The following is a 113,147-nucleotide window of genomic DNA, read 5'->3' as shown; positions in this document are numbered from 1 at the left end:
GCTCGACCACGAGGAGCACACGCGGCTCACCCGGGCCCTGCAGATCAGCAACCGCGTCATCGCCGATATCGCCATCCCGCTCAGCCGGATCCGCGCGATACCGGTGGCCGCCCCGGGATCCGGACCTACCGTGGGAGCGGTGCAAAGTGCGCTCGCCGAGACAGGTTATTCGCGCTTCCCGGTCACCGACCCCAGCGGGACCGTGCTCGGCTATCTGCACATCAAGGACGTGCTGGCGCTGATCGACGATCCGGATGCGGTACTCGACGCGTCGATGGTGCGCCCGCTCATCAAGATGCCGGCCTCGCTGTCGGTGCCCGAAGCGCTGTCCCGGATGCGCCGCAACAAGAGCCATCTGGCCCTGGTCACGGTCGAGGACAGGATCACCGCGGTGGTGGCGCTGGAGGACCTGGTCGAGGACCTGGTCGGGACCGTGCGCGACGGAACCCACCGTGTCTGATGTGCTCGACGAGGCCGAGTGGACTGCGCGCGAACGCCGGCACACCGACCGGGTCGACCGGCTGCTCGGCCCGCACCGCACCAGGGCACAGACCGGCCAGAGCCATCCGGTGTGGGATTTCCTGTTCACCTACTACAGCTTCCGGCCGCGTCAGCTGGCCCGATGGCATCCGGGGTACGGGACCGCACTCGACGGTGCGGCCGCCGGGAAATTCCTCCGGCGCACCGGGTACCGGCAGGCCGGGTCCGCGGTCACGCTGAGCCCAGACGTCCTCGCGTCACGCCTGGGCACTGTCACCTTCATCGCCGATCTGTTGACCGCCACCGCGGACCGGCCGGCCCGGCTCAACTGTTTCGGGATGCACGAGTGGGCCATGGTGTATCGCAGCCGGGAGGTCCGCCACAACGGCGTCCCGCTTCGCTTGGACCCCCACCACACCGATCAGGTGCTGGAGTCGATGCCGTTGCGCTGCAGCCATTTCGACGCCTACCGGTTCTTCACCGACGCGGCCGTGGGACGCAACGCCGAACAGCTCAGCCGGGACGCGCAGCTGCGGCACGAGCAGCCGGGGTGTGTGCACGCCAACATGGATTTGTACAAGTGGTGCTACAAGCTCGGCCCGCTGGTCCCGTCGGAGATGCTGATGGACTGCTTCGAGCTCGCGTGTACGGCCCGGCTGCTGGACATGCGGGCCAGTCCGTATGACCTGACCGGGTACGGGATCACGCCGATCCGCATCGAGACCACCTCCGGCAGGACCGATTACGTCCGGCACCAGCAGGAGGTGGCCCGGCGGGCCGCCGAACTGCGGACGGCGTTGCGCGACCACTGCCGCGGCATGATCGCCGGCGACCGGGCGGAAAGAGTGCCGGGGTGAGGCGTGCCCGCGCGGCCGTGGCCGTACTGATATCGGCGACCTTGCTGCTCGCCGGTTGCGGGCATCCGGCGCCCGCAGCCAAGCCGACACCGACGTTCGGCCCCGCACTCCCGGGTGATTTCGGCGGTTCCGGCCCGGGCACCCTGGTCTCGGCCGATGCGCTGCCGAACCTCGATCCGGTGCTGCGCAAGAAGACCGCGCTCGCGGCCCGCATCGTGTACACCTCCACATCCGGTGTCGGCGACACCGGGGTGAACGTGTCCGGCACCGTCCTGGTGCCCAAAGGCACTGCGCCTCAGGGTGGCTGGCCGATCCTGGTGGTGGGCCACCCCAACACCGGCAGCGAGACCGAATGCGCGCCATCGTGGTCCCCGACGCTGCGCGGTCTGGCGCCGACGGCCGAGACCTTCGTCGATGCCGGATACGTCGTCGCGGTGCCGGACTACCAGGGTCTCGGGCTGGAGGGCTCTCCGCATCCATTCCTGGATTCGACCACCGCCGGCTACAACGTGATGGACGCGGTGCGCGCCACCGAGAAACTCGTGCCGGGCACCTCCGGACGCTGGGCCGGCTACGGGACGGGACAGGGCGGCCAGGCGGTATGGGCTGCCGACGAACTCGCGGCCGACTACGGCCTCGGCGGACAATTGGTGGGCGTGGTGGCCGTGGCGCCCACCGCCGCCATCGAGGGTCTGGCCGACAGCGCTGCGGCGGGCAGCCTCACCAAAGACCAGATGCTGACCCTGCACCAATACCTGTCCGCGCTGGCCAACCAGTACAACGATTTCCACATCGACGACTACCGCCGCGGCGTGGTCAAGGCCGACTGGGACGCGCTCAGCGGCTGCACCGGCGGGTCGTCGGCGGAACGTACCAAGGTCATCTCGGAGATGAACCCGGACGATCTGCGCCCGGCCACCACCGATGCCGCGGACGCCTTGCGCGCCTACCTGAAGAAGACCTCACTGCCGCAGGGACCCATCGCGGCACCGATGCTGGTGGTACCCGATGGGCCCGATGCGTTGATTCCGCAGGCGTGGACCGATCGCGCCCTGGCCCGCGCATGTGGGATAGGCGACACCGTGATGTTCGGCACACGCGCCCAGGCCGACCCTGCCCAGGCACTCGGTTGGCTTGCCGATCGTTTCAATTCGGTTGCCGCCCAAAATGAATGCCCACAGTAAACACCGGGCGACATCACAGCAGATCCGATGCCGGTGCACCGGCTGCTGCGCAAACCCTGTCGCTTTGCCGGGCTACCTTGGGCTAGGTGAATGACCTGCCTTTGACCCACGGATGGCTGCCGATCGTGATCCAGGCCGTCGCCGTGTTGGTCATCGTCGTCGTCATCTGGCGAACGCCGAGCAGGTTCTGGCTGCACTGGATCCTGCTCGGAATCACCTGCGGCGCCGCGCTGGCGGGCGTGACGTACTGGTTCATCCACTCCCAGGCCCTGGCCGACGGGCCCGCCGTTCCGGCGCTGTGGGTGTGGGTGGCCGCGACCGGCCTCGTGGTGGTGCTGGCGATCACCAACTGGCGCACCACCCGTTGGGGTCGTCGCAGCGCCGCGCTGGCCGCCATCCCCCTGTGCGTGCTGTGCGTCGCGATGACCGTCAACGCATGGACGGGCTACCTTCCGACGGTCGGCGCCATGGCCGATCGGGTGACCGGAGCGCACCTACCCAACGAGGTCGACGAGGCGACGGTGCAGGACATGCTCCGCCGCGGGGAACGGCCGACCGCGGGAATCGTGGTCTCGGTCAAGATTCCCGACGACGCCTCCGGTTTCCGGCACCGCGACGAACTGGTCTATCTGCCACCCGCCTGGTTCGCCAGCAACCCTCCCCCCGCGCTGCCCGCCATCATGATGGCCGGCGGCGAATTCGGGACGCCCCGCGACTGGCCGACCACCGGCGAGGCCAGGGCCACCGCCGACGCCTTTGCCGACAAGCACGGCGGCAACGCACCGATCCTCGTGTTCGTCGACACCAGCGGCGAATTCATCAACGACACGGAATGTGTCAACGGACCGCGCGGCAACGCGGCCGACCACCTGATCAAGGGTGTGGTGCCCTACGTCGTCGCCCATTTCGGCGCCAGACCACAAGCGGCGCACTGGGGTTTCGCCGGCTGGTCCGCCGGGGGCACCTGCGCGCTGACCACGACGCTGATGCACCCGGACATGTTCTCCACGTTCCTGGACATCGACGGCCAGATGGGACCCAATGCCGGCTCCAAGACGCAGACTGTGGCGCGGTTGTTCGGCAGCGACCTCGACGCCTACCTGGCTTTCGATCCGCAGACGGTGATGGCCCGGCACGGCCCGTACGACGGTGTCGCGGCCTGGTTCGCGGTATCGGGGCCGGGGCAGCCGACGTACCGCCCGGCTGCGGTGACGGACACGCCGACCGCTCCGGTCGACCCGGACAGCCTCGACACCGAGCACGACGCCGTGGCGCAGCACCTGTGCTCGATGGCCGGCGGCTACGGCATCGAGTGCGCCGTGGTGCCCGGAAACGGTGGCCACAGCTTCACCACCGCGGCCCGGGTGTTCGCCGACGCACTGCCCTGGCTGGCCGGCCGGCTGGGAACGCCGGACGTTCCCGCCGTCGCCCTCCCCGGTGCTCCGCGATGACACCGGCGGTGTGACCGCGGACTCAACGCAGGTCCTGCTTCTTTGGGTGCGGTTACTCACGGGTAAACTCGATCGACGTTTAAGGGAGGAAATATGACCGAGCGCGTGACCGTCGGGAATCTTCGGGTTGCCAAGGTGCTGCACGATTTCATCACCAACGAGGCGCTGCCCGGCACCGGAGTAGATCCCGACAGCTTCTGGGCCGGTGTCGACAAGGTCGTCACCGACCTGGCGCCGAAGAACCAGGATCTGCTGGCCCGTCGCGACGACCTGCAGGCGCAGATCGACAAGTGGCACCGCGCCCGGCTGATCGGCGAGTTCGACGCCGCCGGCTACAAGGCTTTCCTCGCCGAAATCGGTTATCTGCAGCCCGAACCCGCGGACTTCACCATCACCACCTCCGGGGTGGACACCGAGATCACCAGCACCGCCGGCCCGCAGCTGGTGGTGCCGATCCTCAACGCCCGGTTCGCGCTGAACGCCGCCAATGCCCGCTGGGGCTCGCTGTACGACGCGCTGTACGGCACCGATGTGATCAGTGAGGACGACGGCGCCGAGAAGGGCACCGGTTACAACCGCGTTCGCGGTGACAAGGTCATCGCCTACGCCCGCAACTTCCTCGACCAGGCCGTGCCGCTGGCGTCGGGCTCGTGGTCGGAGATCACGGGGCTCAAGATCGATGATGAGCACCGGCTCGAGGCGACCCTCGGCGACGGCCTCTCGGTCGGCCTGGCCAACGCCGACCAGTTCGTCGGCTACACCGGTGAACTGGGTTCGCCATCGTGGTCGGTGCTGCTGGTCAACCACGGCCTGCACATCGAGATCCTGGTGGACCCCGAATCGCCCGTCGGCTCCACCGACGCGGCCGGCATCAAGGATGTCGTGCTGGAGTCGGCGATCACCACGATCATGGACTTCGAGGACTCGGTGGCCGCCGTCGACGCCGACGACAAGGTGCTCGGGTACCGCAACTGGCTGGGGCTCAATCGCGGCGACCTGGCCGAAGAGGTGAGCAAGGGCGGCAAGTCCTTCACCCGCGTGCTGAACCCGGACCGAACCTTCACCCGCCCCGACGGTGCCGGCGAATTGTCGCTGCCCGGGCGCAGCCTGCTGTTCGTCCGCAACGTGGGCCACCTGATGACGAACGACGCCATCGTCGATGCGGACGAGAACGAGATCCCCGAGGGCATCCAGGACGCGTTGTTCACCGGTCTGATCGCCATCCACGGCCTGAAGTCCTCGGACGAGAACGGACCGCATCTCAACAGCCGCACCGGCTCGGTGTACATCGTCAAGCCCAAGATGCACGGGCCCGACGAGGTCGCGTTCACCTGCGAGCTGTTCAGCCGCGTCGAGGACGTGCTGGGCCTGCCGCAGGCCACCCTCAAAGTGGGCATCATGGACGAGGAACGCCGCACGACGCTCAACCTCAAGGCGTGTATCCAGGCGGCGGCCAACCGGGTGGTGTTCATCAACACCGGTTTCCTGGACCGCACCGGCGACGAGATCCACACCTCGATGGAGGCCGGCCCGATGATCCGCAAGGGCGCCATGAAGTCCCAGCCGTGGATCAAGGCCTACGAGGACGCCAACGTCGACACCGGCCTGGCCACCGGGCTGTCCGGCCGGGCCCAGATCGGCAAGGGTATGTGGGCGATGACCGACCTGATGGCCGATATGGTCGAGCAGAAGATCGGCCAGCCCAAGGCGGGCGCCACCACCGCGTGGGTGCCCTCCCCGACTGCGGCCACCCTGCACGCCATGCACTACCACGAGGTGGACGTCTACGCGGTGCAGGCCGAGCTCAAGGGCAAGACCCGGGCCACCATCGACGAGCTGCTGACCATCCCGCTGTCGGGCGAGCTGGCCTGGGCCCCGGAGGAGATCCGCGAGGAGGTCGACAACAACTGCCAGTCCATCCTCGGCTACGTGGTGCGCTGGATCGACGCCGGCGTCGGCTGCTCCAAGGTGCCCGACATCCACAACGTCGCTCTGATGGAGGACCGCGCCACGCTGCGCATCTCCAGCCAGCTGCTGGCCAACTGGCTGCGCCACGCTGTCATCACCGAAGAGGATGTGAAGGCCAGCCTGCGCCGGATGGCCGCCATCGTCGACGAGCAGAACTCCGGTGACGCCGACTACCTGCCGATGGCGCCGGACCCGGATGCCAGTATTGCCTTCCAGGCCGCTCAGGAGCTCGTGCTGTCCGGCTGCCAGCAGCCCAACGGCTACACCGAACCGATCCTGCACCGGCGCCGCCGGGAGTTCAAAGCCCGCGCTGCCAGTTCGTGATTCGATAGCGGCTTGCCCCGGAAGACTTTTCGGGGCAAGCGACGCGACGGGTAGCCGATCGACACGACGAGTACAAAGGTGAGGGATGGGCAGGCACAGCATTCCCGGACCGGACGATTCCGCCGACGACTACCAGGACCCCGGACGGCGGGACTCCGGACCCGTCGAGCCCGACGCGTCACCGCTGGGCAGGTTCGGGTACGAGGACGAGACCGGTGACGGCGGGGCTGCCCCGGGTGACGGCTTCTTCGCCGGCGGCCCGGGCGAGCCCGACGAGCCACCCACCCGTGCGCTGACGACGACGGGCTCGCAGCGCACCTGGGACTCCGGCGAATGGACCGGTAGCCACCGGGCCATCACACCCGGCCGGCGCAAGGTGAGCCCGGCCGTGATCGCCGCCCTGGTCGCCGTCGTCGTCGTGGTCGGAGCCTTCATCCTGTGGCGCTTCTTCGGCGAAGCGCTGTCCAGCCGCAGTCAGCAGGCCGCGGCCCGGTGTGTGGAGGGTGAGGTCACCGTCGCGGTAGTGGCTGATCCCACGATCGCCGATCAGGTGCGCACACTGGCCGACGCCTACAGCAAGACCGCCGCCCCGGTGGGCGACAAATGTGTGAAGGTCGCGGTGAAGCCGGCCGATTCCGACGCCGTCGTCAACGGCTTCGTCGGGCAGTGGCCCGGCGACCTCGGCGACCGCCCGGCCTTGTGGATCCCGGCCAGCTCGGTATCGGAGGCCCGGCTGGAGAGTGCGGCCGGGGCCAAGACGGTGAGCAACAGCCGCCCGCTGGTCACCTCCCCTGTCCTGCTGGCGATCCGCCCGGAACTCAAAGCGGCCCTGTCCCAGCAGAACTGGTCGACGCTTCCGGCACTGCAGAACAACCCGTCCGGGCTGGACGATCTGAACCTCCCGGGGTGGGGCGCACTCAAGTTGGCGCTTCCCCTGACGGGCAACGCCGACGCCACCTACCTGGCCGCGGAAGCCGTCGCGGCCGCCTCGGCACCGCAGGGTGCGCCGGCCACCGCAGGAGTGGGTGCGGTGCACACGCTGCTCGCCGGCCAGCCCAAGCTCGCCGATACGACTGCCACCACCGCGTTGGATGCGCTCGTGAACGCCGCCGACCCGGCCGGTGCCCCCGTGCACGCCGTGGTCACCACCGAACAGCAGTTGTTCAAGCGCGGCGCCGACCTGCCCGACGCGGCGCAGAAGCTCGGCTCCTGGACACCCCCGGGACCGGCGGCGGTCGCCGACTATCCGGCGGTGCTGCTCGGCGGTGACTGGTTGTCGCAGGAGCAGATCAGCGCCGCCAGCGAATTCGACCGCTTCATGCGCAAACCGGACCAACTGGCCGAGTTCGCCAAGGCCGGTTTCCGCGCCGAGGGCGCACCGACCCCGCAGAGCCCGGTGACCGATTTCGCACCCGTGGCCCAGCCGCTGTCGGTCGGCGACAGCCAGACCAGGGCCACCATGGCTGCCGGGATCAGCGCACCCGCCCAGGGCCAGACCGTGACGATCATGCTGGACCAGTCGATGAACACCGACGAGGGCGGCAAGAGCAGGCTGGCCAATGTGACCGCCGCACTCGATGCGCGACTGCAGGCGCTGCCCGCCGGCTCGGCCGTCGGCTTGTGGACCTTCGACGGCGTGGCGGGCCGGTCGGAAGTCAGTACCGGACCTCTCTCCGACCCCGTCGCCGGCCAGCCCCGCTCGGCCGTCCTCAAATCCAGCCTGGAGGGGCAGACCGCATCCGGTGGCGGCGCGGTGTCGTTCACCACGCTGCGCCTGGTCTACGGGGAGGCGCTGTCCGCATTCCGGGACGGCCAGCCCAATTCGGTCCTGGTGATCACCGCCGGACCGCACACCGACCAGAGTCTGGACGGCTCCGGTTTGGTCGACTACATCAAGGGCGCCGCCAACCCGGCGCGGCCGGTCGCGGTGAACGTCATCGATTTCGGCTCCGACTCCGATCGCGCCACCTGGGAGGCCGTCGCCCAGGCCAGCGGTGGCCAGTATCAGAACGTGCCCAACTCCGCCGGCCCCGAGTTGGCGGCCGCAGTCGCCTCGGCCCTGGGCTAGGGAGCAAGCAGGTCGAGCGCGCTGCGGGCGAACAACTCCGGCACCTCGACCTGTGGGTAGTGCCCGACACCGGGCAGTTCGGTGACCCGCGCGGCGGGCCGCAGCTCACGCAGGCCGTCGAGCACATTGACGGTGGCCACCGGGTCCTGCAACCCCCAGAGGAAACTCAACGGTTTCGGCCAGTCGGCGACTGCGCCGTGCCAGCGCCGGGCGTATCGCACCCGCTCGTCGAGGTAGGCGCAGAGCAGATGGGCGATGCGGTGACCGTCGTTGTAGGACAACAGCTCCCATTGCGCCCGGGCCTCGTCGGGGCTCAGCGGATGGGCCGCGCCGAACAGCCGGGCGAAACCACGGGTGAAACCGGACCGGTTGGTCAGCCGGGACACCAACGGCCCCAACGGGCCACGCAGCAGTTTCTGGGCCGGACGCAGGCTGGCGCGCTCGAGAATGACGCTGCCGTTGGTGAGCACCGCTCGCTGCAGATCGAACGGCAGCGCCCCCTCCAGATCGCGGGCCAGCAGTTCGGTGGCCACCGAGGTGCCCATATCGTGGGCGATCAGCACCACCGGACCGGTCGTGGTCGCCGCGACCACCCGCTCGACCAGGTCGGCCTGCTCGAACAACGAGTAGCGATGCGGGTGCGGCTTGTCCGACAGACCGAACCCGAGAAAGTCCAGCGTCACCCAGGCCCGGCCGCCGAGGTGCCCGACGACTTCCCGGTAGTCGAACGAGCTGGACGGAAAGCCGTGCAGCAGAAGCACCGTCGGCCCCTCACCGGGCGCGGACCGGACGAACACCGAACCGGCCGAGGTGGACAGCAGGCGTCCACCGTCAGCCCAGTCCTGCACATCTGCAGAGAGCATCGGGTCAGGTTAGGCGAATGCCTCCACCGGCGGGCAGGAACACACCAGGTTGCGGTCACCGTAGGCGGCGTCGATGCGCCGCACCGGCGGCCACACCTTGGGCCGGAAGCCCTTGCCGAGCGGGTAGGCCGCCTGTTCCCTGGTGTAAGGGTGCGACCACTGCTCGGTCAGCAGGCATTCCGCGGTGTGCGGGGCGCCGCGCAGCGGGTTGTCGTCCGCGGGCCACACCCCCGAACCGACCTTGTCGATCTCGGCGCGGATGGCGATCATGGCGTCGCAGAAGGCGTCCACCTCGGCCAGGTTCTCGCTCTCGGTGGGCTCCACCATCAGCGTCCCGGCGACCGGGAAGCTCATGGTCGGGGCGTGGAAACCGAAGTCGGCCAACCGCTTCGCCACGTCGTCGACGGTGACGCCGGTGGTCTTGGTGATCGTGGTGAGATCCAGGATGCACTCGTGGGCCACCATGCCGTTCTCCCCGGTGTAGAGCACCGGGTAGTACTCGTCGAGCCGGCGGGCGATGTAGTTGGCCGAGGCGATCGCGGTCAGCGACGCCTTGCGCAGGCCCACACCGCCCATCATCCGGATGTAGGCCCAGGTGATCGGCAGGATCGAGGCCGACCCGTACGGTGCCGCCGACACGGTCAGCTCGTCACCGAGCTCGGCAGCCAGGGGATGTCCGGGCAGGTACGGCGCCAGGTGCGAGCGCACCGCCACCGGCCCCACGCCGGGGCCCCCGCCGCCGTGCGGGATGCAGAACGTCTTGTGCAGGTTCAGGTGGCTGACATCGCCGCCGAACCTGCCCGGCCGGGCCAACCCGACCAGGGCGTTGAGGTTCGCGCCGTCGATGTACACCTGGCCGCCGGCGTCATGGGTGGCCGCGCAGATCTCGGCCACATCGTGTTCGTACACGCCGTGCGTCGAGGGATACGTGATCATCAGGGCCGCAAGGTTTTCCGCGTGCTGGGCGATCTTGGCGCGCAGGTCGTCGAGGTCCACGTCACCGTTGCCGCGGCAGGCCACCACCACCACCCGCATACCCGCGAGCGCCGCCGAGGCCGCGTTCGTGCCGTGCGCGCTGGACGGGATGAGGCACACGTCGCGCTGTGCCTGGCCCCGCTCGGCGTGATAGGCCTGGATGGCCAACAGGCCGGCGTACTCCCCCTGCGACCCGGCATTGGGCTGCAACGAGATCTCGTCATAGCCGGTGACCGCGGTGAGCCAGTCCTGCAGATCGGCGATCAACCTGCGCAGGCCGGGGGTGTCCGACGCCGGCGAAAAGGGATGCTGGCGCGCGAATTCCGGCCAGGTGATGGGTTCCATCTCCGCGGTCGCGTTGAGCTTCATGGTGCACGAGCCGAGCGGGATCATGGTGCGATCCAGGGCCAGGTCCTTGTCGGCGAGGCTGCGCAGGTAGCGCATCATCGCCGTCTCGGTGCGGTAGGTCGTGAAGGCCGGGTGGGTCAGGAATTCCGTCGTGCGGGTGGCGATATCGGCTGCGCCGGGCTCGGCGGCCGGCACGCCGAATGATTCCAGCACCGCGGCGACGTGCGCCTCGGTGGTGACCTCGTCGCAGGCGACCGACACGTGGTCGGCGTCCACCCGCCACAGATTGATCCCTCTGTCCTTGGCCGCGGCCACGATCTCGTCGGCGCGGCCCGGCACCCGGGCCAGCACGGTGTCGAAGAAGTCCGGGTGCACCAGCGCCTCGCCCAGACCGGCGGCGGTCGCGGCGGCCCGGCCGTGCACGCGGCGCGCGATGGCGGTGAGCCCGTCGGCGCCGTGGTAGCTGGCATACATGGCGGCCATCACCGCCAGCAACACCTGTGCGGTACAGATGTTGCTGGTGGCCTTGTCCCGGCGGATGTGCTGCTCGCGGGTCTGCAGGGAGAGCCGGTATGCCGCGTTCCCGTCCGTGTCCTGCGAGACACCGACGAGGCGCCCGGGCAGCTGGCGAGCGTGCTTGGTGTGCACCGCGAGATATCCGGCGTGCGGGCCGCCGAAGCCCATCGGCACCCCGAATCGCTGGGTGGTGCCGAAGGCGACGTCAGCGCCGATCTCGCCGGGCGGGGCGATCAGGGTGAGCGCCAGCAGATCCGCTCCGACCGCGACCAGGGCGCCACGGTCGTGGGCCTCGGTCACCAGCGCGGTCCAGTCCCGCACCGCGCCGCTGGCCCCCGGCTGCTGCACGATGACACCGAAGAAATCGCCGTCGGGCAGACCGTGCTGCAGGTCGGCGGTGACGATCTCGATGCCGAGCGGCCGGGCGCGGGTGGCCAGCACCGCCGCGGTCTGCGGGTAGACATCGGCATCGACGAGAAGTCGGGTGGCCGAGCCTTTCACCGCGCGGTGCATCAGCGTCATGGCCTCGGCGGCGGCGGTGCCCTCGTCGAGCATCGATGCGTTCGCCACGTCCAGCCCGGTCAGATCGCTGACCATGGTCTGGAAGTTGAGCAGTGCTTCGAGGCGGCCCTGACTGATCTCCGGCTGATACGGCGTGTACGCGGTGTACCAGGCCGGGTTTTCAAGAATGTTGCGGCGCAACACCGGTGGAGTGAAGGTGTCGAAGTAGCCCTGCCCGATCATCGACACGGCCACGGTATTGGAGTCGGCCAGCGCACGCAGTTCGGCGAGGGACTCCTCCTCGGTGGCGGGTGCGGGTAGCTGATCCAGCCCCGGCGCCAGCCCGTCCGCGCTCACCGTGTCGAGAATGCCGGCCGGCAGCGCCAAGCCGGCGAGTTCGTCCAGTGAGCCGACACCGATGACCTCCAGCATGGTGGCGATGGCGGCGGCGTCGGGTCCGATATGGCGATCGGCGAAGCCGAAGTGGTCGATAGACACGAGATCTCCCCTGGGTCGAGGGCGCAGGCGGGCGCGTAAAACCGCGTCCTCTCCCTCTGTCGGGGCGCCTGAGAGATTCGGCGGCGGCTCGCTGCCTTTCCCCATGGGCGGATGCGCAGGGCGCACCACTTTCCAGAGGCATCGGGGCCATGCGCGGTCCGGGGTGCCTGAGAGGTTGACGGAGAGGTATTGCTCCTTCGGCGTCCGTGACTGGCCGTCACGGAACTCTCCCGCACAAGGGCGATGCCCCGACAGCTTAGCCGATCTTGCGGTCGCGGCTCTTTCGCCGGGAAGCCAGTTCGTCCTCGGGGGCGGCGATCGACTCGCCGCCGTCGGCGCGTTCGCCCGGGAAGTCGGCGATGGCGCCGGTCAGTTCCCGCATGGCACCCGAGACCGCGATACCGAACACACCCTGACCACCCTGGAGGAGGTCGACGACCTCTTCGGCGGAGGTGCACTCGTAGACGGTGGTGCCGTCGGAGAACAGCGTGATGTTGGCCAGATCCTGCACACCGCGCTGACGCAGATGATCGACCGCGACGCGGATGTTGTGCAGGGAGATGCCGGTGTCGAGCAGGCGCTTGACGATCTTCAGGACCAAGATGTCCTTGAAGGAGTACAACCGCTGGCTGCCGGAACCGGCCGCACCGCGGATGGAGGGCACCACCAGCGAGGTGCGGGCCCAGTAGTCGAGCTGGCGGTAGGTGATACCCGCGATCTGGCAGGCGCTCGGACCGCGGTAGCCGACCAGCTCATCCGGTACCGAATCATCCGGGAACAGGCCACCCTGCACGGGTTCGCTGACGCTGCCGCTCACCGCCGGCACGGGGTCGCCACTGGTGGACAGATCCAACTCCCCCTGATGTGGCGTGCGTGGCGTGTCGCCCACAATCCATCCTCTCCGCCGATCGATTCCGGCCCCATGACCTGCACAGCGTCACGTTTGCCCAGTTTCGAATGTGTCGAGCATACGCTCAACACGCTCCTGTCACTGCTCGTCGTGTCAAAGTATGGCTGCCCGTTTCGCAGTCGGCCCACACACGGCCCGCGTGTCGACGTCACGAGACGTATCCGTGATCTGGGCGACTCGCATGTGCCTCACCGACTTAGCGGGCGGCGACCCGGTGCGACGTCACAATGACACCGTGATACCCCGTGGGGTATCACGGAGATATGCCCGTTTTCCCGCACCACTCACCGTCGGCCGCGTTCGGTGTCCAGCCATGAGCGGGGTCACCGCGCCTCTCGGAGTTGCTCTGCCGATCGGAGCCGCCTTCGGCATGGTCGCCGGGCTCTGGGGAATCGGTAACCCTGAGACCGTCATTCGCGCCGCCCGGTTGGTCGACCGGTTGTTACTGGGCTGCTTCTTGTTCGTCACGGCGGTGGGCGCGGTAGTGCTCTACGGCCTGTACGCACTGGGAGTGCCCATGCACTTCGCGCCGAAGCCGCTCTACGTCTTCGGTGTCATCGCAGGTGGCGTGCTGTTCGGCGCCGGGGCGGCGATCAGCGGGTACTTCCCGGGCACCGCGCTGATCGCGCTGGGCGAAGGTCGGCGAGACGCGCTGGCCGCGATCCCCGGCGGGTTGCTCGGAGCGGCGGCGTGGACGGCGCTGTTCGGAACACCGGTCGGCCAGTGGCTGACGACGACCGCGAACTACGGCGGCCTGGTCGCGGGCGGATACCTGAACGCGCAGGCCACCGGCCGAATGCTGGCGGTCGCGGTCGGCTACGCGGCGCTGGCCTTCATGCTGCTGAAGTATCTGCCGCGGTTTCGCGGGGGGCAGCGGTGTTGCCTTCGTGAGCTCGGCGGGGCGACGCCCTCCGCATTCGAGCGCCGCATGATGCGCGACACCATCGCCTATCTCTACGAGGGCACGAAAGAACGGCCGGGCCGTCGCAGGCCGTGGTTCGAGCGGGTCTACCGCGCTCAGGTGGCGCACCCGGCCTTCTTCACCCGCACGATCGCCGTGGTCGCCACGGGCGTGGCCGCGCTCGTGGTGTTGTCGATATTTCTGCGCCAGCCGTTCGGCCAGTCCACCACCTACTCGTGGGTGGTCGGCGAGTTGTTCATGCCCCACTTCGCGTACTCACACCAGGTGATCCGCAGTATCGGCTGGGAACCGCTCAGCGACCTCGGAGTTCTGATCGGGGCCTTCCTCACGGCCAGGTTCCTCAGCGGCCGGTTCACCGCGTTCCGGCCGGTCGTCCCGCCGTCCTGGCGACACCGTTTCGGGCCGGGGCGCACCACGCGAGCGGCCGCGGTGTTCGTCGGCTCGTTCCTGACGCTGTTCGGCGCCAGGATGGCCGGCGGATGCACGAGCGGACACACCCTCAGCGGCGGTATCCAACTGTCGGTGAGCGCCTGGCTGTTCACCGCCTCGATGCTCGCGGCGATGGTCATCACCGCCCGACTCGTCTACCGGAATGCGGACTGGTCGATCACCCCGGAGACAGAAGACCACGCCGTGGGCAGCACGACCGGGTCCTAGGGAGTGCCTGGGTGGCGCTTAGGTGGCCTTGAAGTCGTCGGGCGACACGCTGTCGAGGAACTCCTTGAACTTCTCGACCTCGTCCTCGCGCACCGCGCCGGTGGGCTCTTCGTCGCTCTCGTCCGGGATCAGCAGTCCGGCCTCGGCCAGCACGGCTTCCTCGACGTAGATCGGGACGCCCACCCGCAGCGCGATGGCCACCGAGTCCGAGGGACGCGCCGAGACCTTGATATCCCGATCGAAGATCAGGTCGGCGTAGAAGGTGCCCTCCTGCAGATCGACGATGCGCACCTCTTTGAGCGAATGCCCAAGCGCAGCAATCAGATCCCGGATCAGATCATGGGTGAGCGGTCGTGTCGGCTCCACGCCCTGCTGCTCGAGGGCGATGGCGGCCGCCTCGGACTGCCCGATCCAGATCGGCAGGTAACGGTCGCCATTGGACTCACGCAGCAGCAGCACAGGCTGATTCTGAGGTTGCTCAACGCGAATACCGACTACCCGAACCTCACCCATCTGCGTCTGCCCTCCATGACGATGTCGCCACCGAAAAGTCTAGTCCTCAGCGGTCGAGAACGTCGCGTACAGCCGACTTGATCAGCGACGTGTGCAACGTGATCGCGAGTGCGGCCACCTCGCGGGCCAGGTCATCGGCCCGGTCCCGGGCGCCCGCGTTACCCGCGGCTGCCACCGGACCCGCGATCTGCGCGATCAGATCGGACTGCCGGTCGGCGGCCGACCGGAAGGCCCGTAGATGCCGTGGCTCGACTCCGTAATCGGCCAAGGCCCGCGCGCACTGGGCGATCAGCACGGAGTGCTCGTCGAAGAAGCCCGCCGGTCCGGGCCGGATGATGCCGGCCGTCACCAGCGCCGCCAGCAGCGCGCCGTCCACTCCGGAGCGGGCCAGCAGATCCTCACGGCTGAGGCGGACCTGCGCCGGGGCGACCGCGGCGGCCACCTGTTCGGAATCGGCGGCGGTCGCCGCCTGCACGGCCACCGCCAAACGCGGTACCGCGTAAGCGGTTCCGCCCGAGGGCAGCTCACCGTCGGGCAGCGCGTCGAGCTGAGCCTTGATCACCTTCAGCGGCAGGTACTGATCCCGCTGCGCGGTCAGGATGAAGCGCAGGCGGGCGCAGTCGTATGCCGTGAACCGCCGGTACCCGGCCGCCGAGCGGTCCGGTGTGACCAGACCCTCGGCCTCAAGGAACCTGATCTTCGAGATGGTCACATCGGGGAAGTCGGGACGCAGCAGGTCGAGGACCGCTCCGATCGACATCCCGGTGAATCCCGGGTCCGGCTGGCTCATCTGCTCGTCGGGTGAGGGTCTCAGGCGTCGTCGGACTTGGGTCCGGTCAGGAACACCAGCCTGAACTTGCCGATCTGCACCTCGTCGCCGTTGGCCAGCACCGCCGAATCGACGGGCTCGCGGTTGACGTAGGTGCCGTTGAGGCTGCCGACGTCGACGACCTGGAACTCGCCGGTTTCCAGGCGGAACTCGGCATGGCGGCGGCTGACCGTCACGTCATCGAGGAAGATGTCGCTGTCGGGGTGGCGGCCCGCCGAGGTGGTGGGCTGGTCGAGCAGGAAGCGCGAGCCCGCATTGGGGCCGCGCTTGACGACCAGTAGCGCCGACCCGGCGGGAAGTCCCTCGACCCCCGACACCGAGCTGTCGCTGCTCGTCGCCGCCGGGGCATCCAGTTCGTTGAGGAAATCAGCGCGGAAAACCGAGGTCGTCTCCACGGTCACTTCGTCGGACGTCTGGTCGGCCCCGGTGTTGCTGTTCTCCGTCACCCGCTGCTCCTCTGCTGGCTGCTGTGGCGTGTTGCACGGTGGCCGGGCATTGCTTCCCAGCCGTCTCGCGTCGCGTCAAACTTCATTGTCGACCGTACCGCGCCGTGCGACCTGTTGGGTCCACCACGGCCGGATCCGGTCACGCGGACCCGGCCACGCCGATGTGTGCCTGTTGATGCCCGTCGGTCGTCTGGACCGACGGGCGAAACCCTAACAACTCGCTACTCGGACACGTTGCTTCGGTAGGCATCCGCGTCGAGCAACTCGGCCAAACCGCTGGCCAGAGCGGCGGCGTCGACCTCGAGTTCGACCAGCCAGCCGGCGCCGTAGGGATCGGAGTTGACCAGCTCGGGGCTGCCCTCCAGGTCGCCGTTCACCGCAACGACTTTCGCGGTCAGCGGGGCGTAGAGATCCGACAGTGATTTGGTCGACTCGACCTCACCGAAAGACTCGCCCGCGGTCACGTCGGCGCCGACCTCGGGCAGCTGCACGAAGACGACGTCACCGAGCGCCGACTGCGCGTAGTCGGTGATCCCGACCCGGACGGTGGTGTCACCGGTGCGCTGCACCCACTCGTGCTCGGTCGTGTACTGCAGGTCGGCTGGGATGTCGCTCACGGCGCTCCTTCGGTGCGGGCTGGTGGCGGGTACTGCTTATTTGACTGGCTGAGCGTATTGGCGTGGTTTCGGTTGTCGCAAGGCGGTCACGTCGACACGGTCGGATTGGGCGACCGTCATGGTGCCACCGACCCGCTCCACGCTGTCAATCGCGCCACCCGGAATGTTCAGCGCGGCGGCCAGGGTCGGTGGATCACCAATGGCCAGAACCGAATACGGCGGGTTCACGGTGGCGCTGTCGATGATCAACGCCCCGGGCGCTCCCACTACCCAGGTGTCCACACCCACCCGCACCGGTCCGTTTCCCGCCTGCCCCCCGCCGCCGACCTGCATGGCCTCGGCACCCGCGGCCCGTAGTTCGTTGATCACGTCGAGCATGGTTTCCGGTGACACACCGCGTGCTGCGTCGTCGATGGTGATGCTCACACCGGGCCCGGTCGCGGCCACCGTGCCGATGAGGATGGACAGCGCCGCCAGCCGCGCCTGCGCGTTCTCGATGGCGGCCTGATCGCTGCTACCGGAGGCCTGCAACGACGACAGCGTCCGCTGCAGATCGCCGACCTCGGTGTTCAGTGCGGCCTCGCGCTGTTGCAGAGAATCGAGCAGCACCAGCAGATCCGCGGGCCGCGCCGTTTCCAAGGAATCACCCGACTCCGTCTGGCGCACCTGGGTGACAATCGCCACACCGAGGAGCAGCACCAGCAGCGCGGCCAGCGCACCGAACATCCGTTGCGAGCGGGTGCGGCGTCTGGGCGGCTCGGCACCGGGCGCCCGCTCGTGGCGTCCGTGTTCGGGTTGCTCGGCCGCCACGGTCATGCCCCGAACAGCCGGCGCCGCAGCGCGGCCGCATTGCCGAAGATGCGGATACCGAGCACCACGATGATCGCGGTGGACAGCTGGGTACCGACGCCGAGTTGATCACCGACGAAGACGATGAGCGCGGCCACCAGCACGTTGAACACGAACGACACGACGAACACCTTCGCGTCGAAGATCCGCTCCAGATAGGCGCGCATACCACCGAACACCGCGTCCAGCGCCGCCACCACCGCGATGGGCAGATACGGCTGGATCGCTTCCGGCACGCTGGGGTGGAACACCAGGCCCAGCACGATGCCGACGGCGAGTGCGGCGATTCCGATCATGGCTGTCCCTGGTTCGATCGCATGGCTTGCTGCTGCTCATTCTTTCTCAGGCCCAACTTTCTAGGGCCCAATCTGCTTGGCGAAGCGGAGCTCTCGGACCGAGCTGGCTGCGACGGTGAGCGCTTCTCCGGTACTGACCGTAACGCCGACACCGTAGGACTTCTCCAGCAACGCGAGTCGCTGCCGGCCCGCGCTGTGACCGAACGCCTCCTGCATCGCATGCGGCGGTCCGATCGCGATGACGGTATACGGGCTGCCGATGGGCTGGTTGTCGACCAGGATGCCGCCGCCGGCCTGCCGAATGGTGACGTTCGGCCCGATCCGCACACCCCCCACCGCGATCGCTTCGGCACCGCTGACCCACAGCGAGTTCACCACCAGTTGCAGATCGCGGTCCAGGATGACCTGCCGGCTGCCCGCGACCCGCTGCTTGGACACATCGGTGAGGTCGCGGGACACGCCCGGATCGGTGACGACCACCGTCACACCCGGTCCGATGACCGGGGTCGCGGCCGCCGCGAACGAATCCCGGTCCAGGTCGGCGAGCAGCGCGCGGCCACGCTCGTCACCGGCCAGCCGGCTGCGACGCTCCCCCTCCACCCGCGAGGTGAGCGCGTCACGGCCGGCGGCCAGTGCGTCGGTACGGGATTCGGCGGCCCGGACGCTGCCGGAGAGGACCTGCTGGGCGGCCCGATTCGCCGGGGCCGCCGTCTGTGCCTGCGCCACCGCCACGGCGAACACCGTCGCCACGCCCAGACCGGCCAGCAACTGCCACGCCCAGTCCATCCGGCGGGTGCCGCCCTCGGCGCGCCGGCGGGCGGCCGCCGCGTAACCGGGGTCGAGATGATCCGACAGCAGCGACCGCAGCAGTGAGGGAACCGGGATGCGTTGCGGCGCACCCGCTTCGTGGGTGTTGAGCCCCACGTGCGGCTCATACCCGCCGAGCGAGCGCGACGCCTCAGCCACGCCGGACCACCAGGACGACCTGGAACAGGTAGAGCACGGCCGACCACAGGTACAGGGCCATTCCCCAGATCAGGAAGGCCCATCCGATGGCCAGGATCACCCGGCTCCACAAGGCGTCGAACTGGCCGAGCAGCACCAGCGGAAAGCCCGACATGAGGGCGAAGGTGGCCGCCTTGCCGATATAGGTGACCGGCAGGGCGGTGAGACCGTGCCGGCGCAGCACCGGCAAGGTCGCGGCCAGCATCAGGTCGCGGCCGATGAGCGTGACGACGAACCACCAGGGCACCACGCCGGCCGCGGCCAAGGCCAGTGGCGTCACCAGCATGTAGATGCGGTCCACCGCGGGGTCGAGCAACTCCCCCAGCCGCGACGACTGGTTGTCGAACAGGCGGGCGATCTTGCCGTCGGCCCAGTCGGAGAAGCCGCTGAACATCAGGACCGCCACCGCGAATCCATTGGCGTGAAGCACCAGAAGCAGGTACAGGAACACCGGCACGAGGGCCAACCGCAGCACGCTCAGGGCGTTCGGGATCGTCAGTACCCGGTCCGAGCCTGCCGGCTGGGCGCCTTCCCGGGTCGCTTCACCGTCCCCCGCACGCGGGAGGTGCCCCTTGCCCTCCGGTGCCCCCATGCGCCAAACCTAGCGGAACACGCCAGGCAGGCTGAGCGCCGACATGGCGTTATCCGCCAGTGGGTCATCGTGAACCATGTACGTCCACGTCGAGGTCGGCCGGGCCAGCTTGGACAGGTCGAGACCGACATCGCCGCCGACGATGTCTGCGGTGTCGAACGTCTGCTGGGCGGCCTCGATCGCGTCGGCAGCAAGCGACGCGAACGCGTCGACCGCCATGCGGTGGAACTCGTCGAGCGGACTCTGGTTGCCCAGCGCGCGCAGGCTGATGCTCTCCCGGATATCGGCCAGATACGCCAGGTGGTCGGCCCAGCCGCGGTCCAGGTGGTACAGCATGATCAGCCGGGCGATCTCCTCCAGCCGCTCCTCCGACACCTGCTCGGCGATCTCCTGATAACGCTTGGGTGAGCGCTCGGCGAGCTCCTCGCGGGCGGCCGCCGTCCGCAGCAGCGTGTCGCGCCGGTCCACCAGGATGGCCCGCTGCTGCGCGGTCAGCTGGTTGTAGCGCCACGTATTGGCATGCAGGTCAAGCAGTTTGCCCTCGGCGATACGCTGTGCGTGGTCGAGCAGCGCGGCGGCCTTGGGGCTGGTGATCCGGCCGCTCTCATCGATCTGCAGCGGCAGCTTGTTCGGTTCCAGATGGGCGACCACCACATCGTCCTCCCAGCTGGCGAAGAACACCGACGACCCCGGGTCGCCCTGGCGCCCGGCGCGCCCGCGCAGCTGGTTGTCCAGCCGCTCGGTGTAGTGCCTGCCGGTGCCGATCACGTGCAGCCCGCCGAGTTCGGCGACCGGATCGTGTTCGGATTCGTCGGAACCGCCGAGGCGGATATCGGTACCGCGGCCGGCCATCTGAGTCGACACGGTCACCGTGTTCAAGGTGCCGGCCTCGGCGATGACGGCCGCCTCCTCGGCGTCGTTCTTGGCGTTCAGGACGACGGCGGGCACCCCGGCCTTCACCAGCCGCTCGTGCAGCTCCTCGGATTCGGCGACGTCGCGGGTGCCCACCAGGATGGGCTGGCCCGTCGCGTGCACCTCGGTGATGTGTTCCACCACGGCGTCGTTCTTGGCCGCGGCGGTGATGTACACCCGATCCGACTCGTCCTCACGGATGTTGGGGGTGTTCGGCGGAATCGGTGACACACCCAGCTTGTAGAACTGGCGCAGCTGCTCGCCGGCCGCCAGGGCGGTACCGGTCATCCCGCACACCGTCGGGTAGCGGTTGATCAGCGCCTGCACCGTGATGGTGTCCAGCACCTCACCCGTCTCGGTGATCTCGATGCCCTCCTTGGCCTCGACCGCCGCCTGCAACCCGTCGGGCCAGCGCTGCAGCGAGGCGATCCGCCCGCGCGACGCGTTGATCAGGTGCACGGCCTTGTCCCGCACGATGTAGTGCACATCGCGCTCGAGCAGCACGTGCGCGTGCAGAGCGACGTTCACTTCGGTGAGCGTGCTGCCGACATGGTGCTCGGAATACAGGTCGATACCGCCGAGGGAGGCCTCCAGCTTGCGGGCGCCGGCATCGGTGAGCTGGACGTTGCGCCGTTCGGCGTCGGTCTCGTAGTCGACACCGGACTTCAGCTCGCCGACCAGCCGGATGATCTCCAGGCGCGGGGTCTCGCGGTGCGAGGTGCCGGCCAGCACCAGCGGCACCAGCGCCTCGTCGACCAGCACCGAGTCGGCCTCGTCGATCAGTGCCACGTCCGGACTGGGCGACACCAGGTCGTCGACGGAGGTCACCAGTTGGTCGCGCAGCACGTCGAACCCGATCTCGTTGACCGAGCCGTAGGTGACATCGCAGGCGTAGGCCTCACGGCGCTGCTCGGGCGTGGAGTCGGCGGTGAGCCAGCCGACCGTCAGGCCCATCGCCTCCAGCAGGGGGCCCATCCACTCGGCGTCGCGGCGGGCCAGGTAGTCGTTGACGGAGATGACGTGCACCTTGCGGCCTGCGATGGCGTACCCGGCCGCGGCGATGGCACCGGCCAGCGTCTTGCCCTCACCGGTGGCCATCTCCACCACATCGCCGGCCAGCATGCGCAACGCCCCGAGCAGCTGCACGTCGAACGGACGCAGCGCGATCGCCCGTTCACCCGCTTCCCTGGCGATGGCCAGGAACTGCGGGATGTCGGAGGATTCCGCGAGCTCGTCCAGATTCAGCAGGCCGGCAGCCTTGCGCAGCTGCTCGTCGTCGAGGCCCGCGGCCTTCTCCTCGAAGCTCTCCGACGCGCGGACCAGCGTCATCGACTTGGCCTGGTCCTTGTCGGTGCTGGCGCCCAACAGCTTCCAGAACCGGTTACTCAGTCGTCCCGACTTCGGAATGGCGGTCTTCGGGGTCTTAGCACTCACACGCACAGTCATACGGTACGCGGGCCTCCTGTCGGTGCGGACACGGCGCCACCTGCGGCGCTGGGGCCGCCGCGCGCGGTAATTTCACCCGATGGACGGGGTATTGCTCGGCCCGGCGATCGACTGGAGCACCGAATTCCTCCGTTCGTTGCTGTGGATCTGCAACGCCGCGGCGATCTCCGCGGTGAGCCTGCTGGTGGTCGCTGCGCTCCTCGGCCGGACCTGTGAATGGGGTCGGCAGTTCTGGCGCGTCACCGGCGCCTACTTCACCGGACCCGGGCGCCTGCGGGTGTGGCTGGTGCTGGCCGCCCTGCTGGTCTCAACGGTCACGGCGGTGCGGATCAACATCCTGCTGAGCTACTACACCAACGACCTGTTCACCTCGCTGCAGCAGGCGTTCCGGGCCGACGGATCGGCCGAGACCGGGGTGCACGGTTTCTGGGCGGCGATGCTGATCTTCGCGATCCTGGCGTCGTTGTACGTGGCGCGGTTCTTCCTCGACCTGTACCTCACCCAGCGTTTCCTCATCGGCTGGCGGGTGTGGCTCACCCGGCGCACCCTCGGCGACTGGCTCGACGGGCATGCCTACTATCGGTGCCGTTTCAACCGGGATCCCGACGGACGCGCCGACAATCCGGATCAGCGCATCCAGGCCGATGTCGACATCGTGACGACCGGTTCCCGGGAACCGAACAACCCGACCTTCGGATCCGGGCACATGCTCGTCTTCGGTGCGGTCGAGGCGCTGCTGACGGTGGTGTCGTTCGGGGTGATCCTGTGGGGCCTGTCCGGCCCACTGACCGTGCTGGGCGTGACGGTGCCGCGGGCGCTGTTCTGGGTGGTGATCGGCTACGTGGCGCTGGCGACGCTGGTGGCCTTCGTCATCGGCCGGCCACTGATCCGGCTGAGCTTCCTCAACGAGGTCCGCAACGCGGGTTTCCGCTACGCGATGATCCGGATGAGGGAGGCCGGCGCGGCCGTAAGCCTGTACCGCGGGGAGGACGCCGAACGCGAGGCCCTGGTCGGGCGGCTGGGCTCGGTGATCGACAACTACCGCCACTGGCTGCACCGCAGCATGCTGTTCCTCGGCTGGAACGTGTCGGTGAGCCAGGCCATCAACCCGCTGCCCTATATCGTGCAGGCGCAACGCCTGTTCGCCGGTGAGATCTCGTTCGGCGATGTCATGCAGTCGGCGACCGCGTTCCACGCCGTGCACGACGCGCTGTCGTTCTTCCGCAACGCCTACGACGAGTTCGCCGGGTTCCGGGCGGCGCTCATGCGGCTGGACGGGTTGCACGACGCCAACGCCCGGGCGCGGGCGCTGCCGGTGCTGCCCCGCACGGGCGCATCCGCCGGGGCGAGCGAAGCGACGGGAGATCGATCCGGGGCGAGCGAAGCGACGGGAAATAGACCCGCCGGGCTGCGGCTGCACCATGTCGACGTGCGCACCCCGGCGGGCGAACCGCTGATCGGCGGCATCGATCTGAGCCTCGACCCCGGCGACTGGCTGGTGATCACCGGCCCGTCGGGCTGCGGGAAGACCGCCCTGTTGCAGAGCCTGGCGGGGCTGTGGCCCTACACGTCGGGCCGGGTGGACTTCCCGGCCGGCGAGACGATGTTCGTCCCGCAGACGCCGTACCTTCCGCTGGGATCGCTGCGCACCGTGCTGTGTTATCCCCGGCTTGCCGGGACCAGCCCCGACGACCAGATCCAGCGGGTGCTGCTCAAGGTGGCGCTGCCGCAACTGGTCATCAGGCTCGGCGAGGTGGCCGACTGGGCCCGCACGCTGTCCCCCGGCGAGCAGCAGCGCATCGCCTTCGCCCGAGTGCTGCTGACCCGCCCGGATGTGGTGTTCCTCGACGAGGCCAGCTCGGCGCTCGACGAGGGTCTGGAGCTCACGCTCTATCAATTGCTGCGCACCGAGCTGCCGGGCGCCACGGTGGTGAGCGTGAGTCACCGCCGCAGCGTCGAACGGTTCCACGGCCACCGGCTGGAGCTGCTCGGCGGCGGGCGGTGGAAAACCGGCCGGCTCGTAACGAGCTGACCACCTATAAGCAGCCCGGCCAGGGTTGTGCGGGTACCTTGCCGGGATGGAGATGTTCACCCCATCGCTGGATTGGGGCGCCGAGCTACCGAAGTCACTGTGGTGGATCGCCACCGTCTGGGTGTACACCGCGATACCGACGCTGATCATCCTCACGCTGATCGGCCGGTTCACCACCTGGGGCCGACAGTTCTGGCGGATCACCGGCGGATACTTCACCGGCCGCGAAAGCGTCGTGGTGTGGGTGTGGTTGTCGGGAATTCTGCTCTCGGTGATCATCGGCGTGCGCCTGGACGTGCTGCTCAGCTATCAGGGCAACGACATGATGAGCGCCGCCCAGACCGCCTTCGAAGGCATCGGCGGGGGCGATCAGGCCGTCAAGGACTCGGGTGTGAGCGGTTTCTGGTGGGCCTGGGCGCATTTCGCCGTGCTGGCAACGGTGCACGTGACGCGCATGATGCTCGACCTGTTCGTGACACAGCGGTTCCTGATCCGGTGGCGCGCCTGGCTCACCGATCACCTCACCGGTGACTGGCTCGACGGCAAGGCGTACTACCGCAGCAGATTCATCGACGACACCATCGACAACCCGGATCAGCGTATCCAGTCCGATATCGACGTCTTCACCAACGGCGCGGGCCCCCTGCCGGCCAATCCGAACACCCTGAGCGCGAACATGTTGCTGTTCGGTGCCATCGAGGCCATCGTGAGCGTCGCGTCGTTCGCGGTCATCCTGTGGAATCTGTCCGGCGAGCTCACGATGTTCGACGTCACCCTGCCCAGGGCGATGTTCTGGATCGCCATCGTCTACGTCGTGGTCGCCACCATCGTCGCGTTCTGGATCGGTCGGCCCCTCATCCAGTTGACCTTCAACAACGAGAAGTTCAACGCCGCCTTCCGGTACGCCCTGGTGCGACTGCGCGACGCCGCCGAATCGGTGGCCTTCTACCGTGGCGAGAACGCCGAGCGGGTGCAACTGCGGCAGCGATTCGCCCCGATCGTGACGAACTACAAACGCTTCATCAACCGCTCGGTGAAGTTCTACGGCTGGAACGTCTCGATCAGCCAGATCATCGTGCCGCTGCCGTGGATCGTCCAGGCCCCGCGGATGTTCGCCGGCCAGATCAAACTGGGTGACATCTCGCAGACCTCCTCGGCCTTCAGCCAGATCCAGGGCGGGCTGTCGTACTTCCGCAACACCTATGACCAGTTCGCCGGGTGGCGGGCGTCGATCATCCGTCTGCACGGACTGGTGATCGCCAACGAGGAGGGTCGGGCGCTGCCCGAACTGACGGTCGAGCCGAGCCGGGACTGCCTGGTCGAACTCGACAACGTCGAGGTGCGCACCCCCCTGGGTGATCCCCTGGTCCAGGATCTGAACCTGCGCCTGGAAAGCGGTGACACGCTCATCGTCACCGGCCGCTCGGGGTCGGGTAAGACGACGCTGCTGCGCAGCCTGGCGCAGCTGTGGCCGTTCACCACGGGCACCTTCCGGTACCCGCAGGCCGGCCACGAGACCATGTTCCTGTCCCAGATGCCGTATGTGCCGCTGGGCGATCTGCGTGCGGTGGTGTCCTATCCGCAGGAGCCCGGCAGCATCCCCGACGAGCGGCTGCACTGGGCCTTGAACAAGGTGTCGCTGCCGCAGTGCTCCAAGCGACTGGGTGAGGTCGCCGACTGGGTGAAGGTGCTCTCCCCCGGTGAGCAGCAGCGGATCGCGTTCGCGCGGGTGCTGCTGACCCGGCCGCGCGCGGTGTTCCTCGACGAGGCCACCTCGGCTCTCGACGAGGGCTTGGAGTACACGATGTACGACCTGGTGCGCAAGGAGCTGCCGGAGACCATTCTGGTGAGCGTCACACACCGCAGCACCGTGGGCCAGCACCACGAGAAGTACCTGCATCTGCACGGCGGCGGGCGTTGGTCCCTCGGCGATATGGACGAAGCGGTCGAAGACGAAGTCAGCCCCGTCTGAGGACCGCGGTCGGGTAGCTTCCCGGCATGGAGATGTTCAGCCAGTCCCTGGACTGGGGAAACGAGATCCTCGCGTCGCTGTGGTGGATCACCAAAGCGTGGGTGATCAGCGCGGTGATCGCGGTCGCGGGACTTGCGTTTCTCGCCCGGTTCACCACCTGGGGGCGGCAGTTCTGGCACGTCACCCGCGGGTATTTCGTTGGGCGTCAGAGCATTCCGGTGTGGGGCCTGCTGGGTGTGCTGCTGTTGTCGGTCATGGTGTCCGTGCGGATGGACGTGCTGTTCAGCTATTACGCCAACGACCAGTACACCGCGCTGCAAGTCGCGTTCGAGGGGGCCGGGGCCGGGAACGAGGCCGTCCGCAACTCCGGTGTCGACGGATTCTGGAAGTCGATCCTGATCTTCGTCGGGCTGCTCGTCGCCGATATCTCGCGCACCGTGGCCGACCTGTATCTGATGCAGCACTTCATCATTCGCTGGCGGGTATGGCTGACCGATCACCTGACCGGTGATTGGCTCGGCGACCGCGCCTACTACCGCAACCGGTTCGTGGCGGCGTTCGGCGGCGTCCCGATCGACAATCCGGACCAGCGCATCCAGCAGGACATCGATGTGTTCACCACCGGAACCGGACCGGAGACCAACACCTTCACCGTCGGCACCGCGCAGACGCTGTTCTTCGGCACGGTGAACTCGGTTCTGTCGGTGGTCGCCTTCACCCCGATCCTGTGGAATCTGGCCGGCCCGTTGTCCTTGTTCGGGGTGACGATCCCCAAAGCCCTGTTCTGGCTGGCCTTGCTGTGGGTCGCGATGACCACCGTGGTGGCGTTCTGGATCGGTAAGCCGATCATCCGGCTGACGTTCCGCAACGAGCTCACCAACGCGGCGTTTCGCTATGCGCTGGTGCGCATCCGGGACGCCGCCGAGGCGGTCAGCCTCTACCGCGGCGAGGACACCGAGCGCCGCTCGCTGTCGGAGCGCTTCGGCCGGATCATCGCGAACTACCGCAGACTCGTGCTGCGGGGTGTCGCGTTCATGGGCTGGAACCGCTCGGTGAGCCAACTCGTCTCCCCGCTGCCGCTGATCGTGCAGGCGCCGCGGCTGTTCGCCGGCGAGCTCAACCTCGGGGATGTCACGCAGTCGGCGGGTGCCTTCGGCTCGGTGCAGAGCTCGCTCAGCTTCTTCCGTGCCGTCTACGACTCGTTCGCCGGGTATCGCGCCGCCATCATCCGGTTGGACGGGTTGGTGACGGCGAACGAACAGGCCAGGGAGCTACCGCGGTTGGCCGCGACGGTGAGTGCCGATGGCGCCGTCGAGATCACCGATGTCGAGGTGCGCTCGCCGCACGGGGTGCCGCTCGTCGACGACCTGCAGGTGCGACTGCGCCCCGGCGACTCACTGGTCATCACCGGACCGTCGGGCACCGGCAAGACGACGCTGCTCCGCAGTGTGGCGCAACTGTGGCCGTACGCCTCGGGTGCTGTCGCTCACCCGGCGGAGACGATGTTCCTGTCCCAGCTCCCCTACGCCCCGCTCGGTGATCTGCGCGCCGTGCTCAGTTACCCCGCCGCCGTGGGCGCCTTCCCCGACGACGCGATCCGCAACACCCTGGTGGCCGTCACGCTGGGGCATCTGGCGACGCGACTCGACGAGGACTCCGACTGGGGTAAGGAACTCTCCCCCGGTGAACAGCAACGCATCGCTTTTGCCCGGGTGCTGCTGGCGCGCCCCAGAGCGGTGTTCCTCGATGAGGCCACCTCGGCGCTGGACGCCGGGCAGGAGTTCGCGATGTACACCACGTTGCGAGACCGGTTGCCCGACACCATCGTCGTGAGCGTCAGCCATCGAGACAGCGTCGACCGCCATCACGAGCAGCGGCTGGAATTGCTCGGCGAGGGCCGCTGGAGTTTGACTCCGCTGGCCGCCGCCCCCTGACTCAGCGCGCCACGGCGTGCGCCGCGGCCCGGCGCGCGGCGTGCCCGCCCGCCCGCCGCCCGAAGAACGAACCCTCGCCCAACTGCGTACCGCTGGCGTAGCCCTCACCGTCCTGGGCAATGTTGGACGCGCACGCTCCGGCGGCGTACAGACCGGGCACGGCGCCGCCGTCCTCGCGCAGTACCTCGCCATCGAGCGACACGACCAGCCCGCCCATGGTGAAACCGGAGTACATGGCGACGCCCAGGGACAGGTCGAAGGCGGCGAACGGCCCGGTGTCCTGTGCCGCGATGTAGTCGGGCTGCTTGTGGAAGTCGGGATCCTCGTGGTTCGCGGCGTTGGCGTTGTAGCGCTCCAGCGTCGCGGCCAGGTTCCCGGCCGGGATGCCCAGGGCCGCTTCGACTTCGGCGATGGTCTCGTAGCCGTCGATGAACTTGATCAGCGGCATCTCGGGCATCTGCATATGCGCCTCGTCCACGATCAGGTAGGCCTGCTGGTCGGGTTGCTGCAGCACGAAGGCCGAGGTGCGCGAATGGTAGGAGTCCTCGGCGACGAACCGCTGGCCCTGGTTGTTCACGATGACGCCGGTCAGCAGGATCTCCGGCGGGTAGGCGGCCGCGGTGATGAACAGGCCGTCGAGGTTCTTGGCGACCCCACCGGCGGAGACACCCAGCCGGATGCCGAGACCGTCGTCGTGCGGGTTGCCCAGGATGTAGGGCTCGACCTCACCGTGGTGCTTGGTCTTGCGCTTCTTGCCCAGCGCCGGGGTGTACTCGGCGACCATCTCGGGGTTCATCGCGAAACCGCCGGCCGCGATGATGACGGCCTTCGCCTTGACCGCGCCGGTGTTGCCGAAGTTCTTCCAGCTCACCCCGACGACCGCGCCGTCGTCGACGATCAGATTGGTCGCCCCGGTCTCGTAGCGGATCTCGACGCCGAGTTCGGCGGCCCGCTTGAGCAGCAGCTGGATCACCATGTCGGCGCCGCCGAGTTCACCGGGCACGGGCACCGAATGCCCGCGCGGGGCCGGCTTGGCCTGTTCGTTGAACGGCCAGACCTTCTCGTTGCCGGTGTAGGACAGTCCCTCGGTGCCCGGGGGCACCACCACCTTGCCCGGGTAGTAGCTGCGCTCGAACTGGAAGCCGAGGGCCTCGAGCCAGGTGAAGTGCTCGACACTGCCGTCACAGTAGGCGCGGATCTTGTCCAGCTCGGGGTCCTTCGACACCGCGACGAGGTACTTGTACATCTCGTCGGCGGAATCCTCGTGCCCGGTGGCCTGCTGCACCGCGGTGCCCCCGCCGAGGTAGAAGTGGCCGCCGGCCATCGAGGTGGTGCCACCGGCCGCGGCGGCGCGTTCCAGTACCAGGACCCGGGCGCCGGCGGCGGCCGCGCTGACGGCCGCGCTACCGCCCGCGATACCGAATCCGACGACCACGACGTCGAATTCGTCGGACCAGTCGGTGACGTCGCCGGCGTCGACGGTGTTCGGGATGTCAGTCATGTGCTCTCCTGCTGCTGGCGTTTCACGTGGTCGAAGAATGCCTGGATCTCGGGTGGGATGAGGGCGATCTCGATGTACGAGACCCCCGAATCGGCCGGGGCGAGCGAAGCGACGGCGAAAGGTTCCGGGCTGACGTAGGCGAACTTCATGCCGCCGGGCATCACCCCCTGCTGCACGACGGACGCGCCCGCGGCTGTGGCGTCACGCAGGGCCGCCTGGTAGCCGTCGGCATCGGGCGCTGCCACGCAGATGTGGTGTAGCCCGGGGCCGACGGTGTCGAGGAATTCGGTGTAGATGCTGTCTCCCCGGACCGGGGCGATCAGCTCGAGTTGGGTGTCCCCGGCATAGCTCAACGAGATGTCGGCGACGAAGTCGGCCGGCGCGCCACGGTACTCACAGCTGTCCGGTCCGAAGTGCACACCGGGCATCCGGACCCAGCTGCGGGCACCGAGCAGCGCAGTGAGCGTGCGTTCGGTGGTGTCGAGATCACGCGTCACCCACGCAATCTGGACAGGTGTCTGATTGAGCATCGATGTGAGGATATCCCCACCGCGCCATCGTGGCTAGAACGTGTTCTAGTTCTGCCGCAGCGTGTCGATCACCAGCCGGATCTGGCCGTCGAACACCAGGGCGGCATCCGACAGCGTGCCGGCCCCGTACTGCCCGAAGACCTCCATGCTGATCGCACCCACCAGGGTGGCCCACAGCAGGAAGCACTTGAGCAGGGCGCGGTCACCACCGGGAAAGCCGTACTCCGTCCGCAGCGCCGCGAAGTCCTCGGACAGCGGTTGCGGCAGAGCCTCTTTCGGGTCCGGAACATCCCCGGCCAGAATCCCCTCGGCCACCACGGCGAGCACCGACACGATCATCCGGGTGCCGGGGCCGACCGTGATGTCAGCCGGGGCGCGGTACCCCGGTACCGGACTGCCGTAGAGCAGGGCCCACCGCGCGGGCTGATCGACGGCCCAGGCCCGGGCGGCATGCGCCATCGCGACCAACCGGTCCGGCCAGTCGGCGCCGGGATCTGCGGCGGCGGCCTCCACGGCATCGGCGAGTTCGTCGTACGCGTCCACCAACAGCAGGGTCAGCAGATCGTCCCGACTGGCGACGTAGCGATAGATCGCCGAGGACACCATTCCAAGGTCACGGGCAACGGCGCGCAGCGACAGTCCCGCCGCCCCCTCGGTGATCAGGTGCCCCCTGCCGATCTCGATGACCTCGGCCTCGATCCGGTCACGTGCGTCCCGTCGCTTGCCCATGACGCCAGTCTGACACGAAACGAGATCACTGCTCTTGATTTGTGCGGCGCGCCATGACATGGTGAAAACAAGAGCACCGCTCTCGAAACCTCGAAAGGACATCACATGATAACTCGTTACGACGAACCGAACCGCATCGCCAAGGCGGCCAACACCGTGATTCGCCGCTTGGCCGAAGCAGGTATCAGCATTGCGGGCACCCGTGCCCTGCGGGTCCGCGGCAGAAGCACCGGTCGCTGGCAGGGCGTGGTGGTCAACGTCCTGACCGTGGACGGCCGCGACTACCTCATCTCACCCCGCGGTAACACCCAGTGGGCGCGTAACGCCCGCGCTGCCGGTTCGGTGCAGATGGGACCGTGGTGGCGACGGCGGCAGATGCAGGCGGTGGAGGTCGCCGACGGCGCCAAACCCGAACTGGTGCGGCGCTACCTCGACCGCTGGTTCTGGGAGGTCAAGACTCACATCGGCGGTTTGACGCCGGACTCCACCGATGCCGAACTGCGGGTGAAGACCGTCGAGATCCCGGTGTTCGAATTGGTCGGCTGAACCGCCACCGCCTCGATGATCTGCTGACCGGTCGACTGGAACGACACGGCGGCGGGTAGCTGGCCCCAGGTGCTGTTGAACAGGCCGATGATCGCGGCCCGGCCGTCGGCGGTCGGCACGTACACCGGCCCGCCGGAATCGCCCTTCTGACTCATCACGCCGTTGGTCATGGTGAACCAGCCGTTGTTCACCGAATCGATGGTGCCGCAGGTCTCCCCCGTGATGATGCCGAAGTGGCAGACCGTCTGGCCGGCCTTCTGGACGGCCAGTGCCGGATCCGAGATCAACGGGCGGCCGCCCGGCAGCACGTTGAGCATCTGGACGTCGGGGGCCAGCGCGATGGCCTCCCAGTCGGTGATCTGGTAGTCGGTGGTGACGGTCGTGCCGTCGGGGGTGTTGTCCCTGGACATGGTCACCACGCCGATGACGTTGCCGTCCCGGTCGGTCACCGGGCCATCGGCGCGGCAGTGACCGGCGGTCAGGGCGGACCGGGACGCCATGTCGACAAAGCCCAATGTGCACATTGTCGAGCCCTGCCGGATCTCCATCCCCGGATAGACCGTGGGACCGGGCGCCGGAGCCACCGGGCTCGCGCCGGCCGGCCCGGCGGCCAGCAAGGCCGGCCCGGCCATCAGCACACCCACAAGGACGCTGAACAGACGTGCGCGCATGACTTCCTCCCGATCCCTCCACCCTCGGTAAGTCTGACGCTACCGGGATGCTGAGGTGTAGATCGGGTAACGGTCCGATCCCGTTACAACAACGCCGGCCCGGATTTCAAGAATCCGGGCCGGCGTGTCGCGAAGAGAATTACGGGATGGTCAGGACCTGGCCCGGGTGGATCAGATCGGGGTTCGCCACCCCGCTCGCGTCGGCGATCCGCTGATACTGGTTGCCGTCGCCGTAGAACCGCTCCGAGATCGCCCACAGGGTGTCACCGGAGACCACAGTGTAGGTGCGCGGGGCGGGCGGGGCAGGCGGCGGTTCCGGCGCGGGAACCTCGGGTGCCGGAGCCTCCGGGGCCGGCTCTGCCGCCGCGGCCAATTCCACCTCGGGTTCGGGGGCCGGAGCCTCCTCGGCCGGCGGGGCCGGCGGCGCCTCGTCGGTATCGGTACCCGACGCCCACGCCACACCGTCGAAGCCGTACAGCACCAGATTGCGATCGTCCTGCAGGATCAGCCGGACATCCTTGGCACCCTTGGTGTCGGTGTGCCACACCGGCTTGTCCGGGGTGTACAGCACGAAGTTGCCGTCCTCCTGCACCTCGGCACGCACCACGTCCTGCCCGTTGGTCTCGGTGGACCACACGGCGGTGTCCCCGCTGTAGAGCACGAAGTTGCCGTCGTCTTGCAGCGTCACCCGGTAGGCACCGTTGTCGGACGTCAGCGACTGGCCCCGCTCCAACTTTTCACCCTTGTGAAGTCTGTCTCCCATGCTGTTCTCCCCTGATCGACGTTGACTTCACCGAGCCTAGTGAGGAACGTGTGCCGGCGGGGCGGTTGTGCTCGCGAAAATCAGAACACTTGGCGAACACTGCGTGTGCTCAGGAATCGAACCCGAGCCCCAGCCGGTCCAAGGTCCGCAGCAGGAGGTTGCGCCGGCCCGCCGAATGGTCCGCGCGGTTCAACGACCAGCGGGTGGCCTGGATGCCCACGCTGGCCAGAGGCTCCGGCGGGAACGGCAGCGGCTTGCGCCGCACCATATCCAATTCTGTTCGCGGCGTGGGCTTTCCGTCCAACAGGTCCAGACACACATCGGCGGCGAACCGGGCGGCGCCCACGCCCAGGCCGGTGAATCCGTTGACGTAGGCGACCCGGCCGCCGCGGGCGGTGCCCCAGTGCGCGCAGAACCGGGTGTTGGTGTCGATCGCGCCGGCCCAGCGGTGCGTGAACCGGATGTCGTCGAGCTGCGGAAAGGTGAGGAAGAAGTGTTCGGCCAGCCGGCGATAGGTCTGCGGCCGGTCCTCGTATGCCGGGTCGACCCGGCGCCCGAAATGGTAGACGGCGTCGTAGCCGCCCCACACGATGCGGTTGTCGGCAGACAGCCGGTAGTAGTGGAATTGGTTGGCGCAATCGCCGACTCCCTGCCGATTGCGCCAGCCGATCCGGTCCAACTGGGCGTCGGTCAGTGGTTCGGTCGCCAGGACATAGTCGTACACCGGCACCGTGTACGGCCGGTTCCTGCGCAGCAGGCTTCGAAACACGTTGGTGGCCAACACCACCCGTTGCGCGGTGAGCACCGCGGCACCGGTGTCGACCCGAAGCCCGGCCCCCGACGAATCCAGGGACAGGGCGCGGGTGTGCTCGTGGATCACCACCCCGGCTTCGGTCGCCGCCCGGGCCAACTCGAGAGCCAGCTTGGCCGGGTGCACGATCGCCACACTGTCGGCCTCGAAGAGTCCGGCCAGATACGTCGGCGAGGCCACTTCCGCGCGAACCTGCTCACGGTCCAGGAACGTGCCCTTGTCCGCGGCCGCCAGCCCGCTCACCTGATGCGGTTCGGTGGCCACCGTCAGCATCCCGGTGCGCTCCCACTCCACATCGAGGCCCAGCCGTTCGATATCGGCCGCCATCCCGTCCAGGTTTGCCGTCCCCATGGTGTCGAGCAGATCGATCTCGCCCGGCCACCGCGACTTTCCGTTGTCGTGTCCGTGGGTCAGGCTGGCGTCGACGAAGCCCCCGTTCCGGCCCGAGGCGGCCCAGCCGATCCGCTCGGCCTCGATCAGCACGATGCGCTGTCCGGGGTTGCGTTGCGCGGCGTGCACCGCCGCCCACAATCCGGTGTATCCGCCGCCGACGATCAGCAGGTCGCACGTCACCGCGCCGGACAGCGCGGGATGCTCGGGGCGGGGCAGGTCGAGCCACATCGAGCCGAATGCGCTCGCGGCCAGCGACCGCGTCACCAATCCGGAGTCGACCTGCGCATCGAAGGCGGTTTTCACCCCTGCACACTACGCGGGGCGCGCCCACCGATAAACCTCGTCAGCACGGGTCCGGCGATGGCCAGGATGAACACGTACGGGGTGGCGATCGCCTCGAGGGCGGGCAGCGTGGCGCCCACCAGACCGATGATGACGAGGGAGAACTCACCGCGCACGATCAGCGCCGTCCCGGCGCGCAACTGGCCGGGTCGGGCCACCTGGTCCCGACGGGCGGCGAACATCCCGGTCGCGACCTTGGTGCCGGCGGTGACGACGGCCAGGGCCAGCGCGGCGGGCAGCATCGGGACCAGATCACCGGGGTTGACCGACACCCCGATGGCCAGGAAGAAGATGGCGGCGAACAGATCCCGCAGTGGGCTGAGCACCATGCGGGCACGATCGGCCGCCTCCCCGGTGAGAGTCAGCCCGACCAGGAAGGCCCCGACCGCCGCGGACGCATGGATGAACTCGGCGAGCGCGGCCACGATCAACGTCAGCCCCATGATCCGCAGCAGCAACTGTTCGTTGTCCGGATGCGCGACGAGCCGGCCCACCAGGTGTCCCCAGCGGTAGGACGCCACGAACGCCAGCACCAACGCCGAGACGGCGACGCCCATCCCGAACAGGGCGTGGGCCCAGCTGCCCCCGGCCGCCAGGACGGCCAGCAGCGGCAGGTAGGCCGCCATCGCGAAATCCTCCAGCACCAGTATGGACAGCACCGCCGGCGTCTCGCGGTTACCGAGCCGGCGCAGGTCGTCGAGCAGGCGCGCGATCACCCCGGACGACGAGATGTAGGTGACCCCGGCCAGCGCCAGGATGCCGACGCCGTCCAGCCCGAGCAGCCAGCCGGCGATCGCACCGGGGACGGCGTTGAGCACGAGATCGACCCAGGCCGACGGCAGATGGTGGCGGAGGCTGGCGGCGAACTCACCGATGGAGAACTCCAGGCCAAGGGTCAACAGCAGCAGCACCACGCCGATCGACGCGCCGGTCGTGACGAACTCGTCGGCCGCCGGGATGTGGGCCACCCCGCCTTCGCCGAGCGCCAGGCCGGCGGCCAGGTAGAGCGGGATCGGCGACAGTGCGAACCGGCGGGCGGCCGCGCCCAACACGGTGAGCACCGCCAGGACGATGCCGAGCTCGAGCAGCAGCGCGGCCGATACCTGCACGCCTTCAGCCCTTGTCGACGATGCGCTCGACGCCGGAGATCCCGTCCTCGGTACCGATCACCACCAACACATCGCCGGCACGCAGCGGCTCGGCCGGACCCGGTGAGGCCAGCACCTCCTCGTCTCGCACGATCGCGACGATCGATGCGCCGGTGCGGGTGCGCGCCCTGGTGTCACCGAGCGCCCGGTCGACGAACGGGCTGTCGGCGCGGATACGCACCTGGCCGGCGTCCAGCCCCGGCACCGCCCGGGTCAGATCGGCGAAGCGTTCGGCGATCCGGGGCGCGCCGAGGATCTGGGCCAGGGCCTCGGCTTCCTCGTCGCTGAGCCGGAACGCCTCCCTGGCCTGGTCCGGGTCCTCCTTCGGGTACACCACCAGTTCGAAATCTCCGGTGCGCCGGGCCACCACGCCGATCCGGTCACCGTCGCGGGTATCGAATTCGAAGCGCAGCCCGACACCGGGGAGCAGGACCTCTTTGACATCCATCCGTCCATCCTGGACGAACGCTGTGGGCCGGCGTCGCTACTTCTGTAAAACGGGCGCGTCCCGGGGTGCCCAGCCGGGCGGGCCGAATGCGTAGCCGAGCTTGTCCCGCCAGCGCTTCGCGGCCCGGACATCTCGTCCGATGGCCACGTACTCGTGGGTCTGCAGTTTCCAGATGTTGTAGGTGTCCACCTGCTTGGTCAGGCCGTAGTGCGGGCGGAACTCCTCGTCGGCGTAGCTACCGAACAGTCGATCCCACAGGATGAGGATGCCGCCGTAGTTGCGGTCCAGGTACTGCTTGTCCATGCCGTGGTGCACCCGGTGGTGCGACGGGGTGTTGAACACGAATTCGAAGGGCCGCCAAAGCTTGTCGATGTGCTCGGTATGCACCCAGAACTGGTAGATGAGGTTCACCGAAAAGCTCGCGAACACCATCCACGGCGGAACACCCAACAGCGGCAACGGAATCCACATCAGGATCTCGCCGCTGTTGTTCCATTTCTGGCGCAGCGCAGTGGCGAAGTTGAAATACTCACTGGAGTGGTGGGCCTGGTGGGTGGCCCAGATCAGCCGCACCCGATGCGCGATGCGGTGGTAGGTGTAGAACAGCAGGTCGACGCCGACCAACGCGATCACCCACGTGTACCACTGCGTTGCCGGCAGATGCCACGGCGCGAGGTAGGCGTAGATGGCGGCATATGCCAGCAGCGCACCACCTTTCCAGACGGCTGTCGTGGCTACGGACACCAGGCCCATCGATACGCTGGCCCACGCGTCGCGACGCAGATAGGCCCCGGGCCGCGTGCGCTCTCCCGTCGCTTCGCTCGCCCCGGTCAGCGACTCCAGTTTGCGGGCCGCGGTCCACTCCAACACGAGCAGCAGCAGGAAGAACGGGACGGCGAACAGCACCGGATCACGCATCTGCGGTGGCAGCGCGTCGAGCAACGCCCGGATACCGTCCATAGCGCTCAGCCTAAACCGGGCCTCTACCGGAAACTCAACACCTCGGCACCCCAGGTCAGCCGCTGTTCACGGTCGGGGTCGGCGACCACCTCGTCCTCGCGGCCGATGATCAGGGTGGCCCGCTCATCGGGACGGTAGGCCGGCCAGACCGGTGCGCCCGGTCCCGCGCTCGGGTCGGCGCCGGCGGCGAAGCGGGTCCAGCGTGCCCGCATCCGCTCCGATACCGCGGTGCCGGCGGCCAGCCCGCCGAGTTTGAACGTGGGGTCCTTCGGACCCATCACCAGATTGCCCCAGACATAAGGCAACTCGGTGGCGTGCGCAGCATCCAGGCGCAGCAGTTTGAGCACCGGGGTGGCCCAGTCGAAGCGGTACATGTACACCGGCGCGACGGCGCTGTGCCCCTCGGCGAACCAGATGGACGGCATCCGGAAGCCGACGTCGCGGGCCACGCCGAGCGCGGGTTTGCGGCCCCGCCCACGGTAGACGGCGGTGATCTCGGCCTCCGTCGGGATCTGAAGCCCCGGCTGTTCGCTGGCGATCGCGGCGAACATGTCGCGCAGGGTGTGCGGGGCGATCGGCATCAGCGGGGAACGCATCCAGCGGAACAGCGCTGCTTCGTGCCGGTTCGTCCCGATGATGAGCGGTACCGGATGGGTGCGGCCGGCGCGGGCGGCCTGCACGGGGTAGTCCGGCACCAGGTCACCATCGACGATCGGCACGAAGGCCAGCGTCCCCGGAAAACGCCGCGGCACCTCGTTGTACAGGTGTTTGGAGGCGGCGATGATGCTCTCGATCGGGGCTTCGCGCAGGCGGTGCGTCTCACCGGGATGCACGCCGATCCGGTCCAGGAACTGCTCGGCGATCCTGCGGGCGCGGTCCCGGTCGTAGACCGACGTGACCGGGGCGCTCTGCGCGATGGCCCGGTGGAACAATCCCGCCGCGGCGGGACTGGCCATCAGTGTGGTGAGGATGCCGGCGCCGGCGGATTCACCGAACAGGGTGACATTGTCGGGGTCACCACCGAACGCCGCGATATTGGCCTGCACCCAGTTCAAGGCCGAAAGCACGTCGCGCACACCGATATTGGTCTCGAATCCGGACCCGAATGACGACAGGTCCAGGAAACCCAGCGCACCCAGCCGATAGTTCATCGTCACCACCACGACGTCACCGCCGGCGGCGAGCTCGCGACCGCGGTACAGCGGCTGCGCCGACGAGCCCAGCGCATAGGCCCCGCCGTGCACCCACACCATCACCGGTTTCGGTCCCCCGGAGGTCGACGGCGCCCACACATTGAGGGTCAGGCAGTCACCACCCTGTGGGGCGCCCAGGTCGAGCGGGATGTGCGGATCGGTCTGCTGCGGGCAGACCGGCCCGAAGCGGGTCGCATCGGCCGGCTCGGTCCAGCGCTGGGGCGGTTGCGGAGCCCGCCAGCGCAGCTCGCCGACGGGCGGCGCGGCATAGCGGATGCCCAGCCACCGGCGCACGATGCCGTCATCGGTGCCACGGACCGGTCCGTACCCGGTGATGGTGTCGGTATCCGGGATCACACGTGCCTCCTAGGTGGAGTGTTCAGCCCACCAATGTTACCGACGAGTACAAGCTACGGCACTGACCAGCACCGTTGGATCCGTCACGGTTCAGTCGGCGCGTCGGCGACTTCTCGGTTTCCGTCGGTACATGTTCGCGTCCGCGTTCCGGAGCAAGGTGTCCAAATCGTCGGTACCCACCGTCCAGCCGACCGACGCGGTCAAGTCGACCGGCCCGACGGTGGTCGGATAGCTGCCGGTAAGCGCGGTGGAGATGTTCGCGGCCAGCTCCGCGACCTCCGCCGCTGTGACGTCGACGGCAAGGGCCACGAACTCGTCGCCTCCAAAACGAAACATCGACGCGCGCGCCCCTACGGTCTGCGCGAGCAACCTCGCGGCGGCGGCCAGCACCGAGTCACCGACGCAGTGCCCGTGCATGTCGTTCACGTGTTTGAACCCGTCCAGATCGGCGAACACGATTCCGACCGTCCCGTCGGGACTGGCCGCCCGGCACCTCTCGAAACGCTCGGTCAAGGCGTGTCGGTTACCCAGGCCGGTAAGCGAATCCGTCAGCGCCAGTCTCGCGAGTTCGGCTTCTGCACGCCTCCGGCCGGTGATGTCGACGAACTGGGCGACGATGACATCGTTGCCGCCGTGCGCTCCCGCGACGCGTACGGCGTTGCGTTGCATCCATACCGTCGTCCCGTCGCAGCGGAGGTAGCGGCGTTCGGAGGCGACTTCACTGACCGACCCGTCCTGCAACCGGGCAAGGTCGGCGTCCGCCGCCGGGAGGTCGTCCGGATGGACGAGGTCGCGAAAGTCCCTGCCTATCAATTCCTCGGCCTGATAACCAAGCAGTGCGCACATCGAAGGATTGATGTGGAGCGTGCGGCCCGCCGGCGTGAGGACGGCTTTACCGAAGGGGGCATTGGCCATGCTGATCTCGAACAGACGCACCGCCTCGTCCCGCGCCCGTTCGGCCTCAACCCGCGCGGTCACATCGGTGACCTGGACATAGAAGCCCCGAACCGCGCCCTCGACGATGTCGGGAAGGTAGGAGGCCTGGGTATAGCGGGTCGCCCCGAAGCGATCGATGAGGGTGCGTTCGAACAACTGCTCCTCACCGGCCAACGCCCTGGTGATGTACGGCAAGTTCAGCGTATAGACGGCTTCGCCGAGGATCTCCCTGATATGACGGCCCCGCGCTTCTTCCGGTGTGACACCGAAGTAGTCGACATAAGCGGCATTGGCGAACACATTGCGCAGATCGCGGTCCCAGTACCCGATCAACGCCGGAAGTCGGTCCAGGAGCAGCCGCAGTCGGCGCGTCTCCTCCGGAGAGCTCATGGCCGGGGCGCGCAAAGCAGCCCGGTGGATCACCACGCCTGTTTTTCTCGACCGCTTTGCCATCCAGTGCGAAACTACTTCAGCGTCAGATTGTCGGCAATGTCTGACCGTCGTGTCGCGTAAATACACTCGCCCTGGGCGCAACCCTGTCGGAGCCGGCGCGGCGGCTCTACCGTCGCCGGTCATGGCCGTTGACATCGCTGAGCAGACCACCCACGTCCCCGTACTCGACTCCCCCGACGCTGCCCTGGCCGCCGCCGATGCCGTGGCCACCGAGGTCGCGGTGGGCAGCGCCGAACGCGAGCGTTCCGGCGCCTCGCTGCTGCCGCAGCTGCGGGCGGTCGCCGAGGCCGGTCTGCTGGCCGTGCCGGTACCCGCCAAACACGGCGGCCCCGGTTTCCCGGCGTCGGTTCAGGTCGAGGTGCTGCGCCGGCTATCCCGCGGCGACGGCGCGCTCGGCCAGTTGCTGCTGGCGCATTTCGTGATCTCCCAGGCGATTTCGGCGCTGGACGCCGACGCACCGCAGGCCGTCCGGATCTACGGCGACATCCTGGCCGGCGGACAGCTGGGGAATGCCACCGCCGAACGCGGAACCGCGTCGCCGCTGCACCGCAACACCACGGTGCGCCGCCGCGACGACGGCTCATGGGAACTCAACGGCACCAAGTACTACGCCACCGGGGCGCTCGGCGCGACCTGGATCGCGGTCGCGGCCGGCATCGCCGGCACCGACGGGGAGACCGCGACCGTCTTCATCCGGCCGGATCAGGACGGTGTGACCCTCAACCTGGAGAAATGGTCGGCGTTCGGCCAGCGCGGCACCGCCAGCGGTGAGATCCGCCTTGAGGGCGTGCTCGTGGACGACGATCTGGTCATCGAGGAGGGCGCCCCGCCACACCCGGTCGACGGTCCGCCGACGGTGCTGGGCGCCTACGACCAGGCGCTGCACGCGGCCATCGACATCGGAATCGCCCGCGCCGCACTCGAAGACGGCGCGGAGTTCGTCCGCACCACATCGCGGCCCTGGAAGGAAGCCCTGGACGCGGGGATCGACCGCGCCGACCACGAGCCGCATATCGTGCGCCGCTTCGGCGAGCTGACCGCGCGGCTGTACGCCCTGGAGGCACTGCTCGCCGCGGGGACGGCCGTCGTGGACGAGGGCCAGGCGCAGCCGGATCTGTCGCGGGACACCGCGGCGGCCGCCTCGCTGAAGGTGGCGGCGGCCAAGGCGCTGGCGCAAGAGTTCGCCGTCGAGATCGCGAGCGGCATCTTCGAACTCACGGGCACCTCGGGCACCGACGGCGAGGCGAATCTGGACCGGCACTGGCGCAACGTACGCACCCATTCCCTGCACGACCCGGCCCGGTGGAAGTACGTGCACCTGGGCAACCACACTCTGCACGGCACCCGGCCGCCCCGGCTGGGTCTCGTGCTCTGAACGCGCGGAGCAAAACATGAGCTACCAAAACAGCTTCTATCTCACCGGCAGTATCAATGCACCCACCGTCGAGGATGCGCTGCGGTTCGTCGGGCAGCGGTTGCAGCCGTCGGTCACCCGGGTGCCCGACGGTGAGCCCGGTGACCGGGCGAACTGGGTGCTCACCCAGACCCGGCATTTCCTGGAGAACCCGACGCTGGACGTCGTGGAGAACGACGGCCGCAAGCTGGCCCGGCTGCGCCCCGGAACCACCCACGCCGACGTGCGGTTCCCCGCCTTCGACTACCAGGACCACGCGATGGCGTCGTACCGGCTGTTTCGCGCCGCGCGCGACCGCGGCGAGCTGACGCGTGAGTCGAAATTCCTGGTGTCCATCCCGACGCCGTTCAACGCGGTGAACTTCTTCGTCGACTTCGATTCGCAGGTCGAGGTGGCGCTGGCCTATGAGAGACCGCTGCGCGACAGTGTCGAGGCGATCCAAGCGGCGATCCCTCATGAGGATCTGGCCATCCAGTGGGACCTGCCGATCGAGGACGCCACCATAGAGGGCTGGTTCCCCAACCCGTACGACGACTTCGAGCAGATCTACGCCGCCACCGCACGCGCGGCCGCCTGGGTGCACGAGGATGTCGACCTGACTTTTCATCTCTGCTACGGAGATTCGAAGTTCGGCGCCTCGCCGTTCATGGGCGATCCGCCGGATGACGAAGCAGCACAGCGCGGCGGGCGTCATATCTATCCGCGGGACGCGTCGGTGATCGTCGCGGTGTCCAACGGATTGTCCCGGCACGTGCCGCGCCGTATCGACGCCATCCAGGCGGCGACGGTGACCACGTGGAATCGGCTGGCGCACTGGCAACCGCTGGCCGACCTCGCGATCGAGCCGGAGACCGAGTTCTATCTCGGGTTGGTGCACGCTGCAGACGGTGCGGTCGGTGCTCGTCACAGGGCCGCGCTCGCGGCGAGGTTCCTGCCCCGGTTCGGGCTGTCCACCGAGTGCGGTCTGGGCCGGCATTCGACCGAAGAGCTCGACCGGGTGGCGGGCACGGTGGCCGAGCTGTTCGAGACCCGGGAGGCCGCGCTCGCGTGATCGCCCGATAGCGTCGTCGGCGTGCGTAAGTGGCTGCTGCTCAGCGCGGCGATCGTCGTCGAAGTCGCGGCGACGTTGTCATTGCGAGCGTCTCAGGACGACTCCGCGTGGCTGGTGGTCGTGGTCATCGGCTATACCGGTGCCTTCGCGTTGATGGCGGCGGTACTGAGGGCCGGGATGCCGGTGGGCGTCGCATACGGCATCTGGGGCGCGGTGGGCACCGCGGTGACGGCTTCGCTCGGCGCCGTGCTCTTCGGCGACCCGTTCACCTGGCCCATCGTGATCGGCATCGGGCTCATCATCGCCGGTGTGCTGCTCGTCGAATTCGGCTCGCACACAAAGTCTTCGACATGATGTGGTGGGCGCTGGCCGGGGCCATCGGCAGTGAGGTGCTGGCCACCCTGGCGCTGCGCGCCTCCGATGGATTCCGCCGCAAGGCGTGGCTGTTGCCGATCGCTACGGGGTACGTGCTGTCGTTCTATCTGCTGTGGCTGACACTGTCGCTCGGGATGCCGGTCGGTATCGCCTATGGCGTGTGGACGGCGTGCGGGGTGGCACTGGTGGCCGTCGTGGCCAAGGTGCTGTTCCGGGACCCGCTCACCTGGCGGATGAGGCTGGGTATCGCCCTCATCATGGCGGGGGTGCTGACGATCGAGCTGGGAGCCGTCGCCCGCTGAGTGCCCCGGCCATCAGCAGCGCGACCACCCCGGCGACCGGCACCAGCACCAGGCCCGCCCGAAGTCCCGCGGCGTCGGCGATCAGCCCGACCACCGGAGGCGCGGCCACGAACCCGACCCGCATCAGCCAGGCCACGATCGTCAGCCCACTGCCGGGCCGCAACCCGGGCAGCCGGTCGGCCGCGTGCATGGCCGCCGGTACCGCGGTGGCCATCCCGAGGCCTGCCGCGGCGAACCCCGCGACGCTGGACACCACCGACGGGTAGGCCAGCGCCGCGCCCATCCCCACCGCGACGATCACCCCGCCACCGCGCACCACGGCGCGCTCACCGAACCGGTCCACCAGGCGGTCACCGAGCAACCTGCCGACGAACATCGCGCCGGCCAGCGCGATGTACCCGAATACCGCGACCGCGTCGGATGCGCCGAGGGAACGCAGATACAGCGTCGCCCAAGAACTTCCGGCATCCTCGACGATGGCGCCGGCGATGGCCAGCGCCACCAGTGCGGCCAGCACGCCGTACACCACGGGTCCGGCGCGCGCACCGCTCCCCTGCCGGGCACGGGCATGCTCATCGTGTTCGGCGCCCTTGAGCAGGAACGGCCACACGAGCAGGGCCACCGCGGCGAACAGCACCGCCGACAACCCCAGATGTGCGGCACGGCTCATGCCGAGCACCAGCGATCCCGCACCGAGCAGGCCGCCGAGCACCGCACCGGCGGCCCACACCGCGTGCAGCGAATTGATGATCGAACGGCCGTAGCGGCGCTGCACCCACAACCCGTGCGAGTTCTGTCCGACATCGGCGAGGGCGTCACAGCAGCCGCCGGAGAACAGCACCACCGACACCAGCACCGGCGAGGGCGCCCAGCCGACCAGACCCACCAGCACCGCCAGCGCGGCCGAGGCGAGCACCGCAACGCGCGCCGAACCGAACCTCCGGATCACCACACCGGCAGCCAGACCCGCCACCAGCGCGCCACCCGGGAACGCCGCCACCATCACGCCGTAGGCCGCATTGCTCAGCCCCAGGTCGGCCTTGATCTCGGGAAACCGCGGGAGCAGGTTGGCGAACGTGGCCCCGTTGATGAGGAACAGCGCGGCCACCGCGATCCTGGCGTGCCGCACTTCCCGTCCGGACTTCACGGACGCCGACGATACTGGGCCCATGTCGGCCGCCCCCTTGCTCGCCCTGTTCCCGCCGGGTTCGGTGCTCGACACCGACGGCACCCTGATGGTCGGCGGTTGCCGCCTGGACCTGGTGGCCACGGAATTCGGAACGCCTGCCATCGTCGTGGACGAGGACGCCCTGCGCGCCCAGGCGCGGGCCTACCTCGACGCGTTCCGCACCCGCTGGGCTCGCAGCGATATCGCTTTCGCTTCGAAATCGTTCCCGTGCACCGCGGTTCAACGGGTCATGGTCGAAGAGGGACTGCATCTGGACGTCGCCGGCGGCGGGGAGATTCTCTCCGCCCTCAAGGCGGGCGCCGATCCCGCCCGATTGGTGCTGCACGGCAACGCCAAGACCGACGAGGAACTCACCATGGCGGTCGAGCACGGCGTGGGGCTGGTGGTGATCGACAACTTCGACGATATCGACAGGCTGGAGAACATCGTGCCGGCCGGTCGCAGGCAGCCCTGCCTGGTGCGGGTCATCCCCGGCGTGCAGGCCGATACCCACGCCTCGCAAGCCACCGGTCACGCGGGGTCCAAGTTCGGGCTGGCTCCCGACGATGCCCGGCGGGCGATCGCCCGGGTCCACGCCAGCCCGCGGCTACGGATGGACGGGGTGCACACCCACGTGGGTTCGCAGCTGCTGCGCACCGAACAACTGGCTGCCGCAGTCGCCCCGATCGCCGCGCTAGGCACGTTCGACACCTACGACCTCGGTGGTGGGCTGGGCGTGCGCTACACCTACGCCGAGCACCCACCCACCATCGACGAGTACGCCGCCGCCATGGTCGAGCAGGCCCGCACCCTGCTGCCCACGGGCAGCCGCATCATCGTCGAGCCGGGACGCAGCATGGTCGCGGCGTCGGCCTGCACGCTGTACCGCGTCACCACCGTCAAGCACGGGCAGATCACTCATGTCGCCGTCGACGGCGGGATGGGCGACAACCTCGAGGTGTCACTGACCGGCCAGCGGTTCGAGGCCACGGTCGTCAACCGGGTGGGTGGGGGCCAGACCGTCACCGTGGTGGGACGGCATTGCGAGTCCGGCGACCGGCTGGTCGATGGGGTGGCGCTGCGCGATCCCGTGGTGGGTGACCTGCTGGCCGTCCCGGTCACCGGTGCGTATTGCTACACCATGTCCAATCAATACAACGGCGCACGCCGAGTTCCGGTGGTGTTCACCCGCAACGGATATGCCCGCCTGGTCGTGCGCCGCGACACCTGGGCGGATCTGCTCGCCCGCGACGTGGAGCCGTGAATCCGGCAAGATTGCCGGCATGACTGAACTAGCCGACCTGGCCGTGCGGTACCGGGTGGCGACGGAGTTCGTGGACTGGACCGGGCAATGGCATCCGGTGCCGGAGTCGACGCTGGTATCAGTCCTTGACGCCCTCGGCGTGCCCGCCGGCACGGACGACGAACGCCGGGCCGCGTTGCGCGCCCACGACCGCGAGTACTGGGAACGCGCGCTGCCGCCGACGGTCGTCAGCACGGCCGGCACCGCAACGCCGTTCTGGGTGCACGTCACCCATGGCGACCCGGTCGGACTGTGGCTGCGGCTGGAGGACGGATCGGTGCGCACAGGTTTACGTCAGCTCGAAAACAACCGCCCCCCATACGATCTGGATGGCCGGCTGATCGGGGAGGCCACCTTCGAGCTGCCTGCCGATCTGCCGCCGGGGTACCACCACCTGCACGCCCAGACCGGCGGCACCGACAGCAGCACCCTGCTCATCGTCTCCCCCGCGTCGCTCACCCCGCCGCCGGGACGGCAGTGGGGCCTGGCCACCCAGCTCTACAGCGTGACATCGGAAAACTCTTGGGGAATCGGCGATCTGACCGACCTGACCGACCTCGCGGTGTGGTCCGCGACGCGCCACGATGCCGGGTTCATCCTGGTGAACCCGCTGCACGCCGCGGCTCCGGTGGCGCCGATGGAGCCGTCGCCGTATCTGCCGACCTCGCGGCGGTTCGTCAACCCGCTGTATCTGCGGATCGAGGCCATCCCGGAATACGCGTTCCTGCGCAAACGCGCCCCCCTCGGGAAGGCGCGCGCCGAACTCGCCGCCCGGTCGCGCCGCAAGAAGCGCATCGACCGCGATGCGGCGTGGAAGGTCAAACGGGCCGCACTCGCCCAGGTGTACCGGGTCAAGCGTTCGGCGGGCCGCGAACTGGCCTACGCCGCCTACATCGCCCGGGAGGGCCGCAGCCTCGGCGACTTCGCCACCTGGTGCGCCCTGGCCGAGGAGTACGGCGCCGACTGGCACACGTGGCCCGAAGCGCTACGGCATCCCGCGAACCCGGCCGTCTCCGAGTTCGCCGCCGGCCACGCCGCGGCCGTCGATTTCCATCGCTGGCTGCAGTGGCTCCTCGACGATCAGCTCACCGCCGCCCAAGCCACCGCCGAGCAGGCCGGGATGGCGCTGGGCATCATGCACGACCTGGCGGTCGGGGTCGATCCCGACGGCGCAGACGCCTGGGCACTGCAGGATGTGCTGGCCCTCGGCGTCACCGCGGGCGCACCGCCCGACGAGTTCAACCAGCTGGGCCAGGACTGGTCGCAGCCGCCGTGGCGGCCCGACCAGCTGGAGCGCGCGGGCTATGCACCGTTCCGGGCATTGGTCAATGCGGTGCTGCGGCACTCGGGCGGGGTGCGCATCGACCACATCATCGGTCTGTTCCGGCTGTGGTGGATCCCCAAGGGTGCCGCCCCCACCGAGGGCACCTATGTGCGCTACGACCACGAGGCGATGATCGGCATCGTGGCACTGGAGGCGCAGCGGGCAGGCGCGGTGGTGGTCGGCGAGGATCTGGGCACGGTGGAGCCGTGGGTGCGCGACTACCTGCGCGAGCGCGGACTGTTCGGCACCTCGATCCTGTGGTTCGAACTGGACCGCGACGGTTCCGGCGGGCAGGAGCGCAGCGACTCGGGGAATCATTCCGGCGGGCAGGAGCGCAGCGACTTGGGGAATCATTCCGGTGAGAACACACCGCTGCCCGCAGAACGCTGGCGCGAGTACTGCCTGGCGTCGGTGACGACGCACGACCTGCCACCGACGGCGGGCTATCTGGCCGGCGAACATGTCCGGCTGCGCGACGAACTCGGGCTGCTGACCCGGCCCGTCGAGGAGGAGCTGGCGGACGACAAAGCCGAGCTGGCCGCCTGGCTGTCGGCGCTGCACCGGCTCGGGCTGGTCGGAACCGACCCGGACACCGACGAGATCATCCGCGGGCTGTACGCCTACCTGGGCCGCACGCCGTCGCGGCTGCTGGCCCTGGCGCTGCCCGACGCGGTCGGCGATATCCGCACCCAGAATCAGCCGGGGACCACCGACGAGTACCCGAACTGGCGGGTGCCGCTGGCCGGGCCGGCGGGCAATCGGCTGCTATTGGAGGACGTGTTCACCGATCCGCGGGCCGCTGCCCTGAGCGATGTAATGAAAGCGCAGGTACGGACGATCAACCCGTGACTGAAGTTTCTACGGGTGCTCAACTGCGATATCTTCGCAACGCACCGCGATAACCCGGAGGTCACGTGAAGAAGCAAGTAGTTCTCGGTATCGGCGGGTTCGCCGTGCTCGCGGCGGCCGCCTCGGCCACCCTGGTCAGCGCCGGTGTCGCGAGTTCGGACCCCAACGGGTCCAGCCCCTACAGCGTGATCGGGGAACCATACGGCAAGGCCGTGGCCATCCTGAAGAGCCAGGGTGTGCGCTCCAGCTTCGGCGGATCCATCGGCAGCGACGTGCCCCAAGCCCAGTGCATCGTCAGCGGACAGAAGGCCACCTCCGCCGGGAAGATGATCCTGGAACTGAACTGCACCCAGAAGGCGTATGAAGACGCGCAGGCCTCCACCCCGTCCAGCGGTGGCGGCGCATCCGCCGGCGTGCCCGGTGCGCCGAACGTCGGCGCCAACGGTGTCACCACGGTGACACCGACCCCGGTCGGCCCCCAACCCGGAATGTCGATCCCGGGGGCCTGATACCGCGGGCCGCGCGGCGGCCGGCGGGCTACCGTGACCACCGTGACATCTGCGAGCAACCGGTCCGGCTACTCCCATCCCCGCTCCCTGCAGGGTCGTGTGGCGATCGTCACCGGCGCCGCGCGGGGCGTCGGGAAGGGCATCGCGACCGCCCTGTTGCAGCGCGGGGCGTCGGTGCTTCTCACCGATATCCTCGACGACGTCCTGGAAGCCACCACCGCTGGTTTCAAAGAGGCTGGGCTGCAGGCTCATTCGCTGGTTGCCGACCTTCGCGACGCCGACACGCCGCAACGGATCGTCGATACCGCGTCGCACACCTTCGGGGCCATCCACGCACTGGTGAACAACGCCGTGGCATGCAACGAACCCAAGGCCTTCGGTGACATCAGTGCGGCCGACTACGACCTCGTCTACGACACCGGTCCACGTGTCACCTTTGCGCTGATGCAGGCCGTTCATCCGCACCTGCTCGCCGCGGGCGGTGGCGCGATCGTCAACATCGGGTCCGCCGCCGGCACCGCGGGCGAACGGAACTTCGGGGCGTACGCCGGCGCCAAGGAAGCGATCCGGGGCATGTCCAAAGTCGCCGCGCTCGAATGGGGCCGAGACGGCATCCGCGTCAACGTCGTGTGCCCATTGGCCGAGACGGACGGGCTGAAAGTGCTGCGAGACCTGGATCCGAAGCGCTACCAGCAGGTGGTGAGCACGACCGCGCTGAAGCGCATCGGCGATCCGGCCACCGACATCGGCCCCGCGGTGGCGTTCCTGATCGGGGACGACGCGGCCTACATCACCGGACAGACCATCCTGCTCGACGGCGGCGCGGGTTCGTTCAGATAGCCGGCCCGGTTCCCGCAGCAGATCCGGTCAGCTCTTGGAGCAGCCAATCCAGCAGCGGCTGTTGACCTTTCAGAATTTTCAGCCGTGCTGTGGGCACATCGAACCAACCGACCCTGTCCACCTCCGGGTACTCCGTGAACTTCCCCGAACCCCGGGGCCATTCCAGGGTGAAGGTGTTGCTCACCGCGCGGCGGGTATCGAGATCGCCCTCGACCGCGAAGGCGGTGACGATCTTGCCGCCGGGCTGCTTCAATGGCGCGAACGCGATCGGCGGGCCGTCCGGCGCCGCGACACCGACCTCCTCGGCGAACTCCCGGCGGGCCGCCCACCAAGGGTCCTCCCCGTCGAGGTACTCCCCTTTGGGGATCGACCACGCGCCCTCGTCCTTCCGCGCCCAGAACGGCCCGCCCGGATGGCCCAACAGCACCTCGAGGACACCGCCGGTCGTGCGGTACAGCAGCAGGCCTGCACTCTGACGGGGCACCGCCTCACTGTAGGGACCGGGGTCCGCGTCCGCAGAACCGCCGTGACATCGCCCACACGGTCGGTGAACACGGGATGAATGCGCCGCCACCGGGCGGCGTCCATCTTCCGCATCGGGTGTGAAGCACCGCGTTGACCTGCACTGGAGCGCGGTCCGCCCGCTGCAGGTGTGGTGCGCCGCGGGCGAATCGGGGCGGCGGAGCACTACAGTCACCACCGTGGTCGACGTCCACTACTCACGTTATGTCGCCTTGGGTGACAGCCAGACCGAGGGACTCTGGGACACCGATGACACCGGGGCCCTCATCGGCTTCGCCGATCGGCTGGCCTGGCTGCTCGACGGCTACTCCCCGGGTATCGAGTACGCCAATCTCGCGGTCCGCGGCAAGCGGATCCGTGACGTGCTGGAGGTGCAGCTGCCCGAAGCCGTGGCCATGCGGCCCGACCTCATCACCATGTGCGTGGGCATGAACGACGTGACCCGGCCGGGTCGCAAGTTCGACCAGGCCCTGGTCGATCTGGATATCCTGCACGACCGGCTGGCCCTCACCGGTGCGACCGTGGTGACGACGACCTTTCCGAATCTGGCCAGGGTCCTGCCCGCCGGCCGGATCCTGGTGGCGCGCGTGCTGCGGATCAACGATGTCATCCGCGCCGCGGCCGACCGGCACGGCTTCCGGCTCATCGATCTGTACCACGCCGATTCGATGACCGACCCGGAGAACTGGAGCACCGACCGCGTGCACGGCAGCACCAAGGGCCACCAGCTGTTCACCGCCGCGGCGGCGGAGGCGCTGGGATTACCGGGCAGCAGCCACGACTGGGCGTACGCGGCGGCGGCGGACACCGAGCAGTCGCTGCGCTCGCGGCTGTACTCGCAGGCCATGTGGACTCAGAACATGCTGATGCCATGGATCTGGCGGCATCTGCGCGGGCGGTCGGCCAGTATCGGCGGCGGCCCCCGGCATCCGCAGCTGAGCCCCGTCGTGGCCCGGTCAGACGCCCGGTAATCCGGCTTTCGCGCTGAGCACGCCCGCAAGGGTACGGATCAGATACCGGTCCATGTCGAGTCGATCATCTCGGCGATGTTGATCACCTTGGCCTGCTGCGCCGCCGGGTTGTCGATCTCACCGCCCACGTGGATCGCGATGAACCGCTTGATCTCGGCATCGATACCGGCCATCACGCGCAACACCTCGGCGCGCAGGGTCCGCGAGGTGACGTGAATGGAGATGTCCCGGGAGTGCGGCTTGCGCACATCGAGGATGAGGACCAGCGGCTCGGCCGCCCGCGCGACAGCCTGCAACGCGATCTCGCCGAAGACGCTGAATTGCGGTTTGTCGATCTTCAGGTCGACGACCATGTTGATCTCCAGCGGGATCCTGATGTCGAACGTGAAATTCTCGCCGAAATGGCGGGTGACGCGGGGGGTCTGGACCCTGACCTTCGCCGTGACCTTGGCGATCCCGCCCGGTCCCTGACTGATCGGCCCCATCTGGAACTCGTCACCGGCGATCGCGCCGATGGCGTCGCCGACGCGCCGTTCGCTGACGGCGACATCGAAGAACTTGCGGCCGAACTCTTCGTAGGTCATGTACCCCATCGGGTACTCATTGTCAGACATGGTGAACCTACCGTCTCACGTCCGCGGTGCGGCGTCGTACAACCCACCCCGGTTATCGATCGTCGGCGAACACCCGAAGCCGGCGCAGCGCCGTCGGGTGAGTACCGAACTCCGCGATGAGCACCAGATCCCGGCCTCCCCCGCTCAGGCGGGCCGCGACGGCCCGGCCCGCCGCCAGCAGCGTGCGGACCCGGGTGCCGGCCAGCAGACCGACCAGCTCCGACTGCGGCAGCACCGCATCGTCGCCGGCCGTCACCCGCAGTGTGGAGCCGAGCCGGCGTTTCACCGCCACCTCGTCACCGGCTGCGGCGTCGGCCAGGAAATCCGAGACCAGCCGTTTACCGCGGGTTCCCACACCGGGTATGCCGGCCATGAACCCGGCTGCCCCCACCAGACCCTGATTGCGCAGCAGCGTGGCCGTCAGCCGCAGGCCTGCCGGCACCGCGGCCACCCCGCAGCGGGCGAACTGGACGGCCATCGCGGGCAGTTCCCAGTAGGCCCGCAGCGCGGCGATCCGCAGCTCACCGCCCTGTGACTGCACGTCATAGCGCAGGATCGCGGGGATGTGCATGGTGACGGAGGCGCTGTCCCGGGAGCCCATCGCGACCTCCAGCACCAGGTCGCGCAGCACCGTGGAACGCGTGCCGTTTCCCGGGTCGCTTCGCTCTCCCCCGCGAGCGGGAGGTGCCCCCAGCCCTCCAGTGACGATGTCCACATCCCGGTGGAAGGTGATGGTGCGGGGACCGATGAAGGTGTCGTAGAACCGCGCCAGCTGATCCCGGCCGATATGCGGCCGCGAGCCGACCGGATCCTCCACCCGTCCGTCCGCGGTGAACAACCCCACCCAGGCCTGGCGATCGTGGCCGGCGACGGCAGCCGGGGAGCGCTCGACCGTGGCCAGAACCGCCGCTGGTGTTGTCGACATATCCTTTCCTTTACCACCCCGGTGTGAAGGAGGACGGCAATGAGCCAGAACGGGCCGTTCGGAATCGACCCCGAAGAATTCGATCGCCTGGCCCGCGAGGCCGGCGAAGGACTGCGCGACGCGCTCGACCGATTCGGCAAACGCGCCGGCTGGTCCACGCTGATCGATCAGTTCACCGCGCAGTCCCGCCCGGCCGGACCGGAGACCACCGGGGAGACCGGGGACGGCGTCTGGGCCATCTACACCGTCGACGAGGCGGGCGGCGCCCACATCGAAGAGGTCTACCCCAGCGAACTCGAGGCACTGCGGGCCAACAAGAACAACACCGACGCGGCCCGCCGCGTGCGGTTCCTGCCGTACGGCATCGCCGTCAGCGTGCTCGACGCTCCCGAATAGGCCGTGACCGCCCCGCTTCGGGATTAAGCTTGGCCGCGGCGGGGTCGGGACGGCAACTTCGAGGGTGGGGACATGATTCGTGAACTGACCGTGGCGGCGACCGTTGCGTGTGCCGCGTTCGGGACGGCCGCACCGGCGCTCGCCGATGACCAGCCCGGCCGCTACCCCAGCGACGTGCCCGGGATGAGCTATGACGCCTCCTCCGGCGCACCGTGCGACAACTATCAGCTGTTCACCTTCGGGCGGGGCCCCGGCGGCCAGGCCATGATGTGCCGCTGGGTGCCCAACCAGTGGCCGCCGGTGTACACCGGATTCTGGATGCCGTCCTATCCGCTGTACGGCGTGCAGCAGACCGGTGCGCCGTGCCCGGGGCCGCAGGCGGCGGCCCAATCGCCGGACGGGAAGCCGATGCTGTGCCTCGGTGCGCAGGGCTGGCAGCCCGGTTTCTTCACCGGTGACGGGTTCTTCCCGGCCTGAGCCTTCACGCGATGCTGGCGGCGACCGCATCACTGACGTGGCGCGCCCACTCATCGATGCTGCGGCGAATCCCCGGTGAACATGCGCACACCGACACCTCCTGGTCGCTGGGAGCCACGATCGAGTAGTGCCGGGTCAGCACCGGTGCAAGTACGGCCCAGGCGAACAACCGCTCACCGTGATCGTCGGTGCTGGACATCTGACTCCTTGTCTGGGGATGCGGGCTTCGGGCGTTCGACCAGTTTGGCGAGTGCGCGGATGACGCCGCCGAGGACGACCGCACCCACGAACAGGGCGGCGACGGCGGCGTCGCTGGTCAAGCGGATCATTCGAGGTTCCGGGGCTTCCGGGAGGTGCCGCCGGCTTTGGCGACCTGCAGGAGGGTGCGCGTCGCGACTGCGGAATCGCCGGTGGCCCGGGCAATGTCACCGCATGTCGCGTCGACCGCGCCGATCACCTCGCGCACCGCGGCCGGATGGGCGACGGTGACGGTCAGTTCGACGGTCGCGGTACCGCGATCGGTGACCGCCTTTCCCTTGGCGGACTGCACGTTCGGGTCCTGTTCCAAGGTCGCGGCCGCCGCCGCAGCGACACCGTTCAGGTTCACCGTGACGAGTCCCGGGTCAGTCCCACCGGACACGCGCAGCACCGGTGCTTTGCGGGTCGGGATATGCGACACCACCCAGAGCAGCCCGATCACCACCAGCAATGCCCCCGCCCCGGCCAGTGCCCACGGCCACCAGCTCGACGTGGTGGCGTGCGCGGCCGGTTCCGCGGTGATGCGCTCCGGGACACCGCGCACCATATGGAGGGGCCACAGGACCGCGGCCGCACCGATCGCGGCCAGCACGAGGCCTGCGACCAGCGTCGCGGCACGGTCGAGCACATCGGTCGGGCGCAGGCTCATGCCGACCCGCTCGTCACGATCCGCACCGCGACCTGCGGTGGCGGCCGCAGGATTTCGGTGGCGCTGCCGACCGCCGCGGTGATCGCGCCCTTGGCTCCGGCATCGGATTCGGTGCCGGACACACCAACATAGAGGGTCACCTTGCGGCGGGTCGCCTCCGAACGCAGCACCTCGACACCGGACACGGAGGTGGCCGCGTGGGATGCCAGTCGTGCCACGTCCCGCGGACGCATCCAGACAGCCGCTCGGGCATCGACGGCGACGGCGGTCTTGCGCCGCGGCCGCAGGGCAGAGAACACCATCCATGCGCCGAGGATCAGCGCGACCGCGCCGGCCAGGACCATCCACCACTGACCGGACAGACCGTCCACCGCCGTGAGGGCGGCCCCGATCCACGATGTTCCGGCCATCCAGCCGAGCGCGACCACGGCCTCGCGCAGTGCGAACACCCCGGCGCACAGCACCACCAGGGCCAGCGCCACTCCGATATGGCGAGCGGTCGCGGCGGCGACGGGTACCCGGCCAGGTGCGGGCAGCCCCGCGGTGTCGACGGTCGTCATCGGGTCCTCTTCGCGTCGGTGGTGGTGCTGAACTGTTCGACCGTGACGTCGACACGGTCGACGTGCAGCCCGGCCATGGTGGACAGCGTCTGTGCGACATTGCGCTGAACGGCACGGGCCACGTCGACCGCGGATGCCGGCCACCCGACGGTGACCCGCAGGTGCGCCGTGACCCGGTTTCCGGCGACGGTCAGCTGCGCCTGGGGCAACGACCGGCCCACGACCTTGGCCAGGCCGGCCGAAAACGGCACCACACCCGGTGTGTCGAGCGCGGCGCGGACCGCGAGCCGCTGGGCGACCTTCTCCCGGACCGTCAGGGTGCCCCGGGTGGCCGCGTCGTCGTCCTCGTGCACCTCAGTCACGGCCGCGGCCCCGCAGTAGTGAGCCGAGATCCAGCTCGCCATCGCGGTGGGCCCCGATCAGGTAGCCCGCCACGCCGAGCAGAAGCGCGATGAGGAAACCCCACAGTCCACCGGCTGCCGCGGCCACTCCAAGCAACAATCCCGCAACCAGCCCCAATGTCGACGAGGTCATGACGCGCACCTTCCGGAAGGAAAATTAAACTGGCACAAATGAATTCATAAGAGGTGTGGCGGCGCGCCCCTCGTCGCGCCGCCACACGGCGCACTATCGCAGTTCTCGCCCGGACGCCGGTGTCACAGGCACGAGATCTTCGACAGTGACGTCGACGGGCAGATCGGTGAGCGCGGCGACCGCTCGCTGGATGGCGGTGGCCGTCGGCCGCACCGGCGCATCGAGCGCCAGGCTCACGTGGACGTCGACCCGGTCCGGCCCCAGCCTGATCCCCGCCACCCGGCGGCCGGGCAGATAGGTGGCCACCTCGCCGAACATGCCGGCGTGTAACCCGGCGACGCCGTCGACGGCGATCACCGCCGAGGCGATGCGCTCCGCTTGCTCCTCGGCCGGGTCGGCCGCTGCCGGTATCTCACTGGACACGCGCGGGCGCCGCATCGGCGTCGTCGGCACCGTCGCCGTCGAGGTACACGTCGTGCACCGTGATGTTGACCTCGGTGACCTCGAGTCCGGTCATCCGCTCGATCGCGGCGATGACATTGCGCCGGATGCCCGCGGCCAGATCGGCGATCGCCACCCCGTATTCGGCGACGATGTCGATGTCGACGGCGGCCTGCTTCTCCCCGATCTCGACCGAGACGCCCTGGCTCTGGTTGACGCTGGCACCCGGGATCCGCTCACGCAGCGCGCCGACCACCCTGGATGCGCCGGCACCCAGGTCGTGCACGCCGCTGACCTCACGGGTGGCGATCCCGGCGATCTTCGACACCACCACCCCGGCGATCGTCGTCTTGCCCTGCGAACTCACCAACGGTGACCCTTGATACGGGCTGACCTCTTTGCCGGCTGCATCTGCACCGAGCTGTGCGCTGGTCATCGCCTCTCCCCTCTGATCCGATCTGACGAGCAACTCATGGTTAGTCGGGGCGAACACCCCGAACCGAACGTCCTTCCGGGGTGATACATGACACACACCCGACCCCCAGCTAAGACTGGCGCAACGGGCATAGCATGCTTGCCTGCGGCGCCAGAGTCGATATCTGGGCAGCAGTCAAGCGTAACGGGGAGCGGGGTGGGGTGAGAGCGCCAACCGACCGTGACCTGCGCGACGCCGATGACGAGGCTCTTCGGGTCTCGGCCGCTGTGGGTGACCGAGAGGCCTTCGACGCCATCGTGACCCGGTACGGTCCGGTCCTGTACCGGTACGCGCGGCGGATGCTGGCCTCCGAAGCAGATGTCGCCGACGTGGTGCAGGACACGTTCGTTGCTGCGTGGCGGCAGATCGCCGGCTTTCGCGGGTCGTCCTCGCTGCGGACGTGGCTGTTCTCGATCTGCTATCGCAAAATCGCCGACACGCACCGGCTCAAACGGGCCAACCCGGTCGAGGATTGGGTGTTGGAGCCGCTCGCCGGGCCGGACACCACGGCGGACCCGTTCACCGCCGCATCGAACGCCGCATTTCTGGATGCGCTCGAAGTCGCGCTCGGCGAGTTGCCCGTGCGCCAGCGTGCGGTCTGGATGATGCGGGAGATCGAGCTGATGACGTTTCCCGAGATCGGCGAAGTTCTGCAACTCAGTCCCGACGCCGTGCGCGGTCACCACGTTCGGGCTACGAAGACCCTGCGGGTTCTGTTGAGGAGGTGGCAGTGACGGAGTCAGATCCTTTCCTGCACCGCGCGGCCTCGTACCTGAGAACTGCGCCCGAGCCCGGGTGGGATGCCATCAGCGCGAAGGTGCGCGCGGCCGTGCATGCGGCGTCGCGTCCCGGCTGGCCCATCCGCGCCTCACGCGACCTCGGGCACGGCGTGGTCTACATCAGCGATCACGCGCTACGCAGCCTGCTGGCGCGGGAGTTGCGGCGCAAGTTCGTCTGCCAGCCCACGCGCATCGCCTTCACACTCGAGGGCAACGTGCTGCGCGCGATCGATATCGATGTCATCGGAAGCTACGGCACCCAACTGCGCGAGCTCGGGGACGATATCCGCCGCACGGTGATCGACACGGTCCGCGTGATCCTCGATGACCTGGATGACGACGGACGTGCACCGTCGGGTCCGATCGACGTGACCATCAGCGATGTCGTCGACGGTGATCCGCTGGGCTGATATCGGCGCGACGGTCATGGGGGCATATCAGGTGCATAACGAAACGATCACGGCCCGAGGGCAGTACGCTTGCCCGCCGAAACAGGTCTGACCTCGCGATTCACGGCCTCCACCGGGGCCCAACCGGTCACCTGCCGCCGCCCGGAGAGCCGTCCCGACCGGTAGACTCCTGCACACGGCGCCACCGCGGTGTTACCCGCATCGGCGCCGGTGAATTCGCTTCATCGAAGACAGCGACAGCCGACAATGCCCGCCAGAGGTTCGAGTTGAGCAAGCGACTGTTTTCCGGCTTTGAAGATGCCGGATGGGACCACGCCCCTTGGGATGACGAACCTTGGTTCTCCCCTGCCGAATTGGAGATTCTGCTCGATCCGACGCTGTCGGTGACCGAAGCCGCCGACCGCGTCGGCTGCGTCGAACGAGACGTGGTCGCACTGCGCCGGATCGCGTAGCACGCCGGCCGGCGGGCGCGGTCCGGCTCCCGTCAGATCGGGCCCGTCCGTACCCGTGGCGGAACCGCCGTCGCGGCGGACAGATCGGCCGTCGGATCCGCCGATATCTGGTCGTGATCGGTGTCGTAGTCGAACAGCTCCGCGTACCGGCCCCAATCGATCGCGATGTCCAGTTGTCTCTTGGCATCGTCGGGACCGAACCCGCGACGCAACAGGTCGAGAAAGAACCCGGCACGCAGGTCTCCATCCGCGCTGGACTGCAGCGCCGTGCAGATCGTCCGGACCAGCGGCGCGCGCGTGCGGGCCAGTTCGGCGAAGATCTGCTTGCTGCGCTGGATGCCGGCGGTGGTGAATCCGGTTCCCACCGTGGTCAGTTCGATGTCACCACGTTCGACATCCAACAACCCCAGTAGTTCGGCGGCATCCACCAGGGGCAGCAGGTCGTCGATCTCGAAGTTCAGCGCCGCGGCCAGCTCCGGCAGGTCGACATGCCCGCCTCGGGCGTAGACGATCTCCACCAGTCCGGCGAGGCCGCCGACCGTCGCGTCGGGCAGTGGGGTGCCGGTCGGTGTCGCGTCGGTCGATTCGGTGGCGGCGCCGGCCTCCGTTCCGGTGAGCAGTTGGTAGAGGCGGTCGACGTGTGCGGCGAACGCCGGCGAACGACGGTCCCGCGGGCGTGGCAGGTCGATGCCGACCTCGGCACGGATCCGTCCCGGATTCGCGCCGAGGACGATGACACGGTCGGCGAGCAGCACGGCCTCCTCGATGTTGTGGGTCACCAGGCAAATCGACCGGGTGGGGAAATCCTGTCCCCGCCACAGCGTCATCAGCTCGGTGCGCAGGTTCTCCGCGGTCAGCACGTCGAGCGCCGAGAATGGCTCATCCATGAGCAGTACATCCGGCTCGAGCACCAAGGCGCGGGCAAACCCGACGCGTTGACGCATCCCGCCGGAAAGCTCCTTCGGATAGGCCGATTCGAATCCGTCCAGGCCGATGGTGTCGATCGCCCGCAGCGCCTGCTCGCGCCGCCTCGCGGGCGGCACTCCCCGTGCGGCCAGCCCGAGCTCGACATTGTCCTGCACCGTGAGCCACGGCATCAGCGCAAAGGTCTGGAACACCATTGCGGTGCCGGGATTGGCGCCGTTGAGCTCGTGCCCGCGGTACCGCACGGACCCGCTCGACGGGGCGATCAGACCGGCGATGGTGCGCAACAACGTCGACTTGCCGGAGCCGGAACGTCCTAGGAGCGCGACGATTTCACCGGCTCGCAGGTCCAGCGTGATGTCGTCGAGCACCAGGAGCGTGTCGCCGCCGGCACCGGTGAAGCTCTTGCTCACCTGCTCGACGCTGACCAGGATTTCCTCGTTGATCGTCATGGGTGACCTCCTCGTCAGATGTGGGGGTAGTCAGGACAGGGCGAAGCGTCGTTCGGATATCGCGTACAACCGGTGCCACAGCAGCCGGTTCATCAGCACGACGTAGAAACTCATCACGATGACGCCGACCAGGATCCGTCCGGTGTCACCGCTGGAGGTGGCGTCTTTGATATAGGCGCCGAGTCCGGTGGCGGTCAGCGTCGTTCCGTTGTACGTGACGACCTCCGCCACGATCGACGCGTTCCACGCTCCACCTGCGGCGGTGATTCCGCCGGTCACATAGCTCGGGAAGACCGCCGGCAGGATAAGGCTGCGCCACAGCGCTATTCGCGGCAGACGCAGGCTCGCCGCAGCCTCGCGGAGGTCATTGGGTATGGCACTGGCTCCGGCGATGACGTTGAACAGGATGTACCACTGCGCCCCGAGGGCCATAAGTAGGACGCCGCCGATATCGAGGCTGATCCCCGTCGCCAGCAGCACCGCCGCGACGAGCGGGAAGAGGAAATTGGCGGGAAAGGACGCCAGCACCTGGACCACCGGTTGCGCCGCTCTGGCAACCCGCGGGTTCATTCCGATCCATGCCCCGACCGGCACCCAGACCACGGTCGCGAAGATCACCAGCACGACGACGCGGGCGAACGTCGCCGAGCCGAGCAGCAGCGCGTGCCCGACTTCGCCGAATCCGACTGTCGCCGAGATGAAATCGACGGCACGGTAGGCGCCATAGCCGACGACCAGACACACCGTCGCGGCGAACGCCCAGTCCCCCGCCCGCCGGCGTGCCGGGGGCGTGCGCAACGGATGCTCTGCGATACCGAACACCGCCATCAGTCGGTCGAGCGGGTTGACCAGCAGTCCCAGGGGGCGTCCGACACCGCGGCCGATACGGGAGCGTCGAAGGATGTTGAGCGTCAGGCTCCGCGGCGCCTCGGCGGATTCGGAATCCTCCATCCGGAACCGTTCGGCCCACGCGGTCAGCGGGCGCCAGAACAGCACGTTGACACCGACCACCAGCACCACCATGACGACTATGGCGAGCAGGACTCTGTTCAGTTCACCGTTGTCGCCGGCCGCGGCCACATAGGCACCGATGCCCGGGAGCGCGAAGTCGTGATTGTCGACACTCAGCGCCTCCGATGCGGTGAGGAAAAACCACCCGCCGCCGAAACTCATCATGCCGTTCCACACCAGCGGGATCATGCCGCTGGGCACATCGACCCGCCAGAAGCGTTGCCAGCGTGAGAGTCTGAGCAATCGAGCGGCCTCGTCGAGCTCCCGCGGCTGGGACACCAGGCTGTGGTAGAACGCGAAGGTCATGTTCCACGCCTGCGAGGTGAATATCGCGAAGATGGACGCGCATTCCAACCCGAGTTCCGATCCCGGAAACAAGGCGATGAACCCGGTGACGGTCACCGACAGAAAACCGAGGATCGGCACGGACTGCAGAATGTCCAGCAGCGGGATCAACACCTTCTCGGCGCGCCGGGATCTGGCCGCCACCGTCGCGTAGACGAAGGTGAACACCAGTGACGCGCCGAGCGCGATGAACATCCGCAGCAGCGAACGTCCTGCGTAATAAGGCAATTCGCCAGGGTCGGTGGATACCGACGCCGGAGCCGTCTGCACGGTCCACGGCACGTCGGCGCTGTGGACCAGTCGCACCACGAGCCACACCAGTGCCGCGGCACCGACGAAGACCATCACGTCAGCGCCGACGTGGACGGAGGGCCGGGCGAAGGCGTCCCGCAAGGAATAGGTGCGCAGCATGACCATGGTGGTGTCACTCCTCGGTTCGATGGTCCGCGTATTGGGCGCCGAGACTCGGCTGAGATCCAGATCGGTTGCACTCGTGCGCAAGTAAGCTGTTGCGCACCCAGGACGTCACTGCAGAGCGGACGGGTCCCCGGTCACGCGGAGGTACTCACTTGCCGGCCCATGCGGGCTGCCGGACGTGCCGGATACGACCGGATCAGGCGGAGAGCACGCATGGAGGCGGTGTACTACTTCCCTCACTCATGAGGGCACCTCCGATCAGTCATCGATTGCGCCCACCCGGGGCGTTGCACTGGGATCAGTAGACCTCACCGCGGCCCGACAGTCAAACGCTTATCCAACTGTCGAGTGTCACTGCGGGGGTACCTGCCGCCAGACAAACCACCTGCCAACAGGTCATTCAAACTATTATTTGAATGCATTATCGTTTGACTGCTGATCTAACTCGATCAGTTTTGACAGCGCGCGCACCGGCTTCCCGACAGCCGGTTCACAGGATGTACCCGGACACTCGCGCGCATGGTCCTCGAAGCCGGCTCAGGCGCGCCGCTTGCGCGTCCGGCCGCTTTTCCGTTCCAGTCGCCGCGATATCACCAAGGTCGCCAGATCGACGGCGTCCTGATCGATGGCCATGTAGACCCGATGCCGGCCGGCAACCCGGTCACCGACCAGCCCGGCGAGCTTCAGCTTGTTCAAGTGATGGCTGACGGTGGGCAGCGTCTGGTCGATGGCTTCGGCCAGGGTTCCGACATCCTTCTCGCCGTGCGAGAGCAGCCACAGCAGGTGCAGACGTACCGGAGTGGCCAGCAGCGCCATCGTGGAGGCGGACTCCTGCAACAGCTCATCGGGGAGCGGCTGCGGTTCGGAATTCTTCGGCACGTGGCGGCGTCCTCTCTCGACAGATGTCAGCATCCCGGCTCTTGCATGGTTGTGCAACCATTTGACTGCCGCATCGTGTGGGCGGTGACCCGATGAACGACCGTGCCGAGGCCGAACCGACGTTGCGGGCATCCGCGGCGATGTCGTCGTTTCTGCTCTATCGGTCGATGGACAGCGGCCCCGCCGGCCTCACCGAAGCCGAGGCCGCGCGGCGCGTCACGCACACGATGTCCGAGAATCGGCACCGCACCGCTGCCGTTCGGTCGCTGCGACGTGTCGGTCTTGCGCTGGGCTCGCCGTTCGTCGCGCTGCTGGCCGGACTCGATATCGTCTTCGCCGTTCTCGGCGATGCCGGGGCGGCCATCACCGTCGCGGCGATGATCCTGCTCGCCGTGGCCCTTCGACTGTGGCAGCAGGGCCGGTCGAGTCGTGCGGTGGCCGCTCTGCGCCGCAGCATCCCGAGCACCATGACGGTGCGCCGGCGCGCCTCCGACGGGGACCCCGCCGTGGAGCGGGAGGTGCCCGTCGACGATGTCGTTGCCGGTGACATCGTGGTGTTGCGCCCGGGCGATGCGCTACCCGTCGACGTGCGCATCGTGACATCCCTGGACTTGTTGGTGGACCAGTCCACCCTCAGCGGGGAGTCGCTGCCCGTCGGCAAATCCGGCGAGGAGGAGCGCAGCTTCTCGGCCCGGCCGGTCCCCGCCAGTTCCCGGCTGTGCCTGGCCGGCACGACGGTGCTGGCGGGGTCGGCGACCGCGGTGGTCCTGGCCACCGGGACCGGGACCTACGCCCGCGGCCTGGTGGCGACGGCGCGGCGGCTGCCACGGCGCTCGAGCTTCGACCGCGGCGTGCAGTCGGTCGGCTGGACGCTGATCCGGTTCATGCTGGTGATGATCCCGTCGGTGATGGTGATCCGCGGTCTCGTCGACGGCTCATGGGCGCAGGCCGCCGTTCTCGCCGTCGCGGTCGCGGTGGGCCTGACACCGGAGATGTTGCCGGTGGTGGTGACATCGAACCTGGCCCGTGGCGCGATGCGCATGGCGGGCCAGAAGGTGATCGTCAATCGGCTCAACGCCATTGCCGATCTCGGCGCGATGGACGTGCTGTGTGTCGACAAGACCGGCACTCTCACCGAGGACCGGATCGTCTACGCCCACAGTCTGAACACCGCAGGTCGTCTCGACGGAGCCCCCGCGCGGTATGCCGCCGTCGCCGAACGCCACCGCTGTGACGTGGACATTCGCTATGGCGAGGCCATCACCGCACTGGTGACCGAGGCTCCACCCGATCAGGCCGGTGCGGGTGAGCACACCAAGGTCGCCGAGATCGGCTTCGATTACACCCGACGCAGGTCGACCGTCGTGGTGGCCGACGGCGCAGCCCACGTCCTCATCTGCCGTGGCGACCCCGATCGGGTGTTGGAGTGTTGCAGCAGGATTCGCACCGATCACGGCGATATCGAGATGTCCCACCAGGACGAGTCCTGGCGCCTCGTGCTCGGCGACTGCCACGCGCGCGGATTCCAAGTGCAGGCCATCGCCATGCGCCGCGGGCCCGCGCGATTCGAGAAGTACGACGCCCGCGATGAGCGGGATCTCGTCCTGCTGGGATTTCTCTGCTTCCTGGACCCGTTGCGCGCGAACGTGTCCGACACCATCGCCACCCTGGAGACGTACGGGGTCGGTGTGCGGATACTGACCGGCGATGCCCAGGCCGTCGCCGTCGACGCCGCCGTACGCGCCGGACTCGACGTCGCCTCGGTCGTGGTCGGTGACGATCTGGAGGATCTCGACGAGGATCAACTGCTGCGGCGCACGAATGACACCACCGTGTTCGCCGAGCTCACCCCCGACCAGAAGGCGCGGGTGGTCACCGCCTTCCAGCGGGCCGGCGCGGTGGTGGGCTTCGTCGGGGACGGGCTCAACGACATCGCGGCCCTGCGCGCCGCGGACGCCGGGATCGCCGCCGACACCTCGACACCGGCCGCCAAGTCGGCGGCGGACTTCATCCTTCTCGATCGCGATCTCGGCGTCATCGCCGACGGCGTCCTGGAGGGCCGGCGCACCGTGGCCAACACCTTGAAATACGTGCGCGTCACCGCGAGTTCGAACTTCGGCAACGCCCTGTCCCTGGTTGCCGCCAGCGCGTTGGTACCGATTGTGCCGATCCTGCCCGTGCAGTTGCTGGTACAGAACCTGCTCTACGATCTGGCCCAGTTGGCCCTGCCGTGGGATCACGTCGATCCCGACTACCTGAGCCGACCGCGGACATGGCGCTCCGACGGACTGGTGGGCTTCATCGTCATCTTCGGACTGTTGAGCTCCGTGTTCGACGTCTTCACCTTCGGGGCTTTGTGGTTCGCTTTCGGCGGCAACCAGGACCATGCCGTCTTCCAGTCGGGCTGGTTCCTCGAAGGCCTGCTCTCGCAGTTGTTGGTGGTGCTGGTGCTGCGCACCGGCGGTGCGCCGTGGGGTCGGCGCCGCCCGAGCCTGGCGGTGATATCGGCAACCGTCGCCGCGGCCGCCGCCGGATGCTGGTTGCCGTTCAGCCCGCTGGCTGCGGCACTGCACATGAGCCCGCTCTCGCCGGCCTGCTGTTCCTTCATCGGCGCCACCGTGCTGGTGTACGCCGCAGCCGCGCACGTGGTCAAACGCGCCCTGGCGCGCAGGCAGCCTAGAGCGCGGGCCGCGCGATCGGCGTCGCCGGCGCGTCTTCCGGAGTAGTCACCGACGTCGTGACGCCCACCGTCATCGTCACGGGAGCCGGGGTGGTGTAGGTCGTCGACACCCCCGCGTTGTTGATGCTGTTGTGGCCCAGCGTCGTCGTGCCCGACAGCGTCATCTGATGATTCACACCCAGCCAGGACCACACACAGACCGCCAGGACACCCGCACCGAGTGCCACCCGCTTGCCGCGACGGCGTGTTTCACCGAGCGTCATGGGTTCGCCTCCTTTCTTGCAATACTACGATTCTATAATCATAGAATGATTTGAATATAGATGCCACCGGGATCGCCGCCGTCGACCGGAGACGTCAGCCTCAGTTCGGTTCCGGCGCCCGCCCCTCACCGCCGGCCAGCAAGGACAGCAGCAACTCGGCACGCACCCTGGCCACACCGAGATCGCAGTCCAGCAGCCTTTCCGCAGTCCTGATCCGGTTTCGCAACGTGTGCCGGTGGATCCCGAGCTCCGCCGCGGCCGCCTCCCACTGCCCGTTCGCCTCCAGAAACGCTTGAAGCGCTTCGATCAGGCCGCTGCGCTGCTCACGGTCGTGGTCGACCAGGGGCGCCAACACGGCCTCCGCCACAGTGGCGAGTACCTTCCGGCTCGCATTGTCGGACAGCAGGATCTGGCCGGCCACGGCCCCGAATTCGACCGGCGCACCGCCCCGTTTGGCCATCGCGGCGGCCCGGGCGGAATGCTGTACGGCGGTGGGCAGATCGTCGAGCACGTGCGTCCCGCTCATCCCCACCCGCACGGTCCGGCGGGTGGGCGCGTCCAACCCGTCGATGAGCCGGCCCGCGAAATCGATGCCCAGCCCGCCCGGGACGATGACCACCACCTCGACCTCGCCGGCATGCACAAAACACTGATACCCCTCGCGCTCGAGGAGGTCCGCACACGCAGCACGGACAGCCGGCAGCGCATCCCGCGAATCACTGTCGATCGACAAGGCGCGAATCCGCCGATGCGAATCCGCAGCAGGGGCCAGCAACGCCCTCGCGGGCTGCACATCGGCGGTGGCGGTCAGCACCAAGCCCAGCGCCGAAGAATTCAGCCTGCGCTGGGCGTCATTCAGCCGCGCCGGCTTGTCGAAGTCAAGGGCCAGAAGGGCGTTCGCATGTCCGAGCAGCACCTGATCGATGTGGCTGAGCGGGTTCGCCGCGATGACCACCAATTCGCCGTACGATCTCGATCCCACTCGGATGCGTTGGTGCGCAACGGTGGTCGACGCCCCGTTCAGAACGATGGTCGTCGCGCCCGCGTCGGCACCCGGCAGCACTGCGCTTCGGATCTCGTCCAGTACCGTGACATCGGCCGGCGCCGGATGACATGCCACCACGTCGCCGACGGTATCCACGATCACCACCGTGGCGGCCAGCGCGCGGCCGAGTTCGCGTGCCACGGCGTGCGCTCCCCCGGTGATCACCGCCCGGGTGAGATGCGGCTGCGCCCTCGACACGCGGAGGACGTCGTCGTACTGCAGCTCGGCGATCCGGGCCGTAACGGCTTTGACGATCGCGGCGAAAGGTGTCTCCAGCGGCACCTCGATCAGCGGTAAGCCGATCTCGTCGGCCACGGCGATGAGATCCTCCGGCACCGCCGGGTGGGTCAAGCCAGTCGCGAATCCGAGACCCGCCACCCCGCAGTCGTCGAGCTCGCGTAGGTAGGCGGCTCGCTGCGGGGCCGTGTCCGGAAGTCTGATCCCGGTCGTGAGCACGAGTTCATTGCCCGACAACCAGCGCGACGGATCGGCCAGCTCGGTGGTGAGCACCACGTCGATCGGACGGCCGACACCGGTCGCGCCACCCCGCAGCCGAAGCGCCAAACCCGCCTGAGTGAGCACCCACGCCACCGAAACACGCACCCGCTGATTGTACGGAGTGGTGAAACATTACCTCAGGAATGTACAGAACGGAGCGGGCCGCATCGATGTGGCACAGCGCACACTTCTTGGGTGCAGCAGACTTCCCCGCAGGCTCCCCTAGGTAGCGCTTCCACCTCCCCGCGCCTGTCCAGGTCGCTCGGCTTGTGGGCGATTGTCGGCCTCGGCCTCGGCTATATGACGCCGATGACGGTCTTCGACACCTTCGGCATCGTGTCAGAAGAGACCAACGGGGTGGTCCCGCTTGCCTACATCGTCGCGCTGATCGCCATGATCTTCACCGCGCTCAGTTACGGACGGATGACCCGTGTCTTCCCCTCGGCCGGATCGGCGTACACCTACGCCTCCGAGGTGATCCACCCCAATGTCGGGTTCCTGGTCGGCTGGTCCTCCCTGCTGGACTATCTGCTCCTGCCGATGGTCAACGCGGTCATCGGCCGGATCTACTTCGAGTCCTTCTTCCCCGACACCCCGTCGTGGATATTCGTCGTCGTCTACGTCGGGGTCGTCACCGCACTCAACTGTTGGAGCATCAAGGGCACCTCGAGCATCAACGGCGTGCTGGTGGTCTTCCAGGTCCTTCTGATCGGCATCTTCGTCGTCCTGACCTACATCTCCCTCACCCGAGGCTTGGGTCAGGGCACCGCCCTGACGCTCGCCCCGCTCTATCACGCCGGCGTCGACATGCAGGCCGTCATCGCGGGCGCGACCGTGGTGTGCTTCTCGTTCATCGGATTCGACGCCATCACGATGTACAGCGAGGAGGCGAAGTCGGCGACCACCGTCCCGAAGGCGATCGTCCTCGCGCTGCTCATCGGCGGCGCGATCTTCCTGCTCGGAGCCTGGTTCAGCCAGGCCGCCTTCCCCACTCTCGACGGCTTCGAGGTCACCGACGACACGCTTCCCGAGCTCGCGCTCAAGGTGGGCGGCGAGTTCTTCAAGATTCTCTTCGTCTCGGCCGCGCTGTCGGCCATGTTCGCCTCCAGCCTGTCCTCACACGCCAGCGTGTCCCGGATGATCTACGTGATGGCCCGCAACGGCACGGGCCGGATCCCGCGTTTCCTGTCCTACATCCACCCGAGGTTCTTGACGCCGCTGCACGCCGTGCTCATCGTCGGCGCAGTGTCGCTGCTGGCATTCCGGTTCACCCTCGAGTTCGTGTCATCGATGATCAACTTCGGTGCCCTCATCGCCTTCACCATGGTCAATCTGACCGTGCTGCTGTACTTCGCCGTCCATCAGAAGAAGCGGCACACGCCGGCGGAGATCTTCACCAACATCGTGCTGCCGATCATCGGCATGCTGCTGACTGCTGTGCTGTGGCTCAACCTGCACTTCGACGCGCTGCTCTACGGCGCCATCTGGTTCGTCATCGGACTGACCCTGCTGATCTACGTCACCCGCGGCTTGCGCAACCCGATGACCATGAGAATCGAAGAGGAGACCCTCGCCGAAGAGGGCACCCCGATCCCCCATATCCAGCACGGCAAGAAGGGCGGTTCCCGATGACGCTCGTCGTGGGGTATCTCGCGACAGCCGGTGGGGCCGACGCCTTGTCGCTGGGCGTGCGGTTGGCCCGTACGCTCGGCACGGATCTGCAGGTGTGCTTGGTGCTGGCCCCCGACGACGTGACCACGCCCCGCCTGACCTCGGATCGGTACCACGAAGTACTGGCCGAACAGGGTCAGGCGTGGCTGGCCGAGGCGCTGCGCCTGGTGCCGGATGACGTCACGGTCGAGGGAAAGGTCATCGTCGCAGAGTCGGTGGCCGAAGCCCTTGGCGCAGAAGCACTTCGGCTGGACGCCGAGGCCATCGTGGTGGGCGGCTCGGGCGGCGGGCTGGCCGGCAGCCTGTCATTGGGCGCACTGGTCGATGAGCTGCTGCATTCCGCGCCGGTCCCGGTCGCGGTGGCGCCGCGGGGCACCCGCCACTCCGAGGTCGAACGCGTCCGATCCGTCACGTGTGCGATCGGTGACCGTGCCGGCGCACGCCGGTTGCTCGACGCCGCCGTGCGGACGAGCAGGGCCACGGGCGCACCACTGCGGCTCGTGTCGCTGGTGGCACTCGACCAGCACGGCGCGGCCGGAATCGAGGCTGCCCGCGAACATGCTTACCGCACACTGAAGTCCGCGCAGGCTTCGCTCCCGGAGGGTTTCGCCGTGACGGCCGTCGTCGCGGACGGTGCGACCATCGAGGCCGCCGTGGACGAGCTCGACTGGGCGGACGGTGACCTGCTGATGCTCGGCTCCAGCAGGTTGGCTCCGCCACGGCGCCTGCTCATCGGCTCGACCGCGGCCAAGATCCTGCGGGTGCTGCGGGTACCGATCGTCGTCACACCGGGCGAGGACTAGCCTCTGGGGTCAGTCGGCGCTCTTGGCCGACTTCCGCTCGGCGAGCTTGTACTTCACCAGCGCAACCAGCGCTTTCGGGTTGCGGGCCAAGGCACCTGCGGCCTGCAGGCCCAGCTTGGCCTTCTGCCCGAACGTCAGCTGCTGCTCTGGTTGCGTCACTGGCTCTCCTCTGTTCCCGATGGGGTTCGAACAATAGCGTGCCGAAGCTCCACGCTGTCCGGCACGACGACTACCGTCCCCATCGCAGCGCCGCGGTGTGCACCGGGGCGTCCCACCACTGGGCCAGCTCGTCATCGAAGGTCATCAGCGTGAAAGAGGCACCGGCCATGTCCAGGCTGGTCACGTAGTTCCCGACCAGGTTTCGCGAGATACCGATCCGCCGGCGGGACAGTTCATCGGCCAGATCGTTGAACAGCAGGTACAGCTCCATCAGCGGTGTCGCACCGAGGCCGTTGACCAAGGCCACCACCTGGCTTCCCGCATCGAGCCCGAGGTGGGCCACCAGGATCTCCGCCGCCTCGGCCACCAGATCGGCGGCAGGGCGAAGGCGGTCACTGCGGCGGCCTCGTTCACCGTGGATACCGACACCGATCTCGATCTCGTCGGGACCAAGCGCCAGGATCGGCCCAGCTCCCGGCGGCGAGGAGGACGTCAGCGCGATACCGAAACTCGCACTGCGGTTGACGACGTCCACCGCCGCGGCGTGCACGTCTTCCAGCGCCCCTCCGGCTTCGGCGACCGCTCCGGCGATCTTGTGCACGAACAGTGTGGCTCCGGTACCGCGCCGGCCGACCGTGTGATCGGAGCCGTCGACCGAGACGTCGTCGTCGACGAGCACGCTGGCCACGTCGATCCCCTCGGCCCGGGCAGCCTCGGCCGCGTGGCGGAAGTTCAGCACGTCGCCGGTGTAGTTCTTCACGACGTGCAACACACCGCCTCCGGCCGATGCGGCCCGGGTGGCGGCCAGGATCTGGTCTGTGCTCGGCGAGGCGAACACCGCACCGGGCGCCGCCGCGGCCAACATTCCCACGCCGACGAATCCGGCATGCAGCGGTTCGTGACCCGAACCGCCACCGGACACCAGACCCACGCGGCCCGCACCCTGTGCCGTCGCCCGGCGGACGATCTGCGCGTCGGCATCCCACACCACCAGATCCGGCACCGACCGTGCCAGCCCGGCCAGACTCTCCAGTGCCGCATCGGCGGGGTCGTTGAGAAACTGCTTCGTCTTACCGCTCCGGGTGTCCTCGATCGGTTCGGCGGCGTCGGCCGTCAAATCGCTGACATCGGGTACCTCGACACCCACCCCGCGTCCGGCGGCGGCAGCGATCTCGGCCACCGCCACCGCACCGGGATCGGGCGCGCCGATATTGCGTTGCGCCGAATAGGCGGCTCGGCCACGCTTGGCCACGAATTCCCGGGTGGATCGTGCGCCCTCGGCCGCGGCGACCGCGGCGTCGGCGTAGGCCGCGGTCGCGGTGCCACCCTGCGCCGCGACCCGGGCGATGGCGGCTCCGGCCGGCAGCAGGGCGTCGAGCAGGGTCTTGTCCCCGGGACCGCTCTGCCCCAACTCGGCGATCCCCGCCGCCGCGGCGTGCACCATGGCGCCGGCAGTGGCCACGTCGATCGCCTCGACATCACCCGCCTTCGCTCCGGCTCGTTCACAGGCCACTGACAGCAGCGGCCCTGAGCTACCGCCCATTTCGCGATTCAGCACGGCACCCACAGCCCGCAGGAACTTTTCCGGAGACGAGCGGTCGAGGTCCTCCCACTGCGCCGCGACGCCGCGCGCGCCACGGGCCAGGCTGCTCCCGAAATCCCCGTCACCGACGGCGGCATCAAGGCGGTCCCATTCGGCGCGGCGCTCCAGCGCGGTGTCGACGCAGGTTCGGATCAACGTTTCCAATGCTGTCCAGCTCATCCCGCTCACGTTACGGACGGGCGGGCCTGCCGCGCGGCCACACGACCCTAGACCTTTGGCGGGACTGGTGGTCCGCGCCGAGGTGTATTGAACGTGCCCATGATTCAAGGAATGTTGTTCGACCACATCGACCATACAGATAGCTGCACCATGTATGGTCTGCTGTCATGAGTGGCGTGAGCTTCGACCTGTCCTCTGTGTTCGGCACCGTCGCCAAGGCCGTCCCCGAGCAGACCTTCCTGGTGTGGCGCGACCGGCGCTACACCTACGCCGAGTTCGATCGGCGGATCGACGGGTTCGCCAATTTCCTGGTGTCGGCGGGGTTGGGCGTGCACACCGAACGCGACGCCTTGGCCGGGCACGAGTCCGGTCAGGACCACCTGGGCATCTATCTGCGCAACGGCAACGAGTACCTCGAGTCGATGATCGGCAGTTACCGCGCCCGCGTCGCCCCGTACAACGTGAGCTTCCGCTACGTCGAGGAAGAGCTCGTCTACCTGCTCAACGACTCGAAGGCCCGAGCCTTGGTCTACAACGCCGAGTTCGCCCCACGGGTGGCGGCCATCCGGGACCGGGTACCGCACCTGGAGGTGCTCCTGCAGGTGGCCGACGCGTCCGGTCACGAACTGCTCCCGGGTGCGGTCGACTACGAATCCGCCATCGCCACCCCCGCCCCGGCGGGTGGCTTGCCCCAGGCCTGCGGCGACGATCTGTACATCCTCTACACCGGCGGCACCACCGGCATGCCCAAGGGTGTGCTCTGGCGCCAGCACGACATCTTCCTGTCCTCGATGGGCGGACGCCCGTTCGGCAGCGATCACGCCCTGAGTTCCTACGAGGAACTCGCCGAGAAGGCCCGCACCGCCGGCGGCGCCCTCGGCATGCTGATGATTCCGCCGTTCATGCACGGCGCCGCACAATGGGCCGCCTACAACGCCATCACGATGGGCGGCCGGATCGTGATCCCCGACGATGTCGAGCGGCTGCGCCCGGCCGACGTCCTGCGGCTGGCCGAACGCGAACGGGTACTGACCATCCCGGTGGTCGGCGACGCGGTCGCGCGGCCACTGATCGAGGAGATCGAGAACGGCGATTACGACCTGTCCGGCCTGTTCACCATCACCAACGGCGGTGCAGCCCTGTCGCCCACGGTGCGGGAACGCATCCTGACCGCACTTCCCCAAGTCATGCTGCTCGACGCGGTCGGCGCCTCGGAGTCCGGAGCACAGATGAGCACCTACTCCACGGCCGCGGCGAGCCGCGAATCCGGCACAGTGCAGCCGGCACCTGCCGCGGTGTTCAGCGCGCAGTCCGACACCGCCGTCGTCGCCGAGGACTTCAGCCGGGTACTGCTGCCGGGTGAGGGCGGCGGATGGCTGGCCCGTCGCGATCTGATCCCCCTGGGCTATCTGGGCGACGCGGAGAAGTCCGCACGGACGTTCCCGACGATCGACGGCGTGCGCTGGTCGGTTCCCGGCGACCGGGCAAATGTGTTGGCGGACGGCCGGATCGAACTGCTCGGCCGCGATTCGGTGACCATCAACTCCGGCGGCGAGAAGATCTTCGTCGAGGAAGTCGAGCGGGCCATCGCCGCGCATCCGAACGTCTACGACGTCGTGGTGGTGGGCCGCCCATCGGAGCGATGGGGCCAAGAGGTGGTCGCCGTGGTCCAACTGGCCGACGGCGCGTCCGCCTCCGACGAGGAGCTCGCCGAGATCTGCGGGCGATCGGTCGCCCGGTACAAGATCCCCAAGGCCTTCATCCGGGAGCCGAAGATCGTGCGCTCGCCGGCCGGTAAGGCCGATTACCGCTGGGCCAAGACGATTGCCGCCGGCGCGGTCGCGTCGAGCCCCTAGATCGCCGTCAGGTCCGACGGGACCACCAGCAGCGACCTGTTCCCGCCATGGAACACCTCGGCCGGGTGCACACCCGCAGGGTCGAGTCCCGCGGCGGCCAGCGCCTGGGCCTTGAAGGCGCACGCCGCGGCACTGAGCACGTGCCGCACCGCTACCAGCGCGGTGAGCCGCCCGGCGTTCCACACGGTGACTTCGGTGCGTCCCCGTTTCAGCGCCGCCTGTACCCGGCCGCTGAGTTCGCCCGCGGCGGCCACGGCCACCGACTCGTCACGGCGATCGCCGGTGCGCAGGCCCAGGATCTGCAGCGGGCGCACGTCGCCCGGCCTGGTCAACGTCACCTGCACATCCCAACCGGCCATCGCCCGGTCGAAGAGCCAGCCGCCCGCCGAACGCACCACGTCGGCGGTGTCCACCCCGATCACGTCGAGCCGGTAGACGGCCGTGCGGTCGGCGCCCAGGCGCGCCACCGCCGGCGGCAGGAGGTCATCGGAGTCGGCAGATTGCGCACCCATAAAAGTCAGTATGCCATCCCGTAAGACTTACGGTAAGCCATTCCCGTCGTCATCTCAGCGCCTGGAAATGCCGCCGGATCCCGGCGAGCATCGATACATGAGCGGCGACGGCCTGACGGTCCGTGAGCGCGGCCAGTACCGCCGGCGCCGTGATGTGGAGATGTTCGGTGAGCGTGGTGCCCTCGGCCGTACCGTCGAACGACACCCGGCCGAAGAGTCGCACACCGGGGAACTGCCGCGCCTCGGTCAGCACCTCACCCCGAGCGGGGATATACAGTTCGGCCGCGTAGCTCGCGCGTAACACGAGGCGCCCCAACGGGATCCGATCCCGGACCCGGTAAGCCCGCAGCTGACCGCCACCGGGCGTCTCCCGGTGGCGGGTCGGCCGCACCGACACCACGAGCGGATGCACCAGCGTGATGTTGGCCAGGTCGACATAGAAGGCCCGCACCGCAGCGGGCTCGGCGGGGATCAGGTCGGACAGGGTGTGCGTACTGCCGACGGTCCAGCGCACCGCGCTAACCGAGAATGGCGGTCAGGTAGGTGATGTCACCGAAGGCGGACAAGCCCTCGATCGGCGGCTCCAGTCCGTACGTGGCATACAGCTCCGAACTCTTGTGCAGGGTCACAACCCAGCCCCGGTCGGCAAGGAACACCGACGACTCGGTGCGCTCACCGGCGTAGAACAGCTCGGTGATGTCGATATCGGTCGCGCCGCCGAAACCGTCGATTCCCTTGCCCCGCCACTGCTCCTGCGCAGACCGCATCTGATCGCCGATCCGCGCCAGCTCGTCCAGGGTGAGCGTGCCGGTGTTCTCGGCGGCCATCCGGCTGCCCGGGGCACTGAGCGCGGTGACGTTGTCCAGCAGGCGGTCCTGCGCATCCGGCGGCAGGTAGACGAGCAGGCCCTCGGCGATCCACGCCGTCGGCTGGGATGGATCGAACCCGTTGGCCCGCAACGCCGCCGGCCAGTCGTCGCGCAGATCGATACCGATGGGCCGGTGCTCGATGGCGGGCACGGCACCCTGATCGGCGAGCACACCGGTCTTGAATTCGATGACCTGCGGCTGGTCCAGTTCGTACACCGTGGTGTCCGCCGGCCACCTCAGCCGGTAGGCGCGAGCGTCCAGCCCGGAGGCGAAGATGACCGCCTGCCGAATGCCGGCGGCCGTCGCGTCGGCGAAGAAATCGTCGAAGTACTTGGTCCGCGCGGCGATCCCGTCCGACATCCGGTGCACATCGAGCGGTCCGCCGTCGGTGTCGATCTCACCGCGGGCATACCGGGTGAACGCGTCCAGGCCGACCGCGGAGACCAGCGGTTCGGCGTAGGGGTCATAGATCAGCGGTCGAGGACCACGAGTGGCCATCGCCCGCTGCATGGCCACCACGGTCGCCGTCACGCCCACGCTGGAGGCCAGATCCCAAGTGTCGTTGTCTGTGCGTGCCATAGTTAGACACACTACGCTTAATGTCGAGTCCTCATTCTTGAGGCGGATCGACACTCGACAGCACCAGCTGCAGGAAGGTGCCGTAGAGATCCTCGCCGTCCAGATGGCTGGCCAGGGTGATCCCGTCGTTGGTGGCCAGCAACACGCGGGCCAGCGGCTCGGCCGGGATGCGTAACGTACCTCCAAGCCGGGCAACACCTTTGGTGATGTAGTCCGCCAGCGATCGGATGGTTTCCAGGCGCTGGGCCGCCACCCGCTCCCGCGCTGCCGGGTTGCGCAGCAGAAACAGGGTGAACTCGTAGTTCAGGGCCGCCGCGTGTAAGGCATCAGCCCCGCTGAGCAGTCGCCACCGTTCGGCGAAGCCGGTCACGTCGATATCGGCCAGCCGGTCGTAGGACTGCATCACGTCGGCGAATCCGTCCAGGAAACGCTGGCGGTGCCGCTCGATGACCGCCAGGAACAACTCGTCCTTGCCGCCGAACTGGGCGTAGATCGCGCCGCGCGTATAGCCGGCGGCTTCGGCGATGTCCTCCAGCGACCCGGCGTACCCGCGTCCGGCGAAGATCTTCTCCGCGGCATCGAGCAACACGGTACGGGTCTGCTCCATCCGTCGTTCCCTGGTCCAGCGCTCGGTCACCCCGTCATTCTTGCAAGAAATCAACTCAAATACATTCTTGTATCTCAGATTCATATCTGTATTATCGTGACTGCCGTCACAGCCTGACGTTTCTTCCCGGAAGGGATCTCCATGTCCATCGATTCCGCACGATCCGCCCGCCCCGGTGACTGGGTCGACGCCGAAGGCCTCACCCCCGATGCCGCCAGCGCGCTCTTCCCCATGCAGATCCCCACCGAGCGGTACACCTCGCCCGAGTTCGTCGACCGCGAACGAAAAGCCATCTGGACCCGCGTCTGGCAGATCGTGGGACGCGTCGACGAACTGCGAAAGCCCGGCGATTTCAAGGAGTACCGGATCTTCGACCAGTCCTATGTCGTGCTGCTCGGCAAGGACGGCGACCTTCGCGGGTTCGTGAACGCCTGTCGGCACCGCGGCAACGTGTTGCTCTCGGGCACCGGCCAGGCCCGGCAGCGCATCGTCTGTCAGTACCACCTGTGGTCCTATGACCTGGACGGAAATCTGCGCGGCTGCTCGAAACCCGAAATCGACAAGGACGCCCACGGTTTGCTCCAGGTGGCGGTCGACACCTTCGCCGGATTCATCTTCCTCAACCCGGATCCGGATGCCGCTCCGCTGCGCGACTTCCTCGGCGAAGACGTCATCGGGATGCTGGAGCCCTATCACCTCGACGAGATGACGACGGTGCTCGATGTGCGAGAAGCCTTGGAATGCAACTGGAAAGTGGTGATGGATGCGTTCGAGGAGGGCTACCACATCTCCGGCATCCATCCGCAACTGCTGCGCGTCATCGTCATCGATCCCACCAAGACCAAGTACCGATTCCTGGACAGACACAGCGTCGCCGTGGCCCCGTTCGAGGTCGCCCACGTCGCGGGCATGGGTCCGGAGAAGCAGGTGGAGGGCATCATGGATCTGCCCGAGACCTTCCCCGGCGTGGTGCGGGTACTCCCCCGCTTCACCGAGCTCGTCGAGACCTACCGTGAACCGGACGGCACCTTGGTCTTCCCCGACGGAGTGACCGGCCGCACCCTGTTACAGCGAGCCACGCGCGATTCACTGACCAACGACGGTCTGGACGTATCCGGTCTCACCGATGAGCAGATGAGCGATAACCACGGCTGGGTGCTGTTCCCCAATTTCTTCATGACCATTCGCGCCGGCGAGGCGACGATCATCATGTCCACCCCGCATCCGGACGGTGACCCGAACCGCTGCATCTGGCACATCACCAGCTTCATGTGGCTCCCGCAGGAACACCGCGCGGCATTCGCCGCCGACCTGGTGGACGTCACCGAACCGGGCAGCTACAAGTATTTCGAAGCGCTGCAGCAGGATTACGAGCAGATGCCACGTCAGCAGCTCGGTCTGCGCAACGCGCGCCTGCATCACATGGCGTTGGTCGACGAGGAGGTCGTCATCGCTCACTACCACTCCGTCATCGACCGCTATCTGGCGGCGACCTGATGTCCCGGCGGGCCGATACCGTGCTCCGGTATGCCAAGACCACCGGGGACCTTGTCACCAAGGCCAAACAACCCGGCTTCACGGCCGCGGACTGGGCGCCCCTGGCCGAGCTCGTCGACACCGAGAACTTCCACCGGGTCGGCGCCTTCAAGGAGGAGATGGACTGGGATGCGTACGTGGCATTCCTGACCGGCTGGGCCACCACCTCGGAATGGGAGTGCACGTTCAAACGAATCACCGAGCACGACGGCCTGGTGTTCCTGGAGCTCGAGGAACACAGCGTGGTGGGCGATTTCCGCAGTGTGGTGAACTCACTCTCGGTCTATGAGTTCGGGTCCGACGAACGGATCCGGCGCCTTGACCTGTACCTGCAGATGGCGCTGCCACAGTGATGCCTCCACTTCGCGCCGACCAGTGGGGCGAGCCGGAGTACGCCGCATTCGCGGCGCTGCTGAACCTGCCTGCCGACAAGGTGCCCCGCGCCGGATCCGGTGGGGCGCTGGACCCGCTGAACTTCGACATCATCGGGATGCTGGCCCGTCACCCCGAAATGGCCCGGGTTTTCCTGGGATTCAACGGGTTTCTGTTACAACGCGGCGAGTTGTCCGGCAGGCTGCGCGAGCTCGTCATCCTGCGGGTGGCACACCGGCACCGATCGGCGTTCGAATGGGGCCAGCACGTCCGGCTGGGCGCCGCGGTGGGCGTCACCGCAGACGATGTCGCCGCGCTCACCGAGGGCAATGACGGTTTCGGCGGCACCGACCGGCTGGTCCTGGATACCACCGACGAACTGATCGCCACCGGTCGTGCGGACTGGTCCACCTGGCAGGCCCTGGTCGACGAGCTCGGCGAACACGCCGCCATGGAGCTGATCTTCATCGTCGGCACCTACACGCTGACCGCGATGGCGTTCGGCACCTGGGGGCTACAACCGCAACCGGGCACTGCTGCCCTACCGAGACGAGGAGAAACCGCGTGAAGCTGGAAGACCGGATCGCCAAACATCGCCGGATGGCCGAGAGTTACCGCGACAAGTACGTCCTGCAGAAGGTGCAGGAGGGCGAAAGTTACGACGAATGGGTGTTCACCGACGACGCGGTCTACACCTCCCCCTACTTCGTCGCCGATCAGGAGCTCGTCCTCAAAGATGTGGCGACGCATTGGGATACCGCGGCCACCATCGAAGCCAAGGCCTACGGGGTGGAGTTCCCCGATTGGAAGCCCGTCGACTTCAAGGTCTGGCCGGCAGAGAACGGCTTCGTGATGCGCTACCGGTGGCAGGGCACCTCGCAGACCACCGGCACGGTGATGGGCTTCTACTCGATCAGTTTCGTCGACACCAACGACGATGCCGAGATCACGCACTGGTCCACCTACGTCAACGACGAAGAGTACGGCCCGTTCCTGGAACTGGCCATCGACGCACGCGGCCCGTTCCACCACGACGAGTACATGCAGGCCCTGGGCAAGCACTTCGCCAAGCACGGGCTGACGTTCGAATGACCGCCGGCGCCACCGACAAGGTGTACTACGACCCGTGGGACGCGGCCCTCAATGCGAACCCGTACCCGACGTTTAAGCGGTTCCGCGACGAAACACCGTTGTATCACAACGAGATTCATGACTTCTATGCGGTCAGCCGGTTCGACGACGTCAACCGTGCGCTGGTCGATCACGCATCGTTCAGCTCGGCACGTGGCGCGGTGCTGGAGATCATCAAGGCCGGTGTGGAGATCCCACCGGGCTCGCTGATATTCGAGGACCCGCCCCTCCACGACATCCACCGCAACCTGCTGTCCCGCGCGTTCACGCCCCGCAAGATCAATGCGCTGGAACCGAAGGTCCGCGAGTTCACCGCCCGGTGCCTGGACCCACTCGTCGGTGGCGACCGGCTGGACTTCGTCAAGGATCTCGGCGCGGTGATGCCGCTGCGCGTGGTCAGCGAGCTGTTCGGCATTCCCGAGGACTATCAGAGCCGGGTCACGCAAGACGGTGACAAGTACGTGCGCACCGAACGCGGAGCCCAGATGACCGACAACCCCGACGGGCCCATCACCGACGGCCAACTGTTCGCCGAGTTCGTCGACTGGCGGATCGACCATCCGGCCGATGACCTGACCACCGAACTGCTCAATGCCGAGTTCACCGACGAGACGGGCCGCACCCGCAAGCTGCGCCGCGAAGAACTGCTGATGTTCATGAACGTCGTCGCGGTGGCCGGGTCGGAGACCACCACCCGGCTGATCGGGTGGGCCGGCAAGCTGCTCTCCGAGCATCCCGATCAACGCCGCCGGTTGGTCGACGACAGGTCCCTGGTACCGGGCGCGGTCGAGGAGATCCTGCGCTTCGAGCCGCCGGCGCTACAGGCCGCCCGCCACGTGACGCGCGATGTCGAGTTCCACGACACCACGGTGCCTGCGGGCAGTGCGATCATCCTGTTGATCGGTGCGGCCAACCGCGATGAACGCCGGTTCGGAGTGAACGCCGAAGAGTTCGATGTGACCCGGGCCCCGCGGCAGCACCTGACGTTCGGGGTCGGCGCACACTACTGCCTCGGCAACGCGCTGGCACGCATCGAGGGCCGTATCGCCTTGGACGAGATCATGAATCGCTTCCCGGACTGGGCAGTCGATCTCGACAACGCGGTGTTCTCGTCATCGTCGGTGGTGCGCGGCTGGGACAGCATGCCCGCCCACATCTGAACTAGGGAACGGGTGCCGGAGCAGGTGCCGGCGGCGGGAAGAGCGAGTTGATCGCCGCCTGAATCGGATCCACCGGCGGGGGTGCCGGCACGGACTCCGCCGGCACCGGGACCTGCTGCGGCGCCGGGACCTGCTGGGGCGCCGGAGCCTGCTGCGGTGCCGGGACCTGCTGGGGCGCGGGGGCCTGCTGCTCGGGAACGACCGGCACCGCGGCCGGCGGCGGGCCGGGCAGCGGACCAGGAGCCTGTTCGACGACGGGCGCCGCGGCCGGCACCTGCTCGGGCGCCACGGCCACCTGCGGAGGGACCTCGACGGGAATGACCGGGATAGCCGCCGGCTCGCCGGCCTGCAAGGGCACGATGGCTTCGGAATACACGGGCGGCGGCGCGGCGGGCTCCGAATTCGACCGCTCGGGCACCACGAGCTCCTGAGCCTGCGGCGCGGGAGCCGGGATCGAGCTGACGATCTGCGACGTCCCCGCCGCCGGGCTCACCGGCTGGGTGGCCGTAGCCAGCGGCGCCGGCGCATCAGGGCCGCTGAACTGCGAGCCGACTGCCAACAGTGCGATCACAGCGGTGACCGCCGCAGCACCGGCCATGGTCGCCAACCTCGCGGGTGACGCATCCCGAACCCAGCCGCGTAGACGATGGACTCTGCCGTCGGTCGACCCGGCCGGAACGGCATTGGTCGCCACTGCGCGGGCCGCGTCATAGGCCGGGGTGAAGCGGGTCGTGGCTGCTTCGGTGGCCTCTGGTGGAAGTGCCACCGCCACCGTGAGCGAGTCGTCCGGATCGGCCGGCTCCGGCTCGATGTCCACATCGAGCAGAACCGACAGATCGGCGTCGGTCAGCGTCACCGCACGTGCAGCAGCGGTGTGGGCGGCGCGGTCCGCGGCCGCCGGGGCGGCGTTCTGCAGCCGCACCGAACGGACATCGGCGTAGCCGCACTCCTTGAGCGTCGCGATCAGCTGCACCGCATGCGCAGCCACGTCATCGCCCCAGGTGACACCGATGGACTCGATCTCGTGCCCGCTGGCCGACGCGATGGCCTGCGCTCCCCGCACCGCGGCCAGCGCCCGTGACTGCAGGTCATCGATGGTGGTGACGCTGAAGGAGTCATCGTCGACGGTCAGTGCTTCGGGTTCTGCGCCGTCGACCAGGACCCAGCCCACACCGGCCGATGTCACCGACAGACCCAGTACCGTCTTCACCCCTGGCCCACTCCTGTCACGTTGTTCACACCGGCCAACCGTCAATCGCGCCGAGCATAGTTTGCTCGCTTCCGTGCGGCATCTTGTGAGGAAAGCGCGAATTGATGTCGTACTGGGACCTTCGGCGCTCCGCTCCACCTCGTTACCTGGGGCTGGGTACCCCGAAGACCACGCCGCACACATCGTGGGCCGGCCCGCGGTGGCACCGAATGTTCACCGAGCGGTCACCGACCGGTTCCGGTCAGCGCCCGAAGCCGGCCTTTCGTAGCGCGTCGGCCATCGAACCCGACGACTGACGAGACTCCGGGCGGGCTTGGTTGCCACGGTTCTGGTTGCGGCGTTCGCCACCATCGCGCCGGGGAGCATTGTTACCGCGTTCGGGCCGCTTCCCCTGACCGCCCTGCGGATTGTCGTTGAGCCGGAGGGTCAAGCCGATGCGCTGGCGTTCGACATCCACATCGACCACCTTGACGCGCACCACCTGACCCGATCTGACCACCTCGTGCGGATCCGAGACGAAACGGTCCGACATCGCGGATACGTGCACCAGCCCGTCCTGGTGCACACCGATGTCCACGAACGCACCGAACGCCGCAACATTGGTCACGACACCTTCGAGCACCATGCCGACCTTCAGATCGGCCACCTTCTCCACGCCGGCGGCGAAGGTGGCGGTCGAGAAGGCCGGCCGGGGATCGCGCCCGGGTTTCTCCAACTCGGCCAGGATGTCGGTGACCGTCGGGATCCCGAAGCGGTCATCGGCGAACTCGGCCGGCTTGAGTGCCCGCAACGACCGCTCGTCGCCGATCAGCTCGCCGAGGGTGACACCGGCGCGGTCCAGGATGCGCCGCACCACCGGGTAGGACTCGGGGTGTACGCCGGAGGCATCCAGTGGATCCTCGCCACCGGTGATCCGCAGGAAGCCCGCGCACTGCTCGAAAGCCTTGGGCCCCAGGCGGGGAACCTCAAGGAGGGCCTTGCGGTTGGCGAAGGCGCCGACCTTCTCCCGATGCGCGACGATGGATTCGGCCAGCGATTCGGTCACCCCGGACACCCGCGACAGCAGCGGCACCGATGCGGTGTTCAGATCCACCCCGACGGCGTTCACCGCGTCTTCGACGACGGCATCCAGGCTGCGGGCCAGCGTGCCAGGGGTGATGTCGTGCTGGTACTGCCCGACACCGATCGACTTGGGGTCGATCTTCACCAGTTCGGCCAGCGGGTCCTGCAGCCTGCGCGCGATGGAGACCGCGCCGCGGATGGTGACGTCGAGGTCGGGCAGTTCGTGGGCGGCGTACGCCGACGCCGAGTACACCGAGGCGCCGGCCTCGCTGACCATGGCCTTGGTGGGCGCCGGTGCGCCCGCGGCCCGGATATCGGCGATGAGTTCGGTTGCCAGAGCATCGGTTTCACGCGAGGCGGTGCCGTTGCCGATCGCGATGAGCTGCACACCGTGGCGGGCGACCAACGCGGCCAGGGTGGCCTTGGCGTTGTCCCATTGCTTCTGCGGCTGGTGCGGGAAGACGGCGCAGCTGTCGACCACCTTGCCGGTGCTGTCCACCACGGCGACCTTCACGCCGGTCCGGAAGCCCGGGTCCAGTCCGAGGGTGGTGCGGGTGCCCGCGGGTGCGGCCAGCAGCAGATCCTTGAGGTTGCGGGCGAACACCGCCGTGGCTTCCTCCTCGGCCCGCTGCCGCAGCTTGATCCGGGCGTCGACAGAAGCCGAGATCATCAGCTTGGTACGCCAGGCCAGGCGTACCGTCGTGGCCAGCCACGGCGTCGCCGGACCCGGCGCGGTCATATCGATCCCGAGGGACTGTGCGACCCGGGCTTGGTAGACCTCGTCCTCGCCGGGATCGAAGGTCAGTGCGAGTGCCTCTTCCTTCTCACCACGCAACACCGCCAGCACCCGGTGCGACGGCATCTTCTCCAGCGGCTCCGCGAAATCGAAGTAATCGCGAAACTTCTGTGCGGCAGCGCTCTTCGCGGCATCATCGGACCACGGCCGGGTCCGCAGGGTGCCATCGGCCCAGAACTTCGCGCGGACCTCGCCCACCAGTTCGGCGTCTTCGGCGGCCCGCTCGATCAAGATGTGCCGGGCCCCGTCGAGCGCGGCGGCGACGTCGGCGACGTTCTCGCCCAGGAATTCGGCCGCGGCCTCGTCCGGCACCACGGTGGGGTCGGTCAGCAACCGGTCGGCCAGCGGCTCCAAACCGGCTTCGCGGGCGATCTGTGCCTTGGTGCGCCGCTTCTGCTTGTACGGCAGGTAGATGTCCTCGACCCGGGCCTTGGTGTCTGCGGCGAGCAGCGCGGCCTTGAGTGCGTCGGTGAGCTTGCCCTGCTCCTCGATGGAGGCCAGCACGGCCGCACGCCGCTGATCCAGCTCGCGCAGGTACTGCAGGCGCTCTTCCAGGGTGCGCAGCTGGCCGTCGTCCAGGCTGCCGGTGGCCTCTTTGCGGTAGCGGGCGATGAACGGCACCGTCGCCCCCTCGTCGAGCAGCGCCACGGCGGCCGCCACCTGGCCTTCTGCGACTGCCAGTTCCTCAGCGAGACGGGTGTTTACAGATTTGACGATGTGTACGGCGGTCTGACTCACCCGGTGGACCCTACCGAACGGCGGCGACAGGACCGGGCAGCCCGGGCCGAACGCCGATCGTGAGGCGGCCGGCGATCAACGCCACCAGGAACGCCGCCAGCGCGGTGAAGCCCCCGGCCCCGCTCAGGCCGAACTTCGCCATCAGCAGCAACGCCACGCCGGCCACGCACACCAGTACGCCGGCGGCCGTCGAACGAAGGCCGGTGGCGCCGGCCGGGGCGTCCCACCACGGCAGCGGTCGGTGCTCGAGCGGAGACAGAAGGGTGAAGAAGACGGCCATGACCACGGCGAAGACCACGGCACGCAAGGCGAGCAGCCCCCAGAATCCCGGCGCGTGCACGTCATAGGCATCCAGACCGACGGCGTGCAGACCGAACGTCGCCACCGCGATGGCGGGGATATGCCAGAGGTAGAGCGTCATCGCTCCCCCGTTACCCGTCGCGACGACAGCCCAGACCCGCGGGCGCTGGGCCCACCGCCGGATCGGCCCGGCGGCGGCGACGAACAGTAACGACATCCAGGTGCAGTGCAGGGCCAGCAGGGTGGTGGGCGGCGAGACGTTGGAGAGGCGTTCTGTGCCGGTGACCACCAGGGACACCTCGTAGGGTCCGGCCACCACCAGCAGCACCTGACCGGTGCAGGCGACGGCGGCCGCCAGCAGCGCCCCGATCGGATGGATCAGCCCACGGGCGTAGGCCACGCCGATGACGATCGGGATGAGCCAGACGAGGACGAAGTTGGGTAACCCGGCGTCGGGAGTCCCGAGAGTCAGGCGCAGGGCATCGAAGGCCGCCGCGGCGGCGATCAGGGCCGCCACCACGGCGGTGAAAGCGCCCAGACTGCGTAGCCGGGTCAGCGCCGGCACGAAGGCGAGCACCACCAGGTACACCCCGAGGAACCACAGCAGGGCGACGCATTCACGGCCCAGGCCCGCCGCGGATTCCGCCCCGAGAATCGCGCGCGCGGCCAGCAGCGCGACCGCCCAGAACGCCAGATACCAGAACACCGGGCGGCACAGTCGCTGCGCCCTGGTGAACAGCCATGTGCCCCAGGTGTTCCGGTCCGGATGCCAGGAGTAGGCCCCGGCGGCTCCGCCCGCCAGGAAGAACAGCGGCATGACCTGCACCACCCAGGTGATCGGCGCCAGCGCCGGCAGTTCGCCCAGGATGTTGCCGATGCGAAGACCGCTGTCGTCGATGGTCGCCAGCAGCAGCGCAGAGTGCCCGAAGATCACCACCACCAGGGCGGTGAGCCGGGCGACGTCGACGGCACGGTCGCGGCCCGGGGTGGCCGGGGCGGTGTGCGTGTTCACGGGTTCGGTGAGCGACATACCGTCAGCCTGCCCGAATTCGCGCCGACTGGGATGAGTAGGACTACGTGGTTTCGCACCGGGGGCGAGCGAAGCGACGGGTGGATTTACGGCAACGAGGCGATCAGCGGGGTGTCGACACCGGCGGGCCCCAATTCGGCGGCGCCACCGGGGTTCCCCAGCGGCCGGTCCCGGCCCGGCAGCACATCGCTGAAGAACGCGGCGTTATCGGCCATGTACGGCAGCTGGTCCTCGGGCAGATCGGTCTCGTAATAGATGGCGTCGGCCTCACAGGCGATCCGGCAGGCACCGCAGTCGACACATTCATCGGGGTTGATGTACATGGTGCGGGCGCCCTCGTAGATGCAGTCCACGGGGCATTCGGCGACGCACGACTTGTGCTTGACGTCCACACAGGCGCTTCCGATCACGTAGGTCATGCCCGCAACGCTACGGCCGGATCAGCCCGGATTCGCCTGCCGAAGGCACTCTCCGGTAGGGACCAAAGTCCCTATTGACCATGGCGGGTATCGAGCGGCCGCTCAGGGCCGGCTCGACGGCGGACGGCGGCGGGTGGCGCCCCACAACCCGACGCCGATTCCGACGACCGCGCCGCCCAGGCCGATCACCTGCTGGCCTCGCGTCAGTTCCTTGTGCACCGGAAGACCACCCAGCAGGTCGGCCGCGTCGGCGCCACCGGATGCCAGGAACCATCCGCGGGTGTCACGGCCGCGCAATCCGGCCGCGAACAGCAGTCCGCCGATCAGCGCATCGCGGTAGCCCATGGACCGCAGCAGCAGCCGCGCCGAAGGGCCGGGATCGTTGGGTTCACCCCACACCTTGTTGGCGCGCATCGGATCCACCAGGAAGGACAGTCCCGAAGCGAGCCGAATGACGCCTGCGACGAGTGCCGCGCGATCAATACCGGACATGGCCGACCTCACACCAGGATCGCGTTGTCGGGGACCAGGAACGGCTCCGGCATCGAATCGGTGGGCCCGATCACGCCGGCACCGGTGAGCAGGCCGATCAGATTCCCCAGCACGTTGGTCGTCTGGAAGAGCACGTCGGCGACGAACTGGACCGGCAGCACCGCGATCGACGCGATGGTGCTGATCAGGAAGATGCCCTGGTCGGCCACGGCTTGCAGCTGTGCGACGACCTGGTCGGTGAACTGGTTCAGGAAGTACGGGATCGAGGCGAAGATGGTGCGCACGCTCAGACGCACCTGCGTGCCCAGGTCGGGGTAGCCGATATCGGCGATCGCCTCCGTGAGTGCGGCCTCCACACCGCTGTCCGGGGTCGCTCCGGGGCCGTGCGCGGTCAGCGGCACGCCGTCGAAGTCGCTCGACAACGGCGCGCCGAAGAGACTCAGGATCGTCGGGGTGATGTCGGCGATCGAGTACTGCAGGTTGACTTTCCCGTCGCCGAAGTCGGGCCCATCAGCGACCACGAATGTCGTTGTCTCGGTGGGTGTCTGGAATCCATGCCCGAAACCGAGCTGCGGCTGGTGGCCGTGGTCGGTGACCACCAGCACCGTCCAGTCCTCCCCGGTGGCGGCCTCGCGATCGGCGACGGCCTTCAGGATCAGCCGGAGGTTCTCATCGGTACGGGTCAGCGCATCCGTGTATTGAGTGGACGCGCCGCCGTGTGCGTGGCCGGCCTCGTCGACCTGGACCAGGTAGCTGAACAGGAAGTTCGGGACGTCCTCGTATCCCTGGTCGACGCCCAGGATCGTCCTGACCGTCTCGTCGGTCACCGCGGTATCGGTCTGCGACCAATTGGTGTCTCCGGCGACACGTGGGATGAGGATGGACTGATCCGCGCCATAGCTGCCCGCGCTGGAAATGTCGGTGATCACGTCCCAGTCGGCGATGGTCTTGGTGATGGTGCCCCGGTTCCACGCTTCCAGCCGGTCGAACACCGTGTGCCAGACGTTGTACACCTGCGGGTTGAAGATGTTGTTGATCACGCCGCTCTTGGTGTCCCACACGCCGGTCAGCATGGTCGTCCAGGAGGGGTTGGAGATGGTGGTGTGCCCCTGGATGCTCGACGCGCCAGTGGTGCTGGTGTCCAACAGATCCAGGAAGTTCTCGTTGTTGCCGTTGTCGTCATTGCCGAGCAGCCGGCCCAGGCTGGTGCCGTCGATACCGATGACGAGGACGTGCTGGGTCGGGGCGGCGGTGATCTGGCCGACCGCGTCACCGGTGCTGGTGCTCATGGCGCGGCTGCGCGAGGTGGTGGTGGCCGCGGTGGCACTGGACAGGCCGACCGGCGTGGCGGGCACCGCGGGCAGCGGGAGCGGTAACGGATCGGGATCGGGCGCGGGAGCGACGGGTGTGCTCACCGTCAGCGTGGGTGCTGCCTTCACCGCGGGTTCGACGGCCTTGGCGGCGATCGGCTCGGCGCTGCTCTGCGGGGTGACCGCGGGCGCCGGATCGGGGTCCGCGGCAACGGTCGCCGGCACGGCCGGCGTCACCTTCTTCCGCGTGGACGTGGTGGAGCCAACGGCCGTCCCGGAGACCGATTCGGTTGCCTTGCGGACCTTTTCACCCGGTGCGCGGCTCTTCCTCGGTGTGCCGACGTCGCCGCGTGTGCGTGTACCCGCCTTCGTTGTGGACTCCGCCGGGCTGTCGGCATCCTCGCCCGGGGTCGCAGCGGTGGTGGCGCCCGCATCGGCTTTGGGCGCCGAGGAGGCGGTGCCCCCTTTGTCACTGTCACTGTCACTGTGGCCGGTGTCGCTGGCCGGTGAGTCTCCGCTCGTACTGCTGGCACCGGTGCCGGCGGGGTCGGCATAGGCCACCGCGGTCGCGGCCGCCGATCCGGCCCCGGCGATCACCCCGGCCATGGCGACACCAAGGCACACCTGTTTGACGGTCTTCACCAGAGTTCTCCGATCCGATATTCGAGACTGGAGGCTACGCGGCCATTGACAGGCATCACACAGTTTTCCGGGATCCGCGACGACGGCCGAGCCGGGATGCCGAACACCCGATGTTTGCCGGGCGCACTGATTACAGTGCTGTTCGTGGGCGCGAAGCTACTGGCCGGCGACCGGCGCAAGTCGGTCGGCCGTTGGCTGGCGCTCGCGGCGTCGTTGATGGTGTCCGCGGCCATGGTCCACGCCCAGAACACCTCGCCCACACCGGATGCCACCACGGCGCGTGAGCCGGTTCGGACGTCTGCCCCGCCGGCCGTTTCCCCCACCGTGACAACCACCGGAGCGGAGTTGCTGGCGGCCAGTGCCCCCTCCGAAGAAGCCCGGGTATTCGACTATCCACTGGCAGCGGGAGTCGCCCCGGAGAGCGGGCTGCAGATCAAGACGATCTGGGTGGCACGCGTCATCAGCATGATGTTCCCGGAGATCAAGACGATCGGCGGTTACCGGCAGGATCCGCTGAAGTGGCATCCGCACGGACTCGCCATCGATGTGATGATCCCGAACTACCATTCCGACGCCGGGATCGAACTCGGCAATCAGATCGCCGGGTACGCCCTGGCCAACGCGCAACGCTGGGGTGTGCTGCACGTGATCTGGCGGCAAGGTTTCTACCCCGGCATCGGCGCGCCGAGCTGGACCGCGGACTACGGCAACGAGACCGCCAACCACTTCGACCATGTGCACATTGCCACCGACGGTGGCGGTTATCCCACCGGACACGAGACCTACTACCTGGGGTCGATGCAGTCCTAGATACTCCCCGGGTCGCTTCGCTCCTGCCCGCCGCCGGCACGGACGGTTCGGTGACCTAGTGCCCTATTGCCCCGGCGGGGCGTGCCGAAGACTGATCGCTTCATGCTCACCGCGTCTCAGCGCACCGACAGGGGTAGGAATGATCGATCTCGAGTTCGACGCCACACGGTCCCTGGTCGTCATCCGTCCGCAATCTCGGCTCCGGGCAGGAGATTTCGACACGCTCGCCAATGCCGTCGACCCACAGATCGAGGCAGCGGGTTCATTGGCCGGCATCATCATCGACGCTCCCTCATTTCCCGGTTGGGCTGATTTCGCCGCGCTGATCCGCCACTTCCGTTTCGTCCGGGACCACCAGAAGCATGTCAAGAAGGTCGCCGTGGTGACAGACTCGCCGATCGGGGATCTCGCCGAACACCTGGCGTCACACTTCATATCGGCGCAGATCAGACATTTCCCCGGTGGCAACGCCGAGTCGGCCCGACAGTGGATTGCGGGCGAGTCATGATCCGCCTCAGCCGGAATCATGGTGCGACCGGCGATCACGCTCTACGCTGGGGCCGCACCGCCGCCCGCCGCAGGTACGACGCCCCGATGGAGATGCACCCTGGCCAGTCATGAACCCGGGACTCGCGGGCCACGTTCCGGCCTCTTGTGGCTGAGCCGCGAAACGGGCCAGGAGGTGCTGCGGGCCGACGGCACGGTCGTCGGACTGGTCGCCGACCTCTCCGTCGAACTCGATCAACCCAGCGGACCGCAGATGGTGCAGCGCCTTCTCATCCGGCGCCGGCGAGCACCGGGCCTTCTGGTCCCGTGGACAGCGGTGGTCGAGTTCGGACGTCACGGCGTACTCCTGAACGACGGGATCGACACGGCCGTCCCGTTCGACCCGGACGGCACCGGGCTTCGTGACCACGAGATCCTGCTTCTCCGCGACGTACTCGACACCCAGGTCGTCGACATCGTCGGGCAGCGCCTGGCCCGTGTTTCGGATGTGGTGCTCAATCGAACGGCGGATGGCCGACTCGAATTGGTCGGCGCCGAAGTCGGATTCGGCGGGGTGCTGCGACGACTCGGTCTGCACCGACTGGCAGTGCGCGCCGGCGACGACGTGGTGGACTGGACCGATCTGCATCTCACCTCGGAACGCGGCCACACCGTGCAACTCAACACGCCCCGTTCGGCCGTCCACCATCTCGACGAGTCCGGACTCGTCGCGCTCGTCGACCGGCTCGACGTCGAGTCGGCTGCCGAGGTTCTGGCGACGACGAAACCGCTTGTCGCGGCTCGGGTGATCCATGGCTCGGACCCGGTCATCGGGGAGAAGGTACTCCGGGCAATGCCCGGTGACCGCGCCGCGCACATCGTGGCGGCGATGCCGTCCGCACACGCGAAGCGGTGGCTCGCCCGCCTCGCACGAGCACACGCCCATCCCGGCCGCCGTTCGCTGCGCTTCCAGGTCTGGCCGCGGCGCCGGCGGACAACCGGCGGCAGGTCGCGATGAAAGGTTCGACGCGACGAAGGTGGACACTCGGGTCGCTGATGGCGGTGGTGGGACCGGGTCTGCTCGCGGGGCTTTCGGACGACGACCCCGCCGGCATCACCACGTACTCGGTCCTCGGCGCGGACCACGGCTACCAGCTGCTGTGGGTCCTGTTGCTCTCCACCGTCGCGCTGGTGTTGTTCCACGGGCTGGCAGCGCGCATGGGCGTGGTGACGGGCCAGGGTCTCATCGGCCTGGTCCGTCAGCGCTACGGCGTGCGACTGGGTGGCGCCACCCTCGCGGCACTGGTCATCGCCAATGTCGGCACCACCTGCGCCGAGTTCGCCGGGATCGCCGCGGGAACCGAACTCTTCGGGATCAGCCGATACCTGAGCGTCCCCGCCGCCGCGCTGCTGGTATCCGTGCTGGTGTTGCGGGGCAGCTTTCACCGCGTCGAGCGCTTCCTGCTGGTGCTGTCCACGGTGTTTCTGGCCTATGTCGCCTCGGGTGTCCTCGCCCATCCGGACTGGCACGCCGCCGTTCACGGTCTGATCGTGCCGAGTATGCCCAGCGGCGGCGCAGCCATCGCCATCGTCACCGCCACCGTGGGAACCACCCTTGCGCCGTGGGGGCTGTCTTTCATCCAGTCCTACGCCGTCGACAAGAAGTTGCGGACCGCCGACCTGGCGCTCGAACGCGTCGACGTGATCACCGGAGCGCTGCTCACCGGAATCATCGGCTTCTTCGTCGTCGTGGCCTGCGCGGCGACACTGCACCGAAGCGGCCGGTCGATCCGGGATGCCGCCGATGCGGCCGTGGCGCTGCAACCGCTCGCCGGAGGTGCGGCGTCGACCCTGTTCGCCGTCGGGCTGATCGGCGCGGCGCTCCTGGCCGCCTCCGTGCTGCCGTTGTCGACGGCCTACTCGGTGTGCGAATACGCCGGAGTCGAGGCGGCGGTGGATGATTCGTTCGGCGAGGCGAAGACCTTCTATGTCACCTTCGGGGGCGTGACGCTCATCGGTGCGACCGCGGTGCTCGTGCCGACGGCGCCGCTCGTCACCATCCTGGTCGCCACCCAGGTACTGAACGCGGTGCTGCTCATACCGATACTCATCGCGATGATCGGTATCGCCAGGGACCGTGACCTCATGGGTCGTTTCACCATCAGCCGGGCCGCCACCGCGGCCTACGTCGTCACGACGGCGGTCGTTCTCATCTGTGTCGCTGCGTTGGCGGTCACGACGGTGACCGGCTGAGCGGCGCTCAGCGGTCGGCGCTGCCCGCCGAAGCAGTCAGGTCGGGCGTATGCGCAACCCGCGGAAGAGATATCGGTGCTTCGGCGAATTCGGCGGCGGCACCGGCTTCGCGAGCGAAGAAGCTGCCCACATCGCCGATCGCACTCATCAGCGGCGCCGGGAACACCACGGTGGTGTTCTTGTCCACACCCAATTCCACCAGGGTCTGCAGGTTTCGCAACTGAAGGGCCAACGGATGCGCCATCATGGTGTCCGCCGCATCACCGAGAGAGGCGGCGGCAAGCGATTCACCCTCGGCTGCAATGATCTTGGCGCGCTTCTCCCGCTCGGCCTCTGCCTCACGTGCCATCGCGCGCTTCATACCCTCGGGCAGCTGGATGTCCTTCAACTCGACGACCGTGACTTCGACGCCCCACTCCAACGTCACCACGTCGAGAATCTGCCGGATATTGGCGTTGATGACATCGGTACCGCTGAGCACCTCGTCCAACGTGTGTTGGCCGACGACGTTGCGCAGCGTGGTCTGGGCGATCTGATCGATTGCCGCGCCGACGTTCTCGATGGCCACCAGCGACCTGACGGGATCCGCGACGCGGAAGTACGCCACCGCGGCCACGTCGACGCTCACATTGTCCCGGGTGATGATCCCCTGCGACTGAATCGGCATGGTGACGATCCGCAGCGATACCTTCCACAGCCGATCTATGACGGGAATGATGAAGCGCAGACCGGGCTCACGCACACCGATGACTCGGCCGAGCCGGAACAGCACACCTCTCTCGTACTGGTTGACCACCCGAATCGACATGGCCGCCAGGAGCACCACCACGGCGACAACGATGGCGGTGGCAATGAGGACTCCGCTCACATCTCCTCCTCGACTCACGCCGGTGTGCTCCACTGTGCCCGCGCGCGGGTTGGCAGGCTAGTGCCGAAGGTCCCCTCCGGTACCGGATTCACGCCGATGTTCAGCAGTGGCCGTCGGCCGGACGCGAAGGCTCCGAGCCGTCGATGTGCGCGGCGCGCGTGATCTGGTGACGCACAATCGAGCGATGCACCCGTCGGCGCTTCGAGATAGCGCTGTGCGCTTCATCGTCGACTCCGACCCAGGACGATTGCGGCTGCGCAGCGCAGCGGTCACCACGCTGTCGCTGGTACTGGCCATCGTTGCGCTGCTGACGTTCACCCGGTACACCCATCAGCCGGTCACCGTGGCCATGCTCGGCGCCATCGTCGCCATGCAGTCGTCGGCCGCGGTGAAGGACAAGCAGCAACACGACCGGGTCATCACCACGCTGTTGCTGCCTTTGCCGGCGGTGGCCGCGGTGGCGCTTGCGGCGGTCCTTGCCCCCTTCGACTGGGTGGCCGATGTCGGGTTCATCATCGTGCTGTTCATCGCCGTGTGGGTGCGCCGGTTCGGCCCCCGGGGCAACGCGCTGGGCATGGTCTCGTTCATGTCGTACTTCTTCGCTCTGTTCATCCACGCCACCCCCGCGCAGATTCCGATCCTCGCCGCCGCCGTCGGTGTCGGGGTCTGCGCCACCTTGTTCGTGCGGGTGGTGATCCTTCCCGACCGGCCGCGCGCCGAAGTGGTCCACCTGGTACGGGCGTTGCGCGGGGTGTCGATCACGGTGCTCGACGCCGTCACCAAAGACCGCAAGAAGCACGATCTGGCTACGGTGCGGCGCCGGCTGGACCACCTCGGCGAGACCGGGTTGATGATCGATGACTGGCTGGATCGGCACGATGCCGCGGCCACCCTCAGTGTCACCAGCGACGAGCTGGCGCTTCGCGTCTTCGATGCACAGATCTCCGTCGAGCAATTGGCCGGCCTGCTGTGGGGCCTGGATGCTGCCGGCGAATGGACCGGCGGACTCGTCGACGCCGTCATCGCGCTTCGCATGTGCCTTCAGGACCATCCGACCCAGGAGGAGCTTCGTGCCGCCCGCAAGAGCGCGGCCGCGGCTGCCGACCGAGCCGACGTCTCCGCGCCCGCGGGTATCGCCACCGTCGTCGCCTATCGGGCAGTGCAGGCGCACCTTGCCATTCACCACATCACCACCAACGCCCTGGGTGTCTCCCCGGAGCCTCAGCCCGCGCCCGAACCAGAAGCAGAAGACGAGACCGCGGGCCTGGACCCCAGCACCAAAGCCGCCATCCAGGTGGCCATCGCCACCAGTGCGGCGACCGTGCTCGGTGAGCTGATCTCCCCCGATCGCTGGTATTGGGCCGTGCTGACGGCCTTCCTGGTGTTCACCGGGGTCTCCACCCGCGGGGAGATCCTCACCCGGGCAGGGCACCGCATCGTCGGCACCATCGCCGGTGTGGTGGCGGGGGTCGTGCTGGCCACCCTGATCGGGCAGAACCAGCCCGTACAGATCCTGGTGTTGGTCGTCTGTGTGTTCTGCGCGTTCTATCTGGTCACCGTCGCCTATGCCTGGTTGACGTTCTTCGTCACCGTGGTGCTGGCGATGCTGTACGGGCTGCTCGGCAATTTCAGCATCCAGGTCCTGGAGTTGCGCATCGCCGAGACCGCCGCCGGCGGTGCGGTGGGTATCGCCTCGGCGTATTTCGTCTTCACCACCGGCACCCGTGCGACGTTCGTCGAGAAGGCGGGTGACTACTTCGACCGGCTGACGGAAGTGATCCACGCCGGCATCGCGTCGGTGCTCGCGCCGGGCGGGGAGACCGATCTCGTAGCCGAGACCCGCAGCCTCGACAACGCCCTACAGGAAGTCGTGAAGGCCGGCAAGCCACTGCAATTCGGACCGGCGGTCCGGAGCCGGCGCGGAGCTCAGCGCTTGGTGCGCGGCCTCCGCGCGGGGAACCGCTCAGCACATGCCCTGGCCCGCGCCGGCGTCAATGCCGCACGGGCGGATCCCGCCACCGCGCCGTCGGAGTCCACCGCCATCGCGTTGCGTAAAGCGGCCGACCACGTGTGTGACACCGTCGCCGGCGTCGGCCGGATGATTGCGGCCGGCGACACCGGAGCTCAGGACACAGCGGTGACAAACGTGGTCGCAGAGGTGATGACGACCTCGGGTATCCCACCCGGGCCCGTCCGGGCGGCAGTGCGGGCGCTGAACAATCTGGACCGGACGTTGACCGAGGTGACCAGCCGAGTCTGAGTGCCTCCTGTGAGTTTCAGTAGCGTCCGCTGATTGCCGACGCGAGCGTCAATTGGTGGTCGAAAGATCGGGTCACCAGGAAGAGGCGCAGATGACCAACGAAGCTCTCGTACGCGGCAATTCATCGCGGTATATCGGTCGCATCGGCGGCCTGGCCGCCGCACTCGGCATCGGCACCGTCCTGTTCGTCGGCGCCGACGCGGTCGCCTCGGCCCAGACCGGGCCGGCGGAGACGGCCGCCGCCACGTCGTCCAGTACCGCACAGACCGCGCCGACGCCCCCCACCAAACCGAAACCGCACGCCGCAAGCCCCCGCCACCCCAAGAAGCCGGGCACCGATCCATCGACATCACCCTCTGCACCCTCTGCCGACTCGACGTCCAATTCACCTGCCACGCAATCGACCTCCGGCACGACACCGGCGGAAAACAGCACATCCCCGATCGAGAAGGTGGCCGCCACTGCGACCTCCACCGGCACCACCGCTGCCACCGCTGCCACCGCTGCCACCACCACCGTGTCGAAGACCGCGGCGACGCATGTGAAGTCCGCCGCCGTCCCCGCCACATCCGTCACGACGAACCCGATCACCGTCAATCCGACCCTCACGTTCAACGACGGCATCATCGACGGCAACGCGAACGCCACCGACAGCCGCGGGGTCACCTTGTCCTACACGGTCGTGTCCGGCCCGAGTCAGGGCGGAAAGATCGCCTTCACCCCGGAAGGGACCGCCGGGAGCTTCGCCTATCTGCCGTACGCCACGGTGGTGAAGTCCGGCACCGAGACGTTCCGTGAATTGGTCAGTGAAACCACGGCATTCGACAAGAATCTGGAGAACGTCCCGCTTCTGGGTTCTCTGGTGTTCGAACCGATTCTGGACAAGCTGTACCAGACGAAGGGTGTCAACGCCGCGCTCGCACCGCTCATCGGCTACGCGGTGGTCGTGCCGTACACCGCCAACCCGTCGGCGCTCAACGCCACCGGTGCGCCGATCGCGTACACGGTGAAGGTGAAGTCCTTCGACGGCACGCTGATCAGCACCAACTTCTTCCCTGCGTCTCATCTTGGCTCGGGCTCGGCGCCCACCATTCTGGAAGGGCCCGGACTGGGCAGCGCCGGACTCACCGACCCATACTCCGCCAACGGAATCCCGTCCAACCCAGGTCTCGTTCCGGGTGTCGCACCGCTGCGCGACGCCGGCTACAACGTCGTCACATGGGATCCCCGCGGGGAGTTCGCCTCCGGGGGCACCCTCCAACTGGACAATCCGTCCTTCGAAGGCAAGGACGTGTCGTCCATCATCGACTACGTCCTCAAGCTCCCGGAGACTGCTGACAACCAGCGGATCGGGATGGTGGGCGGTTCCTACGGCGGCGGTATCCAACTCGTCAGTGCGGCAATCGATCCCCGTATCGATGCGATCGTGCCGAGCATCGCCTGGAACAGCCTGAACAACGCGCTGTACCCCAACGCCGCATTCAAGACCTCGTGGGCCGCCATCCTGGTGCTGTCGCTGCTCGAAGGGGCCGCACCGATCAACCCGACAATCTACGGCGGTGTACTGACCGGGTCGCTGTTCGGCTTCCTCACCCACAGCGCACAGTCGCTGCTCACCTCAAGCGGCCCCGGCCCGCTCGTCAGCGCCATCAAGGTGCCGACGCTGTTGCTGCAGGGCACCGCCGACGGGCTTTTCACCCTGCAGCAGGCCGTCACCAACGAACAGTTGCTGGCCAAAGACGTTCCCGTGAAGATGGTCTGGTTCTGCGGCGGTCACGGGGTGTGCCTGAACCCCGGCAATGCCGATCAGGCCACCCTTCTCACCCAGGACACCCTGGCGTGGCTCGATCAGTACGTCAAGCAGGACGGCTCGCCGGCCGACGCCATTCCGACGTTCCAATGGTACGACCAGAATGGGGATCTGCACTCCTCCAACGTCTTTCCGTCGGATCCGGCCTTCAACGGCACCCCCGTGACGGCCACCGGATCCGGTGGCACCATACCGATCATCCCCATCGTCGGCGGCGCAGGACCGCAGACCAAGGTCTTGAACCTGGGACTGGACGCCCTGGATGCCGCCCTGTTGTCGATCGCCACGGCCGCGCCGGCCAAGAATGCGATCAACCTACAGGTGTCGGTGCCCGGTGGCACCGAGATCGTCGGGGCCCCGCAACTGTCGTTCACCTATGCCGGCCTCGGCACGAGTCGCACCGTGTACGCCCAGATCGTGGACAACGACACCGGCCTGGTCCTCGGCAACCTCGACACGGCCATCCCGGTCACGCTGGACGGGCAGTCGCATACCGTCTCGATCGCGCTGGGCACGCTGCAGGACATCGCCTATACCGCGGCCGCGGCGGGCAGCATTCTGACGTTGCAACTGGTCGGGTCGGCCACCCAGTACGAGAATCTCACCCAGTTCGGCGTCATCCACGTCTCCGGGATGACGCTCACCCTGCCCACCGTCGGCGCGGGGGTGGACTCGGCTGCTATCTAGCGCGCCATCTGGACCGGGCTCTGCGCGAGGTCCTCAGCCTCGACAGGGACCATCTGTTCGGTTCCCGCTGTGGTCACGTGGCATGCCGCGCATTCACGACCCAACGTGACCTTGCGTATCCGCCTGTCCGGAAACAGGCGGTGGAAGCAGGCGAAGCAGATCTTCTGGATCATCAGCTGGGTCTTCTGGTCGGGCAACCGAGTCAGCGGCCGCGACGGAGTGAGTCGATGAGCTTCAGCCGCTCCTTGAACAGGATCTCGAGATCCTCGATCGAGCGGCGCTCCAGCACCATGTCCCAGTGGGTGCGCACCGGCCTGCCCTTTTTCGGCGCGGGTGCCTCCCCGTTGAGCAGGAGGCCCTCCATACCGTTTCGGCACGCCCAGGTCGCGGGAATTTCGGCATCGCTGGCGAACGGTACGTCGAATTCCTTGCCGTTCGCCGTGCGGTAGCGCGCCACCTGGCGCGGCGGGAGATCGAGATTTCGGTCGGTCTCGTAGCTGATGGCGCCGAGGCGCGTGCCTTTCAGGCGACGGTCGACCATGATCAGCGGCCGATGACGATGAGCGGTGAGGAAATCAGTTCGAATTGCACAGCAGGCCTCTTGGGGTGCGGAGGGGTTTTCGGCGGGAACCGCTACGCACCTTTGACGCACTGTTTGCCTGATATGCCCGATGACCGGAGGTTCTCCTGCCAGTCTAGCGCAGCACCGTCTGTACAGCCCGGACTGCGCGAATTACCCACGCGGTGGTCACAATCGGATTGTCACGTCATCGCACAACGCAGAGATTCACCGTCGGCAACATCCGACTCCTCGGCGCGCCGGACCGGCGTCGGACGTCATCGGGCGAGATGATACGGATGTGGCTATTGATGCGAATGTGACGAACGACGTGCCGACGCCTCAGTCGTCTGACGATCAGACGGCCGAGGTGGCTTCCAGTCCGCAGCCGCAGCAGCGGGCCTGGTCGATGCCCAAGCCTCCGGTGACCCGTGGGCAGGCGGACGAGGTGGGACGGATTGCACTGAAAGGCGCAAAGTCCGTCATCACGCTCATCGCCGCCATCGCTCGATACGGCGGCCGCCTCGCGCGCCGACTGGCCCGTGCCATCGAGACAGTCCCGCCGGCGCTGCGCGTCCTGGGCCTGGTCGGCGTACTCACACTCCTCGGCATGGTCGGCGCGATCACGCTGCCCGATTCTCTCGGTCTGGCCTGCATCGTCGTGGTGGTGCCGGTGTGCTCGATCACCCTCGGTGCGCTCGGCCACCGTTGGTACGCCGAACAGCGCGCAGAGGGCATGCACAGCCCGGCAGCTGAGGCCGCGACCACGGATCTGCAGCGGTCGGTCGAGTACGTCGACCACAAGCTCACGGTCGCACTCAATGCCTTCGGCGCAGAACGTCATCAGCACGCGATGATCGCACTCTTCCAGGCCAAGACGGCGGTGGAACTCACTCTCGGAACAGAGCAGGACACCGCGAGCCATATCGACGCGCTGTTGGCGGTGGACGACCACAACGCCCGACCGCGGATTCGCGCGGGCGCGACCGCGAAATCGTTGTTGCGGGAGAACACTTCCCTGGCGGCGTCGTGAAAGACGACACCATCTCCGGCCACGTCGCGCTCGTCGAGGACGACTACACCCTGGTCATCAATCGCGGTGCGCAAGCCGGCGTGACCGCGGGCATGATCTTTGCGGTGCACTCGGAGTCGGTCCAGATGATCACCGATCCTGAATCCGGCCGGGAATTGGGCAGGCTCACTCGCGAGAAGCTTCGGGTGCGCGTGTTCGACGTGCATCCGTTGTTCTGCCGCGCACACACTTTCGCCCGCACCGACGACTTCTACGGCCTGTTCCAGGCGACTGCCGTGGTGACCGTCGACGTAGGCGACAGTGTTGAATCGGTGTGCGGCGTTGAATCGGTGTGCGGCGTTGAATCGGTGTGCGGCGTTGAATCGGCGCGCAGCGACGCGGTGACCCGCCAGGCGACGTCCGGGTAGCGGGCGTGGCCGCGGCTCGGTGGCCGGGACCGGCCTTGATCCTTGCGGGCGCGGGGTTCTTGATCATCGAGGCTCTCGCAGCAACCGCATCGATGTCACTCGGATACTCCTACGCCCGCAACTTCATCAGCCAACTCCAGCTGGCGCCGTACCCATACGGCGTGGCCATGAGCGCCGCGTTCGTACTGAACGGTGTGTTGACGGTGGCCGCAGCGGTCGCGTTGCGACGGCGTCAGCCGCCGGGAGCGGGGCGGGGTGTGCTGTTGGCCCTGGCGCTGACCTACGGTTTCGGGATTGTCCTGGCGGGGATCTTTCGGGGAGACATCGCGCCGCAGGTGCACAGCATCGGTGCCGGCTTGTGCATTCTCGCCGGCAACCTCGCGCTGCTCACAGCGGCCTGGCTGCTGTACCGACGCGGACGCACCACAGTCGCCATCGCGCTGGGGTTGCTCGGGTTGCTCGGATTGACCGGAACTGTCCTCATGCTCACCGTCGCCCTCCCCGATGACGCCGGGGTGGTGGAGCGCATCGCGGTCTACCCGAACCTCCTCGGCCAGGTCGCCATCGGGATCGGCGCGGTGCTCAATCGAGACTGATTGATGCACAAGGACATTCCCCACACCAACCGCTAGAAGTTGACATCGGTCGTCGAACATGTGTTCTAATGACTGTCACGCCCGCCACGTTTCACGGGCCCATGCTTAGAAGGAGTTCGCCGTGACGACGACCATAGCCGCCCCCGACGCAGAGCCACAGGCTGCCGCCTTCTCCCCTGTCACCCCTGCAGAAAGCAGCGCCCCCGCGAGCGCACCTGCCGCACCCCCGGCTCCGCTCACCGAAAAGCCAAAGGCCGCAGCCAAGAAGACGGCCGGCAAAAGGGCGAAGACCCTCGAGCTGACCCTCACGGTCACCGGCACTGCCGACGGTGAGTGGCGTGCCGAACTCAAGCAGGGCACCACCTATCTGGCCCGGGATCTCGCGGTGGCGGCCGCCGCCGTTTCCCGCGCAGCCAAGGAACTACACGAGGATCTCGCCACCCCGATCGATGAGGTGATCGAGGCGGCGCGCTCCCAACAGGCAGCCAGGGTTGTCACTCTCGAAGCCGAACTGGAAGCCGCCCGTAAGGCGCTCGCCGAACTGGTCTGACCGGGGTGAACCGCCCACCTCAGCAAAACTCCAGATGGGCAAACTGTCTTGCGCGTCAGGCATACGATGCCACCGGCATACAGCGTCCATATCACGACACGTGGCTACCCCTGCCTAGCGCAGCTACATGAAATGGTCGATAACACAGTAACTTCCAAGGTTGACGCCAGATTGAATTGGTACCGTTGGGCATGGCTTCATGGGGACGGGTCCGGCGGCGACCGCCAGTCGGTGACCTCGACGTAGCGACCGAGCCGCGGCGTTCGGCAACGCAACCCGCGCACGATGCGACACCGCGCAAGGCGGCCACCCGAAACACCGGCGCCAACCCTCAGGGTCCACTCACCTTCTGCGCAACGCTCACCGAGCTGGCCGCAGAACACGTCCGGCTGCGTCGCGCCAGTCGCACGTCGACAGCCGGCATCCTCGGCAATGCAGACGCCAACGTGTCACTGACCAGCTACGGAAAACGTATCGCCTCGGTTTGGAAGACCATCGAGACCATCGGGGCCGGCGAGGTCAAACCTCGTCGTGTCATCCTGTGGCTTGACGACCCGGCCGCCATGGCGGATCTGCCGCCATCCCTGAGACGGCTGCAGGCCCGTGGGCTGGAGATTCGCAGCTGCCCCGATTACGGCCCGCACAAGAAGTACTTTCCCTACGTCAACGAGATCCTGCCGGAGCAGCCGGACCAGACGCTGGTCACCGCCGACGATGACGTCCTGTACCCGGCGAATTGGCTGAAAGATCTTCTGACCGTGCATGATCCGTGCGAAGTCACGGCCTTCCGGGCGCGGGTCCGCAGCGACGGCCCGTACCGCACATGGCCACTGTGCACCACCACCGAAGCGTCCGACACCGTGTTCGCCACCGGCACTTCGGGTGTCGCGTATCCGCCGGCAGTGCTTCACACGTTGCAGGATCGCGGTGACGAATTCCTCCGAGTGTGCCCACGGGCCGACGACTTCTGGCTGCACTACGCCACCGTTGCTGCCGGCATCCAGATTCGGCAGGTTCGCGACACCGCCGCGTTGTGGTGGTCGACGCCGATCGCATTGAATCGCGGACTGTGGGATGGCACCGGGGCCGCGAACGACGCCATCGCCGACGAGACGCGTCGTTACTGGCTGGCGGCCTGAGCTTCGGCGCTCAGGACCCGGTCACTGCTCGCGCTCTGCCCGTATGTCCGCAGCGGGTATGGACAGCGTGAAAGTGGCTCCGCCACCAGGGGTTTGCGCGACGCTGATCTCGCCACGGTGCGCATGGGCGATCTCCCGCACGAGCGCCAAACCGATACCATAGCGGCGCGGGCCGCCGGTCATGGTGTGCGCGTGGCCGTGGGAGAACCTGTCGAACAAGGTGTCCATCGCGGCGCGGTCCACTCCGACTCCGTCATCCTGCACATCGATGACGGCACGATCACCGCGGCGACCGACCCGTAGCATGATGGTGCCACCCGGGTGCTGGTGGGCCAGTGCGTTATCGACAAGTGCAGATATCGCCCGGCGCAGTGCGGATGTCGATCCGAGGACGACACAGCTCTGCCCGTCATCGGTGCCGTGTTCGACAACCAACCGCACCCCCGCCGCTTCGACGTGCTGCGCCATGCTGGCGTGCACGGCATCGGCCAGCCCCACGAGGTCGATTCGATCGCGGGGCGCGCCCCCCACTGTCATCGACGCCGAGGCGAGCAGGTCTTCTATCACCGCACCGAGAGCGCGGGTGTCAGAGGCAAGAGCGTCGATCTGATCTTTGGCGGCGTGGGCGTCCCCGTCGTCGAACTGGCGAGCGAGCATCTGCACCCGGGTGTGCAGAACCGTCAGCGGCGCACGCAGTTCGTGTGAGGCATCGGCGACGAATCTGCGTTGCAAGGCCAGCGCTTCGGTCAGCGGCCGGATGGACCGCCGGGTGAGGAGGACCACGACCGCCACGGACACCGCGATTCCCGCGAGCTCGGCGATGGCCAGCGACAGCAGCAACCGACTTCGACTGGCCTCGTACGGACGCAGATCGAGCAGCGCGACCACTCGGCCCTCTGGTTTGTCCGCCACCAACCCGCGATACCGCGTGCCGCCGATCTCCGTGTCGAACGCCCCCGGGGGTCTGGCCAGCAACTCCGCCACGGGTAGGCCATCGGAGCTGGCCTCCTCCTTGCCGGTGCGATCACGCAATACCAGCATCATTCCGGTCGGCGGATCGGTGGCATCGTCGGCGGTCGCGGCGACGTTGCTCAGCTGCGAGGTGATCTGCTGGCTCTGGACCCGGGCGTCGACGAAGAACACCGCGGCTCCGACGATCAGCAGGACCAGGGTCAGGGCGAGCGACGCCTGCAACGCCGCGACCCGTCCGGCGCGCCGGACGACTGTCAGGTCACCGTCCGACATCAGCCCGGCCCGAGCCGATAGCCGATTCCGTGCACCGTCTGCACCACTCCCCTGCCGAGTTTGCGACGCAGATAGTGCACGTAGGTGTCGACCACGCCCGCGGAATCGGCACCCTCGAAGGCGATCTCCAACAGTTGACGGCGGGTGAAGACTCTCTTGGGTGCACTCATCAGAGTGGCCAGCAGTGTCATCTCTCGTTCGGAGAGTTCGACCACGCGATTGCCGGCGGCGCTCCCGCTGACCGTCCGAGTGATCCGGTCCAGGCACAATCCCCCGGCACGCAGTGTGGAACCGCCGTCCGGGCGCCTGACGAGGGCACGAACCCTGGCAAGCAACTCAGGTATTTCGAACGGCTTCACCAGATAGTCCTGCGCACCGGCGTCGAGCCCGTCGACGCGGTCGGCGACTGATCCCCGTGCCGTGAGAAGCAATGCGGGAGTGGCGATGCCGCGGGACCGGAGCAGCGCGACCAGGTCCGAACCGTCCATCACCGGAAGTCCCCGATCGATGATCATCGCGTCGTAGGTACCGGTGAGACCGCTGTGCAGACCTTGTTGCCCGTCCGTGGCGACGTCGACCTGATAACCCTCGTCGACGAAGAGGTCGGTGAGCAACCTGCTCAAGGCCGGGTCATCCTCGACAACGAGTAGCAGCGGTGCTGATTGTCCGTCGCTCACCCAGACAGCGTCCCATGCCGGTTCTTGGAAGGCTCGAAGAATCCGGTGCCAGCATTCGACGCATGAACTCACCTCGATCGGGCTTCCACCGCGCCACCGCGGCGTCGTGGGCATTGGTGGGTCTCGGTGTCGCCGGTGTCGCCGGTGCTTCCTCCCTGGCTTACGCGGATACCTTCAAACCTGCAGTGGACGCTCCCGTCGAGGTCGCGGTTCCCGTCGCTCCCGAGGACGTCGGGCCACCGACTGGCCCGGATCTCCCTACGGCGCCCGACATCGTGACCACACCGGTCGACCCGCCGCCGCCCGTCGCGGTCTCGACGGAGGCCGCCCCGACGCAGATGCCGACTCCGGCGCCGGTCACCACCGACGCACCGGTCCAGCAGTACACCCCGCAACAGACCTACGAACAGGCACCTGCGTACGACACCCGACAAACACAAGCTCCCGCGCCGACCAAGGCGGCGACGACCGCCCCGCCGACCACGCGGCACATCAAACCACCGACGACGGTGAATTCCCCGAACTACTCACCACATGTCACGATCTCGCGCGGCTCATGACCATCACACAGCAGCGACACCTCGAGCCCGCCGGCGCCACCGCCGAAGTGCACTGGCGACGGTGGACGGTCGACATGCAGGTCATCGTCACGGACCCAGGCTGCCTTGCCGAGGCACACCTGACTGTCGATACCGAACTCGACGCCATCGAAGCTGCCGCCTCCAGGTTTCGAGCCGACTCCGAAATCAGCGCGCTGGCAGGGTCATCGGGGCGGCCGACGGAGGTCAGCGAATTGCTCGCGGAGATGCTGGGAGCCGCACTTCAGGCAGCACGGTACACCGACGGGGATGTCGACCCGACCATCGGCGCCGCAGTGATCGCGCTCGGCGATGACCGCGATGGCACCGCGCTCGATTCGCCGGTACCGCTGGCAATGTCGGTCACGCGGCCGGCGACATGGTCGATGGTCCACATCGACCATCGCACGGTCACGGTGCCCGCGGGCGTCGTGCTCGATCTCGGCGCGACAGCCAAGGCCCTGGCCGCGGATCGCTGCGCTGAGCGGGTCCACGCTGCCACCGGCTCCGGCGTGCTGATCAACCTCGGCGGCGACATCGCCACCGCAGGAACCGCACCCGAGGGCGGTTGGCCGGTACTGGTTCACGACGGCGACGACGAGCCGGCGTCGTTGGTGGCGCTGTGTTCCGGTGCAGCCATGGCCACCTCGAGTACGGTGCGCCGCACATGGCGCCGCGGTGGGCAGCGGCTGCATCACATCCTGGACCCGCGGACCGGCGTCTCCGCTGATCCGGTGTGGCGAACGGTCACCGTCGCGGGCGCCAGTTGTCTGTCCGCCAATACCGTCAGCACGGCCTCGATCATCCGCGGCCGGCGAGCACCGGATTGGATTCGCCACCAAGGCATTGCAGCACGGCTGGTGGACTGCGACGGAATTGTGCACACCCTCGGCGGGTGGCCTGATGACGCTATCTGCAGGCCCCGATGACCAGCGAAGCGCTGTGGGCGCTGGGCCGCGGCACCGGGATCACCGCGCTCGGTTTCCTCACCATCTCGGTGACGTTGGGCATCGCCACCCGCTCCGGCCGTCCGTTGCTGACGCTGCCGCGGTTCGCCGTCGCCGACGTCCACCGCTTCGCCGCGCTGGCGGGGACCCTGCTGGTGACGCTGCACCTCGCCCTGCTCTTCGCCGACCCCTACGCCCAGCTGCGCCTCGTCGACTTCGTCGTGCCGTTCCTCGGCGCGTACCGCCCGTTGTGGCAGGGGCTGGGGACGCTGGCCTTCGACCTGCTGCTTGTCGTGATCGTCACGAGCTTGCTGCGGCATCGACTGGGCCTCAAGGTCTTTCGCATCGTGCACTGGGTCGCCTATGCGCTGTGGCCGGTCGCCCTGGCCCACGGACTCGGCAACGGAACCGATGCGGGACGTCCCTGGTTCTTGGTGTTCGCCGGATGCTGCGTGTTGGCAGTGGCCGGCGCGCTGGCTTGGCGGCTGCACTCCAACTACACCGAATACGCCGGCGCACGCCTCCCGGGTCGCCCATGACGACCACGCGCCTGCTCACCGGCCACGAACCCGGCCTGGCCGCACACCGGCAACGCCATGGCGAACTTCCCGCGCCGACCGCCGCGTCGCTGGCCGGCTGCGTGACCGACGCAGGCCTGACCGGCCGCGGCGGCGCGGGCTTTCCCACCGGCCGCAAGATCGCCGCTGTCACCGGTCGTAAACCGGTGGTCATCGGCAACGGCGCCGAAGGTGAGCCACTGAGCGCGAAGGACGCCACCCTGCTCACCTGCGCACCACACCTCGTGCTCGACGGGTTGAGTGTCGCTGCGACGGCGGTCGCCGCGGACTCGGTGGTGATCTACGTTCCCCGGCGCGCGATCGCGGCCGTTCGGGTCGCCGTCGCCGAGCGGGCCGCGGCGAACACTGATCGTCGACGGATCGCCGTGGTCGAAGCTCCCGACCGGTTCGTCGCCGGGGAGGAATCGGCGGTCGTCAGCCGCATCGAGGGCGGCCCCGCATCGCCCCGCCACCGGACGGTGCTGACCACGACCTCGGGGGTTCGGCGTCGGCCCACGTTGGTCAACAATGTCGAAACCCTCGCCCATATCGGGCTCATCGCCCGCTACGGTCCGGCCTGGTTTCGCGCTGTCGGTGACCACCAGGAGCCGGGCACCATGCTCGTCACCCTGTCGGGCTCACTCGCGCAGCCGGGTGTGGTGGAGGTACCCACCGGATCTCGGCTGACCGACCTACTGACGACGTCCGGGCGCACCGACCTTCGCATGGTGCGCGCAGTCCTGGTCGGCGGATATCACGGCAGCTGGATTCCGGTCGGTGCGCTGACCGCACAGCTGTCGCGCGCCGGCCTTGCCGCACTCGGCGCGACGCCAGGTGCAGGCGTCGTCCACGTGCTCGGACGTCACGAGTGCGGCCTTGAGCGCACCGCCGCCATCGCGTCCTACCTGGCCGGCCAGAGTGCGCGCCAGTGCGGTCCGTGCCTCAACGGCCTGCCGCGCCTGGCGCAGCTGCTCGACCAACTGGCGTTCGGAGCGGTCGACGACGCACTGGTCGACGAACTCCAGCGGACCATGCGGCTGGTCGACGGCCGCGGTGCGTGCCGCCACCCGGACGGGACTGCCCGCATGGTGCGCACCGCGCTCACGGTGTTCGCCGGCGACGTCGCCCAGCACCGCCGCGGTCGCTGTGAAGCGCTGCCGGCCAACGCAGACCACCACGTACGAGCGACATCGTGACGGCATCGTCGAGGCCGCTGCGGCCGACCACCCGTACCACGCGCTTGCACATCGACTGGACCCGCTGCGACGGGCGTGGACTCTGCACCGAACTGCTCCCTCGTCTGCTGGACCGCGACGACTGGGGTTATCCCCTGGCTCGCGACGGCTCGCGCGAACCCTCGGTGCCCGCGCGGACGCTGGCTGATGCACGCCGCGCGGTCAGCCGGTGCCCACGACTGGCTCTGACGCTGATCACCGAGTGAACGCCCCGACACATGACCAAAGGCCCTAGTCGCCAAAGAGATCACCGCCGAAGCTGAGATGGTGTCCCCGAGGGAAGAGTCATGACCAGTCACCACCTCAATGCACTGGAGGCCGGGTTCCTACAGGCCGAGGATGCCGACGGCCACACCAGTCTGGCCTTGGGCGCGGTCGCGCTCCTGAGTGGGCCGGCGCCCAGCCACGATCGCCTGTTGACGGTGCTGGCGGAACGCGCCGCCCGAGTCCCCCGGTGTCATGAGGTACTGCGCGAGACGCAGATGGACCTCGTGGCGCCGCGCTGGGTCGAAGACGAGGGGTTCGACATCGCCCACCACGTCCGCCGCGTCGCGGTGACGGCACCGGGCGACGACGCCGCGTTGTTCGCCCTCGTCGCGCAGGTGATGGAGCGACGCCTGGACCGCTCGCGACCGTTGTGGGAATGCTGGGTGATCGACGGGCTGGCCGGTGACCGATGGGCGATGTTGATCAAGATCCACCACTGCGTTGCCGACGGAGTCGCCGCGACGGCGATGTTGGAAGAGCTGTGCGACGACTGGGCGCGCACGGTGCCTGCCGCCAACACTTCCGAGCCGACGACCAAGCGTTCGGGCAACTGGACCATGAACCCGGTCGTATGGATGCAGTCAGCGTGGCGGATGTCGGCGCGCGCACCGCAGGCCGCGCTCCGCGTCGCGAGTGGTGCCACCGAGCTGGCGACAGCGCTTCTGGAGGTATCGCCCAAATCATTCACCGGGCCGTTGAGTGATCTGCGGACCTATAGCGCAGCCAAAGTGCAGCTCGACGACGTGCGCATGATCGGTGAGCGGTTCGGTGTCACGGTCAACGACGTGGCGCTTGCGGCGATCACCGACAGCTTCCGCTCGGCGATGCTGCGGCGCGGCCTCACCCCGAGAGCTCATTCACTGCGCACCGCCGTGCCGGTGTCGCTGAGATCGGCCGACGCCCTGCACATTCCCGACAACCGGATCGCGGTGACCTTGCCACAGTTGCCGGTCGAACATGCCGACCCGCTGCGGCGACTGCAAGCGGTCCACGACCGCATGATGTCAGCCAAATCCGGGGGTCAGGTGAGTGTGGGCGCATTGGCCGTCGCAGCGGCGGGGCTGCTGCCGTATGCCCTCACGGCACCGGTGGTGCGGTTGCTGACCCGACTGCCACAACGCGGAGTGATCACCGTCGCCACGAACGTGCCTGGCCCGCGTCGCCGGCTGCACATCGCGGGATGCGAGGTGCTCACGCTGATGCCGGTGCCGCCGATCGCCATGCACCTTCGCACCGCGATCGCGATTCTGAGCTACTGCGATGAATTGGTATTCGGGGTGATCGGCGATGCCGACAGCCCGCTCAGCCCGGAGGAACTGGCCCGAGGCATCGAAGCCGGGGTGGCCCATCTGGCCACCATCGCTGCAGCTGCGCGACATTCGCGCCGGGTGGGCAACCTCCTCCTGTTGGCCGGATAGTTCCGCAGCGCCGAATGATTGGGGATAGACCATGTATTTCGACCACGATATGGGCTGGTGGGGTTACGCCGGGATGGGTATCGGCATGGTGGTCTTCTCGGCTGCGATTCTGTTCGGAATCATCGTCGCGGTGATATACGCAGTCCGGGACCGCTCAGCGATCGCCCCACCGCCGCCACCATCCCCGACCGCAGAGCAGATCCTCGCCGCCAGATTCGCCCGCGGCGAGATCGACGAAGCGGAATACGGGCATCGCATGGCCCTGCTCCGCAGCTCGGCCCAGCACTGACAGAGTGCGACTGTTCGGTCCGTTCAGGGGGCCGACACGCTGCCCTCGAGGCTGCGGGCAAGATCGGACAGGGCACGCGTCACCGCCACCTGACTGCCCGATCCACCAGGTCCCTGCTCGCTGGGCGCCAGCCGGGCGAGCCCGGCACCCACCCATTCTCTCCCTTGGAAATTCAGCTTTGCTTTCGCGACGGTCTGGTCCTCGCGATCGTCGATGGAGATCGTGACCAACCAACCGTCCTCGACCGGATCGAGCCGCTCAGCACGTTCTTCGACGCTCATGGGGGACCTCCTCAAGATGCGGGACTGTCTTCATCCCAGTGCCACGCCGTCGCCTTCGGTAGGGCCCGAAGTCACACGCACCCCGGACTTTCGTCAACCGGAGGTCACCCAGGGCCGCTGCGGAAGTGGGACTTATGGCCCTGGTACCGCAGTGGGCCGAGTCCGTAACGTCGCAACCATGCTGCCAGACACCAAACCCGTAACCATCCTGTCCGAGAGCGAGTGCTGGCGGCTGCTCAGCACCGTGTCGCTCGGCCGGCTTGTCACCACCGCAGACGGCGAACCGGCGATCTTTCCGGTGAATTTCGTCGTGCAACACCGGACGATACTGTTCCGCACCGCGGAGGGGACGAAACTGGCCGGCACGGCGATCAACAAGCAGGTGCTGTTCGAGGCCGACGGCCACACCCTCAGCGACGGTTGGAGTGTCATCGTGAAGGGCGATGCTCGGACCCCGCACACCGACGACGATATCCACGATGCCGAGCATGCCGGCCTGCATCCGTGGACGGCCACCCCGAAGCCGCACTTCGTCCGGATCCGGCCGCTGCGGATCACCGGTCGACGATTCGCCTTCGGTCCTGAATCCGCTTTCTAGCCGGTATATTCGGTGCCTCCATGCCTGAGCCTGAGGTCGACGGCGCCATCGTCGTCGCAGTCGACGACTCGCCGGAGAACGTGGCCGCGGTGCGCTGGGCTGCAGAAGAGGCCCTCCTGCACGACCGCTCACTGGTACTCGTGCATGCGGTCACACCGGATATCGTCGACACCGACGAGCCCGTTCTTCGCGCTCGCTTCGACCGTTGGCGAATGCACTGCGCCCGAATACTTCTCGCGAAAACCAAAGCGGACCTGGTCGAGCACACACGACTGGACGCCGACCTCATATCGTCGGCACCGTACTTGGACAATCCGGTAAAGGCGCTGACCCGACTGTCCGACGGCGCATGGATGATCGTACTGGGCAGCCGTTTTCGCGGGTCCTTGGGCGGTCGGCGAATCGGCTCCACGAGCGCGGCCCTGTGCTACCGGGCCCGTTGCCCTATCGCGGTGATCCACACGCACGAGCAGATCCCGGCGCAACGACCGGTCCTCGTCGGAGTCGACGGTTCAGCAGCGTCCACGCATGCGGTGGCCCTGGCGTTCGACGAAGCCGCGCGGCGGCGTGTCAGCTTGGTGGCGGTGCACGCATGGAGCGACGAAAATGTCCTGCAACTGCTGGGATCGGACTGGGAAGACTATCGCGGTCACGCCGAAGCGGCGTTGCGCCGAGCAGTGGCGGACTGGCGAGCACGTTATCCGGATGTCGAGGTGATCGAGAAGGTGTACTGCGATCGGCCGGCCCACTGGCTCATCGAGGAATCCGAGCACGCCGGTCTGGTGGTCGTGGGCAGTCACGGGCGCGGCGCCTTCTCGACCCAGATCAACGGGTCCGTTGCCACCGCAGTGGCCGAAGGCGCTGCCGTACCGGTGATCATCACCCGCGGGATGTGACATGCCCGAAGCACACCCGGTTCCGACGGACCAGCACTCCGACACCCCACGAATCGTCCCGCTGTTCGACGGAAGAGCAACGGTCACCTTGCGCAAACTCACCTCCGCCGACTTCGACCGGGTCGTCGAACTGGCCGACGGACTCAGCGATGACGAAAAGTACCTACGCTTCTTCACCGCCCGCCCAGCTTTCATCCCGCAATGGGCCGCCTCGCTCACCGAACCTGCCGGCGATGTCGTCGCACTCGGGGCCTTCGACCACGGCGAGCTGGTCGGTGTGGCGAACTACACCCGCTGCGAGGTGCCCGACCAGGCTGAGGTCGCCGTCGTCGTCGCGCGATACCAGCACGATCGCGGTGTGGGTACGGCATTGCTCGGAGAGCTCGTCCGACTCGCCAAGCGTGACGGCTTCCGACACCTCGTGGCTGACGTCCTCGCCGAGAACCACCGTGTGCGGCGCGTCATCGCAGACTCCCACCTGCCGGTGACCTTGCACCGAGATGGGTCCATTCTCGATGTGGATGTCGACCTAAACGTGATCCCGCAGGACGAGTAACGAACAATTCGTGCCGCGCAGGATCGCCGCGGCGACGGGGCCGACGAGCTGGGTGACCACTTCGGAGTCTTTCGCCGAGGCGATGACCAGTTGATCGATATCGGCGCTCTGGGCAAGGAGATTGGTGATGTCGCCGGGCCGTGGGAGTACCGCGATCTGCATGTCGGCATGGTCTCGCTCCCGATCACTGACCAGCGACTCCAGCCTTGCGCCGACATTCTCCGAACGCTCCGACTCAGCAGGCCACGGGGTGAGCGCAAGAATCGACGCGTCGCGCAATGCCGCCTCGTCGATCGCCCTTTGCAAGACGGCCTGTGGATCCGGCTGGTCATCGAGAACGGCGACGATCCAACGATGCGGCCCGACGCGCTCGCGGGCATGCCGACGGTGCACGATTGCCACCGTGGACTGCGCGGCCTTCGCCAGACGCGCTGCGGTCGAACCCCGCCGGCCCGGACCGGAATCGTGGGTGCCTTTCCAACCGACGCACACCAGCTCCGCCGAACGGGATACTTCGGCCAGAACGTCCACCGGATCGCCTTGCAGAATGTCCGTCTCTATCTTGACCTGCTGTCCACTGGCATTCAGGGCGTCGCTGACCGCCTGCAGCGTGCGGCCGGCTTGGGCGACCACGGTGTCCTCGTGATCGTGCGCGTCGACGACGTGGACCAGTCGCAGCGGGACATTCCGGTTGACAGCTTCATCGGCAGCCCAAAAGGCGGCTCCCAAGGCTGCTTTGGAGCCGTCGATACCGACGACGATGGGCTTCGATACCGACGTGGACATGGTGTGCTTCCCTCTGGACGGGTGATGTCGCGATACGACACACGGTAAGCGTGGGCGAAGCGATCAGCTATGGGCTTTGGTCCTCAACCTCGGGACGTCAGTCCTTGTCACCAGGCGGCCATGATGGCTGAAGCGTGCGGCGCGGCGGTGGATGCGCGTGTCCACGCCGCGCGTGCGGGCTGGCGGTGCACCGACGGGCTCGCGGTAGAACACCGATTTGGTGATCTCGACCAGCACCAGGTAGGCGCCCGCCATACCCGCAAGCGCGGCGAAGAACTGCCAGGGCAGCGGCGCGAACCCCATGCTGCGGGCGGGACCCCAGAAGCTGATGGCGATACCCAGGGCGATCACAGCCACAGTCGCCAGGGTCAGCAGACCACCGGGCCGGCTGCGGGTGAAGGGAATTCGGCGCGTGCGTATGGCGAAGATGATGAGTGTCTGTGTCGCCAGCGACTCCACGAACCAACCGGTGCGAAACTCCGGCGGTGCGGCATGCAGCACGCCGAGCATCAGGCCGAAGGTCAAGAAGTCGAACAGGGAACTGACCGGACCGAACGTGAGCATGAACCGCCTGATGAAAGCGATGTTCCAATGTGAAGGAGCACGCAGCTGTTCGGGATCGACCCGGTCGGTGGGGATGGCCAACTGGGAACTGTCGTACAGCAGGTTGTTCAGCAGGATCTGGCTGGGCAGCATCGGCAGGAACGGCAGGATCGAGGAGGCGGCGGCTGCACTGAACATGTTGCCGAAATTGCTTGAGGTGCCCATCAAGACGTACTTGATGGTGTTGGCGAAGATGCGTCGACCTTCTGCCACACCGGCGGCCAGCACACCGAGGTCCTTCTCCATCAGCACCACGTCCGCCGCGTCTTTGGCGACATCGCTGGCAGTATCGACGGATATCCCGACGTCGGCAGCGTGAAGTGCCAGCGCATCGTTGACCCCGTCGCCCAGGAACCCCACCGCCCGTCCGACGCGGCGGGCCTCGGCGATCAACGCCGCCTTCTGTTCGGGTGAGATCCTGGCAAAGATGGTGTGGTTCTGGACGGCACGTGCGTAGTCGTCAGGACCGAGGACCGCCAGTTCGGCTCCGGTGATGGTCCCTTTTGTCGGCAAACCCAGTTCAGCGCACACTTTCTCGGCAACCCGCGGGTTGTCTCCGGTGGCGACCTTGACCTCGATCCCCAGCTCTGCCAGAGCGTGCAGGGATTGCGCTGCAGCGGGTTTCGGCTCGTCGGCGAAACACAGAAATCCGTCCAAGGTCAGGTCTGCCTCGTCGGCCGCGTCGATCTCGGTCAGGTCAGGGGCTGGTCGGCTCGCCACTGCCACGACACGTCGCCCCTCGTCGAAGAGTGCGTTCAACGTCGCCTGCGCACCGTCTGGCACGGCGACGCAATGCTGGAGGATCTGCTCGGGGGCACCCTTGGTCACGAGTCGGCGCTGTCCCCGGTCGTCGACCAAGGCGGATGTCGCTCGCCGGGCGTGATCGAACGGAAGTACCGCCACGCACCGCGCGCTGTCGATGGTCACGGTGCCGACGGCCGCGGTGAGGGCGGCGTCCAGCGGATTGGCACTCTGCCCGCCTGCGGTCTCCAGGTCGCTGGCCAGCAGTCCGAGCCTGAGTACCGCGTCGCTGTGGGTGCCGGTGGCGTCGACCGCGTCGATGTAGGTGATCTGGCCGTTGGTGAGTGTCCCGGTCTTGTCCGTGATCAGCACATCGATATCGCCGAGGTCCTCGATACAGACCAGACGTTTGACGAGGACATGTTGACGGGCCAACCGTCGTGAACCGGTCGCCAGGCTGGTACTGACCACCGCGGGGAGCAATTGCGGGGTGATGCCGACGGCGATCGCCAACGCGAACAGCGCTGCGTCGATCAGGGGGCGTCCGAGCATCACATTGATCCCGAGGATGAAGGCGGTCAGGATCAGCGCCACCCACAGCAGGAGATAGGAGAACTTTCGCAGGCCCTGCTGAAAGTCGGTCTCGGGTTGACGTTCACCCAATCCCATAGCAAGCCTGCCGAACTGCGCGCGCTCCCCGGTGGCATAGACGATGCCCACAGCGTCGCCCGCGGTGACCACGGTGCCCATGAAGGCCAAGTTGGAACAATCGGGCAGGCTGCGCGCATCGTCGACGGTCAGCGCAGTTTTCTGGGCCGGAGTGGATTCTCCGGACAGGATGCTCTCGTTGCACTCCAGTCCATGGACCGTCACCAGACGGATATCGGCGGGTACCACCTCCCCCAGCGTCAACCGGATCACATCGCCCACCACCAGATGGGTGACACTCTCTTTGGTGAACTGACCGTCCCGACACACCAGGGCGAAATGGTGTACCTGCGAGTGCAATTGCGCGGTGGCACGCTCGGCCCGGTATTCGTTGACGAAACTCAACCCGATGCTGGCGATCAGGATGATCCCGATGATCAGTGCCTGGGTGTGATCACCGAGGAAGAACGCCATGACCGCGGTGGCGGCCAGG

114 protein-coding genes, 1 pseudogene and 1 riboswitch (2 of these 116 only partly in view) are annotated in these 113,147 nt (G+C 67.8%); of the genes and pseudogenes, 55 read left to right on the top strand and 60 right to left on the bottom strand.

The window, feature by feature from the left end; all coding sequences use genetic code 11:
* From QN239_RS16415 to QN239_RS16390, 6 genes are all read left to right on the top strand, one after another.
* Positions 1-460 carry the final stretch of a hemolysin family protein gene (locus QN239_RS16415; RefSeq protein WP_267289178.1) on the top strand. 590 nt of this gene lie to the left of the window's left edge, so the window shows 460 of its 1,050 coding nt (coding positions 591-1,050); its start codon lies beyond the left edge, outside the window; it ends in the stop codon at positions 458-460.
* The gene (locus QN239_RS16410) at positions 453-1,337 is read left to right on the top strand and encodes a 3-methyladenine DNA glycosylase (RefSeq protein ID WP_499011925.1); all 885 of its coding nucleotides are present in this window, start codon (positions 453-455) and stop codon (positions 1,335-1,337) included. The genes QN239_RS16415 and QN239_RS16410 overlap by 8 nt, the downstream gene beginning before the upstream one ends.
* Positions 1,334-2,521 (top strand): lipase family protein, encoded by a 1,188-nt coding sequence (locus QN239_RS16405; RefSeq protein WP_499011923.1) that lies wholly within the window; start codon positions 1,334-1,336, stop codon positions 2,519-2,521. The genes QN239_RS16410 and QN239_RS16405 overlap by 4 nt, the downstream gene beginning before the upstream one ends.
* 86 nt (positions 2,522-2,607) lie before the next feature.
* Complete coding sequence (locus QN239_RS16400) at positions 2,608-3,972, top strand: alpha/beta hydrolase (protein ID WP_499011921.1); 1,365 nt, start codon at positions 2,608-2,610, stop codon at positions 3,970-3,972.
* Positions 3,973-4,065: 93 nt separating this feature from the next.
* Positions 4,066-6,264 (top strand): malate synthase G, encoded by a 2,199-nt coding sequence (locus QN239_RS16395; RefSeq protein WP_499011918.1) that lies wholly within the window; start codon positions 4,066-4,068, stop codon positions 6,262-6,264.
* Between the two features lie 85 nt (positions 6,265-6,349).
* On the top strand, positions 6,350-8,332 hold the full coding sequence (locus QN239_RS16390) for a hypothetical protein (protein ID WP_499011915.1): 1,983 nt from the start codon (positions 6,350-6,352) through the stop codon (positions 8,330-8,332).
* Here QN239_RS16390 and QN239_RS16385 read toward each other — a convergent pair.
* The 3 genes from QN239_RS16385 to QN239_RS16375 all read right to left on the bottom strand — a co-directional run bounded on the left by QN239_RS16385 (position 8,329) and on the right by QN239_RS16375 (position 12,922).
* Positions 8,329-9,195: an alpha/beta fold hydrolase gene (locus tag QN239_RS16385; protein ID WP_499011913.1), complete on the bottom strand. Its 867-nt coding sequence runs from the start codon at positions 9,193-9,195 to the stop codon at positions 8,329-8,331. The two genes, QN239_RS16390 and QN239_RS16385, sit on opposite strands and share 4 nt — an antisense overlap.
* A gap of 9 nt (positions 9,196-9,204) precedes the next feature.
* On the bottom strand, positions 9,205-12,138 hold the full coding sequence (gcvP, locus tag QN239_RS16380) for an aminomethyl-transferring glycine dehydrogenase (RefSeq protein ID WP_499011910.1): 2,934 nt from the start codon (positions 12,136-12,138) through the stop codon (positions 9,205-9,207).
* 39 nt (positions 12,139-12,177) lie between these two features.
* A riboswitch (glycine riboswitch) is annotated at positions 12,178-12,276 on the bottom strand.
* Positions 12,277-12,289: 13 nt separating this feature from the next.
* The gene (locus tag QN239_RS16375) at positions 12,290-12,922 is read right to left on the bottom strand and encodes a MerR family transcriptional regulator (protein WP_090360913.1); all 633 of its coding nucleotides are present in this window, start codon (positions 12,920-12,922) and stop codon (positions 12,290-12,292) included.
* A 334-nt stretch (positions 12,923-13,256) separates the two neighbouring features.
* Between QN239_RS16375 and QN239_RS16370 the strand changes: the two genes are divergently transcribed.
* Positions 13,257-14,522: a YeeE/YedE thiosulfate transporter family protein gene (locus QN239_RS16370; protein WP_499011906.1), complete on the top strand. Its 1,266-nt coding sequence runs from the start codon at positions 13,257-13,259 to the stop codon at positions 14,520-14,522.
* An 18-nt stretch (positions 14,523-14,540) separates the two neighbouring features.
* On the opposite strand, the gene QN239_RS16365 is transcribed toward QN239_RS16370, so the two are convergent.
* The 9 genes from QN239_RS16365 to secA2 all read right to left on the bottom strand — a co-directional run bounded on the left by QN239_RS16365 (position 14,541) and on the right by secA2 (position 22,015).
* On the bottom strand, positions 14,541-15,035 hold the full coding sequence (locus QN239_RS16365) for a bifunctional nuclease family protein (RefSeq protein WP_090360918.1): 495 nt from the start codon (positions 15,033-15,035) through the stop codon (positions 14,541-14,543).
* A gap of 46 nt (positions 15,036-15,081) precedes the next feature.
* Entirely contained in the window at positions 15,082-15,825 is a 744-nt protein-coding gene (gene ftsR, locus QN239_RS16360) for a transcriptional regulator FtsR (RefSeq protein ID WP_170847374.1), read from the bottom strand.
* A 20-nt stretch (positions 15,826-15,845) separates the two neighbouring features.
* A complete protein-coding gene (gene garA, locus QN239_RS16355) occupies positions 15,846-16,310 on the bottom strand; it encodes a glycogen accumulation regulator GarA (protein WP_090360921.1) in 465 nt (154 codons plus the stop codon).
* A 221-nt stretch (positions 16,311-16,531) separates the two neighbouring features.
* Entirely contained in the window at positions 16,532-16,927 is a 396-nt protein-coding gene (gene gcvH, locus QN239_RS16350) for a glycine cleavage system protein GcvH (RefSeq protein WP_090360924.1), read from the bottom strand.
* A 36-nt stretch (positions 16,928-16,963) separates the two neighbouring features.
* Positions 16,964-17,743, bottom strand: a complete 780-nt coding sequence (locus QN239_RS16345; RefSeq protein ID WP_499011901.1) for a DUF881 domain-containing protein — start codon at positions 17,741-17,743, stop codon at positions 16,964-16,966.
* Complete coding sequence (locus QN239_RS16340; RefSeq protein WP_090360930.1) at positions 17,740-18,072, bottom strand: small basic family protein; 333 nt, start codon at positions 18,070-18,072, stop codon at positions 17,740-17,742. The genes QN239_RS16345 and QN239_RS16340 overlap by 4 nt, the downstream gene beginning before the upstream one ends.
* A gap of 60 nt (positions 18,073-18,132) precedes the next feature.
* Positions 18,133-19,038 (bottom strand): DUF881 domain-containing protein, encoded by a 906-nt coding sequence (locus QN239_RS16335; RefSeq protein WP_499011898.1) that lies wholly within the window; start codon positions 19,036-19,038, stop codon positions 18,133-18,135.
* Entirely contained in the window at positions 19,031-19,669 is a 639-nt protein-coding gene (locus QN239_RS16330) for a CDP-alcohol phosphatidyltransferase family protein (RefSeq protein WP_499011895.1), read from the bottom strand. Before QN239_RS16330 ends, QN239_RS16335 begins: the two co-directional genes overlap by 8 nt.
* A 9-nt stretch (positions 19,670-19,678) precedes the next feature.
* Positions 19,679-22,015, bottom strand: a complete 2,337-nt coding sequence (gene secA2 / locus QN239_RS16325) for an accessory Sec system translocase SecA2 (RefSeq protein WP_499016818.1) — start codon at positions 22,013-22,015, stop codon at positions 19,679-19,681.
* 91 nt (positions 22,016-22,106) lie between these two features.
* Between secA2 and QN239_RS16320 the strand changes: the two genes are divergently transcribed.
* From QN239_RS16320 to QN239_RS16310, 3 genes are read left to right on the top strand one after another with little or no spacing between them, the layout of a single operon-like run.
* Positions 22,107-24,059, top strand: a complete 1,953-nt coding sequence (locus QN239_RS16320; RefSeq protein WP_499011893.1) for an ABC transporter ATP-binding protein/permease — start codon at positions 22,107-22,109, stop codon at positions 24,057-24,059.
* A gap of 46 nt (positions 24,060-24,105) precedes the next feature.
* On the top strand, positions 24,106-26,031 hold the full coding sequence (locus QN239_RS16315) for an ABC transporter ATP-binding protein/permease (protein WP_499011890.1): 1,926 nt from the start codon (positions 24,106-24,108) through the stop codon (positions 26,029-26,031).
* 26 nt (positions 26,032-26,057) lie between these two features.
* A complete protein-coding gene (locus QN239_RS16310; protein WP_499011888.1) occupies positions 26,058-27,965 on the top strand; it encodes an ABC transporter ATP-binding protein/permease in 1,908 nt (635 codons plus the stop codon).
* Position 27,966: 1 nt separating this feature from the next.
* Here QN239_RS16310 and QN239_RS16305 read toward each other — a convergent pair whose 3' ends face one another.
* From QN239_RS16305 to QN239_RS16295, 3 genes are read right to left on the bottom strand one after another with little or no spacing between them, the layout of a single operon-like run.
* Positions 27,967-29,466: an FAD-binding protein gene (locus QN239_RS16305; RefSeq protein ID WP_499011885.1), complete on the bottom strand. Its 1,500-nt coding sequence runs from the start codon at positions 29,464-29,466 to the stop codon at positions 27,967-27,969.
* The gene (locus QN239_RS16300; protein ID WP_499011882.1) at positions 29,463-29,996 is read right to left on the bottom strand and encodes a VOC family protein; all 534 of its coding nucleotides are present in this window, start codon (positions 29,994-29,996) and stop codon (positions 29,463-29,465) included. The genes QN239_RS16305 and QN239_RS16300 overlap by 4 nt, the downstream gene beginning before the upstream one ends.
* Positions 29,997-30,041: 45 nt before the next feature.
* The gene (locus tag QN239_RS16295; RefSeq protein ID WP_499011879.1) at positions 30,042-30,725 is read right to left on the bottom strand and encodes a TetR-like C-terminal domain-containing protein; all 684 of its coding nucleotides are present in this window, start codon (positions 30,723-30,725) and stop codon (positions 30,042-30,044) included.
* Positions 30,726-30,830: 105 nt separating this feature from the next.
* On the opposite strand from QN239_RS16295, the gene QN239_RS16290 reads away from it, so the two are divergent.
* Positions 30,831-31,271, top strand: coding sequence for a nitroreductase family deazaflavin-dependent oxidoreductase (locus QN239_RS16290; protein WP_499011877.1), 441 nt, complete (start codon positions 30,831-30,833; stop codon positions 31,269-31,271).
* Here the strand turns inward: QN239_RS16290 and QN239_RS16285 are convergent.
* The 8 genes from QN239_RS16285 to QN239_RS16250 all read right to left on the bottom strand — a co-directional run bounded on the left by QN239_RS16285 (position 31,184) and on the right by QN239_RS16250 (position 39,683).
* Positions 31,184-31,942, bottom strand: coding sequence for an Rv1815 family serine proteinase (locus QN239_RS16285; protein ID WP_372517208.1), 759 nt, complete (start codon positions 31,940-31,942; stop codon positions 31,184-31,186). The two genes, QN239_RS16290 and QN239_RS16285, sit on opposite strands and share 88 nt — an antisense overlap.
* A gap of 139 nt (positions 31,943-32,081) precedes the next feature.
* On the bottom strand, positions 32,082-32,705 hold the full coding sequence (locus QN239_RS16280; protein WP_499011875.1) for a LysM peptidoglycan-binding domain-containing protein: 624 nt from the start codon (positions 32,703-32,705) through the stop codon (positions 32,082-32,084).
* A gap of 109 nt (positions 32,706-32,814) precedes the next feature.
* Positions 32,815-34,212 (bottom strand): NAD(P)/FAD-dependent oxidoreductase, encoded by a 1,398-nt coding sequence (locus tag QN239_RS16275; protein ID WP_499011873.1) that lies wholly within the window; start codon positions 34,210-34,212, stop codon positions 32,815-32,817.
* Positions 34,209-35,360: a cation:proton antiporter gene (locus QN239_RS16270; RefSeq protein WP_499011871.1), complete on the bottom strand. Its 1,152-nt coding sequence runs from the start codon at positions 35,358-35,360 to the stop codon at positions 34,209-34,211. The genes QN239_RS16275 and QN239_RS16270 overlap by 4 nt, the downstream gene beginning before the upstream one ends.
* 4 nt (positions 35,361-35,364) lie before the next feature.
* The gene (locus tag QN239_RS16265) at positions 35,365-35,847 is read right to left on the bottom strand and encodes a cation:proton antiporter regulatory subunit (protein ID WP_090360968.1); all 483 of its coding nucleotides are present in this window, start codon (positions 35,845-35,847) and stop codon (positions 35,365-35,367) included.
* 36 nt (positions 35,848-35,883) lie between these two features.
* Positions 35,884-36,807, bottom strand: coding sequence for a sterol desaturase family protein (locus tag QN239_RS16260; RefSeq protein WP_499011868.1), 924 nt, complete (start codon positions 36,805-36,807; stop codon positions 35,884-35,886).
* A gap of 23 nt (positions 36,808-36,830) precedes the next feature.
* Positions 36,831-38,357: a carboxylesterase/lipase family protein gene (locus QN239_RS16255; RefSeq protein ID WP_499011867.1), complete on the bottom strand. Its 1,527-nt coding sequence runs from the start codon at positions 38,355-38,357 to the stop codon at positions 36,831-36,833.
* Between the two features lie 90 nt (positions 38,358-38,447).
* The gene (locus tag QN239_RS16250) at positions 38,448-39,683 is read right to left on the bottom strand and encodes a PAS domain S-box protein (protein ID WP_499011865.1); all 1,236 of its coding nucleotides are present in this window, start codon (positions 39,681-39,683) and stop codon (positions 38,448-38,450) included.
* Between the two features lie 184 nt (positions 39,684-39,867).
* Here QN239_RS16250 and QN239_RS16245 point away from each other — a divergent pair, with 184 nt between their 5' ends.
* The 4 genes from QN239_RS16245 to QN239_RS16230 are packed head-to-tail and all read left to right on the top strand — an operon-like array spanning position 39,868 to position 42,888.
* A complete protein-coding gene (locus QN239_RS16245; protein ID WP_499011863.1) occupies positions 39,868-41,121 on the top strand; it encodes an acyl-CoA dehydrogenase family protein in 1,254 nt (417 codons plus the stop codon).
* A gap of 16 nt (positions 41,122-41,137) precedes the next feature.
* Positions 41,138-42,211 carry a hypothetical protein gene (locus QN239_RS16240; RefSeq protein WP_499011862.1) on the top strand — a complete coding sequence of 358 codons (1,074 nt, stop codon included), beginning with the start codon at positions 41,138-41,140 and terminating at the stop codon, positions 42,209-42,211.
* Between the two features lie 21 nt (positions 42,212-42,232).
* A complete protein-coding gene (locus QN239_RS16235; RefSeq protein ID WP_499011861.1) occupies positions 42,233-42,565 on the top strand; it encodes a DMT family transporter in 333 nt (110 codons plus the stop codon).
* Positions 42,565-42,888 carry a DMT family transporter gene (locus QN239_RS16230; RefSeq protein WP_499016817.1) on the top strand — a complete coding sequence of 108 codons (324 nt, stop codon included), beginning with the start codon at positions 42,565-42,567 and terminating at the stop codon, positions 42,886-42,888. Before QN239_RS16235 ends, QN239_RS16230 begins: the two co-directional genes overlap by 1 nt.
* Here QN239_RS16230 and QN239_RS16225 read toward each other — a convergent pair.
* Positions 42,842-44,035: an MFS transporter gene (locus QN239_RS16225; RefSeq protein ID WP_499011859.1), complete on the bottom strand. Its 1,194-nt coding sequence runs from the start codon at positions 44,033-44,035 to the stop codon at positions 42,842-42,844. The genes QN239_RS16230 and QN239_RS16225 overlap by 47 nt on opposite strands.
* A gap of 22 nt (positions 44,036-44,057) precedes the next feature.
* Here QN239_RS16225 and lysA point away from each other — a divergent pair, with 22 nt between their 5' ends.
* The 4 genes from lysA (at position 44,058) to QN239_RS16205 (ending at position 48,881) form a co-directional block, all read left to right on the top strand.
* Positions 44,058-45,320 carry a diaminopimelate decarboxylase gene (gene lysA, locus QN239_RS16220; protein ID WP_499011857.1) on the top strand — a complete coding sequence of 421 codons (1,263 nt, stop codon included), beginning with the start codon at positions 44,058-44,060 and terminating at the stop codon, positions 45,318-45,320.
* Between the two features lie 19 nt (positions 45,321-45,339).
* Entirely contained in the window at positions 45,340-47,532 is a 2,193-nt protein-coding gene (malQ, locus tag QN239_RS16215) for a 4-alpha-glucanotransferase (RefSeq protein WP_499011854.1), read from the top strand.
* A 65-nt stretch (positions 47,533-47,597) separates the two neighbouring features.
* Positions 47,598-48,041, top strand: coding sequence for a hypothetical protein (locus QN239_RS16210; RefSeq protein ID WP_499011851.1), 444 nt, complete (start codon positions 47,598-47,600; stop codon positions 48,039-48,041).
* A 42-nt stretch (positions 48,042-48,083) separates the two neighbouring features.
* Positions 48,084-48,881, top strand: coding sequence for an SDR family NAD(P)-dependent oxidoreductase (locus QN239_RS16205; protein ID WP_499011848.1), 798 nt, complete (start codon positions 48,084-48,086; stop codon positions 48,879-48,881).
* Here QN239_RS16205 and QN239_RS16200 read toward each other — a convergent pair.
* On the bottom strand, positions 48,874-49,365 hold the full coding sequence (locus tag QN239_RS16200; RefSeq protein WP_499011846.1) for an NUDIX hydrolase: 492 nt from the start codon (positions 49,363-49,365) through the stop codon (positions 48,874-48,876). The genes QN239_RS16205 and QN239_RS16200 overlap by 8 nt on opposite strands.
* Positions 49,366-49,582: 217 nt before the next feature.
* Between QN239_RS16200 and QN239_RS16195 the strand changes: the two genes are divergently transcribed.
* Positions 49,583-50,374, top strand: coding sequence for an SGNH/GDSL hydrolase family protein (locus QN239_RS16195; protein ID WP_090361571.1), 792 nt, complete (start codon positions 49,583-49,585; stop codon positions 50,372-50,374).
* 38 nt (positions 50,375-50,412) lie between these two features.
* Here the strand turns inward: QN239_RS16195 and QN239_RS16190 are convergent, their stop codons facing one another.
* Entirely contained in the window at positions 50,413-50,988 is a 576-nt protein-coding gene (locus QN239_RS16190; protein ID WP_499011843.1) for a hypothetical protein, read from the bottom strand.
* Positions 50,989-51,040: 52 nt separating this feature from the next.
* On the bottom strand, positions 51,041-51,913 hold the full coding sequence (locus QN239_RS16185) for a nuclear transport factor 2 family protein (protein WP_499011840.1): 873 nt from the start codon (positions 51,911-51,913) through the stop codon (positions 51,041-51,043).
* A 39-nt stretch (positions 51,914-51,952) separates the two neighbouring features.
* Here QN239_RS16185 and QN239_RS16180 point away from each other — a divergent pair, with 39 nt between their 5' ends.
* Both QN239_RS16180 and QN239_RS16175 read left to right on the top strand, forming a co-directional pair.
* Entirely contained in the window at positions 51,953-52,309 is a 357-nt protein-coding gene (locus QN239_RS16180; protein WP_090361011.1) for an Rv0313 family protein, read from the top strand.
* A gap of 72 nt (positions 52,310-52,381) precedes the next feature.
* On the top strand, positions 52,382-52,786 hold the full coding sequence (locus QN239_RS16175) for a hypothetical protein (protein WP_499011836.1): 405 nt from the start codon (positions 52,382-52,384) through the stop codon (positions 52,784-52,786).
* Between the two features lie 4 nt (positions 52,787-52,790).
* Here QN239_RS16175 and QN239_RS16170 read toward each other — a convergent pair whose 3' ends face one another.
* The 8 genes from QN239_RS16170 to QN239_RS16135 form a co-directional block, all read right to left on the bottom strand.
* On the bottom strand, positions 52,791-52,985 hold the full coding sequence (locus tag QN239_RS16170; protein WP_499011833.1) for a hypothetical protein: 195 nt from the start codon (positions 52,983-52,985) through the stop codon (positions 52,791-52,793).
* Positions 52,960-53,106: a hypothetical protein gene (locus QN239_RS16165; protein ID WP_499011831.1), complete on the bottom strand. Its 147-nt coding sequence runs from the start codon at positions 53,104-53,106 to the stop codon at positions 52,960-52,962. The genes QN239_RS16170 and QN239_RS16165 overlap by 26 nt, the downstream gene beginning before the upstream one ends.
* 5 nt (positions 53,107-53,111) lie before the next feature.
* The gene (locus tag QN239_RS16160; RefSeq protein WP_499011828.1) at positions 53,112-53,693 is read right to left on the bottom strand and encodes an Asp23/Gls24 family envelope stress response protein; all 582 of its coding nucleotides are present in this window, start codon (positions 53,691-53,693) and stop codon (positions 53,112-53,114) included.
* The gene (locus QN239_RS16155; protein WP_499011825.1) at positions 53,690-54,253 is read right to left on the bottom strand and encodes a DUF6286 domain-containing protein; all 564 of its coding nucleotides are present in this window, start codon (positions 54,251-54,253) and stop codon (positions 53,690-53,692) included. Before QN239_RS16155 ends, QN239_RS16160 begins: the two co-directional genes overlap by 4 nt.
* Positions 54,250-54,615, bottom strand: a complete 366-nt coding sequence (locus tag QN239_RS16150; RefSeq protein WP_499011822.1) for an Asp23/Gls24 family envelope stress response protein — start codon at positions 54,613-54,615, stop codon at positions 54,250-54,252. Before QN239_RS16150 ends, QN239_RS16155 begins: the two co-directional genes overlap by 4 nt.
* Positions 54,608-54,787 (bottom strand): hypothetical protein, encoded by a 180-nt coding sequence (locus QN239_RS16145; protein ID WP_090361574.1) that lies wholly within the window; start codon positions 54,785-54,787, stop codon positions 54,608-54,610. Before QN239_RS16145 ends, QN239_RS16150 begins: the two co-directional genes overlap by 8 nt.
* A gap of 93 nt (positions 54,788-54,880) precedes the next feature.
* Complete coding sequence (locus QN239_RS16140) at positions 54,881-55,210, bottom strand: Asp23/Gls24 family envelope stress response protein (RefSeq protein WP_499011819.1); 330 nt, start codon at positions 55,208-55,210, stop codon at positions 54,881-54,883.
* Positions 55,200-55,664: an Asp23/Gls24 family envelope stress response protein gene (locus QN239_RS16135; RefSeq protein WP_499011817.1), complete on the bottom strand. Its 465-nt coding sequence runs from the start codon at positions 55,662-55,664 to the stop codon at positions 55,200-55,202. The genes QN239_RS16140 and QN239_RS16135 overlap by 11 nt, the downstream gene beginning before the upstream one ends.
* Before the next feature lie 200 nt (positions 55,665-55,864).
* On the opposite strand from QN239_RS16135, the gene QN239_RS16130 reads away from it, so the two are divergent.
* The 3 genes from QN239_RS16130 (at position 55,865) to QN239_RS16120 (ending at position 57,344) form a co-directional block, all read left to right on the top strand.
* Positions 55,865-56,437, top strand: a complete 573-nt coding sequence (locus QN239_RS16130; RefSeq protein WP_499011815.1) for an RNA polymerase sigma factor — start codon at positions 55,865-55,867, stop codon at positions 56,435-56,437.
* Positions 56,434-56,892 (top strand): hypothetical protein, encoded by a 459-nt coding sequence (locus QN239_RS16125; protein WP_499011813.1) that lies wholly within the window; start codon positions 56,434-56,436, stop codon positions 56,890-56,892. Before QN239_RS16130 ends, QN239_RS16125 begins: the two co-directional genes overlap by 4 nt.
* A 266-nt stretch (positions 56,893-57,158) precedes the next feature.
* Positions 57,159-57,344 carry a hypothetical protein gene (locus tag QN239_RS16120; protein ID WP_499011810.1) on the top strand — a complete coding sequence of 62 codons (186 nt, stop codon included), beginning with the start codon at positions 57,159-57,161 and terminating at the stop codon, positions 57,342-57,344.
* A gap of 32 nt (positions 57,345-57,376) precedes the next feature.
* On the opposite strand, the gene QN239_RS16115 is transcribed toward QN239_RS16120, so the two are convergent.
* The 3 genes from QN239_RS16115 to QN239_RS16105 form a co-directional block, all read right to left on the bottom strand.
* On the bottom strand, positions 57,377-58,720 hold the full coding sequence (locus tag QN239_RS16115) for an ABC transporter ATP-binding protein (RefSeq protein ID WP_499011807.1): 1,344 nt from the start codon (positions 58,718-58,720) through the stop codon (positions 57,377-57,379).
* Positions 58,721-58,750: 30 nt separating this feature from the next.
* Entirely contained in the window at positions 58,751-60,493 is a 1,743-nt protein-coding gene (locus QN239_RS16110; RefSeq protein ID WP_499011804.1) for an ABC transporter permease, read from the bottom strand.
* A gap of 537 nt (positions 60,494-61,030) precedes the next feature.
* Positions 61,031-61,372, bottom strand: a complete 342-nt coding sequence (locus tag QN239_RS16105; protein WP_499011802.1) for an ArsR/SmtB family transcription factor — start codon at positions 61,370-61,372, stop codon at positions 61,031-61,033.
* A 92-nt stretch (positions 61,373-61,464) separates the two neighbouring features.
* Here QN239_RS16105 and mgtA (QN239_RS16100) point away from each other — a divergent pair, with 92 nt between their 5' ends.
* Positions 61,465-64,098, top strand: coding sequence for a magnesium-translocating P-type ATPase (gene mgtA, locus QN239_RS16100; protein WP_499011799.1), 2,634 nt, complete (start codon positions 61,465-61,467; stop codon positions 64,096-64,098).
* Here mgtA (QN239_RS16100) and QN239_RS16095 read toward each other — a convergent pair.
* On the bottom strand, positions 64,049-64,315 hold the full coding sequence (locus QN239_RS16095) for a hypothetical protein (RefSeq protein WP_499011796.1): 267 nt from the start codon (positions 64,313-64,315) through the stop codon (positions 64,049-64,051). The two genes, mgtA (QN239_RS16100) and QN239_RS16095, sit on opposite strands and share 50 nt — an antisense overlap.
* Positions 64,316-64,415: 100 nt before the next feature.
* Positions 64,416-65,951 (bottom strand): PucR family transcriptional regulator, encoded by a 1,536-nt coding sequence (locus QN239_RS16090; RefSeq protein ID WP_499016816.1) that lies wholly within the window; start codon positions 65,949-65,951, stop codon positions 64,416-64,418.
* Positions 65,952-66,053: 102 nt separating this feature from the next.
* Here QN239_RS16090 and QN239_RS16085 point away from each other — a divergent pair, with 102 nt between their 5' ends.
* Positions 66,054-67,490 carry an APC family permease gene (locus tag QN239_RS16085; RefSeq protein WP_499011793.1) on the top strand — a complete coding sequence of 479 codons (1,437 nt, stop codon included), beginning with the start codon at positions 66,054-66,056 and terminating at the stop codon, positions 67,488-67,490.
* Positions 67,487-68,332: a universal stress protein gene (locus QN239_RS16080; protein WP_499011792.1), complete on the top strand. Its 846-nt coding sequence runs from the start codon at positions 67,487-67,489 to the stop codon at positions 68,330-68,332. The genes QN239_RS16085 and QN239_RS16080 overlap by 4 nt, the downstream gene beginning before the upstream one ends.
* Before the next feature lie 9 nt (positions 68,333-68,341).
* Here the strand turns inward: QN239_RS16080 and QN239_RS16075 are convergent, their stop codons facing one another.
* The 3 genes and pseudogenes from QN239_RS16075 to QN239_RS16065 form a co-directional block, all read right to left on the bottom strand.
* Complete coding sequence (locus QN239_RS16075; RefSeq protein ID WP_499011790.1) at positions 68,342-68,491, bottom strand: hypothetical protein; 150 nt, start codon at positions 68,489-68,491, stop codon at positions 68,342-68,344.
* Between the two features lie 70 nt (positions 68,492-68,561).
* Positions 68,562-69,584 (bottom strand): dihydroxyacetone kinase subunit DhaK, encoded by a 1,023-nt coding sequence (locus tag QN239_RS16070; protein ID WP_499016815.1) that lies wholly within the window; start codon positions 69,582-69,584, stop codon positions 68,562-68,564.
* A gap of 78 nt (positions 69,585-69,662) precedes the next feature.
* Positions 69,663-70,253 (bottom strand): annotated as a pseudogene (locus QN239_RS16065) (DAK2 domain-containing protein); the annotation flags it as partial.
* 167 nt (positions 70,254-70,420) lie between these two features.
* Here QN239_RS16065 and QN239_RS16060 point away from each other — a divergent pair.
* On the top strand, positions 70,421-72,109 hold the full coding sequence (locus tag QN239_RS16060) for an acyl-CoA synthetase (RefSeq protein WP_499011788.1): 1,689 nt from the start codon (positions 70,421-70,423) through the stop codon (positions 72,107-72,109).
* Here the strand turns inward: QN239_RS16060 and QN239_RS16055 are convergent.
* Genes QN239_RS16055 through QN239_RS16040 form a run of 4 tightly spaced genes read right to left on the bottom strand, consistent with a single transcriptional unit; the run spans position 72,106 to position 74,706 of the window.
* A complete protein-coding gene (locus QN239_RS16055; protein ID WP_499011785.1) occupies positions 72,106-72,621 on the bottom strand; it encodes a hypothetical protein in 516 nt (171 codons plus the stop codon). The two genes, QN239_RS16060 and QN239_RS16055, sit on opposite strands and share 4 nt — an antisense overlap.
* A 49-nt stretch (positions 72,622-72,670) precedes the next feature.
* Entirely contained in the window at positions 72,671-73,135 is a 465-nt protein-coding gene (locus QN239_RS16050; RefSeq protein ID WP_499011783.1) for an SRPBCC family protein, read from the bottom strand.
* 4 nt (positions 73,136-73,139) lie between these two features.
* Positions 73,140-74,069, bottom strand: coding sequence for a class I SAM-dependent methyltransferase (locus QN239_RS16045; protein ID WP_499011780.1), 930 nt, complete (start codon positions 74,067-74,069; stop codon positions 73,140-73,142).
* A gap of 31 nt (positions 74,070-74,100) precedes the next feature.
* Complete coding sequence (locus QN239_RS16040; protein WP_499011777.1) at positions 74,101-74,706, bottom strand: TetR/AcrR family transcriptional regulator; 606 nt, start codon at positions 74,704-74,706, stop codon at positions 74,101-74,103.
* Between the two features lie 111 nt (positions 74,707-74,817).
* On the opposite strand from QN239_RS16040, the gene QN239_RS16035 reads away from it, so the two are divergent.
* The 5 genes from QN239_RS16035 to QN239_RS16015 are packed head-to-tail and all read left to right on the top strand — an operon-like array spanning position 74,818 to position 78,875.
* Entirely contained in the window at positions 74,818-76,173 is a 1,356-nt protein-coding gene (locus QN239_RS16035) for an aromatic ring-hydroxylating oxygenase subunit alpha (protein WP_499011774.1), read from the top strand.
* Positions 76,173-76,565: a hypothetical protein gene (locus tag QN239_RS16030; RefSeq protein WP_499011772.1), complete on the top strand. Its 393-nt coding sequence runs from the start codon at positions 76,173-76,175 to the stop codon at positions 76,563-76,565. The genes QN239_RS16035 and QN239_RS16030 overlap by 1 nt, the downstream gene beginning before the upstream one ends.
* A complete protein-coding gene (locus QN239_RS16025; RefSeq protein WP_499011770.1) occupies positions 76,565-77,152 on the top strand; it encodes a carboxymuconolactone decarboxylase family protein in 588 nt (195 codons plus the stop codon). Before QN239_RS16030 ends, QN239_RS16025 begins: the two co-directional genes overlap by 1 nt.
* Positions 77,149-77,676: a hypothetical protein gene (locus QN239_RS16020; protein ID WP_187095753.1), complete on the top strand. Its 528-nt coding sequence runs from the start codon at positions 77,149-77,151 to the stop codon at positions 77,674-77,676. The genes QN239_RS16025 and QN239_RS16020 overlap by 4 nt, the downstream gene beginning before the upstream one ends.
* Positions 77,673-78,875, top strand: coding sequence for a cytochrome P450 (locus QN239_RS16015; RefSeq protein WP_499011766.1), 1,203 nt, complete (start codon positions 77,673-77,675; stop codon positions 78,873-78,875). Before QN239_RS16020 ends, QN239_RS16015 begins: the two co-directional genes overlap by 4 nt.
* A 1-nt stretch (position 78,876) precedes the next feature.
* On the opposite strand, the gene QN239_RS16010 is transcribed toward QN239_RS16015, so the two are convergent.
* The 6 genes from QN239_RS16010 to QN239_RS15985 form a co-directional block, all read right to left on the bottom strand.
* Positions 78,877-80,085, bottom strand: a complete 1,209-nt coding sequence (locus QN239_RS16010) for a DUF7159 family protein (RefSeq protein WP_499011765.1) — start codon at positions 80,083-80,085, stop codon at positions 78,877-78,879.
* A gap of 241 nt (positions 80,086-80,326) precedes the next feature.
* Entirely contained in the window at positions 80,327-82,681 is a 2,355-nt protein-coding gene (locus QN239_RS16005; protein WP_499011762.1) for a Tex family protein, read from the bottom strand.
* A gap of 10 nt (positions 82,682-82,691) precedes the next feature.
* Complete coding sequence (locus QN239_RS16000) at positions 82,692-84,011, bottom strand: acyltransferase family protein (RefSeq protein WP_499011760.1); 1,320 nt, start codon at positions 84,009-84,011, stop codon at positions 82,692-82,694.
* Positions 84,012-84,097: 86 nt separating this feature from the next.
* Positions 84,098-84,430 carry a ferredoxin gene (gene fdxA, locus QN239_RS15995; RefSeq protein WP_090361100.1) on the bottom strand — a complete coding sequence of 111 codons (333 nt, stop codon included), beginning with the start codon at positions 84,428-84,430 and terminating at the stop codon, positions 84,098-84,100.
* A 102-nt stretch (positions 84,431-84,532) separates the two neighbouring features.
* The gene (locus QN239_RS15990; RefSeq protein WP_499011755.1) at positions 84,533-84,922 is read right to left on the bottom strand and encodes a DUF4267 domain-containing protein; all 390 of its coding nucleotides are present in this window, start codon (positions 84,920-84,922) and stop codon (positions 84,533-84,535) included.
* Between the two features lie 8 nt (positions 84,923-84,930).
* Positions 84,931-86,874 carry an alkaline phosphatase family protein gene (locus QN239_RS15985; RefSeq protein WP_499011753.1) on the bottom strand — a complete coding sequence of 648 codons (1,944 nt, stop codon included), beginning with the start codon at positions 86,872-86,874 and terminating at the stop codon, positions 84,931-84,933.
* A gap of 96 nt (positions 86,875-86,970) precedes the next feature.
* Between QN239_RS15985 and QN239_RS15980 the strand changes: the two genes are divergently transcribed.
* The 4 genes from QN239_RS15980 to QN239_RS15965 all read left to right on the top strand — a co-directional run bounded on the left by QN239_RS15980 (position 86,971) and on the right by QN239_RS15965 (position 90,423).
* Positions 86,971-87,684: a VldE C-terminal domain-containing protein gene (locus QN239_RS15980; protein ID WP_499011750.1), complete on the top strand. Its 714-nt coding sequence runs from the start codon at positions 86,971-86,973 to the stop codon at positions 87,682-87,684.
* A 139-nt stretch (positions 87,685-87,823) separates the two neighbouring features.
* Complete coding sequence (locus QN239_RS15975) at positions 87,824-88,192, top strand: SpoIIAA family protein (protein ID WP_499011747.1); 369 nt, start codon at positions 87,824-87,826, stop codon at positions 88,190-88,192.
* Positions 88,193-88,336: 144 nt separating this feature from the next.
* The gene (locus tag QN239_RS15970; RefSeq protein ID WP_499011746.1) at positions 88,337-89,188 is read left to right on the top strand and encodes a magnesium transporter MgtE N-terminal domain-containing protein; all 852 of its coding nucleotides are present in this window, start codon (positions 88,337-88,339) and stop codon (positions 89,186-89,188) included.
* Entirely contained in the window at positions 89,185-90,423 is a 1,239-nt protein-coding gene (locus tag QN239_RS15965; protein WP_499011744.1) for an NRAMP family divalent metal transporter, read from the top strand. Before QN239_RS15970 ends, QN239_RS15965 begins: the two co-directional genes overlap by 4 nt.
* A gap of 7 nt (positions 90,424-90,430) precedes the next feature.
* On the opposite strand, the gene QN239_RS15960 is transcribed toward QN239_RS15965, so the two are convergent.
* Positions 90,431-91,231 (bottom strand): slipin family protein, encoded by an 801-nt coding sequence (locus QN239_RS15960; protein WP_499016814.1) that lies wholly within the window; start codon positions 91,229-91,231, stop codon positions 90,431-90,433.
* Positions 91,232-91,475: 244 nt separating this feature from the next.
* Here QN239_RS15960 and QN239_RS15955 point away from each other — a divergent pair, with 244 nt between their 5' ends.
* Positions 91,476-93,551, top strand: coding sequence for an FUSC family protein (locus QN239_RS15955; RefSeq protein ID WP_499011742.1), 2,076 nt, complete (start codon positions 91,476-91,478; stop codon positions 93,549-93,551).
* A 91-nt stretch (positions 93,552-93,642) separates the two neighbouring features.
* Positions 93,643-96,048 carry a CocE/NonD family hydrolase gene (locus tag QN239_RS15950; protein WP_499011741.1) on the top strand — a complete coding sequence of 802 codons (2,406 nt, stop codon included), beginning with the start codon at positions 93,643-93,645 and terminating at the stop codon, positions 96,046-96,048.
* Positions 96,049-96,250: 202 nt separating this feature from the next.
* Here QN239_RS15950 and QN239_RS15945 read toward each other — a convergent pair whose 3' ends face one another.
* Positions 96,251-96,589, bottom strand: coding sequence for an RNA polymerase-binding protein RbpA (locus QN239_RS15945; RefSeq protein ID WP_090361123.1), 339 nt, complete (start codon positions 96,587-96,589; stop codon positions 96,251-96,253).
* Positions 96,590-96,908: 319 nt separating this feature from the next.
* Here QN239_RS15945 and QN239_RS15940 point away from each other — a divergent pair, with 319 nt between their 5' ends.
* The 5 genes from QN239_RS15940 to QN239_RS15920 all read left to right on the top strand — a co-directional run bounded on the left by QN239_RS15940 (position 96,909) and on the right by QN239_RS15920 (position 100,332).
* Positions 96,909-97,640: a glycosyltransferase family protein gene (locus QN239_RS15940; protein WP_499011739.1), complete on the top strand. Its 732-nt coding sequence runs from the start codon at positions 96,909-96,911 to the stop codon at positions 97,638-97,640.
* Positions 97,637-98,047, top strand: a complete 411-nt coding sequence (locus tag QN239_RS15935; RefSeq protein ID WP_499011737.1) for a hypothetical protein — start codon at positions 97,637-97,639, stop codon at positions 98,045-98,047. Before QN239_RS15940 ends, QN239_RS15935 begins: the two co-directional genes overlap by 4 nt.
* Positions 98,048-98,052: 5 nt before the next feature.
* Positions 98,053-98,643 (top strand): DUF998 domain-containing protein, encoded by a 591-nt coding sequence (locus QN239_RS15930; protein ID WP_499011736.1) that lies wholly within the window; start codon positions 98,053-98,055, stop codon positions 98,641-98,643.
* A 121-nt stretch (positions 98,644-98,764) separates the two neighbouring features.
* Positions 98,765-99,193 (top strand): DUF6319 family protein, encoded by a 429-nt coding sequence (locus tag QN239_RS15925; protein WP_499011734.1) that lies wholly within the window; start codon positions 98,765-98,767, stop codon positions 99,191-99,193.
* 191 nt (positions 99,194-99,384) lie between these two features.
* Positions 99,385-100,332: a hypothetical protein gene (locus tag QN239_RS15920; RefSeq protein WP_499011732.1), complete on the top strand. Its 948-nt coding sequence runs from the start codon at positions 99,385-99,387 to the stop codon at positions 100,330-100,332.
* 21 nt (positions 100,333-100,353) lie between these two features.
* Here the strand turns inward: QN239_RS15920 and QN239_RS15915 are convergent, their stop codons facing one another.
* Both QN239_RS15915 and QN239_RS15910 read right to left on the bottom strand, forming a co-directional pair.
* On the bottom strand, positions 100,354-101,577 hold the full coding sequence (locus tag QN239_RS15915) for a sensor histidine kinase (protein WP_499011730.1): 1,224 nt from the start codon (positions 101,575-101,577) through the stop codon (positions 100,354-100,356).
* The gene (locus tag QN239_RS15910; protein WP_499011728.1) at positions 101,577-102,254 is read right to left on the bottom strand and encodes a response regulator transcription factor; all 678 of its coding nucleotides are present in this window, start codon (positions 102,252-102,254) and stop codon (positions 101,577-101,579) included. Before QN239_RS15910 ends, QN239_RS15915 begins: the two co-directional genes overlap by 1 nt.
* 62 nt (positions 102,255-102,316) lie before the next feature.
* Between QN239_RS15910 and QN239_RS15905 the strand changes: the two genes are divergently transcribed.
* From QN239_RS15905 to QN239_RS15875, 7 genes are all read left to right on the top strand, one after another.
* Positions 102,317-102,814, top strand: coding sequence for a hypothetical protein (locus tag QN239_RS15905; protein ID WP_499011726.1), 498 nt, complete (start codon positions 102,317-102,319; stop codon positions 102,812-102,814).
* Positions 102,811-103,761: an FAD:protein FMN transferase gene (locus QN239_RS15900; RefSeq protein ID WP_499011724.1), complete on the top strand. Its 951-nt coding sequence runs from the start codon at positions 102,811-102,813 to the stop codon at positions 103,759-103,761. The genes QN239_RS15905 and QN239_RS15900 overlap by 4 nt, the downstream gene beginning before the upstream one ends.
* Positions 103,758-104,318, top strand: coding sequence for a ferric reductase-like transmembrane domain-containing protein (locus QN239_RS15895; RefSeq protein ID WP_090361146.1), 561 nt, complete (start codon positions 103,758-103,760; stop codon positions 104,316-104,318). The genes QN239_RS15900 and QN239_RS15895 overlap by 4 nt, the downstream gene beginning before the upstream one ends.
* Complete coding sequence (locus tag QN239_RS15890; protein ID WP_499011723.1) at positions 104,315-105,532, top strand: NADH-ubiquinone oxidoreductase-F iron-sulfur binding region domain-containing protein; 1,218 nt, start codon at positions 104,315-104,317, stop codon at positions 105,530-105,532. The genes QN239_RS15895 and QN239_RS15890 overlap by 4 nt, the downstream gene beginning before the upstream one ends.
* Positions 105,529-105,777, top strand: a complete 249-nt coding sequence (locus tag QN239_RS15885) for a ferredoxin (protein WP_499011721.1) — start codon at positions 105,529-105,531, stop codon at positions 105,775-105,777. Before QN239_RS15890 ends, QN239_RS15885 begins: the two co-directional genes overlap by 4 nt.
* Before the next feature lie 81 nt (positions 105,778-105,858).
* Positions 105,859-107,256 carry a wax ester/triacylglycerol synthase family O-acyltransferase gene (locus tag QN239_RS15880; RefSeq protein ID WP_499011719.1) on the top strand — a complete coding sequence of 466 codons (1,398 nt, stop codon included), beginning with the start codon at positions 105,859-105,861 and terminating at the stop codon, positions 107,254-107,256.
* 31 nt (positions 107,257-107,287) lie between these two features.
* The gene (locus QN239_RS15875; RefSeq protein ID WP_499011717.1) at positions 107,288-107,545 is read left to right on the top strand and encodes an SHOCT domain-containing protein; all 258 of its coding nucleotides are present in this window, start codon (positions 107,288-107,290) and stop codon (positions 107,543-107,545) included.
* A 23-nt stretch (positions 107,546-107,568) separates the two neighbouring features.
* On the opposite strand, the gene QN239_RS15870 is transcribed toward QN239_RS15875, so the two are convergent.
* Positions 107,569-107,826, bottom strand: coding sequence for a dsRBD fold-containing protein (locus tag QN239_RS15870; protein ID WP_499011716.1), 258 nt, complete (start codon positions 107,824-107,826; stop codon positions 107,569-107,571).
* A gap of 178 nt (positions 107,827-108,004) precedes the next feature.
* Between QN239_RS15870 and QN239_RS15865 the strand changes: the two genes are divergently transcribed.
* From QN239_RS15865 to QN239_RS15855, 3 genes are read left to right on the top strand one after another with little or no spacing between them, the layout of a single operon-like run.
* Positions 108,005-108,424 (top strand): pyridoxamine 5'-phosphate oxidase family protein, encoded by a 420-nt coding sequence (locus tag QN239_RS15865; protein ID WP_499011714.1) that lies wholly within the window; start codon positions 108,005-108,007, stop codon positions 108,422-108,424.
* A gap of 20 nt (positions 108,425-108,444) precedes the next feature.
* On the top strand, positions 108,445-109,320 hold the full coding sequence (locus QN239_RS15860; protein WP_499011712.1) for a universal stress protein: 876 nt from the start codon (positions 108,445-108,447) through the stop codon (positions 109,318-109,320).
* Position 109,321: 1 nt separating this feature from the next.
* Positions 109,322-109,876, top strand: coding sequence for a GNAT family N-acetyltransferase (locus QN239_RS15855; RefSeq protein ID WP_499011710.1), 555 nt, complete (start codon positions 109,322-109,324; stop codon positions 109,874-109,876).
* Here QN239_RS15855 and QN239_RS15850 read toward each other — a convergent pair.
* Positions 109,850-110,662: a universal stress protein gene (locus QN239_RS15850; RefSeq protein ID WP_499011708.1), complete on the bottom strand. Its 813-nt coding sequence runs from the start codon at positions 110,660-110,662 to the stop codon at positions 109,850-109,852. The two genes, QN239_RS15855 and QN239_RS15850, sit on opposite strands and share 27 nt — an antisense overlap.
* Before the next feature lie 63 nt (positions 110,663-110,725).
* Positions 110,726-113,147: the 3' portion of a magnesium-translocating P-type ATPase gene (mgtA, locus tag QN239_RS15845; RefSeq protein WP_499011706.1), read on the bottom strand. Its footprint extends 206 nt past the window's final position; only the last 2,422 of its 2,628 coding nucleotides appear in the window; its start codon lies beyond the right edge, outside the window; its stop codon occupies positions 110,726-110,728.

This window comes from Mycolicibacterium sp. Y3, from assembly GCF_051188035.1.
In the GTDB taxonomy this organism is placed as follows: Bacteria; Actinomycetota; Actinomycetes; order Mycobacteriales; family Mycobacteriaceae; genus Mycobacterium; species Mycobacterium fluoranthenivorans.
The sequence above is the reverse complement of the archived record's forward strand: the minus strand, read 5'-3'. Positions and strand labels throughout refer to the sequence as shown.

Excerpts from the sequence above, each read along its gene's own strand:
- QN239_RS16395 (WP_499011918.1), top strand. The coding sequence starts at position 4,066 with ATGACCGAGCGCGTGACCGTCGGGAATCTTCGGGTTGCCAAGGTGCTG.
- QN239_RS16390 (WP_499011915.1), top strand. The coding sequence starts at position 6,350 with ATGGGCAGGCACAGCATTCCCGGACCGGACGATTCCGCCGACGACTAC.
- QN239_RS16385 (WP_499011913.1), bottom strand. The coding sequence starts at position 9,195 with ATGCTCTCTGCAGATGTGCAGGACTGGGCTGACGGTGGACGCCTGCTG.
- gcvP (WP_499011910.1), bottom strand. The coding sequence starts at position 12,138 with ATGGGGAAAGGCAGCGAGCCGCCGCCGAATCTCTCAGGCGCCCCGACA.
- QN239_RS16370 (WP_499011906.1), top strand. The coding sequence starts at position 13,257 with ATGAGCGGGGTCACCGCGCCTCTCGGAGTTGCTCTGCCGATCGGAGCC.
- QN239_RS16365 (WP_090360918.1), bottom strand. The coding sequence starts at position 15,035 with ATGGGTGAGGTTCGGGTAGTCGGTATTCGCGTTGAGCAACCTCAGAAT.
- ftsR (WP_170847374.1), bottom strand. The coding sequence starts at position 15,825 with ATGAGCCAGCCGGACCCGGGATTCACCGGGATGTCGATCGGAGCGGTC.
- QN239_RS16345 (WP_499011901.1), bottom strand. The coding sequence starts at position 17,743 with ATGACCGTGGCGGCCGAGCAACCCGAACACGGACGCCACGAGCGGGCG.
- QN239_RS16340 (WP_090360930.1), bottom strand. The coding sequence starts at position 18,072 with ATGATCGGAATCGCCGCACTCGCCGTCGGCATCGTGCTGGGCCTGGTG.
- QN239_RS16330 (WP_499011895.1), bottom strand. The coding sequence starts at position 19,669 with ATGGGGGCACCGGAGGGCAAGGGGCACCTCCCGCGTGCGGGGGACGGT.
- QN239_RS16320 (WP_499011893.1), top strand. The coding sequence starts at position 22,107 with ATGGACGGGGTATTGCTCGGCCCGGCGATCGACTGGAGCACCGAATTC.
- QN239_RS16315 (WP_499011890.1), top strand. The coding sequence starts at position 24,106 with ATGGAGATGTTCACCCCATCGCTGGATTGGGGCGCCGAGCTACCGAAG.
- QN239_RS16310 (WP_499011888.1), top strand. The coding sequence starts at position 26,058 with ATGGAGATGTTCAGCCAGTCCCTGGACTGGGGAAACGAGATCCTCGCG.
- QN239_RS16305 (WP_499011885.1), bottom strand. The coding sequence starts at position 29,466 with ATGACTGACATCCCGAACACCGTCGACGCCGGCGACGTCACCGACTGG.
- QN239_RS16300 (WP_499011882.1), bottom strand. The coding sequence starts at position 29,996 with ATGCTCAATCAGACACCTGTCCAGATTGCGTGGGTGACGCGTGATCTC.
- QN239_RS16295 (WP_499011879.1), bottom strand. The coding sequence starts at position 30,725 with ATGGGCAAGCGACGGGACGCACGTGACCGGATCGAGGCCGAGGTCATC.
- QN239_RS16290 (WP_499011877.1), top strand. The coding sequence starts at position 30,831 with ATGATAACTCGTTACGACGAACCGAACCGCATCGCCAAGGCGGCCAAC.
- QN239_RS16285 (WP_372517208.1), bottom strand. The coding sequence starts at position 31,942 with ATGCGCGCACGTCTGTTCAGCGTCCTTGTGGGTGTGCTGATGGCCGGG.
- QN239_RS16280 (WP_499011875.1), bottom strand. The coding sequence starts at position 32,705 with ATGGGAGACAGACTTCACAAGGGTGAAAAGTTGGAGCGGGGCCAGTCG.
- QN239_RS16265 (WP_090360968.1), bottom strand. The coding sequence starts at position 35,847 with ATGGATGTCAAAGAGGTCCTGCTCCCCGGTGTCGGGCTGCGCTTCGAA.
- QN239_RS16260 (WP_499011868.1), bottom strand. The coding sequence starts at position 36,807 with ATGGACGGTATCCGGGCGTTGCTCGACGCGCTGCCACCGCAGATGCGT.
- QN239_RS16250 (WP_499011865.1), bottom strand. The coding sequence starts at position 39,683 with ATGAGCTCTCCGGAGGAGACGCGCCGACTGCGGCTGCTCCTGGACCGA.
- QN239_RS16245 (WP_499011863.1), top strand. The coding sequence starts at position 39,868 with ATGGCCGTTGACATCGCTGAGCAGACCACCCACGTCCCCGTACTCGAC.
- QN239_RS16240 (WP_499011862.1), top strand. The coding sequence starts at position 41,138 with ATGAGCTACCAAAACAGCTTCTATCTCACCGGCAGTATCAATGCACCC.
- QN239_RS16230 (WP_499016817.1), top strand. The coding sequence starts at position 42,565 with ATGTGGTGGGCGCTGGCCGGGGCCATCGGCAGTGAGGTGCTGGCCACC.
- lysA (WP_499011857.1), top strand. The coding sequence starts at position 44,058 with ATGTCGGCCGCCCCCTTGCTCGCCCTGTTCCCGCCGGGTTCGGTGCTC.
- malQ (WP_499011854.1), top strand. The coding sequence starts at position 45,340 with ATGACTGAACTAGCCGACCTGGCCGTGCGGTACCGGGTGGCGACGGAG.
- QN239_RS16190 (WP_499011843.1), bottom strand. The coding sequence starts at position 50,988 with ATGTCTGACAATGAGTACCCGATGGGGTACATGACCTACGAAGAGTTC.
- QN239_RS16185 (WP_499011840.1), bottom strand. The coding sequence starts at position 51,913 with ATGTCGACAACACCAGCGGCGGTTCTGGCCACGGTCGAGCGCTCCCCG.
- QN239_RS16180 (WP_090361011.1), top strand. The coding sequence starts at position 51,953 with ATGAGCCAGAACGGGCCGTTCGGAATCGACCCCGAAGAATTCGATCGC.
- QN239_RS16175 (WP_499011836.1), top strand. The coding sequence starts at position 52,382 with ATGATTCGTGAACTGACCGTGGCGGCGACCGTTGCGTGTGCCGCGTTC.
- QN239_RS16170 (WP_499011833.1), bottom strand. The coding sequence starts at position 52,985 with ATGTCCAGCACCGACGATCACGGTGAGCGGTTGTTCGCCTGGGCCGTA.
- QN239_RS16160 (WP_499011828.1), bottom strand. The coding sequence starts at position 53,693 with ATGAGCCTGCGCCCGACCGATGTGCTCGACCGTGCCGCGACGCTGGTC.
- QN239_RS16155 (WP_499011825.1), bottom strand. The coding sequence starts at position 54,253 with ATGACGACCGTCGACACCGCGGGGCTGCCCGCACCTGGCCGGGTACCC.
- QN239_RS16145 (WP_090361574.1), bottom strand. The coding sequence starts at position 54,787 with ATGACCTCGTCGACATTGGGGCTGGTTGCGGGATTGTTGCTTGGAGTG.
- QN239_RS16135 (WP_499011817.1), bottom strand. The coding sequence starts at position 55,664 with ATGACCAGCGCACAGCTCGGTGCAGATGCAGCCGGCAAAGAGGTCAGC.
- QN239_RS16115 (WP_499011807.1), bottom strand. The coding sequence starts at position 58,720 with ATGACGATCAACGAGGAAATCCTGGTCAGCGTCGAGCAGGTGAGCAAG.
- QN239_RS16110 (WP_499011804.1), bottom strand. The coding sequence starts at position 60,493 with ATGGTCATGCTGCGCACCTATTCCTTGCGGGACGCCTTCGCCCGGCCC.
- mgtA (WP_499011799.1), top strand. The coding sequence starts at position 61,465 with ATGAACGACCGTGCCGAGGCCGAACCGACGTTGCGGGCATCCGCGGCG.
- QN239_RS16095 (WP_499011796.1), bottom strand. The coding sequence starts at position 64,315 with ATGACGCTCGGTGAAACACGCCGTCGCGGCAAGCGGGTGGCACTCGGT.
- QN239_RS16080 (WP_499011792.1), top strand. The coding sequence starts at position 67,487 with ATGACGCTCGTCGTGGGGTATCTCGCGACAGCCGGTGGGGCCGACGCC.
- QN239_RS16060 (WP_499011788.1), top strand. The coding sequence starts at position 70,421 with ATGAGTGGCGTGAGCTTCGACCTGTCCTCTGTGTTCGGCACCGTCGCC.
- QN239_RS16055 (WP_499011785.1), bottom strand. The coding sequence starts at position 72,621 with ATGGGTGCGCAATCTGCCGACTCCGATGACCTCCTGCCGCCGGCGGTG.
- QN239_RS16045 (WP_499011780.1), bottom strand. The coding sequence starts at position 74,069 with ATGGCACGCACAGACAACGACACTTGGGATCTGGCCTCCAGCGTGGGC.
- QN239_RS16035 (WP_499011774.1), top strand. The coding sequence starts at position 74,818 with ATGTCCATCGATTCCGCACGATCCGCCCGCCCCGGTGACTGGGTCGAC.
- QN239_RS16030 (WP_499011772.1), top strand. The coding sequence starts at position 76,173 with ATGTCCCGGCGGGCCGATACCGTGCTCCGGTATGCCAAGACCACCGGG.
- QN239_RS16025 (WP_499011770.1), top strand. The coding sequence starts at position 76,565 with ATGCCTCCACTTCGCGCCGACCAGTGGGGCGAGCCGGAGTACGCCGCA.
- QN239_RS16015 (WP_499011766.1), top strand. The coding sequence starts at position 77,673 with ATGACCGCCGGCGCCACCGACAAGGTGTACTACGACCCGTGGGACGCG.
- QN239_RS16000 (WP_499011760.1), bottom strand. The coding sequence starts at position 84,011 with ATGTCGCTCACCGAACCCGTGAACACGCACACCGCCCCGGCCACCCCG.
- fdxA (WP_090361100.1), bottom strand. The coding sequence starts at position 84,430 with ATGACCTACGTGATCGGAAGCGCCTGTGTGGACGTCAAGCACAAGTCG.
- QN239_RS15990 (WP_499011755.1), bottom strand. The coding sequence starts at position 84,922 with ATGTCCGGTATTGATCGCGCGGCACTCGTCGCAGGCGTCATTCGGCTC.
- QN239_RS15980 (WP_499011750.1), top strand. The coding sequence starts at position 86,971 with ATGCCGAACACCCGATGTTTGCCGGGCGCACTGATTACAGTGCTGTTC.
- QN239_RS15975 (WP_499011747.1), top strand. The coding sequence starts at position 87,824 with ATGATCGATCTCGAGTTCGACGCCACACGGTCCCTGGTCGTCATCCGT.
- QN239_RS15965 (WP_499011744.1), top strand. The coding sequence starts at position 89,185 with ATGAAAGGTTCGACGCGACGAAGGTGGACACTCGGGTCGCTGATGGCG.
- QN239_RS15960 (WP_499016814.1), bottom strand. The coding sequence starts at position 91,231 with ATGTCGATTCGGGTGGTCAACCAGTACGAGAGAGGTGTGCTGTTCCGG.
- QN239_RS15955 (WP_499011742.1), top strand. The coding sequence starts at position 91,476 with ATGCACCCGTCGGCGCTTCGAGATAGCGCTGTGCGCTTCATCGTCGAC.
- QN239_RS15950 (WP_499011741.1), top strand. The coding sequence starts at position 93,643 with ATGACCAACGAAGCTCTCGTACGCGGCAATTCATCGCGGTATATCGGT.
- QN239_RS15945 (WP_090361123.1), bottom strand. The coding sequence starts at position 96,589 with ATGGTCGACCGTCGCCTGAAAGGCACGCGCCTCGGCGCCATCAGCTAC.
- QN239_RS15920 (WP_499011732.1), top strand. The coding sequence starts at position 99,385 with ATGGCTTCATGGGGACGGGTCCGGCGGCGACCGCCAGTCGGTGACCTC.
- QN239_RS15915 (WP_499011730.1), bottom strand. The coding sequence starts at position 101,577 with ATGTCGGACGGTGACCTGACAGTCGTCCGGCGCGCCGGACGGGTCGCG.
- QN239_RS15905 (WP_499011726.1), top strand. The coding sequence starts at position 102,317 with ATGAACTCACCTCGATCGGGCTTCCACCGCGCCACCGCGGCGTCGTGG.
- QN239_RS15900 (WP_499011724.1), top strand. The coding sequence starts at position 102,811 with ATGACCATCACACAGCAGCGACACCTCGAGCCCGCCGGCGCCACCGCC.
- QN239_RS15895 (WP_090361146.1), top strand. The coding sequence starts at position 103,758 with ATGACCAGCGAAGCGCTGTGGGCGCTGGGCCGCGGCACCGGGATCACC.
- QN239_RS15890 (WP_499011723.1), top strand. The coding sequence starts at position 104,315 with ATGACGACCACGCGCCTGCTCACCGGCCACGAACCCGGCCTGGCCGCA.
- QN239_RS15880 (WP_499011719.1), top strand. The coding sequence starts at position 105,859 with ATGACCAGTCACCACCTCAATGCACTGGAGGCCGGGTTCCTACAGGCC.
- QN239_RS15875 (WP_499011717.1), top strand. The coding sequence starts at position 107,288 with ATGTATTTCGACCACGATATGGGCTGGTGGGGTTACGCCGGGATGGGT.
- QN239_RS15870 (WP_499011716.1), bottom strand. The coding sequence starts at position 107,826 with ATGAGCGTCGAAGAACGTGCTGAGCGGCTCGATCCGGTCGAGGACGGT.
- QN239_RS15865 (WP_499011714.1), top strand. The coding sequence starts at position 108,005 with ATGCTGCCAGACACCAAACCCGTAACCATCCTGTCCGAGAGCGAGTGC.
- QN239_RS15860 (WP_499011712.1), top strand. The coding sequence starts at position 108,445 with ATGCCTGAGCCTGAGGTCGACGGCGCCATCGTCGTCGCAGTCGACGAC.
- QN239_RS15855 (WP_499011710.1), top strand. The coding sequence starts at position 109,322 with ATGCCCGAAGCACACCCGGTTCCGACGGACCAGCACTCCGACACCCCA.
- QN239_RS15850 (WP_499011708.1), bottom strand. The coding sequence starts at position 110,662 with ATGTCCACGTCGGTATCGAAGCCCATCGTCGTCGGTATCGACGGCTCC.